General features: G+C 33.4%; 115 protein-coding genes, 4 tRNA genes, 1 rRNA gene and 1 riboswitch (1 of these 121 running past the window's edge). Of the genes, 71 read left to right on the forward strand and 49 right to left on the reverse strand.

Annotation, left to right across the window (positions count from 1 at the left end):
- Positions 1 to 77, reverse strand: a 16S ribosomal RNA gene (locus tag BD847_RS20060); the annotation flags it as partial.
- Positions 78 to 1,238: 1,161 nt separating this feature from the next.
- On the opposite strand from BD847_RS20060, the gene thrS reads away from it, so the two are divergent.
- The 11 genes from thrS to BD847_RS20115 all read left to right on the forward strand — a co-directional run bounded on the left by thrS (position 1,239) and on the right by BD847_RS20115 (position 11,287).
- On the forward strand, positions 1,239 to 3,185 hold the full coding sequence (thrS, locus tag BD847_RS20065; protein WP_115890032.1) for a threonine--tRNA ligase: 1,947 nt from the start codon (positions 1,239 to 1,241) through the stop codon (positions 3,183 to 3,185).
- A gap of 22 nt (positions 3,186 to 3,207) precedes the next feature.
- The gene (infC, locus tag BD847_RS20070) at positions 3,208 to 3,759 is read left to right on the forward strand and encodes a translation initiation factor IF-3 (protein ID WP_081909355.1); all 552 of its coding nucleotides are present in this window, start codon (positions 3,208 to 3,210) and stop codon (positions 3,757 to 3,759) included.
- Between the two features lie 100 nt (positions 3,760 to 3,859).
- Complete coding sequence (gene rpmI, locus BD847_RS20075) at positions 3,860 to 4,057, forward strand: 50S ribosomal protein L35 (RefSeq protein ID WP_007810722.1); 198 nt, start codon at positions 3,860 to 3,862, stop codon at positions 4,055 to 4,057.
- Positions 4,058 to 4,158: 101 nt separating this feature from the next.
- Positions 4,159 to 4,503, forward strand: coding sequence for a 50S ribosomal protein L20 (gene rplT, locus BD847_RS20080; protein WP_035649542.1), 345 nt, complete (start codon positions 4,159 to 4,161; stop codon positions 4,501 to 4,503).
- 150 nt (positions 4,504 to 4,653) lie between these two features.
- A complete protein-coding gene (locus tag BD847_RS20085; protein WP_115890033.1) occupies positions 4,654 to 5,226 on the forward strand; it encodes a Crp/Fnr family transcriptional regulator in 573 nt (190 codons plus the stop codon).
- A gap of 78 nt (positions 5,227 to 5,304) precedes the next feature.
- Positions 5,305 to 5,739, forward strand: a complete 435-nt coding sequence (locus BD847_RS20090; protein ID WP_115890034.1) for a carboxymuconolactone decarboxylase family protein — start codon at positions 5,305 to 5,307, stop codon at positions 5,737 to 5,739.
- Between the two features lie 168 nt (positions 5,740 to 5,907).
- Entirely contained in the window at positions 5,908 to 7,632 is a 1,725-nt protein-coding gene (locus BD847_RS20095) for a tetratricopeptide repeat-containing sensor histidine kinase (RefSeq protein ID WP_244201648.1), read from the forward strand.
- Positions 7,629 to 9,419 carry a tetratricopeptide repeat-containing sensor histidine kinase gene (locus BD847_RS20100; protein ID WP_147298524.1) on the forward strand — a complete coding sequence of 597 codons (1,791 nt, stop codon included), beginning with the start codon at positions 7,629 to 7,631 and terminating at the stop codon, positions 9,417 to 9,419. The genes BD847_RS20095 and BD847_RS20100 overlap by 4 nt, the downstream gene beginning before the upstream one ends.
- Before the next feature lie 9 nt (positions 9,420 to 9,428).
- Positions 9,429 to 10,097 carry a response regulator transcription factor gene (locus tag BD847_RS20105; RefSeq protein ID WP_115890036.1) on the forward strand — a complete coding sequence of 223 codons (669 nt, stop codon included), beginning with the start codon at positions 9,429 to 9,431 and terminating at the stop codon, positions 10,095 to 10,097.
- Positions 10,098 to 10,177: 80 nt separating this feature from the next.
- A complete protein-coding gene (locus tag BD847_RS20110; RefSeq protein WP_115890037.1) occupies positions 10,178 to 10,432 on the forward strand; it encodes a hypothetical protein in 255 nt (84 codons plus the stop codon).
- A 51-nt stretch (positions 10,433 to 10,483) separates the two neighbouring features.
- Positions 10,484 to 11,287, forward strand: a complete 804-nt coding sequence (locus BD847_RS20115) for an endonuclease/exonuclease/phosphatase family protein (RefSeq protein WP_115890038.1) — start codon at positions 10,484 to 10,486, stop codon at positions 11,285 to 11,287.
- A 1-nt stretch (position 11,288) separates the two neighbouring features.
- Here BD847_RS20115 and BD847_RS20120 read toward each other — a convergent pair whose 3' ends face one another.
- The 9 genes from BD847_RS20120 to tgt all read right to left on the reverse strand — a co-directional run bounded on the left by BD847_RS20120 (position 11,289) and on the right by tgt (position 21,514).
- Complete coding sequence (locus tag BD847_RS20120; protein WP_115890039.1) at positions 11,289 to 12,548, reverse strand: asparagine synthetase B; 1,260 nt, start codon at positions 12,546 to 12,548, stop codon at positions 11,289 to 11,291.
- 320 nt (positions 12,549 to 12,868) lie between these two features.
- Positions 12,869 to 13,534 (reverse strand): response regulator transcription factor, encoded by a 666-nt coding sequence (locus BD847_RS20125; RefSeq protein WP_115890040.1) that lies wholly within the window; start codon positions 13,532 to 13,534, stop codon positions 12,869 to 12,871.
- Between the two features lie 114 nt (positions 13,535 to 13,648).
- Positions 13,649 to 14,440 (reverse strand): sensor histidine kinase, encoded by a 792-nt coding sequence (locus BD847_RS20130; protein WP_115890041.1) that lies wholly within the window; start codon positions 14,438 to 14,440, stop codon positions 13,649 to 13,651.
- A gap of 677 nt (positions 14,441 to 15,117) precedes the next feature.
- Entirely contained in the window at positions 15,118 to 15,471 is a 354-nt protein-coding gene (locus BD847_RS20140; protein ID WP_115890043.1) for a hypothetical protein, read from the reverse strand.
- A 131-nt stretch (positions 15,472 to 15,602) separates the two neighbouring features.
- Positions 15,603 to 17,147, reverse strand: coding sequence for a replicative DNA helicase (gene dnaB / locus BD847_RS20145; RefSeq protein WP_115890044.1), 1,545 nt, complete (start codon positions 17,145 to 17,147; stop codon positions 15,603 to 15,605).
- A 140-nt stretch (positions 17,148 to 17,287) separates the two neighbouring features.
- Complete coding sequence (locus tag BD847_RS20150; RefSeq protein WP_115890045.1) at positions 17,288 to 18,241, reverse strand: acetyl-CoA carboxylase carboxyltransferase subunit alpha; 954 nt, start codon at positions 18,239 to 18,241, stop codon at positions 17,288 to 17,290.
- Between the two features lie 112 nt (positions 18,242 to 18,353).
- Positions 18,354 to 19,241 (reverse strand): DMT family transporter, encoded by an 888-nt coding sequence (locus BD847_RS20155; RefSeq protein ID WP_115890046.1) that lies wholly within the window; start codon positions 19,239 to 19,241, stop codon positions 18,354 to 18,356.
- Positions 19,228 to 20,316, reverse strand: a complete 1,089-nt coding sequence (locus tag BD847_RS20160) for an LptF/LptG family permease (RefSeq protein ID WP_115890047.1) — start codon at positions 20,314 to 20,316, stop codon at positions 19,228 to 19,230. Before BD847_RS20160 ends, BD847_RS20155 begins: the two co-directional genes overlap by 14 nt.
- A gap of 67 nt (positions 20,317 to 20,383) precedes the next feature.
- Positions 20,384 to 21,514, reverse strand: coding sequence for a tRNA guanosine(34) transglycosylase Tgt (gene tgt, locus BD847_RS20165; RefSeq protein ID WP_095931686.1), 1,131 nt, complete (start codon positions 21,512 to 21,514; stop codon positions 20,384 to 20,386).
- Positions 21,515 to 21,661: 147 nt separating this feature from the next.
- Here tgt and BD847_RS20170 point away from each other — a divergent pair, with 147 nt between their 5' ends.
- The 4 genes from BD847_RS20170 (at position 21,662) to BD847_RS20185 (ending at position 25,132) form a co-directional block, all read left to right on the forward strand.
- On the forward strand, positions 21,662 to 22,522 hold the full coding sequence (locus tag BD847_RS20170; protein WP_115890048.1) for a polysaccharide deacetylase family protein: 861 nt from the start codon (positions 21,662 to 21,664) through the stop codon (positions 22,520 to 22,522).
- A 124-nt stretch (positions 22,523 to 22,646) separates the two neighbouring features.
- Positions 22,647 to 22,946, forward strand: a complete 300-nt coding sequence (locus BD847_RS20175; protein WP_115890049.1) for a hypothetical protein — start codon at positions 22,647 to 22,649, stop codon at positions 22,944 to 22,946.
- 301 nt (positions 22,947 to 23,247) lie between these two features.
- Positions 23,248 to 24,099 (forward strand): transketolase, encoded by an 852-nt coding sequence (locus BD847_RS20180; protein ID WP_115890050.1) that lies wholly within the window; start codon positions 23,248 to 23,250, stop codon positions 24,097 to 24,099.
- A 79-nt stretch (positions 24,100 to 24,178) separates the two neighbouring features.
- Positions 24,179 to 25,132 carry a transketolase family protein gene (locus BD847_RS20185; RefSeq protein ID WP_115890051.1) on the forward strand — a complete coding sequence of 318 codons (954 nt, stop codon included), beginning with the start codon at positions 24,179 to 24,181 and terminating at the stop codon, positions 25,130 to 25,132.
- A 71-nt stretch (positions 25,133 to 25,203) separates the two neighbouring features.
- Here the strand turns inward: BD847_RS20185 and BD847_RS20190 are convergent, their stop codons facing one another.
- Positions 25,204 to 26,130 (reverse strand): hypothetical protein, encoded by a 927-nt coding sequence (locus BD847_RS20190; protein WP_147298525.1) that lies wholly within the window; start codon positions 26,128 to 26,130, stop codon positions 25,204 to 25,206.
- 198 nt (positions 26,131 to 26,328) lie between these two features.
- Entirely contained in the window at positions 26,329 to 27,384 is a 1,056-nt protein-coding gene (locus BD847_RS20195) for an FKBP-type peptidyl-prolyl cis-trans isomerase (protein WP_115890053.1), read from the reverse strand.
- Between the two features lie 79 nt (positions 27,385 to 27,463).
- Here BD847_RS20195 and BD847_RS20200 point away from each other — a divergent pair, with 79 nt between their 5' ends.
- Both BD847_RS20200 and BD847_RS20205 read left to right on the forward strand, forming a co-directional pair.
- Positions 27,464 to 27,853, forward strand: coding sequence for an RNA-binding S4 domain-containing protein (locus BD847_RS20200; protein WP_115890054.1), 390 nt, complete (start codon positions 27,464 to 27,466; stop codon positions 27,851 to 27,853).
- Positions 27,854 to 27,951: 98 nt separating this feature from the next.
- Positions 27,952 to 28,452, forward strand: a complete 501-nt coding sequence (locus tag BD847_RS20205) for a phosphoribosyltransferase family protein (RefSeq protein WP_115890055.1) — start codon at positions 27,952 to 27,954, stop codon at positions 28,450 to 28,452.
- Here the strand turns inward: BD847_RS20205 and BD847_RS20210 are convergent.
- Positions 28,444 to 28,962 (reverse strand): shikimate kinase, encoded by a 519-nt coding sequence (locus BD847_RS20210; protein ID WP_115890056.1) that lies wholly within the window; start codon positions 28,960 to 28,962, stop codon positions 28,444 to 28,446. The genes BD847_RS20205 and BD847_RS20210 overlap by 9 nt on opposite strands.
- 127 nt (positions 28,963 to 29,089) lie before the next feature.
- Here BD847_RS20210 and BD847_RS20215 point away from each other — a divergent pair.
- From BD847_RS20215 to BD847_RS20225, 3 genes are all read left to right on the forward strand, one after another.
- Positions 29,090 to 29,162 (forward strand) — tRNA-Lys (locus BD847_RS20215).
- Between the two features lie 40 nt (positions 29,163 to 29,202).
- A tRNA-Lys gene (locus tag BD847_RS20220) sits at positions 29,203 to 29,275 on the forward strand.
- A gap of 43 nt (positions 29,276 to 29,318) precedes the next feature.
- Positions 29,319 to 29,401: transfer RNA gene (locus BD847_RS20225), tRNA-Leu, on the forward strand.
- 338 nt (positions 29,402 to 29,739) lie between these two features.
- Here BD847_RS20225 and BD847_RS20230 read toward each other — a convergent pair.
- A complete protein-coding gene (locus BD847_RS20230) occupies positions 29,740 to 31,059 on the reverse strand; it encodes a serine hydrolase domain-containing protein (protein WP_115890057.1) in 1,320 nt (439 codons plus the stop codon).
- A gap of 556 nt (positions 31,060 to 31,615) precedes the next feature.
- Here BD847_RS20230 and BD847_RS20235 point away from each other — a divergent pair.
- Positions 31,616 to 31,688: transfer RNA gene (locus tag BD847_RS20235), tRNA-Lys, on the forward strand.
- 85 nt (positions 31,689 to 31,773) lie between these two features.
- Here BD847_RS20235 and BD847_RS20240 read toward each other — a convergent pair.
- From BD847_RS20240 to BD847_RS20250, 3 genes are read right to left on the reverse strand one after another with little or no spacing between them, the layout of a single operon-like run.
- On the reverse strand, positions 31,774 to 31,956 hold the full coding sequence (locus BD847_RS20240) for a hypothetical protein (protein ID WP_115890058.1): 183 nt from the start codon (positions 31,954 to 31,956) through the stop codon (positions 31,774 to 31,776).
- A 39-nt stretch (positions 31,957 to 31,995) separates the two neighbouring features.
- Complete coding sequence (locus BD847_RS20245) at positions 31,996 to 32,478, reverse strand: nuclear transport factor 2 family protein (protein WP_115890059.1); 483 nt, start codon at positions 32,476 to 32,478, stop codon at positions 31,996 to 31,998.
- 23 nt (positions 32,479 to 32,501) lie between these two features.
- Positions 32,502 to 33,479, reverse strand: coding sequence for a glycoside hydrolase family 43 protein (locus tag BD847_RS20250; RefSeq protein ID WP_115890060.1), 978 nt, complete (start codon positions 33,477 to 33,479; stop codon positions 32,502 to 32,504).
- A 220-nt stretch (positions 33,480 to 33,699) separates the two neighbouring features.
- On the opposite strand from BD847_RS20250, the gene BD847_RS20255 reads away from it, so the two are divergent.
- The 12 genes from BD847_RS20255 to BD847_RS20310 all read left to right on the forward strand — a co-directional run bounded on the left by BD847_RS20255 (position 33,700) and on the right by BD847_RS20310 (position 42,963).
- Positions 33,700 to 34,023: an ArsR/SmtB family transcription factor gene (locus BD847_RS20255; RefSeq protein WP_115890061.1), complete on the forward strand. Its 324-nt coding sequence runs from the start codon at positions 33,700 to 33,702 to the stop codon at positions 34,021 to 34,023.
- A gap of 5 nt (positions 34,024 to 34,028) precedes the next feature.
- Positions 34,029 to 34,496, forward strand: a complete 468-nt coding sequence (locus BD847_RS20260) for an SRPBCC domain-containing protein (RefSeq protein ID WP_115890062.1) — start codon at positions 34,029 to 34,031, stop codon at positions 34,494 to 34,496.
- Positions 34,497 to 34,503: 7 nt separating this feature from the next.
- Entirely contained in the window at positions 34,504 to 34,881 is a 378-nt protein-coding gene (locus BD847_RS20265) for a DoxX family protein (protein ID WP_115890063.1), read from the forward strand.
- An 11-nt stretch (positions 34,882 to 34,892) separates the two neighbouring features.
- Positions 34,893 to 35,471: a YdeI/OmpD-associated family protein gene (locus tag BD847_RS20270; RefSeq protein WP_115890064.1), complete on the forward strand. Its 579-nt coding sequence runs from the start codon at positions 34,893 to 34,895 to the stop codon at positions 35,469 to 35,471.
- 13 nt (positions 35,472 to 35,484) lie between these two features.
- Positions 35,485 to 36,150 carry a DNA alkylation repair protein gene (locus tag BD847_RS20275; protein ID WP_115890065.1) on the forward strand — a complete coding sequence of 222 codons (666 nt, stop codon included), beginning with the start codon at positions 35,485 to 35,487 and terminating at the stop codon, positions 36,148 to 36,150.
- Positions 36,151 to 36,167: 17 nt separating this feature from the next.
- On the forward strand, positions 36,168 to 36,725 hold the full coding sequence (locus BD847_RS20280) for a DUF4256 domain-containing protein (RefSeq protein ID WP_115890142.1): 558 nt from the start codon (positions 36,168 to 36,170) through the stop codon (positions 36,723 to 36,725).
- 170 nt (positions 36,726 to 36,895) lie between these two features.
- The gene (locus tag BD847_RS20285) at positions 36,896 to 37,795 is read left to right on the forward strand and encodes a MerR family transcriptional regulator (protein ID WP_115890066.1); all 900 of its coding nucleotides are present in this window, start codon (positions 36,896 to 36,898) and stop codon (positions 37,793 to 37,795) included.
- 38 nt (positions 37,796 to 37,833) lie between these two features.
- Positions 37,834 to 39,300, forward strand: a complete 1,467-nt coding sequence (locus BD847_RS20290) for a phytoene desaturase family protein (protein WP_115890067.1) — start codon at positions 37,834 to 37,836, stop codon at positions 39,298 to 39,300.
- Between the two features lie 3 nt (positions 39,301 to 39,303).
- Positions 39,304 to 40,143 carry a phytoene/squalene synthase family protein gene (locus tag BD847_RS20295; protein WP_115890068.1) on the forward strand — a complete coding sequence of 280 codons (840 nt, stop codon included), beginning with the start codon at positions 39,304 to 39,306 and terminating at the stop codon, positions 40,141 to 40,143.
- Positions 40,144 to 40,397: 254 nt separating this feature from the next.
- Entirely contained in the window at positions 40,398 to 40,838 is a 441-nt protein-coding gene (locus BD847_RS20300) for a sterol desaturase family protein (RefSeq protein WP_115890069.1), read from the forward strand.
- A gap of 38 nt (positions 40,839 to 40,876) precedes the next feature.
- Entirely contained in the window at positions 40,877 to 41,386 is a 510-nt protein-coding gene (locus tag BD847_RS20305) for an SRPBCC family protein (RefSeq protein ID WP_115890070.1), read from the forward strand.
- Positions 41,387 to 41,667: 281 nt separating this feature from the next.
- Positions 41,668 to 42,963, forward strand: a complete 1,296-nt coding sequence (locus tag BD847_RS20310; RefSeq protein WP_115890071.1) for a cryptochrome/photolyase family protein — start codon at positions 41,668 to 41,670, stop codon at positions 42,961 to 42,963.
- A gap of 163 nt (positions 42,964 to 43,126) precedes the next feature.
- Here BD847_RS20310 and BD847_RS20315 read toward each other — a convergent pair whose 3' ends face one another.
- On the reverse strand, positions 43,127 to 44,431 hold the full coding sequence (locus BD847_RS20315; protein WP_115890072.1) for an ABC1 kinase family protein: 1,305 nt from the start codon (positions 44,429 to 44,431) through the stop codon (positions 43,127 to 43,129).
- Positions 44,431 to 45,090 carry a TetR family transcriptional regulator C-terminal domain-containing protein gene (locus BD847_RS20320; protein ID WP_115890073.1) on the reverse strand — a complete coding sequence of 220 codons (660 nt, stop codon included), beginning with the start codon at positions 45,088 to 45,090 and terminating at the stop codon, positions 44,431 to 44,433. Before BD847_RS20320 ends, BD847_RS20315 begins: the two co-directional genes overlap by 1 nt.
- Before the next feature lie 98 nt (positions 45,091 to 45,188).
- Between BD847_RS20320 and BD847_RS20325 the strand changes: the two genes are divergently transcribed.
- A complete protein-coding gene (locus BD847_RS20325; protein WP_115890074.1) occupies positions 45,189 to 46,100 on the forward strand; it encodes a TIGR01777 family oxidoreductase in 912 nt (303 codons plus the stop codon).
- Between the two features lie 88 nt (positions 46,101 to 46,188).
- On the opposite strand, the gene BD847_RS20330 is transcribed toward BD847_RS20325, so the two are convergent.
- From BD847_RS20330 to rmuC, 4 genes are all read right to left on the reverse strand, one after another.
- Positions 46,189 to 46,728 carry a YceI family protein gene (locus BD847_RS20330; RefSeq protein ID WP_115890075.1) on the reverse strand — a complete coding sequence of 180 codons (540 nt, stop codon included), beginning with the start codon at positions 46,726 to 46,728 and terminating at the stop codon, positions 46,189 to 46,191.
- Positions 46,729 to 47,306: 578 nt separating this feature from the next.
- The gene (locus BD847_RS20335) at positions 47,307 to 47,702 is read right to left on the reverse strand and encodes a VOC family protein (protein WP_115890076.1); all 396 of its coding nucleotides are present in this window, start codon (positions 47,700 to 47,702) and stop codon (positions 47,307 to 47,309) included.
- A gap of 39 nt (positions 47,703 to 47,741) precedes the next feature.
- Entirely contained in the window at positions 47,742 to 48,290 is a 549-nt protein-coding gene (locus BD847_RS20340; protein WP_115890077.1) for an acyl-CoA thioesterase, read from the reverse strand.
- 54 nt (positions 48,291 to 48,344) lie between these two features.
- On the reverse strand, positions 48,345 to 49,718 hold the full coding sequence (rmuC, locus tag BD847_RS20345) for a DNA recombination protein RmuC (RefSeq protein ID WP_115890078.1): 1,374 nt from the start codon (positions 49,716 to 49,718) through the stop codon (positions 48,345 to 48,347).
- A gap of 193 nt (positions 49,719 to 49,911) precedes the next feature.
- On the opposite strand from rmuC, the gene BD847_RS20350 reads away from it, so the two are divergent.
- From BD847_RS20350 to BD847_RS20365, 4 genes are all read left to right on the forward strand, one after another.
- Positions 49,912 to 50,787 carry a protease complex subunit PrcB family protein gene (locus tag BD847_RS20350; RefSeq protein ID WP_115890079.1) on the forward strand — a complete coding sequence of 292 codons (876 nt, stop codon included), beginning with the start codon at positions 49,912 to 49,914 and terminating at the stop codon, positions 50,785 to 50,787.
- Positions 50,788 to 50,984: 197 nt separating this feature from the next.
- Positions 50,985 to 51,536, forward strand: a complete 552-nt coding sequence (locus tag BD847_RS20355; RefSeq protein WP_115890080.1) for an RNA polymerase sigma factor — start codon at positions 50,985 to 50,987, stop codon at positions 51,534 to 51,536.
- Positions 51,533 to 53,230: a hypothetical protein gene (locus BD847_RS20360; protein ID WP_115890081.1), complete on the forward strand. Its 1,698-nt coding sequence runs from the start codon at positions 51,533 to 51,535 to the stop codon at positions 53,228 to 53,230. The genes BD847_RS20355 and BD847_RS20360 overlap by 4 nt, the downstream gene beginning before the upstream one ends.
- A 42-nt stretch (positions 53,231 to 53,272) precedes the next feature.
- Positions 53,273 to 53,797 (forward strand): MepB family protein, encoded by a 525-nt coding sequence (locus BD847_RS20365; RefSeq protein WP_115890082.1) that lies wholly within the window; start codon positions 53,273 to 53,275, stop codon positions 53,795 to 53,797.
- Positions 53,798 to 53,857: 60 nt separating this feature from the next.
- Here BD847_RS20365 and BD847_RS20370 read toward each other — a convergent pair whose 3' ends face one another.
- A complete protein-coding gene (locus BD847_RS20370) occupies positions 53,858 to 54,610 on the reverse strand; it encodes an SDR family NAD(P)-dependent oxidoreductase (RefSeq protein ID WP_115890083.1) in 753 nt (250 codons plus the stop codon).
- A gap of 150 nt (positions 54,611 to 54,760) precedes the next feature.
- A complete protein-coding gene (locus BD847_RS20375; protein ID WP_115890084.1) occupies positions 54,761 to 55,135 on the reverse strand; it encodes a hypothetical protein in 375 nt (124 codons plus the stop codon).
- Between the two features lie 143 nt (positions 55,136 to 55,278).
- On the opposite strand from BD847_RS20375, the gene BD847_RS20380 reads away from it, so the two are divergent.
- The 4 genes from BD847_RS20380 to BD847_RS20395 are packed head-to-tail and all read left to right on the forward strand — an operon-like array spanning position 55,279 to position 57,424.
- Positions 55,279 to 55,476 carry a hypothetical protein gene (locus BD847_RS20380; protein WP_115890085.1) on the forward strand — a complete coding sequence of 66 codons (198 nt, stop codon included), beginning with the start codon at positions 55,279 to 55,281 and terminating at the stop codon, positions 55,474 to 55,476.
- Positions 55,477 to 55,528: 52 nt separating this feature from the next.
- Complete coding sequence (locus tag BD847_RS20385) at positions 55,529 to 56,101, forward strand: pseudouridine synthase (RefSeq protein WP_115890086.1); 573 nt, start codon at positions 55,529 to 55,531, stop codon at positions 56,099 to 56,101.
- A 22-nt stretch (positions 56,102 to 56,123) separates the two neighbouring features.
- Positions 56,124 to 56,579, forward strand: a complete 456-nt coding sequence (locus tag BD847_RS20390; RefSeq protein ID WP_115890087.1) for a tRNA (cytidine(34)-2'-O)-methyltransferase — start codon at positions 56,124 to 56,126, stop codon at positions 56,577 to 56,579.
- 50 nt (positions 56,580 to 56,629) lie between these two features.
- Positions 56,630 to 57,424 (forward strand): hypothetical protein, encoded by a 795-nt coding sequence (locus tag BD847_RS20395; protein WP_115890088.1) that lies wholly within the window; start codon positions 56,630 to 56,632, stop codon positions 57,422 to 57,424.
- Here BD847_RS20395 and BD847_RS20400 read toward each other — a convergent pair.
- From BD847_RS20400 to BD847_RS20410, 3 genes are all read right to left on the reverse strand, one after another.
- A complete protein-coding gene (locus tag BD847_RS20400) occupies positions 57,411 to 58,187 on the reverse strand; it encodes an ABC transporter ATP-binding protein (protein WP_115890089.1) in 777 nt (258 codons plus the stop codon). The genes BD847_RS20395 and BD847_RS20400 overlap by 14 nt on opposite strands.
- A gap of 86 nt (positions 58,188 to 58,273) precedes the next feature.
- Positions 58,274 to 59,299 carry an iron ABC transporter permease gene (locus BD847_RS20405; protein ID WP_115890090.1) on the reverse strand — a complete coding sequence of 342 codons (1,026 nt, stop codon included), beginning with the start codon at positions 59,297 to 59,299 and terminating at the stop codon, positions 58,274 to 58,276.
- Between the two features lies 1 nt (position 59,300).
- Positions 59,301 to 60,443, reverse strand: coding sequence for an ABC transporter substrate-binding protein (locus tag BD847_RS20410; RefSeq protein ID WP_115890091.1), 1,143 nt, complete (start codon positions 60,441 to 60,443; stop codon positions 59,301 to 59,303).
- Between the two features lie 95 nt (positions 60,444 to 60,538).
- On the opposite strand from BD847_RS20410, the gene BD847_RS20415 reads away from it, so the two are divergent.
- From BD847_RS20415 to BD847_RS20445, 7 genes are all read left to right on the forward strand, one after another.
- Positions 60,539 to 60,901 carry a DUF5522 domain-containing protein gene (locus BD847_RS20415; protein WP_115890092.1) on the forward strand — a complete coding sequence of 121 codons (363 nt, stop codon included), beginning with the start codon at positions 60,539 to 60,541 and terminating at the stop codon, positions 60,899 to 60,901.
- A gap of 99 nt (positions 60,902 to 61,000) precedes the next feature.
- Positions 61,001 to 61,522, forward strand: coding sequence for a bifunctional adenosylcobinamide kinase/adenosylcobinamide-phosphate guanylyltransferase (cobU, locus tag BD847_RS20420; RefSeq protein WP_115890093.1), 522 nt, complete (start codon positions 61,001 to 61,003; stop codon positions 61,520 to 61,522).
- An 89-nt stretch (positions 61,523 to 61,611) separates the two neighbouring features.
- Positions 61,612 to 63,291 (forward strand): nicotinate-nucleotide--dimethylbenzimidazole phosphoribosyltransferase, encoded by a 1,680-nt coding sequence (cobT, locus tag BD847_RS20425; RefSeq protein WP_115890094.1) that lies wholly within the window; start codon positions 61,612 to 61,614, stop codon positions 63,289 to 63,291.
- 49 nt (positions 63,292 to 63,340) lie between these two features.
- Entirely contained in the window at positions 63,341 to 64,138 is a 798-nt protein-coding gene (locus BD847_RS20430) for an adenosylcobinamide-GDP ribazoletransferase (protein ID WP_115890095.1), read from the forward strand.
- Entirely contained in the window at positions 64,123 to 64,659 is a 537-nt protein-coding gene (gene cobC / locus BD847_RS20435; protein WP_115890096.1) for an alpha-ribazole phosphatase, read from the forward strand. The genes BD847_RS20430 and cobC overlap by 16 nt, the downstream gene beginning before the upstream one ends.
- A gap of 67 nt (positions 64,660 to 64,726) precedes the next feature.
- Positions 64,727 to 64,933: riboswitch (cobalamin riboswitch) on the forward strand.
- A 108-nt stretch (positions 64,934 to 65,041) separates the two neighbouring features.
- Complete coding sequence (locus BD847_RS20440; protein ID WP_317125315.1) at positions 65,042 to 66,796, forward strand: TonB-dependent receptor plug domain-containing protein; 1,755 nt, start codon at positions 65,042 to 65,044, stop codon at positions 66,794 to 66,796.
- Between the two features lie 3 nt (positions 66,797 to 66,799).
- Positions 66,800 to 67,831, forward strand: a complete 1,032-nt coding sequence (locus BD847_RS20445) for a YncE family protein (protein WP_115890097.1) — start codon at positions 66,800 to 66,802, stop codon at positions 67,829 to 67,831.
- 63 nt (positions 67,832 to 67,894) lie between these two features.
- Here BD847_RS20445 and BD847_RS20450 read toward each other — a convergent pair whose 3' ends face one another.
- Positions 67,895 to 69,370 (reverse strand): S41 family peptidase, encoded by a 1,476-nt coding sequence (locus BD847_RS20450; protein ID WP_115890098.1) that lies wholly within the window; start codon positions 69,368 to 69,370, stop codon positions 67,895 to 67,897.
- 174 nt (positions 69,371 to 69,544) lie between these two features.
- Here BD847_RS20450 and BD847_RS20455 point away from each other — a divergent pair, with 174 nt between their 5' ends.
- From BD847_RS20455 to BD847_RS20470, 4 genes are read left to right on the forward strand one after another with little or no spacing between them, the layout of a single operon-like run.
- Positions 69,545 to 70,054: an RNA polymerase sigma factor gene (locus BD847_RS20455; protein WP_115890099.1), complete on the forward strand. Its 510-nt coding sequence runs from the start codon at positions 69,545 to 69,547 to the stop codon at positions 70,052 to 70,054.
- On the forward strand, positions 70,041 to 70,499 hold the full coding sequence (locus BD847_RS20460; protein WP_115890100.1) for a hypothetical protein: 459 nt from the start codon (positions 70,041 to 70,043) through the stop codon (positions 70,497 to 70,499). Before BD847_RS20455 ends, BD847_RS20460 begins: the two co-directional genes overlap by 14 nt.
- Before the next feature lie 16 nt (positions 70,500 to 70,515).
- The gene (locus BD847_RS20465; RefSeq protein WP_115890101.1) at positions 70,516 to 71,043 is read left to right on the forward strand and encodes a DUF4252 domain-containing protein; all 528 of its coding nucleotides are present in this window, start codon (positions 70,516 to 70,518) and stop codon (positions 71,041 to 71,043) included.
- A 2-nt stretch (positions 71,044 to 71,045) separates the two neighbouring features.
- Complete coding sequence (locus BD847_RS20470) at positions 71,046 to 71,582, forward strand: DUF4252 domain-containing protein (protein WP_115890102.1); 537 nt, start codon at positions 71,046 to 71,048, stop codon at positions 71,580 to 71,582.
- A gap of 276 nt (positions 71,583 to 71,858) precedes the next feature.
- On the opposite strand, the gene carB is transcribed toward BD847_RS20470, so the two are convergent.
- Both carB and rpmH read right to left on the reverse strand, forming a co-directional pair.
- On the reverse strand, positions 71,859 to 74,714 hold the full coding sequence (gene carB / locus BD847_RS20475; protein ID WP_115890103.1) for a carbamoyl-phosphate synthase large subunit: 2,856 nt from the start codon (positions 74,712 to 74,714) through the stop codon (positions 71,859 to 71,861).
- A gap of 144 nt (positions 74,715 to 74,858) precedes the next feature.
- On the reverse strand, positions 74,859 to 75,020 hold the full coding sequence (rpmH, locus tag BD847_RS20480) for a 50S ribosomal protein L34 (protein ID WP_008464848.1): 162 nt from the start codon (positions 75,018 to 75,020) through the stop codon (positions 74,859 to 74,861).
- Positions 75,021 to 75,188: 168 nt separating this feature from the next.
- Here rpmH and BD847_RS20485 point away from each other — a divergent pair, with 168 nt between their 5' ends.
- On the forward strand, positions 75,189 to 75,704 hold the full coding sequence (locus BD847_RS20485) for a hypothetical protein (RefSeq protein WP_068845085.1): 516 nt from the start codon (positions 75,189 to 75,191) through the stop codon (positions 75,702 to 75,704).
- Between the two features lie 247 nt (positions 75,705 to 75,951).
- Here the strand turns inward: BD847_RS20485 and BD847_RS20490 are convergent, their stop codons facing one another.
- A complete protein-coding gene (locus BD847_RS20490; RefSeq protein ID WP_115890104.1) occupies positions 75,952 to 76,611 on the reverse strand; it encodes an alpha/beta hydrolase family protein in 660 nt (219 codons plus the stop codon).
- Positions 76,612 to 76,913: 302 nt separating this feature from the next.
- Between BD847_RS20490 and BD847_RS20495 the strand changes: the two genes are divergently transcribed.
- Entirely contained in the window at positions 76,914 to 77,198 is a 285-nt protein-coding gene (locus BD847_RS20495; RefSeq protein ID WP_115890144.1) for a GNAT family N-acetyltransferase, read from the forward strand.
- Here the strand turns inward: BD847_RS20495 and BD847_RS20500 are convergent.
- The 3 genes from BD847_RS20500 to BD847_RS20510 form a co-directional block, all read right to left on the reverse strand.
- Complete coding sequence (locus BD847_RS20500) at positions 77,195 to 78,625, reverse strand: anion permease (RefSeq protein WP_115890105.1); 1,431 nt, start codon at positions 78,623 to 78,625, stop codon at positions 77,195 to 77,197. The genes BD847_RS20495 and BD847_RS20500 overlap by 4 nt on opposite strands.
- Positions 78,626 to 78,642: 17 nt before the next feature.
- Positions 78,643 to 79,794, reverse strand: coding sequence for a porin (locus BD847_RS20505; RefSeq protein WP_115890106.1), 1,152 nt, complete (start codon positions 79,792 to 79,794; stop codon positions 78,643 to 78,645).
- A 217-nt stretch (positions 79,795 to 80,011) separates the two neighbouring features.
- Entirely contained in the window at positions 80,012 to 81,646 is a 1,635-nt protein-coding gene (locus BD847_RS20510) for an ABC-F family ATP-binding cassette domain-containing protein (protein WP_115890107.1), read from the reverse strand.
- Between the two features lie 278 nt (positions 81,647 to 81,924).
- On the opposite strand from BD847_RS20510, the gene BD847_RS20515 reads away from it, so the two are divergent.
- On the forward strand, positions 81,925 to 82,368 hold the full coding sequence (locus tag BD847_RS20515; RefSeq protein WP_115890108.1) for a PepSY-like domain-containing protein: 444 nt from the start codon (positions 81,925 to 81,927) through the stop codon (positions 82,366 to 82,368).
- Positions 82,369 to 82,669: 301 nt separating this feature from the next.
- Here the strand turns inward: BD847_RS20515 and BD847_RS20520 are convergent, their stop codons facing one another.
- Positions 82,670 to 83,845, reverse strand: a complete 1,176-nt coding sequence (locus tag BD847_RS20520) for a GlmU family protein (RefSeq protein WP_115890109.1) — start codon at positions 83,843 to 83,845, stop codon at positions 82,670 to 82,672.
- A 316-nt stretch (positions 83,846 to 84,161) separates the two neighbouring features.
- A complete protein-coding gene (locus tag BD847_RS20525) occupies positions 84,162 to 84,416 on the reverse strand; it encodes a type B 50S ribosomal protein L31 (protein WP_011921626.1) in 255 nt (84 codons plus the stop codon).
- Positions 84,417 to 84,665: 249 nt separating this feature from the next.
- Here BD847_RS20525 and BD847_RS20530 point away from each other — a divergent pair, with 249 nt between their 5' ends.
- The 5 genes from BD847_RS20530 to BD847_RS20550 all read left to right on the forward strand — a co-directional run bounded on the left by BD847_RS20530 (position 84,666) and on the right by BD847_RS20550 (position 90,676).
- Positions 84,666 to 85,196 carry a DUF4199 domain-containing protein gene (locus BD847_RS20530; protein WP_115890110.1) on the forward strand — a complete coding sequence of 177 codons (531 nt, stop codon included), beginning with the start codon at positions 84,666 to 84,668 and terminating at the stop codon, positions 85,194 to 85,196.
- An 8-nt stretch (positions 85,197 to 85,204) separates the two neighbouring features.
- The gene (locus BD847_RS20535) at positions 85,205 to 86,161 is read left to right on the forward strand and encodes a glycosyltransferase family 2 protein (protein WP_115890111.1); all 957 of its coding nucleotides are present in this window, start codon (positions 85,205 to 85,207) and stop codon (positions 86,159 to 86,161) included.
- Between the two features lie 57 nt (positions 86,162 to 86,218).
- On the forward strand, positions 86,219 to 87,946 hold the full coding sequence (locus BD847_RS20540; protein ID WP_115890112.1) for a phospho-sugar mutase: 1,728 nt from the start codon (positions 86,219 to 86,221) through the stop codon (positions 87,944 to 87,946).
- A 75-nt stretch (positions 87,947 to 88,021) separates the two neighbouring features.
- On the forward strand, positions 88,022 to 89,851 hold the full coding sequence (locus BD847_RS20545; protein WP_115890113.1) for an ABC transporter ATP-binding protein: 1,830 nt from the start codon (positions 88,022 to 88,024) through the stop codon (positions 89,849 to 89,851).
- Between the two features lie 123 nt (positions 89,852 to 89,974).
- Entirely contained in the window at positions 89,975 to 90,676 is a 702-nt protein-coding gene (locus BD847_RS20550) for a DUF2971 domain-containing protein (RefSeq protein ID WP_115890114.1), read from the forward strand.
- Positions 90,677 to 90,858: 182 nt separating this feature from the next.
- Here the strand turns inward: BD847_RS20550 and BD847_RS20555 are convergent, their stop codons facing one another.
- From BD847_RS20555 to BD847_RS20565, 3 genes are all read right to left on the reverse strand, one after another.
- Positions 90,859 to 91,581 (reverse strand): hypothetical protein, encoded by a 723-nt coding sequence (locus tag BD847_RS20555; RefSeq protein ID WP_115890115.1) that lies wholly within the window; start codon positions 91,579 to 91,581, stop codon positions 90,859 to 90,861.
- Between the two features lie 139 nt (positions 91,582 to 91,720).
- Positions 91,721 to 94,183 (reverse strand): TonB-dependent receptor plug domain-containing protein, encoded by a 2,463-nt coding sequence (locus tag BD847_RS20560; protein ID WP_115890116.1) that lies wholly within the window; start codon positions 94,181 to 94,183, stop codon positions 91,721 to 91,723.
- A gap of 11 nt (positions 94,184 to 94,194) precedes the next feature.
- A complete protein-coding gene (locus BD847_RS20565) occupies positions 94,195 to 95,877 on the reverse strand; it encodes a M23 family metallopeptidase (protein ID WP_115890117.1) in 1,683 nt (560 codons plus the stop codon).
- Positions 95,878 to 96,056: 179 nt separating this feature from the next.
- Here BD847_RS20565 and BD847_RS20570 point away from each other — a divergent pair, with 179 nt between their 5' ends.
- From BD847_RS20570 to rny, 3 genes are all read left to right on the forward strand, one after another.
- Positions 96,057 to 96,347, forward strand: coding sequence for a hypothetical protein (locus tag BD847_RS20570; protein WP_115890118.1), 291 nt, complete (start codon positions 96,057 to 96,059; stop codon positions 96,345 to 96,347).
- Between the two features lie 5 nt (positions 96,348 to 96,352).
- Positions 96,353 to 96,646: a cell division protein ZapA gene (locus BD847_RS20575; RefSeq protein WP_115890119.1), complete on the forward strand. Its 294-nt coding sequence runs from the start codon at positions 96,353 to 96,355 to the stop codon at positions 96,644 to 96,646.
- Positions 96,647 to 96,855: 209 nt separating this feature from the next.
- Complete coding sequence (gene rny / locus BD847_RS20580) at positions 96,856 to 98,415, forward strand: ribonuclease Y (RefSeq protein ID WP_115890120.1); 1,560 nt, start codon at positions 96,856 to 96,858, stop codon at positions 98,413 to 98,415.
- Positions 98,416 to 98,497: 82 nt separating this feature from the next.
- Here rny and BD847_RS20585 read toward each other — a convergent pair whose 3' ends face one another.
- From BD847_RS20585 to BD847_RS20605, 5 genes are all read right to left on the reverse strand, one after another.
- Positions 98,498 to 100,018: a PAS domain-containing protein gene (locus tag BD847_RS20585; RefSeq protein ID WP_115890121.1), complete on the reverse strand. Its 1,521-nt coding sequence runs from the start codon at positions 100,016 to 100,018 to the stop codon at positions 98,498 to 98,500.
- Positions 100,019 to 100,162: 144 nt separating this feature from the next.
- On the reverse strand, positions 100,163 to 101,059 hold the full coding sequence (gene xerD / locus BD847_RS20590) for a site-specific tyrosine recombinase XerD (protein WP_115890122.1): 897 nt from the start codon (positions 101,057 to 101,059) through the stop codon (positions 100,163 to 100,165).
- 78 nt (positions 101,060 to 101,137) lie between these two features.
- The gene (locus tag BD847_RS20595) at positions 101,138 to 101,704 is read right to left on the reverse strand and encodes a porin family protein (RefSeq protein ID WP_115890123.1); all 567 of its coding nucleotides are present in this window, start codon (positions 101,702 to 101,704) and stop codon (positions 101,138 to 101,140) included.
- Between the two features lie 145 nt (positions 101,705 to 101,849).
- Entirely contained in the window at positions 101,850 to 102,425 is a 576-nt protein-coding gene (locus tag BD847_RS20600) for a porin family protein (RefSeq protein ID WP_115890124.1), read from the reverse strand.
- A gap of 164 nt (positions 102,426 to 102,589) precedes the next feature.
- Positions 102,590 to 103,099: a porin family protein gene (locus tag BD847_RS20605; protein WP_115890125.1), complete on the reverse strand. Its 510-nt coding sequence runs from the start codon at positions 103,097 to 103,099 to the stop codon at positions 102,590 to 102,592.
- 282 nt (positions 103,100 to 103,381) lie between these two features.
- Between BD847_RS20605 and BD847_RS20610 the strand changes: the two genes are divergently transcribed.
- The 3 genes from BD847_RS20610 to BD847_RS20620 all read left to right on the forward strand — a co-directional run bounded on the left by BD847_RS20610 (position 103,382) and on the right by BD847_RS20620 (position 107,102).
- Entirely contained in the window at positions 103,382 to 103,948 is a 567-nt protein-coding gene (locus BD847_RS20610) for a porin family protein (protein ID WP_115890126.1), read from the forward strand.
- 122 nt (positions 103,949 to 104,070) lie between these two features.
- Complete coding sequence (gene aroQ / locus BD847_RS20615) at positions 104,071 to 104,484, forward strand: type II 3-dehydroquinate dehydratase (RefSeq protein ID WP_115890127.1); 414 nt, start codon at positions 104,071 to 104,073, stop codon at positions 104,482 to 104,484.
- A 128-nt stretch (positions 104,485 to 104,612) separates the two neighbouring features.
- A complete protein-coding gene (locus tag BD847_RS20620; protein ID WP_115890128.1) occupies positions 104,613 to 107,102 on the forward strand; it encodes a DUF5686 and carboxypeptidase regulatory-like domain-containing protein in 2,490 nt (829 codons plus the stop codon).
- A 213-nt stretch (positions 107,103 to 107,315) separates the two neighbouring features.
- Here BD847_RS20620 and BD847_RS20625 read toward each other — a convergent pair whose 3' ends face one another.
- The 4 genes from BD847_RS20625 to BD847_RS20640 all read right to left on the reverse strand — a co-directional run bounded on the left by BD847_RS20625 (position 107,316) and on the right by BD847_RS20640 (position 110,694).
- Positions 107,316 to 108,191: a cation diffusion facilitator family transporter gene (locus BD847_RS20625; RefSeq protein ID WP_115890129.1), complete on the reverse strand. Its 876-nt coding sequence runs from the start codon at positions 108,189 to 108,191 to the stop codon at positions 107,316 to 107,318.
- 67 nt (positions 108,192 to 108,258) lie between these two features.
- A complete protein-coding gene (gene murA, locus BD847_RS20630; RefSeq protein ID WP_115890130.1) occupies positions 108,259 to 109,572 on the reverse strand; it encodes a UDP-N-acetylglucosamine 1-carboxyvinyltransferase in 1,314 nt (437 codons plus the stop codon).
- A gap of 102 nt (positions 109,573 to 109,674) precedes the next feature.
- Entirely contained in the window at positions 109,675 to 110,394 is a 720-nt protein-coding gene (locus BD847_RS20635; protein ID WP_115890131.1) for a DUF4290 domain-containing protein, read from the reverse strand.
- 3 nt (positions 110,395 to 110,397) lie between these two features.
- Complete coding sequence (locus tag BD847_RS20640; RefSeq protein WP_115890132.1) at positions 110,398 to 110,694, reverse strand: DUF493 family protein; 297 nt, start codon at positions 110,692 to 110,694, stop codon at positions 110,398 to 110,400.
- A 372-nt stretch (positions 110,695 to 111,066) separates the two neighbouring features.
- On the opposite strand from BD847_RS20640, the gene BD847_RS20645 reads away from it, so the two are divergent.
- From BD847_RS20645 to fmt, 4 genes are all read left to right on the forward strand, one after another.
- Positions 111,067 to 111,978, forward strand: a complete 912-nt coding sequence (locus tag BD847_RS20645) for an alpha/beta hydrolase family protein (RefSeq protein ID WP_115890133.1) — start codon at positions 111,067 to 111,069, stop codon at positions 111,976 to 111,978.
- Positions 111,979 to 112,256: 278 nt separating this feature from the next.
- A complete protein-coding gene (locus tag BD847_RS20650; protein ID WP_115890134.1) occupies positions 112,257 to 112,790 on the forward strand; it encodes an AAA family ATPase in 534 nt (177 codons plus the stop codon).
- A gap of 65 nt (positions 112,791 to 112,855) precedes the next feature.
- Complete coding sequence (locus BD847_RS20655; protein ID WP_115890135.1) at positions 112,856 to 114,751, forward strand: RecQ family ATP-dependent DNA helicase; 1,896 nt, start codon at positions 112,856 to 112,858, stop codon at positions 114,749 to 114,751.
- Positions 114,751 to 115,343, forward strand: the 5' portion of a protein-coding gene (gene fmt / locus BD847_RS20660; protein WP_115890136.1) for a methionyl-tRNA formyltransferase. It continues 355 nt past the right edge of the window; only the first 593 of its 948 coding nucleotides appear in the window; its start codon is at positions 114,751 to 114,753; its stop codon lies beyond the right edge, outside the window. The genes BD847_RS20655 and fmt overlap by 1 nt, the downstream gene beginning before the upstream one ends.

Genomic DNA, 115,343 nt, shown 5'->3' on the forward strand with positions numbered 1-115,343 from the left:
GTGCTATACCCCTCGACTTGCATGTGTTAAGCCTGCCGCTAGCGTTCATCCTGAGCCAGGATCAAACTCTTCATCGTATATTTTTATATTATATATTCGATGCCTTATCTAGTGGTTCTTTCCGAATCTTGCGATCCTATTACTCTTATTCTATTTGTCTTGTCTTTTGGACAAGACGGCTGTCAATTCAATATGTCTACGAACGTGTATTCTTTTTTATTATCTCGCTTGTTTCTCAAAGCGGGTGCAAAAGTAGAAAACTTATTTCAAAACGGCAAATGTTTTTTGAAGTTTTTTTTCAGAAAATTTCTTTTCCTTTTCCTTCATCATATCTACCAATCTCTCAATGAACTTTCCGTGTTTTGCGGGGTGCAAATGTAAAAGCTTCTTTCGAATCCCACAAGCTTTTCGCAATCTTTTTTTCAGAATTTTTTTTCTGTTTCAATCGCCTAGCTTGTCAGTATTTCAGTGAACGTCTCTCGTTGTTGCGGGTGCAAAAGTAGGACCTTTATTCGCATTTACAAGCTTTTTATCCGCCTTTTTTTGTTCTTTTTTTCAATTATTTCTTAACTCACTGATAACGGATTCTTTACAGTTGAAACTTTCTTGTAGTCTTGTAGCGTTTTTCTGAATTACGATGCCGTTTTCGCGGTTTTTGAGTTTTTCCGGTCATCCCTTTTGAAGAATTTTCAGGTTTTAAGCCTCTTTTCTGAAGAGAAAACAACATCCAGGAATTCTTTGGGATGCTTTTTTAATCCCACTAGGCCGTAAAGATGCCGAGTTTTCTATTTTAAAGCTTTATTCTGATCCAAAATCAGCTTTGCTTCACATCATCTCTTCTGAAAACTGATGCCCTAGCCCCGATAGTAGCGAAGCATCGGGAGGAAATCCTTTTTGTGGCGGTCCCGAGGCTTCGGGAGCCACAAAAAGATTGTAGCGGATAGCGGGATTAAGCTCCTTATTAAAATCCAACAATCAAATTCCAAACAAAAGAGGCTTCGACTCCGCTCAGCCGGACAAAATTCCTCTTATTATATCATAAGTATGGTTTTCTCCTTATATATATATGTAGCAATAACAAACCAGACAGGTTTTGAAAACACATCGTGTCGTGCACGTGAAATCTACTCTTATATATACTATCATTCCAATACTTATATATTAAAGCAATCTTCTACATATATATATTGTATGTATTTTTGTAATCATGTATATTTGCATTCACAAAATTATAAACAATGATCAAGATTACTTTACCCGATGGGTCAATTAGAGAGTTCGCTCAAGGCGTAACTCCAATGGAGGTCGCTAAAAACATTAGCGAAGGTTTTGCAAGAAATGTTATTTCTGCATCTTTTAATGGTACAACTATTGAAACCGAAACTCCATTAACGACCGATGGTAATCTTATTTTATATACTTGGAATGATGCTGAAGGTAAAAAAGCTTTCTGGCATTCGACTTCGCACGTAATGGCGCAAGCTCTTGAGGAATTGTATCCAGGAATCAAATTAACTCTTGGGCCTGCAATTGCCAATGGATTTTATTATGATGTTGATTTTGAAGATCAGAAAATTTCTGAAGCTGATTTCAAAAAGATCGAAGATCGTGTACTTGAAATCTCAAGAGGAAAACACGAATTTAAAATGCGTCCGGTTAGCAAAGCTGATGCATTAGAAATGTACAAAGACAACGTTTACAAGACTGAATTGATTTCTAATCTTGAAGATGGAACAATTACTTTTTGTGACCACTCTACCTTTACTGATTTATGTCGTGGTGGACATATTCCGAATACTGGAATCATCAAAGCCATGAAAGTAATGAGTGTTGCTGGTGCTTACTGGAGAGGTGACGAGAAAAACAAACAGTTAACTCGTGTTTATGGAACTTCTTTTCCTAAACAAAAAGACTTAACTGAATATCTTGAACTTCTTGAAGAAGCGAAACGTCGTGATCACCGTAAATTAGGAAAAGAATTAGAATTATTCGCTTTCTCACAAAAAGTTGGTCAAGGTTTACCTTTATGGTTACCAAAAGGCGCTGCGTTAAGAGAACGTTTAGAGCAATTTTTGAAGAGAGCTCAAAAGAAAGCAGGTTACGAACAAGTTGTGAGTCCGCATATTGGTCAAAAAGAACTTTATGTTACTTCTGGCCATTACGCTAAATACGGAGCAGACAGTTTTCAGCCAATTCATACTCCAGCAGAAGGTGAAGAGTTTTTATTGAAACCAATGAACTGCCCTCACCACTGTGAGATTTACAATGTTAGACCTTGGTCATATAAAGACTTGCCAAAACGTTATGCGGAATTTGGTACTGTATATAGATACGAGCAATCAGGTGAATTACACGGTTTAACTCGAGTTAGAGGATTTACTCAAGATGATGCACATATTTTCTGTACTCCAGAGCAATTAGATGAAGAATTCAAAAAGGTAATTGACCTTGTATTATATGTATTTGGTTCGTTAGGTTTTGAAAACTTTACAGCTCAGATTTCATTGAGAGATCAGGAAAACAGAGAAAAGTATATTGGTACAGACGAAAACTGGGAAAAAGCTGAGAATGCTATTATCAATGCTGCAAGAGACAAAGGTCTTAATACAGTTGTTGAATATGGTGAAGCGGCTTTCTATGGTCCAAAACTGGATTTTATGGTAAAAGATGCACTAGGAAGACAATGGCAATTAGGTACAATTCAGGTAGATTACAATTTACCGGAACGTTTTGATTTGACTTACAAAGGTACTGATAACGAATTGCATCGTCCGGTTATGATTCACAGAGCGCCTTTTGGATCTATGGAACGTTTTATTGCAATTTTACTAGAACATACAGCAGGAAATTTCCCACTTTGGCTAATGCCTGAACAGGCTATTATCTTGTCTTTGAGCGAGAAATACGAAAATTATGCTAAAAAAGTTTTAGAATTGCTAGAAAATCACGAAATTCGCGCCCTAATTGACAACCGAAACGAAACAATTGGCAAGAAAATTAGAGATGCAGAAATGCAAAAAATCCCATTTATGCTGATTGTAGGCGAAGAAGAAGAGAAAAACGGTACTATTTCTATTCGTCGCCACGGACAAGAAGGAAAAGGTAATATCACAGTTTCAATCGAAGAATTTGCTGCGATTGTAGACGAAGAAATAAAAAAGACATTAAAAGTTTTTACAGTTTAACTTAAATTAGAAAGTCATAGCAATAAGAAGCAACAGAGGTTTTCAACCTCGAGTAGAAAAAAAAGATGCACACAGAATAAATAACAATATTCGTGGTGTACAAGAGGTAAGACTAGTAGGCGAAAACATCGAACCAGGTGTATTCAAGCTTGCGGATGCTTTACGATTAGCAGATCAGTTCGAATTGGATTTGGTTGAAATTTCGCCAAATGCTGAGCCGCCGGTTTGTAAAATCATGGACTACAAGAAATTTGTTTACGAACAAAAGAAACGTGACAAAGCATTAAAAGCTAAGTCTACACAAGTTGTGGTAAAAGAAATTCGTTTTGGTCCTCAAACAGATGAGCATGATTATGAATTTAAAAGAAAGAATGCTGAAAAGTTCCTTAAAGAAGGTGCAAAATTAAAAGCTTTCGTTTTCTTTAAAGGACGTTCTATCATCTATAAAGATCAAGGGCAAATCTTATTATTACGTTTGGCTACAGATTTGGAAGAACATGGTAAAGTTGAAGCGATGCCTGTTTTGGAAGGAAAGAGAATGATTATGTTCATTGCTCCGAAGAAAAAGAAATAGTATTCAGTTTACAGTTTTAAGTATTCAGAAAAAAAACTTGAAACCTTAAACTTGAAACAACAAAATAAGTAAGTAAGAATAAATTAAAACACTAGGAAAAATGCCTAAAATGAAAACAAAATCTAGCGCTAAGAAACGTTTTAAAGTTACTGGCTCTGGAAAGATTAAAAGAAAGCATGCTTTTAAAAGTCACATCTTGACTAAAAAATCTAAAAAACGTAAATTAGCTTTGACTCACTCAGCGCTAGTTCACTCAACAGATATGAAAAGCATCAAACAACAATTAAGAATTATCTAATAATTCTTTAGGTTAAAAAATTATTTATATAACCTTGGAGTATGGCTTTGAAGTTCCTTTGATTCAATTCAGGACGCCTGCTACAAAAACACATTAAAATTATGCCAAGATCGGTAAATTCAGTTGCTAAAAGAGCAAGAAGAAAAAAAATAATGAAGCAAGCCAAAGGTTTCTTTGGAAGACGTAAAAACGTTTGGACAGTTGCTAAGAATGCAGTAGAGAAAGCAATGTGCTACGCTTACCGCGATAGAAAACAAAACAAAAGAAATTTCCGTTCATTATGGATTCAACGTATCAACGCTGGAGCTAGATTAGAAGGAATGTCTTATTCTCAATTCATGGGGAAAGTTAAAGCTAACGGAATCGAATTGAACCGTAAAGTTCTTGCAGATTTAGCTATGAACCACCCTGAAGCTTTCAAAGCTATTCTTAATAAAGTAAAATAAACGTTTTATAAACTCAATTTAGATTTACTTACTTATCATAGAAAAACCATTCGTTAATTCGGATGGTTTTTTGTTTTATAAAAGTTTCAAATCTACTTTCTCAAGAAACAAATTTAAAAAAGTAACTTTGTACAAAACCAAAATCACTATATGTACAAAGCACTTTTTGATCATATTGAGAAATTTATTACGCTCGAAAATTCAGATATTGACAAACTAGAAACCTGTCTGGAGCTTTCAAAAATAAAAAAGAAAGAACATGTACTCACAGAAGGTCAAATCTGCAATACGATTTATTTTGTTGTTAATGGCTGCATGAGGCAATATATCATCAATGAGAAAGGTACAGAACAAACATTGCAGTTTGGTATTGAAAACTGGTGGATTACCGATTATCTGAGCTATCACAATCATGTTCCGTCCAGCTTTTATTTGCAGGCAATAGAAAATACAGATGTAATAGCAATTGACAAAACTGTGTTAGAAGCACTTTTAATAGAAATTCCGAGTCTGGAGCGCTACTTTAGAATTGTAACTCAAAAAACATTCGGCGCTATGCAAATGCGTATTAAGTACTTATTTACAATGTCAGCAGAAGAAAGGTACCATCATTTTAATGATCACTTCCCAGAGTTTGTGCAGCGTGTTCCTCAATATATGCTTGCTTCCTATTTAGACTTTTCAGCAGAATTTATGAGCAAAATCAGGGCTGGAAAAGTATAAGTGTCTTTCTTGAAGTAGTTCAAGTTTTTTAAGTCTGATATAAAGGAACTTTGTATCAAACTTTTAAAACATATTAAAATGAAATCTAGAATCGTTATTCCGCAAGTTGCCCCAGAAGCATATCAAGCCATGTTAGGTTTAGAAAAATATATTGCTTCAACCGATTTATCTCCCGTGCATAAAGAACTTATTAAAATAAGAGCATCGCAAATAAACGGCTGTGCTTACTGTATAAATATGCACACTGCTGACGCCAGAAAATTAGGAATTACAGAACAACGTATCTTTTTATTAAGCGCATGGCGCGAAGCTGATTTTTATACGGAAGAAGAAAAAGCAATCCTGGCATTAACTGAAGAAATCACTTTGATAAATAATCATGTATCAGAAGAAGTTTATCAAAATGCCGCTGCATTATTCGACGAAAAATATCTTGCTGAAATCATTCTCGCTATTATCACAATAAACGCCTGGAATCGAATTGGAATTGCAACAGAAATGCGAGCTCAATAATTTTATAAAGATAAACTTTACAACAAAATCACAACCACAAACCCTCGTAAAAGAGGGTTTGTTTGTATTTGCTTGTAAATGAGAATTGAAAATTTATTTTTTTTTCACAAAATTAAAATACCGTATTTATACGTGGTTGTAAGAAATATAATTTTCTATTTTTGGCGCATGGTTTCAAAAAGAATACAATTTTACTTCCGTATCATCTTTATTTTTCTACTTTTTTTTGCTTGTCAGAAGAAGAAAGATTTTGGAGAGAAAATTACAAATAACAAAGTCAAGATAGAAAAGACAATAAATGCAGCTGACTTACATTATAAAAACAAACAATTAGATAGCGCATTTTATCTTTACAATAAAGCGAGAGCAAATTGCAACCTTAAGCAAGATGCTGAAGACTATGTTCGTTGTATGTATTATATGGCAGAAATTCAACAAAGCCATGCTGATTTTATTGGAAGTACCAAAACAGCACTAGAAACTATTCCTCTTTTATATCAACTTAACAATTCTGAATACGTCTGGAGTATTTATAGTGTTTTAGGTCGAAATTATTATTATACTTATGATTATCCAAAGGCTATCTACTATTATTCTAAAGCATTCACTATAAAAACTGATAGACTCAGCAAACTTGAAGCGCAAAATAATATCGCAGTAATTTATCTCAAACAAAAAAAGTTTAAGGAAGCATTGCAAATTTTTCTCCAAATAAATAAAGAAGAAATTTTACAGCAAAAGCCAAAACATTATGCAAAAATACTAGATTATATAGGCTATTGTTATTACGAACTTCAGGACCCAAAGGCATTGCTTTTTTATCAAATGAGTATCAAACTAAAATCTAAAGTAAAAGATGTAGATGGTTTGGGTAGAACTTATTATAATCTTGCCGAATATTATCAGAAAAAGAAAGCGACATTATCAATGATGTATGCAAAATTAAGTTACGAAAACTACACGTTATCAGACAATACAGATGAACGCTTAAATGCTTTAAATTTCATTATAAAAAATAGTAATTCAGCTATAGAATCAAAGGAAAGAGCGCTTATTTACATAAAATTGGTTGATAGTATTTATGAAGCCAGACAAAAAGCAAAAAATCAGTTTGCAAAAATTAAATATGATACAAAAAGGGAAAAAGATGAAAATCTATTGCTAAAAACTCAAAAAATTAAAAATGAGCTTCAGCTTGAAAAACAGGGAAGCAGAAATATTATTTCATATGTTATCATCATATTAGCTTCATTACTAATTGTCTTTCTTTATTTCTATTTAACCGCACGAACTAATCGTCAAAAATTTGAAGCAACTTACCAAAGCGAAACCCGAATTTCGAAAAAATTGCATGACGAGCTGGCTAATGATGTTTATCACACACTGGCATTTGTAGAAAACAGAAACCTTTCTGTTGAAGAAAACCGAAATCATTTGTTACAAAAATTAGAAGATATTTATTCCCGCACAAGAGATATTTCTCAAGAAAATAATTCAGTTTTAAACAATCAGAACTACATTGTTTCATTAAAAGAACTTATCTCTGGTTTTAATACTTCCGATACAAATCTTTTAATAAACGGTTTGGATGAAATTTTATGGAATACGATTAATGAAAATAAAAAAGCTTCAGTTTACAGATCCATACAAGAATTGCTTGTAAATATGAAAAAACATAGCGAGGCCACTTTAGTTGTTATAACTTTTAAGGAAAGCCATAATAATCTTATCCTAAATTATTCAGATAATGGAAAAGGAATTGACATGACTAAGATGGTTTTAAAAAATGGATTACACAATTTAGAAAATCGAATTCACAGCCTGCATGGAGAGATTGATATTTATTCGGATTTTGGAAAAGGCTTCAAGGTTTTAATCAAACTTCCCCTATGATGATTAAGAACTTAATTCAATTTTTTCAAAAAAAATATACTGTATTTTGCCTGTTGCTCTTTTGTAGCGTCTTGGCAATCAGCTTTTCTGTTCAATATTATGAAGCAAAAGAAAAGGAAATAAAATACATCAAAAAAGATCAATCAGTCGAAATAAAAAAAAGAATCGAAAAAGGAAATGCATTTTTGAACGCAGGAAAAAGCGATAGTGCCTTTTTATATTTTAATAAAGCACAATTAATATGTAATCCTAAAGAAAATTACGTAGATGATTATGTTTATTCTTTAACAAATATTGCAGACATACAACATAGAAATGGTGATTTTTATGAGGCTGAAACTACACTTACAAAGACTTTTCCGTATCTCGAAAAAACTTCAAAACCAAAATTTGCTATTAATGTTTATTCATTAATGGCAAACAATTATAGTCGCACTTACGATAATGAAAACGGCTTACTTTACCAGAAAAAGGCATTAAAAAAAGCGGTTTCTACATTTAGAAAAGCAGCAATACTATCTGATATTGGTTTTATCTATCTACAACAGGAGAGATATAAAGAAGCCATAGATTTACTAGAACCGTTAACTAAAAGAAAGATTGTAGATAAAATCGAACCAAAATATACTGATATTCAACGCTCAGCAATACTATATAATCTTGGAATGTGTTATTTACGCATTGGAAATCACAAAGAATTAGCATTAAATTGTTTCAACGAAAGTTTAGAATTGACTCTTAAAACAAAAGATGATTATGAATTAATTGCTAACTATTTTGCTCTTTATTCTTTTTACAAAACATATAACAATCCAAAACTAAAAAAAATATATGCTCAAAAAGCTTATGATTGTGCAAAGAAGGTAAAGGCGTCAACCTATCAAATCAATATGTTAGCTAATTTAATAGAGGCTGACAATGCTGAAAATTCCCAAAAACACTGGGAGACCTATATTAGAATGGTAGACAGCACTCTTATTAGCCGAAAAAAAGCACAAAATCAGTTTGCGAATATAATATATGATTCAAATAAAGACAAAGCCGAGAACTTAGAACTGAAAAATAAAAAAGTAGAAAATGAGCTTCAATTAGAAAGACAGAAAAACAGAAGTACAATTTCATATGTGATAATTACATTCAGTGTTTTTTTGGTCTTATTTCTTTCTTTATACATGTCATCAAAAGGAAAAAAAGAAAAAATAGAAGCAATAAATGAAAGTGAACTAAGGATTTCAAAAAAACTTCATGATGAACTTGCTAATGATGTCTATGAAACGCTATCATTTGCAACCTCTAACGATATGAAAAATTTTGATAATAAAGAAAAATTACTCAGCAACTTAGATCAAATATATTATAAAGCCAGAAATATTTCCAAAGAAAATAGTTTAATCAAAACCAATGAAGAATACCTTCCGGCGCTAAAAGAAATGATTTCAGGGTACAAAACTCCAAGTGTCAACATTTTGCTAAACGGTTTTGATTCTCTTGATTGGAATAAACTTGACCGAAGCAAAAAAATAATACTTTATAGAGTTTTACAAGAGTTATTTGAAAATATGAAAAAACATAGTAATGCCAGTTTAGTGAGTTTTACTATAAAAATAAATGACAAAAATTTAATGGCTACTTATATTGATAACGGTGATTGGACAAAAAATAATCGCTTAATTTTAAAAAATGGACTTCAAAATGTGGAAAACCGTATAAAAACAATAAATGGAACAATTACTTTTGTCAATAATTTAGAAAAAGGTTTTAAAGCAAGCTTTAATTTTCCAATTTAAAAAAGTTATATGTTTAAAAAAGTTTTAGTCGCCGAAGATTTAGATAGTATCAGCATTGCAGTAGTTCAAGTACTTGAAGATTTGAAAGTTCCCACGATTCATCATGTTAAATATTGTGATGATGGTCTTTTGAAAATAAAAAAAGCGTTGATTGATAAAGAACCATACGACTTATTAATTAGTGATCTATCATTTAAATCTGATTATAGAAAAACAGAGCTTTCAAGCGGAGAAGAACTAATTGAAGCAGTTAACGAAGTCGATCCTAAATTGAAAAAAATAGTATTTTCTATAGAAGACAAGTCATATAGAATTAAATCGCTTTTTAATGATCTTGGTATTAACGCTTACATTTCTAAAGGCAGAAACAGCATAATTGAACTGAGAAAAGCCATAGAAAGAACCTATAGAAACGAAGAAAAAATATTATCATCAGATTTGTCTTTTAGTTTTTCTGACAAAGCTTTGATTGAAATCGAATCTTATGATATTTCAATTTTAAAACTTTTAGCTCAAGGCTATATTTTAGAAAACATTTCAAACGAATTTAAACAGGCTTCTATAACTCCAAACGGAACGAGCAGCATAGAAAAACGAATCAATAAATTAAAAATATATTTTAAAGCAAACAATAATGTTCATCTAATTGCTATTGCAAAAGATTTTGGTTTAGTTTAAATATTTCAACCCATTACGGGTTTCCGTAAGGAAATACTTTTTTATAAGTATAAGTTTGTATTAAACTTATTAATTACCGAATGAAACCCAAAGACCAATCTTCTTTTGAGAAAAGCTTTTTTCAAAATTTAATTTCAAAATTTAACACCACCAAAAATAGAATACTTATGAAAACAATGATTTTATGCGTTTGCTTGTCTATTAGTTTCGCATTTGTATCGGAAAAAACAGGATTTTTGGAAATTGACTGGAAATTACTTTTCATACCTGCCTTACTTGTTTTACAAATCGTAATTATTGGAACAGCACTAAAAAATAGATACAAAAAGCATTAACCATCAGAAGCCGAAATTTTGAAATGCTTATATTTGATTTTTAAATACAGCATGAAAAAAATCATAGTTCTACTCCTCTTCCTTTACAGTTCTTTTTCTTTTTCTCAAGTCAAAATTATTTCCTGGAATTTAGAAAATTTCGGAAAATCTAAGTCTGAATCTGAAATATCCTTTATTGCAAATACTCTTTTCGATTATGACATTATAGCCCTGCAGGAAGTTGTTGCAGGATATGGAGGTGCACAAGCAGTAGCAAAACTCGTATCGGTTTTAAATCAAAAAGGATCGAAATGGGATTACGTTATTAGTGATCCAACATCTAGCAGTAGTTATAAAACCGAAAGATATTCTTTTATCTGGAAGACTCACAAAGTAAAACTACAAGGAAAAGCATGGTTGGAAAAAAAACACAATCTCGAAATCGACCGCGAGCCTTATTTTGCAACTTTCAAAATAAACCAAAAAACAATCACTTTAGCCAATTTTCATGCTATCACCAAAAACAAACAGCCTGAAACGGAAATTAAATATTTTAAATTTTTACCAGCTGAATATCCTAATCTGAATATTATATTCCTTGGAGATTTCAATTGTCCGCAATCACATTCGGTATTCAATCCTTTAAAAAAAATGGGATACGCTCCTATTTTAGAAAATCAAAAAACAACTTTAAAACACAAATGCAAAATTAATAGTTGTCTGGCTTCAGAATTTGACAATATGTTTTATAAATCAGACGCTGTACGTTTTATAAAATCAGGTGTTGTTCCGTTCTATACTCAATTTAATTCGCTCGAAGAAGCTAGAAAAATTTCAGACCACATTCCTATTTGGTTTGAATTTTCCTTAAACTAATTTATGTTTTAAGCTTTTTCTTTCTTGCTGCGGGAAACAATACGTTATTGAGAATTAATCTGTAACCTGGAGAATTAGGATGCAAATCCAAAACCGTTGGCGGATCACCTACCTGATGTTGAAAATCTTCTGGGTCATGTCCTCCAAAGAAAGTAAACATACCTTTGCCTTTTTCTCCATGAATATATCTTGATTCACCATTAATCTCACAAGTTCCCATTATAAGTACATTCGATTTTATAAGAGATGTATCAAAAGAAGTTGTCTGTCCCATAAATCCTTTCACTAATTGTGTGTGATTTTGGCATAACATACTTGGAATTGGATCCCATTTTGCAGAAAATTCCATTAAAGTAAAGTAGTCCTTTTCCATAGGAACTCTTCTTTTCATTGTCATATCGATATCTGAAAATTCATAAACTTCAGGTCTTCTTTCTAAAGTAAAATTTTTAAATGCGAATGAATTTCCAAAATCCAATTTTGACTGATAGTTTGAGTCGCTCGCATCACCATCAAACATCGCTTCGCAAATATCTACACCATCTGCAGCCAATGCAATATCAAAACTATCTGTGGCAGAACACATGGCAAACATAAAACCGCCACCAATTACAAAGTCTCTGATTTTTTTTGCTACTGCACCTTTTTCTTGCGAAACCTTAGAATAACCAAGCTTTGCAGCCAGAGCTTCAGCATCTTTCTTTTGATCAATGTACCATGGTGTATTTTTATATGCAGCATAAAATTTTCCGTATTGTCCGGTAAAATCTTCATGATGCAAATGCAGCCAGTCGTAAAGCAACAACTGATCGCTTAAAACTTCTTCGTCATAAATAGGAGTAAATGGGATTTCGGCATAAGTTAAAACCAATGTTACCGCATCATCCCAAGGTTGTTTTCCTTTCGGAGTGTAAACTGCAATTTTTGGCGCCTTCTCTAAAATTACGGACTCCATGTTTTGAGATGGACTGGAAATTTCATTTAAAATGGCCGTTTCTTCAGAGTCGCTAAGAATTTCAAAACTAACGCCACGAATTTTACATTCTTTTCTAATTTCTTCTGCATCAGGGAGCAAAAAAGAACCACCTCTAAAATTAAGAAGCCAACTAGCCTTATAATCTCTACTCAAACACCAATATGTAATTCCGTAAGCCTTCAGATGGTTTTGCTGCGTGGTTTCGTCCATAGGAAGTAAAATAAACGAAGCTTTTGCTGACCAGGACAACATCAATAAAAAAATACAAACCAAACTCTTCTTCATGAGAAAATCATTTTAGTAAAGATATAAAGGAAGATTCAAAAAACACAATAGATTTTGCGTTTTATGAAAAGAAAGAATCGTTAAACAAACATTATGAAAAACAGGTAAAAACACGTGTTTCACAATAGCAATTTCTACTTACATTTGGTATCCCAAATCATTGAAATATAAATCAATAAAAATGCAAGCGATGAAATTCAATGAAAGCAATAAACAGCGAAACGGATTAAATGTAATGCAAAAAATTGGTCTTTGCGTTCTAGTCCTGACAATTATATTTTACTATGTACTGTCAATTCAGTTTTTAACGAGTTAATGTTTTAAAGGGTTAAAACCGCAATCTCATTTTGGATTGCGTATACAACTAAACCAGCAATATTTCTCGATTCTGTTTTGAGCAATAAATTATTGCGATGCCCTTCTACTGTTCTTGGACTTAAAAATAAATGTTCTGCAATTTCTGTTGTTGTTTTCTGAAGGCAAATAAGCTGAAGAATTTCAATTTCCCGGGGAGAAAGAAAACTTGTTTCCAACTGACCTTTTGAATTTTTCGACGATACAATAGTCTCCTGAATTATCTTTAGAACATTTTCATTATAATAAAACCCTTTTTTTGCTACTTCATTTATCGTATGAATCAAATCTTTTGGAGTTGTATTTTTGATAAGATAAGCAACGGCACCAACCTGAATCATATTGGCTATAAAGGACTTTGTATCATAACTTGTCAAGGCAATTATTTTAATATCAGGATACGATTTCCGAATAATTCTTGTGGCTTCAACGCCATTAAGAACTGGCATTTTTAAATCCATTATGATAATATCTGGCTTAACTTCAATTTTTTCCAGATTTGAAATAAGTTCTTCCCCGTCTGATGCTTCAAATAGTATTTCGATATTGTCTTCTCGCTGCAACAGAAAAGCAATCCCCTTGCGAAACAATACTTCATCATCAACTAATGCAATTTTGATAGCCGGATTCATTTGGTTTTTTATTTTTGGTCTTTGGTATGCCGAAATTACAAAAAATGCCGCACAAAATAACGCCTAAACACTAATATAATCGCTAAAAAGCAGGTTTATGCTGTTTTTTAACTTTTAAAAAGTAAAAGTTACGGCAATTCCCCGACCCACCTCTGAGTCGATTTGCATGGTGCCATCTAGAAATGAAATTCGGCTATCGATATTTTTCATTCCTAAACCTTTATGATTTTCATAGTTTTCAGTATCAAATCCGATTCCGTTGTCTTTATAAAAACAAGTTGAAACACCATTTTTAGTTTCAAATGAAATCCAAATTTCAGATGCTTTTCCATGGCGAAGCGAATTATTCATCAATTCCTGAAGAATTCTAAAAACATGCAACTGACGATCAATGTCATTTACATCAAAATCAATAGTATTATTGTAATGAATTTTTATGGCTTTGCTTGTTTCAAATTCCACACACAACTCCTCTATACCGGCATTTAAACCAAACTTTTCCAAAACCGGCGGCAATAAATTATGAGCAATTTTTCTGGAATTTTCCAAAGCTTTTGCGGTAAGTGCAATGATATTCTCTGTTATCTCATTCTTTTCTGCTTCTGATAAATTTGAGGTCGAAAGCAAATGAGTGTTTAGAGAAACAATATTTAGTTTAGAACTAATATCATCGTGAAGATCCTGCGCTATTCTTTTTCGTTCTTCTTCTTGCGTAAAGATAATGGCATGCAATTGTTCTTTTTGATATTTTACCATCAAATCGATTTTTTCGAGTTCTTTTTGAATAATTTTCTTTCTGGATAAATAGAAAAATATTATCAATGCAACTGCTACAATTATAAAGAAAAGGGAAATGTACAATATTATGGCAACAATTTCTTTTTCAGGGATTCGCTGTGCATTCATGTCTTTTTATTTAAATTACAATTTATCCTTTCAAAAATTTTATTTTGGTAAAGCTTTTTATCCATTCAAATAAAATAATCAGATAATAAATTATGAGCAAAAAAGCATTTAATTGCCAGCTAAGAAATTTCAAATCATCACTTAAACCCGAAGAAAGATTACCTACCAAAAATAATACGGTGCTCGCTAATAAATAAAAAACTAATCCTACGCTTATGTAGTAGTATTCTTTATTCTCTGTCAGCATATTATAAAAATGAAGTAACGCGTAAACAACAATTAGCAATGAGGTCAAAGTGATTTCAAATAAATTAAACTTTAAAAACTGACTTGAATCTATCACGAACTGAACCGATAAAATCAATAAAGCTATAATTAATGTAGCCTTTACAAATGTTTTTTGCGCCTTGAGATGAAACAATGAATTGTAAAAAAGCCCCAGCAAAATCATTTGCCCAATGAAAAAAATATTTACGAGAAACAAATTGTTTAGGCGTAAAAAATATATTATTTCCATTGAAATCTGCAACACAAACGAAAAGGCCAAATAGGAAACAAAAAAAACATTAGCTTTTTCCTTGCGGAAAAAGCTATATGAGTAAACTATCAGATTAATTAATAAAATCAAATAACTTGAATATATCAAGAAATCAGTCATTTTTTATAGTATTTAGGAATTAAAAAGGAGGACTAGGGCGGGCACCATCATAAACTACATCTTGCTCTGAAGCCACAGATTTATTTTGTTGGTCAGATTTTCCATAAACGTTTTTATATTTACCTGTTGCCGGATCATATTCTGCACCATTAAAAATCAGCGTTCTCTCTTTGTCGTCATTAATACCTAAATGAGCCCAAACTGCCTCCGTTTTTAGTGCCAATACTTTCTCTAGTGTTTCTCTAGGAATTAAAAAAGCGGTAACTTTTTTCTTACTGTCTTCAACAGAGTTATCATCAACATATCTCTTTTCCCATTCTTGTCCTTGGGCTAACGGGATCTGGATAGGTCCCGGAAAAGTTTCTTCATTCATAATAAAATTTGTTTTTGGTTATTAATTAATAGCCGATTTTTATGTAAATCGTATTGCTAAACTACTGAATTTTATTAATAAATTATTATTTACCCATAAAAAAAGCCTTTTTAGAAAGGCTTTTGATTTTATTAAAACGGTACATCACTATCATCGTCATCATCATTCAGATTGCTTCCAAATGCTTCATTTGGCGATGGTAGATTATTAGTAATAAACGGATTATCATCATGATTCATTTTTGATGGCAAATCATCATAACTACCCGAAAATTCATCGAGGTTATCAAATTTCCCTAAGTGTCCTAAGAATTTCAAACGAATATTCTCAATACCACCATTACGGTGTTTTGCGATCATAATTTCGGCCTGACCAGCTGTTGGTGAAGCCTCTTCATCATCCCATTCGTCAATTTTGTAATATTCAGGTCGGTATAAAAACGAAACGATATCGGCATCCTGCTCAATTGCTCCAGATTCACGAAGATCTGATAGTAAAGGTCTTTTACTTGATCCACGAGTTTCAACAGCACGCGATAACTGAGAAAGTGCAATAACCGGAACGTTAAGTTCTTTCGCCAAAGCTTTTAAGTTTCGGGAAATGGTCGAAATTTCCTGCTCACGATTTCCTCCTCCTTTACCATTTCCTCCAGCGGTCATCAATTGCAAATAATCGATGATAATAATTTTAATACCATGTTGTGAAGCCAAACGTCGGCATTTTGCTCTTAAATCGAAAATAGAAAGTGATGGCGTATCATCTATATATAAAGGTGCCTTTTCTAAGTCCTTAACTTTAGTACTCAACATTGTCCATTCATGAGCCTCTAGCTTTCCTGTACGCAATTTTTCTGATGACAATCCTGTTTCAGAAGAAATAAGCCTAGTAATTAACTGAACAGATGCCATCTCCAGAGAGAATAGAGCTACTCCATGCCCGTATTGAATAGCAATATTTCTAGCCATAGAAAGTACAAATGCCGTCTTTCCCATCGCTGGTCTGGCCGCAATAATAATTAAATCACTCGGTTGCCATCCAGAGGTTAATTTATCTAAATTATGAAAACCAGTTTCAACACCACTTAAACCCTCTTTTTTAGAAATCTCTTCAATTTTTTTCTTAGCCTGTAAAACTAAACTCTGTGCAGTTTCAGAACTACGTTTAATGTTCCCTTGTGTTACTTCGTATAATTTAGATTCGGCTTTATCTAATAACTCAAATACATCCGTAGTTTCATCGTAAGATTCTTCAATAATCTCAGATGAGATTCGAATTAAACTTCTTTGAATAAATTTTTGCAGAATAATACGCGAGTGAAACTCAATGTGCGCAGACGACGCAATTTTTTGTGTAAGCTGAATCAGATAAAAATCTCCACCTGCAAGTTCCAGTTTTCCGTTTTTCTTCAACTGACTTGAAACAGTCAACAAATCGATTGGCTGCGTTTCTGTAAAAAGCTGCAAAATTGCTTCAAAAATATGCTTGTGTGCATCTTTATAAAAAGCATCGGGCTGCAAAATATCAATTACATCATCTACCCCTTTTTTATCAATCATCATCGCTCCCAGCACAGCCTCCTCCATTTCAATAACTTGTGGAGGAAGTTTACCTTTTTCCAGATTAATAATAGTGGTTTTATCTACCTTAATAGGGTTTACATTTTTGAAATTTTCCATATAGCGAAAGTAACAAAATTTAAAAAAAAATTGTTATCGAGTTATAACTATTAATTGTTTATAAAAGTGCTTTTTTTGTTCATAACCAAAAAAAAATCCGAAACTGTAAGGCTTCGGATTTTTAATTAATCTGTAAGAATTTACTCTTTATACTCGCCCATGTTACTGTATTTGTCCATTCTTTGGGCAATTAAGTCGGCTGTTGATAAGTCTTTCAATTCGTTATATCCTTTGGTAATATATTCCGCTACTGTCTTAAAAGTAGTTTCACGGTCATAGTGAGCGCCGCCAAGTGGTTCCGGAATTACATCATCAACTAATTTTTGTTTTTTCATGTCTGATGAAGTCAATTTTAATGCCTCTGCAGCACGTTCTTTGTACTCCCAGCTTTTCCATAAAATTGAAGAGCAAGATTCTGGAGAAATTACAGAATACCAAGTATTCTCTAACATATAAACTTTATCTCCAACACCAATTCCTAAAGCTCCACCAGAAGCACCTTCACCAATAATAACAGTAATAATTGGCACTTGCAGACGAACCATTTCGAAAATATTTCTTGCAATAGCTTCACCTTGTCCTCTTTCTTCGGCTTCAAGTCCTGGATAAGCACCTGGAGTATCAACCAAAGTCACAACAGGAACTCCAAATTTCTCTGCCATTTTCATCAAACGCAAAGCTTTACGATATCCTTCAGGATTAGCCATACCAAAATTACGGTACTGACGTGTTTTTGTATTAAAACCTTTTTGCTGACCAATAATCATAAACGACTGACCGTTTATTTTTCCAAGTCCACCAACCATTGCTTTATCATCTTTAAATCCTCTGTCTCCATGAAGCTCTAAAAAAGTATCACCGCAAATTGCTCTGATATAATCTAAAGTATAAGGTCTGTTTGGGTGTCTTGACAATTGTACACGCTGCCAAGCAGTAAGGTTTTTATATATATCTTTCTTAGTTTGCTCTAATTTTTTGTTGATCTCCTTGCAAGTTGCTGTAACATCAACCTCAGATTCTTTTCCAATTACAACACACTTTTGCAACTGTTCTTCAAGTTCTTTGATTGGAAGCTCAAAATCTAAATATTCCATGGATTTTTGAATTTTGTTTTTAAATCGAACCGCAAATATAAAAATATTATATCATTGGCATAGTTAATTGTTAGTAAAGTATCAAATTGTGATTTAAAAGATACGTAAATTATTACACTTCTTTCTTGTTTTTATAATGTTTAAAAACACCATTTAAAATAACTGTAATGATGATTATAACTGCTCCGATATAAAATTCGGTGCTCATTTTTTCTTTTCCGCCCAAAATAAAATAAGCCAGCATAATTCCGTAAACCGGCTCTAAATTAGTCGTTAACATTACTGTATAAGGAGTTAAACGCTGCATTACTTTTACAGATGCAGTAAAAGCATAAGCGGTACAAATTGAAGCCAGAACAAGCAATAAAATCCAGTTATTTAATGACAGTGTAAAAAAATCGGCAGTAAATTTTCCTTGAAATAAAAAATAAATGGTGATAAAGAAAACTCCGGCGCCAAATTCATAAAATGTAATAACAGAAGGTTCATGATCTGCAATTAATTTTCCGTTTAGCAAGGTAAATACAACCCCAAGAATTATCGCAGCCAACGCATAATAAACCCCTGTAAGATATTTAATTTCGACTTGCAATATAAGTGCAAGCCCAGCGATAATAACTAATCCGAAGAAAACCTCATAAAATAATATTTTTCTTCCGAAGAAAAGCGGCTCAAGCAAAGAAGCAAAAAAAGCGCCCAACGAAAATATCGAAAGCGTAATCGAGACATTGGAAACATGTATTGCTTTAAAAAAGAAAATCCAATGCAAGGCAATCAGCAAACCAACAAAAATCAGTTTGAAAAGCTCTTTTATTGGAACTTGAAAAGATTGTTTTTTATAAATAATAAATGCTCCTAAAAAAATCATTGCAAGAAGCATTCTAAACCAAACTAAATTATCAGCATCAATTGTGATAAGAGCGCCCAAAATGGCTGTAAAACCCCAGATAAAAACAATTAAATGAAGATTTAAATAACTTTTTAAATTATCGTTTCGCATTACGTAGTAAGTAAACTGCTAAAATTCCGAAAACAATATTCGGGAACCAGACAGCTAATAAAGGTGAGAATGTAGATTTTTCGGCAAGGGTTCCAAATATTTTATCAAAAAACACAAATGAAAAGGCAATTGCAATTCCGATAGCCAAATTGGTTCCCATTCCTCCACGACGTTTCATAGACGAAACCGCAACGGCAATAATGGTTAAAATAAACGCAGAAACCGGAACGCTATATTTCTTATAAAGTACAACTAAATATGTATTAATATTTCCTGAACCTCTTTTTCGTTCTTTTTCAATAAAATCAATCAGTTTACCAAGAGAAAGTGTTTCGGCGATATAAACTACCGGAGTTAAATCAGCCAGTTCAAACTTAAATTTAACCTCTTTTTCAGGATTTTTTTCGATCACATCGTTCAATTCACCAACAGTTCTTTTAGTATAATCGTAAAGAATGTAGGTTTTCTTTTTTGGATCCCATTTAATTCGACTAGCCGTAATTTTATAGGTCATTTTTTCTTTATCGAAGTGTTCCAACGTAAAATTAAAAGCCGTTTTTGACTCTTCGTTAAAGCTATTTACAAAAATAAAATCATGATCATTAATCTGGCGATATACGTTTGTATTTTCACCTCGCATCAACTCTTTTCCGTTTCCTTTTAAATAAGTATATCTGAAATTATTAAAACCTTCACTGGCAGCCGGAACAATAAAAAATCCCATTAAAAGCACAAAAACCGAAACGATAGAAGCTCCAATAATATAAGGCCTTAAAAAACGGGTAAATGAAATTCCGGAACTTAAAATTGCAATAATCTCTGTATTATTTGCCAGCTTAGAAGTAAACCAGATTACCGACAAAAACAAGAATATCGGAAAAAGGGAATTCGCAAAATAAATAGTAAAGTTGTAGTAATAAAGCGCAATATCCATAAACGGAATCTTGTTCTCCAACATTTTATTCACCTTTTCAGAAACGTCAATTACAATCCCAATCGGAATAAATAACAAGATCATCACCGAAAAAGTGGCTAAATATCTTTTTAAAATATACTTATCTATTATTGTTAACATAGTAAGGTTTAATCGTTTATCTGTTTAATCGTTTAACCGAATAAACGATTAAACAAATCAACATATTTTAAAGTCTTTGACTCATATTTTTAACCATCATTTCTTTCCATGGTCTAAAATCTCCGGCTAAGATATGTTTTCTCGCTTCACGAACCAACCACATATAAAAACCAAGATTATGAATCGTTGCAATTTGTTTTCCTAAATATTCGTTAGCAGCAAATAAGTGACGTAAATATGCTTTTGTATACTCCGTATCCACAAAAGTGTGTCCCATTTCATCAATTGGAGAAAAATCAGCTTCCCACTTTTTGTTTTTAATGTTGATAGTTCCGTTTGCTGTAAACAACATTCCGTTTCTTGCATTACGCGTTGGCATAACACAGTCGAACATATCAATTCCTAATGCAATATTTTCCAGAATATTTATTGGAGTTCCAACACCCATTAAATAACGAGGTTTATCTTCAGGAAGAATTTCACAAACTACTTCTGTCATAGCGTACATCTCCTCAGCAGGTTCACCAACCGAAAGTCCGCCAATTGCATTTCCTTGCTGACCAGCATTTGCAATATATTCCGCCGATTGACGACGTAAATCTTTATAAGTACTTCCCTGAACAATCGGGAAAAATGTTTGTTCGTAACCGTATTTATAAGGCACTTTTTCCAAATGATTGATACAACGATCTAACCAACGGTGCGTCATGTGCATGGAACGTTGTGCATATCTGTAATCGCAAGGATAAGGCGTACACTCATCAAAAGCCATAATAATATCAGCCCCAATCGTACGCTGAATTTCCATTACATTTTCTGGCGTAAAAAAGTGGTAAGAACCGTCAATATGCGATTTAAACTTCACTCCTTCTTCTTTAATCTTTCTGTTTGAAGAAAGAGAATATACTTGATATCCACCAGAATCTGTCAAAATATTACGATCCCAGTTCATGAATTTATGCAGCCCTCCAGCTTTTTCAAGAATTTCAGTTTGCGGACGCAGATATAAATGGTAGGTATTTCCAAGAATGATATCCGGATTAATATCGTCTTTCAATTCACGCTGATGTACTCCTTTTACAGAAGCCACTGTTCCAACAGGCATAAAAATAGGCGTTTCGATTACGCCGTGATCAGTAGTTATACTTCCCGCTCTTGCTTTAGACTGCGGATCTTTTTGTAATAAATCGAACTTCATTTGTTTCTTTTTTCAGTCGGCAAAGATAAGCTAATTTCAGGGAAATTTAATTAATTAGATAATTTGTGAATTATAAAATTGAGTTAATTCAAAAACAATATAAAACCGAAACCTTAGAAATTTTTAAATTTGAATAAAATCCATTAAATGAACCTAGCTCAAAAACTCGGATATCCTGAAAACGCCAAACTATTAATCATTCATGCTGATGATGCCGGATTATCACATTCAGAAAACCAAGCTACTATTAAAGCAATCCAAAACGGATCTGTAAATTCCTATAGTATAATGGTGCCTTGCCCTTGGTTTTACGAAATGGCAACATTTGCAAAAGAAAACCCAAATTACGATTGCGGGATTCATTTAACACTGACTTGCGAATGGGAAAATTACAAGTTCGGACCTGTTTTGCCCGTTTCGGAAGTTTCGAGTTTAGTGGATCAAAACGGTTATTTCTATAAAACCAGACAAGATTTCAAAAACAATGCAAAGCTTTCTGAAATAAAAAAAGAGCTTACCGCACAAATTGAAAGAGCTTTGCAATTTGGCATTCAGCCCACACATCTCGACTCACATATGTGCAGCGTTGGCGTAACTCCTGAAATTTTAGAAATTTACAAAGAACTCGGAAAAACATTTAATTTGCCTGTTTTTATAAATAAAGGTTTTGTTGAATCGATCAGTTTATCTGATGAAAAATATAATTTTGAAAATACAATTTTAGCTGATACTCTTTTAATTGGCTATTACAGCGATTTCGAAAAAGGCGAACTCAGAAAATCATACGAAAAAGCTTTAGACAATGTAATTCCGGGATTTAATGTTTTCTTGCTTCATCCCGCTTTCGATGATTTTGAAATGCAGGGAATCACTGTAAATCATCCAAACTTTGGTTCGGCTTGGCGCCAAATTGACTTTGATTTCTTTACAAGTAAAGAATGCGCCGCAAAACTGAAAGAAAACAACATTCAGTTAATTACATGGAAACAAATTTCTACAATTATATAATTTGTCAATTAGAGAATGTGCCAATTTCTTTTTAATGTGAATACTATAATATCTTGATTTTAAAAATATAAAAACTAAAACCATAGATTTCATAACTTTATAAAACATTTTAAATTTAGAAGTTATGATAAGCTCAGAAGATAAAAATACTGCAAATGAGGATCAAATTGAAAGAAATCTGGAAAATTTAGATTATCCGGCAAGTGAAGATATCTACAATCAGGAAGACAAACTTGATGATATTGATCCGGAAAACATTTCCGGCGAAAGAATCATTAATCAAGACAATCACGAATGGAAACAAAACAGCGACAAGCTAGGAGATGATCTTGATGTTCCGGGTTCTGAACTAGATGACGAACAGGAAGAAATTGGTTCAGAAGACGAAGAAAATAATTTCTACAGCGAGAGCGACACAAATTAAACGATCTCATTTTTTTCTGCCACAGATTAAACAGATTATCAAAGATTTTTTAAATCTAACCTAATTGTTTAATCTGTGGCATTTTTTTTACTACAATCCAATCCTCTTTTCTTTTCTAAAATCCTAATTTCAACAATCAATTCAAGACATTGTTTGAAAAATTAAAGGCGTTTTCTCTCTTTTTTTAAGATTAACCAAAAACAGGAAAAATTTCACAATTATACCAAACTAAAGCAGAAAATCATTTGTCTCCCCGCAAAATAACAATTACTTTTGCAACAGTTTAACTTTTACATATAAAATGAAGCCTAACACACAACAATTAAGCGATTTAACTATCCAAGTTAGAAGAGATATTCTTCGAATGGTACATGCTGTCAACTCAGGTCACCCAGGTGGTTCTTTAGGTTGTACTGAATTTTTGGTAACATTATACCAAAATATTATGGAGCGCAAAGAAGGTTTTGATATGGACGGAATTGGAGAAGACATCTTTTTCCTTTCAAATGGTCATATTTCTCCTGTCTTTTATAGCGTTTTAGCACGTAGCGGTTATTTCCCTATTTCAGAACTTGCAACTTTCAGATTATTAAATTCTCGTTTACAAGGACACCCAACAACTCACGAAGGATTACCTGGAGTTCGTATGGCTTCTGGATCATTAGGACAAGGTTTATCTGTAGCACTTGGTGCAGCTCAGGCAAAAAAATTAAACGGAGATAAGCATTTAGTTTACACTTTACACGGAGATGGTGAATTGCAGGAAGGTCAAAACTGGGAAGCTATCATGTACGCATCTGCTAAAAAAGTAGACAACCTAATTGCAACTGTTGACGTTAACGGAAAACAAATCGACGGAACAACTGACGAAGTTTTAGCAATGGGAAGTCTTCGTGCAAAATTCGAAGCTTTTGACTGGGATGTTTTAGAAATTGCTGAAGGAAATAACATTGATGCAATTATCGCAGGATTAACAGATGCTAAATCAAGAACAGGAAAAGGAAAACCGGTTTGTATATTATTACACACGGAAATGGGTAATGGTGTTGATTTTATGATGCACACACACGCTTGGCACGGAAAAGCACCAAACAACGATCAGTTGGCGGCTGCTTTAGCTCAAAACTACTCTGCAGATCAAATCGATTATTAAAAAAGTGTTCAGTCTCAGTGCACAGTTTTCAACTTAGAAACTTAGTCACTTAGAAACTTAGCATCTCAAAAGAACAAAAATGAAAAAATACGAAAATACAGGAAGTAAAGATACTCGTTCAGGTTTTGGAGCGGGAATGACTGAACTAGGTCAAAAAAACGAAAATGTTGTTGCACTTTGTGCCGATTTAATTGGATCATTAAAATTTGATGATTTCAAAAAAAATCATCCAGAGCGTTTTTTCCAAATCGGAATCGCTGAAGCGAACATGATTGGAATTGCTGCTGGTTTGACAATTGGAGGAAAAATTCCTTTTACAGGAACTTTCGCTAACTTCTCTACAGGAAGAGTTTACGATCAAATTCGTCAATCTGTTGCTTATTCAGATAAAAACGTAAAAATCTGTGCTTCTCACGCTGGTTTAACTTTAGGAGAAGACGGAGCAACACACCAAATCTTAGAAGATATTGGTTTAATGAAAATGTTGCCAGGAATGACTGTAATCAATACTTGCGATTACAATCAAACTAAAGCTGCAACTATTGCTTTAGCTGATCATCATGGGCCAGCTTATTTACGTTTCGGACGTCCGGTAGTAGCAAACTTTACTCCTGCTGACGAACCATTCGTAATTGGAAAAGCAATTATGTTAAACGAAGGTACGGATGTAACAATTGTTGCAACAGGACATTTAGTATGGGAAGCTCTTATTGCAGCTGAAAAGCTAGAAGAAAAAGGAATTTCTGCTGAAGTAATCAACATTCACACTATTAAACCACTTGATGAAGAAGCAATTCTTAAATCGGTTGCTAAAACAAGATGTATCGTTACTGCAGAAGAGCACAACTACCTTGGTGGTCTTGGAGAAAGCATTTCAGGTGTATTAGCTTTAAACAATCCTACTCCGCAAGAATTTGTAGCAGTACAAGATAGTTTTGGTGAATCTGGAACTCCAGAGCAATTAATGGAGAAATACAAACTAAACAATCAAGCAATTGTTGAAGCTGTAGAAAGAGTTATTAAAAGAAAATAATTTTTACTTTTCTTACTTTATAAAAAAACCTCGAAATTCACATTTCGAGGTTTTTTGTTTGCTATTTTTTTTTAATACCATGATACATTTAGAGAAATTTGAGGTGTAGGAACCACTCCCTCAATACTACAAGTTACTAGGCCAGAAGCCGGATATTTAACATACGGGTTTGCCACAACATAATTGGCCATATACCAGTTTCCTACTAAAAATGTCTGAGTTCCTGTTATTACATATGGAGAAACATTGTAAATATACCAAAAAGTAGCCACTCCTTGCTCACAACTTGCGCAAGACAATGAACTTGATAACCTACGTTCATTCATTGCTTCTTTCCATGTACATCTAAAAGTAGAACACGACCTATATTGTAACGTTGTTCTCAAATACATTTTACTTGACTGAACAATATCATTTAGAACTATAGTTTCGTTATATAAATCCAAAACATGTCTCAATCTACTTCCTGATACGTTTATTTCATCAGAAACAAATGTTTTAATCCCATTTTCATTTGGAAAAGCAGTTCTACTAGTAGAACTTTTACCAGATGATGAAATATTCAACAAACTACCATACACCTGCAATTCACCTATATTATCAATAAGCTCCCTTGTATTTTTATGACTATCGACTTCTGATAACAAATAAAAACTACGCTCATTAAGCCACAAAACTTTGCCATTAACTTTTACTTTAGAGTCAGCATTCAAGATAGACTTTAAAGCATCTGAGTAAATTATTCTTGAATCCGGAATAACATCTTCTTCCATATCCGTGTCATCATGTAAAGTATTTAATAATGAGGTCATTTTTTTAGCCGAAACCCAATCTTTAAGCTCATTTTTGTTTAGAGAAGCCAATTCATCGTACTCTTTAACAAAGGATTCCTCATCTTTAAAAGACAACATATCTCCATCAAGAACTGATAACTGGTCTTTTGCAGAGGCATTTTCAACCAACTCATCACTACTACAAGAAAACAAAGCCGTAACCAAAAATAATGCAATTAATTTTTTCATAATTTTAAAATTTTAATTATTAATCTTACGAATATTTAAAAATTAACTTACATTTAAATTTTAAAAATTAAATTTAACATAACTTAAATTACAAATATTTCTTTAATCTTTGCATAAAAAAACCCACTTGAATACTTCAAGTGGGTTCTACATAATACAGTAATAAATTATTACCTATTTTATTACGTGATGATTTTTATCAACATGAATTCTTAATCTGTTCGGAGAAGTGTAATCAATCGTTCCATCAGCATTTACAGCAGGAATTCCCCAAGTTTCAGTTTCATCAATATTTGGAGTAATTGGATTGTCAATAATAGGATTATATGGATAGTATTTGCTTATTCCAGTATTTGGAGCTCCATCAGGTTTTGTAATTTCTTTCAAAGTACTCCAACCATCACCATCATCATCAACATCAAGGAAATCAGGAGTTCCATCTCCATCAGTATCATCAATCAATTTTGCCGGCATATTAGGATATTTAATCTTGTCCGTAGAATTATAAAGATAGCCATCATGATTAACATCTTCATCAAAATCCGAAACACCATCAAAATCATGATCCATACGAGCTAGATCCATCAATTTAAAACTAAACACTAAAGGAGTATAAGCAGGAATATTATCACTTCCGCCATAATATGCTAATCCAGAAGGCAAGAACATCACACCTGCACCAAAATTATCATACGTTATTTCACCAGTAGAACCATTAGAAGTAGAAGTCCCTGTTCTAAACTGCGGAAAAATTTCCTTCCATCCGTCAACAAAAACACCTCTAGCACCCGTACCATCCAAATCCCAATACCCTGGAATATTATATGAACTATCGAATTGAGTCCCATCCAAATACCATCCAACATATGAAGCAAAAATTCTATCAGTATTTGTCGGCGCAAGACCAGTTCCTTTTCTTAAAGTCAAATAATAAACGGTATATGTAATATCATCATTATAAACTTCTCTTGTTTGTAGTGGATATACTTTCTGATCCCAAATAGAAACCTGAGTTCCTCCTGCCGGAATCTTTTTTATTGTGATATCAAAATTAGCAGAAACATCTTCAATATAATTTGTTTTTAAATACTTAACAATAGAATCATTATCCGCTTTATATTGTTCTGCATAATCACGCAAAGGCACAGTTACCGGATCATCATGGTCTTTATTACAGGAAACTATAGCAATACCAGCTAGTAATAAAATAAAATATTTAAATTTATTCATTATTGTTAATTTTTTAGGTGCGCAAGATACAATATTGATTTATTTTTGTAAAGAATTTAACTTGGATTTTAGAAAAATTATGAGAATAGATAAATACTTATGGTGCGTCCGTTATTACAAGACCAGAAACATGGTTACGGAGGCCTGTAAAAAGAACCATATTACAGTAAACGGGCAGGTTGCAAAACCTTCTAAAGAAGTTTTTCCTACAGATAAAATCACCTTTAGAAAAGACCAAATCACACAAATAATAACCGTACTCGACATTCCTGAAAGCCGAGTTGGGGCAAAACTTGTAGACATTTACCGCAAAAATGAAACCCCGCCGGAAGCGTATGCTCATTTGGAACTATTAAAACTATCTAAAGAACATTACAGAAAAAGCGGAACAGGAAGACCAACTAAAAAAGACAGAAGAGATATTGATGATTATGGAAATGAGATTTTTGATGAGGAAGAGGAAAATTAAATTCTAATTCAAAAAAATATAAAATTCCTTTTAAAAAATCTGAAATCTAAAATCTGAAATCTAAAATTCTAATCGTATTTTAGCAAAAAAATAAAATCATGAGCAAAAACATCATCTTAAACAACCAGGAAATCGAACACAAAATCAAACGTATTGCTTATCAAATATACGAGACATTTGTTGACGAAGAAGAAGTCGTGATTGCAGGAATCGCTTCTAACGGTTCAGTTTTTGCACAAAAAATTGCATCGGCGCTAAGCGATATTTCAACTTTAAAAGTTTCAACCTGCGAAGTTAAAGTAGACAAACAAAATCCACAGTTACCTATTCAGACCTCTTTAACCAAAGAAGAATACCAAAACAAAGGATTGGTTTTAGTCGATGATGTTTTAAATTCAGGCACTACGTTAATATATGCTGTTCGTCATTTCTTAGACGTTCCGCTAAAGAAATTCAAAACAGCAGTACTTGTTGACCGAAACCATAAAAAATATCCTGTAAAAGCGGACTTTAAAGGAATTTCTTTATCTACTTCTTTATTAGAGCATGTTCAGGTTGTTTTTGACGAAAACGGCGATAATTATGCTTTTTTAAGCTAAGATTTTCAAAATATCATCAACTGTTTCTTCGACTGATCTTCCATCAACTGACACTTTATGCTGTGCGTGGTTGTAATAAAAGCTTCTGTCGAATAAGTGTTTTGCGATAAACTCTTTCATTTCTTCTTCATTCATTTCTGCAATAAGTGGGCGTTTGCTTTTATTGTAAACTAATCTATTATATAAAGTATCAATAGAAGCTTTTAGATATACCGAAACAATATCATCATTTTGAAGCAACAAATGATTATTGGCATAACATGGCGTTCCTCCACCTAAACCAATAATATTATTTTCAGAAGATTGAAGTAATTCAACAAACATTTCGTGTTCTAATTTTCGAAAATAGACCTCTCCATGTTTAGAAAAAATCTCATTTATAGATAAATTTGCTCTTTTTTCGATGCAAGTATCTAAATCCAGAAACGGAATATTTGTAATTTTTGACAAGTTTTGGGCAATTGTTGACTTTCCGCAACCCATATAACCTAATAGCACTATTTTTTTCATATTAATAAAACCTTATAAACTAAGACATTGGGATTTTTTTGTAAAAAAAGACAAATTTATAATAAAAATGCTTGGAAACTTCGAAAATAACTCCTTATATTTGCACCCGCATTCAAGAATCGAATATGACTCGATAGCTCAGTCGGTAGAGCACATCACTTTTAATGATGGGGTCCTGGGTTCGAGCCCCAGTCGGGTCACAAAATTTGTGATTAACAAAATAAGTTTCTTGAAAGCAATGACTCGATAGCTCAGTCGGTAGAGCACATCACTTTTAATGATGGGGTCCTGGGTTCGAGCCCCAGTCGGGTCACAAAGGTCGCGTAATTTATTTTACTCGACCTTTTTTCTTTTTAGGCCATGTGGAGAAACGGTAGACTCGCCATCTTGAGGGGGTGGTGCTCGCAAGGGCGTGAGGGTTCAAATCCCTCCATGGTCACTATAAAATTTAAAAGCCTGAGAATATATATTCTCAGGCTTTTTTTTATAATTCGAAAATCCATATTGATTTCTTTAATTTTACAAAGTCTCAATGTTTACAAGTAGTTTTGGTCCGAATCCCATCAAGAATTTTGTTTTCTGCACAAATAATCTAGTTAATATCATCCTTAAATTCGTCTCTTTTTATGTTCAAAGCTACTCTCTAACGTAATGATACTGTAGCGGGTTTGAGACTAAATTAAGCCCATTATTCGGATTTGTCAAATCATCCAAACACAAAACCATCTTTCCATTAAGTCTATTGCCCAAATCCGTAGTAGCTGTTGGGTGCTGTTTTTATTCTTTTGTAAATTTAATTTGTCCACCGCCTTGAGATAAAATCATTGTCTTGTCTATCGGATTAAATTCAAATTTCGCTCCTGCTTGGTCAAACTTAAATTTGTTTTTTTCCGTTGCTTCAAGAGAGAATGCTGGCTGTCCTGTACCTTGTGCGATTAAAGCGTTTCCATCTTTTGTAAATGTAATTTTAAATGGAATTTCTTTGGAAGCATAAACACCCAAATACTTATCAAAATCTTCCGAAGTCAAGTTGTATGTTGTGAAGACAGGTATATCGTAAGGTTTGCCGTAAATTGCACTTAAAACAGTAATAGAAATATCATCCATACTTAACTTTGTTCCGTTTGTAATTAAAGCATACGAAATTTTGTCGTCTGCGAAATGAGAATAAACTGAACTAAAGCCATCAATTCCGCCTCTGTGTCCATAGCCGATCTTGTCATGGAAAGGCATTTGAAACAGACCAATTCCGTAACCATCTTTAACAGATTTCATTATTTCAAGACTTTCAGGTTTTAAAAGCTTTCCTCCAAACAAAGCGTCTGCGAATTTTGTCAAATCACTTGGCGTGGAAATTATTGCCCCTGCACCTAATGGAATTGTAAAGTCGGTTTCGGTCACTGCCTTCCAAGCTCCTGTGAAGTTGTATGATTTGCATTCATTATTGTTTGTGTTGATTTTTCCAAAAACATACGTATTTGTCAAACCAAGAGGCTTTGCAATATATTTTTGTAATAAATCAGAATACGATTTTGAAAAAGTTGTTTCTAGAATGTAAGTCAAAAGCACAAAGTTTGAATTGCTATACTCTGCCTTGCTGTCTGGTTCGAAATCGCTACCTCCTTTTGCTATAATTTCAAGCATTTCTTTTTCTGTTTTTGGCTGTGTATTCCAAGTTAGATATTCATTGTCATCTGTGAAATTGTGTATCCCACTTCTATGGCTAAGCAACTGTTTTATAGATATTTTATCTGCGTTCTTTATTGTTGGAAACCATTTGTAAATAGTTTGGGTTAAGTCCAGTTTTTTTTCTTCAGTTGCTTTTAAAATTAAAACAGCTGTGAATGATTTAGAAATTGAACCAATTCTGTATTTTGAATTTTTGGTTGCTTTAACGTTTTTTTCAACGTCCGCAAATCCAATTGATTTTGTGTAAATGATCTCACCATTTTTTGAAATTGCTACACTTCCCATAAACTTGTCGCTTTCTTCAAGTGCATTGAAGTAATTATCTAATTTTTCTGTATAATTTGTTTGAGCAAATCCGATTTGACATAAGGTCAAAAGTAGTACTGCTGTTAAGATTGTCTTTTTCATTATTGCCTTATTTTTATCGTTTACGGGATTATGCCTGACAAATGTCAGTTTATATGTGTTTTCAAAAATAGGTTTTTTATTTTATAAACCACCAAGCGGGCTTTTATTTATTAAATACTTTTCGTACTAAAATTAATATGAATTTCGTCGCTCTTGCTACTTTGATAAATTACGGGAACTTGACTTTAACTAATAATGATATTAAATTCAAATAGCAAAATTACACATCACTAAAAACCTTTAAATCTTCTAATAAATGGTTCGAATTCTGTACCTCAAGGTCACAAAATAAGTTTAAAAAAGTAAAAAGGCCTGCAAATACAGGCGTTTTGTTGTTTGCAGCTTTTTATTTTGCCCGCTGTTTACCCACCGATTCTAATAAACAAATCATATTACATCCATAATATATTTTTACTTTACCACTGTAGCCATAAAAAACACAAACCCTATTTTACTGTAAAATAAGCTTTTACAAATTATTACAAAAAAGCATTCAAAAAAGGCTTTAAAACCTAAATAAAGTACTTATATTTGCACCCTCATTCAGAAGAGCAATGACTCGATAGCTCAGTCGGTAGAGCACATCACTTTTAATGATGGGGTCCTGGGTTCGAGCCCCAGTCGGGTCACAAAAAAGGTCAAGTATTAATTTACTTGACCTTTTTTCGTTTTTGGCCAAATCAAAAAATGGCACTCCTGTCATCTTTACTATTTCTAGTTTTTCTTGGAATTCTTTACTAAAAAATAAACAGCAAATATAAAAACGGCTATATAAATAATTGCAAGCGCCGGTTTCTCAAATTTCAGGTTTTCAAAATCGAATTGCTTGAACAATACTACACCTAAAATGATTGCAACAATCCAAAAAGTAAATACTAAGGCTTTTTTATTTTCCATGTTTAGAAATTTTTAATTATTCATTCCAATAAAGCAAAATCAGCTTTTATGATCAAAACTCAAGACCTCTTTCAATATCCAATCGTTATTGATTAAAAGATAAACATGCGTAAATTTTGCTTCACCAGTTAAAACATCAGGTTTATTTGCTTCTCTAATATAGAAATCATGAATTCCGTTCTGAACAACTCCGTAAAGCTTTCCATTATCATAAAGAGGATAAACTTCCAAACTTTCCGGTTTCACTTTTCTGATTGGCTTTTGAGCTCCGCCAGAACAAATATTCTTTTTGACATTTTCTAAAAAAGTCTTTTTATTCTGAACTCCACCCTGATCGTGATAAAACACCAAATCAGGATGAATGGCTTTTTCAAGAAAAACGAGATCACACTCATTAAAACTTTTTGCAAAAAAAATACTATCGTGCTTTTTCAGCTGCAAAAATAATTCAGAATCTTTTGCCACCTGAGCAAAACTCACAACTGAAAAGTTCAGAAAAAATAATACCAGAAACTTTTTCATAATCTATTATTAGCGTTTACTTTTTATTTTATAACGTGTGCTTTTACACCTTCGTTTGTAATCACAACCGGCTTAATAAAACCGTTCTCATCAAAAAACATTTCTTCAATACAAGTTTCTCTCGAATGTATACTTGTTTCATCAAGCGGTCTTCTGTGGTACACAATATAATATTGATCGGAATCCGGAGCTTTTATAATCGAATGATGCCCCGCTCCTTTTGCAATTTTAGGATCTTGCTCCAGCACTTTTCCAATTCTTTTAAATGGCCCCATTACAGAATCGGCAATCGCATATGCCACGCAATAATCCGGACCGCCCCAATCGCCTTCAGACCACATAAAATAATATTTATTGTTTCTGATAAACATAAAAGGTCCTTCGGTATAATTATCTGGCGTAATCTCCTTAAAAATGGTTTTATCTTTAAACGGAATAAAGCCCGTAAAATCAGGTTTTAATTTGGCAATATTGCAATGCCTCCATCCGCCGTAAATCAAATAATGCTGCCCGTCCTTATCCTTAAAAACAAATTGATCAATTGGTTGTGCACCATTATAAATTTCGCCCACGAGCGGTTTTCCTAAATAATCTTTAAATGGCCCTTCAGGTTTTGACGCCACTGCAACTCCAATTCCGCCAATTTCATTTTCATGAACATCATTGGCACCAAAAAACAAAAAATACTTGTTCTTATTTTTAATAATCGACGGCGCCCAGATTGCTCTTTTTGCCCATTTTACAGCCGTGGTATCTAAAATTCTCGGATGTTTTGTCCAGTTTACCAAATCGGGAGAAGAAAAAGCATCCAGAAAAACCTGCTCTTCAAATGGAGCCGAAAATGTTGGATAAACCCAATACGTTTTATCAAAAATAACGCCCTCCGGATCTGCGTACCAACCCTTAAAAATAGGATTATTGGCTATTTTATTTGAAACTACATTTTGTCCAATTGCTTCTGAGCAGAAAATAATCATTATACCAAATAAGAGTTTATTCATAGTTTTTGATTTTTATTTAAAAGTATAACAAACATTGTAAAAACGCTTTTACAAAGGCAAAAAAAATTATCTCCGAACTTTTTCATTAGCATTTCAAGATCTAACACAACCGCAGAACACCATATTAATAACACGTTTTCAGTTAATTACAAAAAAAATGTCGACAAAAATTTGCGTAGTCAAATGACTTCATATATATTTGTAGTCAAATGACTTCACAATGAATTTAAGACGAGATGTATTTCAGGCTATAGCCGACCCAACAAGAAGAGCTATATTACTTTTGGTGACTTCGCATTCGATGACCGCCGGTGCGATTGCTTCAAACTTTGACACTGCGCGTCCGACAGTTTCGAAACATTTAAAGATTCTGACGGAATGCGAATTATTACAGCAAACACAAAACGGCCGAGAAGTTTATTATACCATAAATGCAAAAAAAATGAAACAAATAGCAGATTTCATAGAGCCATTTCGTCAAATGTGGGACGAGAGATTCAACAAACTCGAAGACATTATGAAAAACTATAAACCCGAAAACTAACCGCAATGGAATTAAAAACAAAAATAAATGCTGAAGAAGACAAACAAGAACTCGTAATTACACGCGAATTTGACTTGCCTGTTGAATTGCTTTTCAAAGCTTATATCGAACCACAAATTGTAGAACAATGGATGGGAACAAAAGTTTTAAAATTGGAAAGCAAAAAACATGGCGGTTATCAATTTGAAACCAGTGATGCTAAGGGAAATGTAGTTGTCCAGATGAATGGCGTTATTCATGAATTTGTTCTAAATGAAAAAATCACCAGAACATTTGAAATGGAAAATTCGCCTTTTGCAGTTCAATTAGAGTTTTTAGAATTTAAACCACTAAATGATAATCGAAGCAAACTTACAATGCAGATCGTCTATAAATCTAACGAACTTAGAGATCAAATGCTGCAATTACCATTTAAACAAGGCCTTAACATGGCACATAACCGATTAGAAGAAATCTGTAATAAACTAAAATAAAAATATCATGACAAAGAGAAACAAAATTATTTATTGGGTTGCTACGCTCTGGCTGGCATTAGGAATGACAGCAACAAGCATTGTACAATTACTTCAGTCTAAGGATGAAACGGATAGAATGTCTCATTTGGGTTATCCAATTTATTTGCTAACTTTATTAGGCATTTGGAAATTATTGGGTGTAACAGCGGTTCTGATTCCCAAATTCCCATTATTGAAAGAATGGGCTTATGCAGGATTTTTCTTTGCGATGTCAGGCGCAATCGTTTCACATTTTGCTGCAAACGACAGTGCGAAAGATTTTTTTGGACCAGCTTTATTGCTGATTCTAACCATAATTTCCTGGTATTTTAGACCTATCGAACGAAAACCAGTAACAATTTAATTCATTATAAAATGAATCCAAAAGTCGATTTTTTCTTTGATAAAGCTACGAAATGGCAAGAAGAACTGGAACAAATGCGAACTATTGCTTTAGAATGCCAACTGACAGAAGAATTAAAATGGGGAAATCCCTGTTATATGTATCACGATAGTAATGTTGTTTTAATTCATGCTTTTAAAGAATATTGCGCTTTTCTATTCTTCAAAGGCGCTTTACTAAAAGATACTGACGGAATTCTGATTCAACAATCTGAAAATGTTCAGGCGGCGCGTCATATACGATTTACAAACCTTAAAGAAATTATTGATTTAAAAGCTGTTTTGAAAACGTATATCTACCAAGCTATTGAAATCGAAAAAGCAGGTTTAAAAGTCCAATTGAAAAAGACATCAGAATTTCCGGTTTCAGAAGAATTTCAAAAAAAATTAGACGAAAGTGTCGAATTAAAAAAAGCTTTCGAAGCTTTGACTCCGGGAAGACAAAGAGCGTATCTGTTAAACTTCTCACAGCCAAAACAAGCCAAAACACGCGAAGCGAGAGTAGAAAAACATATCCAAAATATTCTTGACGGAAAAGGTTTAAACGATTAATACTAAAATCAAAATGAAGGCAAAAGATATATTAGAACAACTTAAAGCACTTGGCGACGAAAAAGTACATGCTCAAAATAAAAAGCGAGGCGCCAGTGACAATCAGTTTGGTGTTAAAATGGGCGATATTCGGACATTGGCAAAAAAAATAAAAATCAATCACGAATTAGCATTGGAACTTTGGAACACAGAAAATGCCGATGCACGATTTTTATCCATTTTAATTATCGATCCAAAAAAACTTACCAACGAACAAATTGAAAAAATGGTCGCCTCAGAAAAGTTCGTTCATATTGCTGATTGGTTTTATTCCTATATAATTAAAGAATATTCAGATCGCGAAACTTTACGTTTGAAATGGATGAAATCAAAAGATCCAATGTTGGGCCGCGCTGCATGGAGCCTTACCAGCGGATGTGTTGCCCGAAATCCTGATGTTTTAGATCTGCCAGCTTTACTAGACCGAATTGAAAACGAAATGCCAACTGCAGCATCAGAAGTACAATGGACTATGAACAATACTTTAGCACAAATTGGAATTAAATTTCCAGAATATCGTGCACGCGCTTTAGCAATTGGAGAAAAATTAGGTATTTACAGAGATTATCCAACTTCAAAAGGCTGCACCTCACCTTTTGCACCTATATGGATCAACGAAATGGTTCGTCGCCAAGAATAAATTCAAAAAACAACAAAATGAAAAATACAATTTCGAAAGAAGAACAAGCTCAATTAATCAGCATTTTGAAAGCACGTTTTGAAAAAAACACAAAGCGTCATCAAAATATTGATTGGTCAAAAGTCGAAGCTAAACTCAATGCTAATCCGGAAAAACTTTGGTCGTTGCTTCAAATGGAAAAAACCGAAGGCGAGCCTGATATAATAGCTTATGATAAAAGTACAGATGAATATCTATTTGTCGATTGCGTGGCCGAAAGCCCGAAAGCCCGCAGAAGTCTTTGTTATGACAGAAAAGCATTAGATTCAAGAAAAGAGCACAAACCTAAAAACAGCGCAGTCGATATGGCCGAAGAAATGGGAATAGAACTTCTTTCTGAAGAACAATATCGACAATTGCAGCAACTTGGAAATTTTGACACCAAAACTTCGAGTTGGATCGCAACGCCTGCTGATGTTCGAAAACTGGGCGGCGCCGTATTTTGCGATTACCGTTATGGAAGAGTTTTCCTTTACCATAATGGCGCAGAATCTTATTATGCAGCAAGAGGATTTCGAGGTTATCTGAAGATTTAAGCGCCAAACATTACAACAGACAAAAAATTCCTTTTTCTGAGAACTTAAACCATTTTTATACTATAATAACACATTTTAATACTATAATCTTCCAAATATTGACTATTTTACTACTAGGTATGCATAATATCTCAGATTTTATTCTATTTTTGTTTGCCAATTTATGAAAAATGATAAACAATATTAAAACTGTTTTCAGCATCAAAGATCTCGAGAACTTATCTGGAATAAAAGCACATACAATTAGAATCTGGGAAAAAAGATACAATATTCTTGAACCCATGCGAACTGATACAAATATTAGGCTTTACAATTTGCAAAATTTGCAAAAGCTTTTAAATATTACATTATTACATGAATATGGCTATAAAATTTCTAAAATAGCAACTTATCCGGAAGACCGAATTCCGCAATTGGTTCGTGAAATTACTTCAAAGAAAAATTCCCAAAATTATGCAATCACGTCATTCAAGATGGCGATGATGAATTTTGATCAGGAATTATTTTTCAACACTTTCGACTGGCTTATTTCTGAGAAGAACTTCAAAGAAGTTTTTAAAGACAACTTTCTTCCTTTGCTGAAAGAACTTGGTTTATTATGGCAATCCGAAACCATAACTCCGGCAAACGAACATTTCATGAGCCACTTGATTAAGCAAAAAATTCTAATTTACACAGAAAGTCTTCAAATATTAAAACCAACCAGAACCGATCGTATTTTTGTTCTTTCTTTACCATTAAATGAAATTCATCAAATTGGCCTACTTTATCTTCAATATGAGATTTTATCACATGGTTACAAAACAATATACTTAGGCGAAAGCATGCCAATCGAAAATTTGCAAGACCTGACTCGTCATTTTGAAAATATAACTTTTGTTTCTTTTATGACAGTACAACCAGACAGAATGGTTATCAATCAGTATGTTAAATCGATGGGACAGAAATTGCTTTTAAACAATAACGAAATCTGGCTGATGGGTAATATGGTTGAGCATATCGATCAGTCTGTACTTCCTGAAAGAATCCGCATTTTCGAATCAATGGACGAAACAATAGAGCAAATCTAATTTTTTTTGTTTAAAGTTTTTGTATATTTGTTAAACAAATGACAAAAACAATTCTCATAATAGGATCTGGCTTCTCCTCTTTAGCCGCTTCGTGTTACTTAGCTAAACAAGGACACGAGGTTATAATTTTCGAAAAAAATCCGACGATTGGAGGACGTGCCCGACAGTTTAAAAAAGATGGTTTCACCTTTGACATGGGACCAAGTTGGTACTGGATGCCAGATGTTTTTGATCGCTTTTTTCAGGATTTTGGCAAACAAACTTCAGATTATTATGAGCTTATAAAACTCAATCCTGCATATCGTGTTTATTTTGGGACAAATGATTTTATCAGCATTTGTGACAATTTGGAAGAAATAAAAACAGCTTTTGAAGAAATCGAAAAAGGAAGTGCTAATAAACTTCAAAACTTCATCGATCAGGCAAAAAGCAATTATGATATTGCGATTAAAGATTTAGTTTATCGTCCAGGAGTTTCACCTTTAGAATTAATTACACCAAAAACGGCTTTAAAACTGAATCAGTTTTTGAGCAACGTAAGTCAGGATATTCGAAAGAAATTTAAAAACCAAAGATTAATTCAAATCTTAGAATTTCCTGTTTTATTTTTGGGAGCAAAACCCAGCAAAACGCCTTCTTTTTACAATTTCATGAATTATGCCGATTTCGGTCTCGGAACTTGGCATCCCAAAACTGGAATGTTTGATGTTATTCGTGGTATCGAAAAATTAGCGTTGGAACTTGGCGTTACCATTAAAACCAATTTGCCAATTGAAAAAATCATAGTTGAAAACAAAACTGCAACCGGAGTTAAAATCAACGGAGAAATCATAAAAGCAGATCTAATTTTAAGCGGTGCGGACTATCAGCATACCGAATCTTTGCTTGAAAAAGAGCATCGTGCGTATTCTGATAAATATTGGGAAAGTCGAATTTTCTCTCCGTCTTCGCTCTTATTTTTCATTGGCTTCAATAAAAAAATAGAAAACATTTCGCATCACGCATTATTTTTTGATGTTGATTTTGATAAACATGCCGAAGCGATTTATGACAATCCAAAATGGCCGGAATCTCCACTATTTTATGCCAATTTCCCATCTAAAACAGATTCCAGCGCTGCGCCCGAAGGAATGGAATCAGGGTTTTTCTTAATTCCGCTGGCGCCGGGAATAGAAGATAACGAAGAAATTCGAGAAGAATATTTCGAAAAGATCATCTCACGTTTCGAAAAACTTACAGAACAAAAAATTAAAAATAACATTATATTTAAGAAGTCATTCTGCAAAAATGATTTTGTAACAGATTACAACGCGTACAAAGGCAACGCCTACGGAATGGCAAATACGCTATTGCAAACTGCTTTTTTAAGGCCAAAACTAAAAAGCAAAAAAGTACGTAACTTATATTTCACAGGACAATTAACTGTTCCTGGCCCAGGGGTTCCGCCTGCTTTAATTTCGGGAAAATTGGTTGCTGAGTTAATTCAAAAATCTCTAAGATCTTAAAAAATGAAATCACTATTCGACGCCGTTTCTTTCAAATGCAGTAAATTGATTACGCAAAATTATAGTTCCTCATTTTCATTGGCAGTAAAAATGCTGTCGCCAAGTATTCGCGATGCGATTTACAGCATTTACGGATTCGTTCGTTTTGCTGACGAAATCGTAGATTCATTTCACGATTATGAAAAAGAATATTTAATAGATGATTTCGAAAAAGAGTATTACAAAGCCATGCAATTGGGCATTAGCCTTAATCCAATTTTGAATTCTTTCCAACATACGGTTAAAGAATATAATATTACCGATGATTTGGTTCAGGCGTTTTTAAAAAGCATGAAACTCGACCTTATAAAATCAACTTACAATACCCAAACTGAATATGCAGATTATATTTATGGTTCTGCCGATGTTGTTGGTTTAATGTGTTTGAAAGTTTTTGTTGCCGGAAAAGAGCACAAATACGAACAGCTAAAACACGAAGCCATGCGTTTAGGATCGGCTTTTCAAAAGGTAAATTTCCTTAGAGATTTGAGAGACGATAATCTGATTTTAAACCGAACTTATTTTCCGGGAATCAATCTCAAAAATTTCAATGAAGACGCAAAAGCGCAAATCATCAAAGAAATCGAAGAAGATTTTAGAATTGCATATCAAGGAATTGTAAAACTGCCAATGGAAGCTAAATTTGGCGTTTATACCGCTTATGTTTATTATAAAAAACTGCTTAAAAAGTTAAAAAACACGCCGTATCAAGAAATAGGAAATTCGAGAATTCGGGTTTCTAATTATACAAAAGCGGGGCTTTTGGCGCAGTCTTTTGTGACGTATAAGCTTAAATTAGTTTGATTTCATTGAGCTTTGTCGTTACGATTAAGCCAGCAGTTTGTCATTTCGACGAAGGAGAAATCTTCGCGAGAAACTCGACAAAGATTGTCACTTTAGATTGCAGAGCTACTTGCGAAGATTTCTCCTTCGTCGAAATGACAAGATTGAGAGAATTTCAAAAACAAGTAAAAAATAATCGTTAGAGTTAATCTTTTATAACTTAAAGCTAAACTCAAACAAAATAAAGTCATAATTTTAATAACAACATTTATAAAATGATTTCCTTTTTAATCTTTTTAGGCGTTTTTCTGTTCATGGAATGTGTTACCTGGCTTACGCACAAGTACGTAATGCACGGTTTTATGTGGTATTTTCACGAAGATCATCATCAGCCAAAATATGAGCATACTTTTGAGCGCAACGACATTTTCTTTGTCATTTTTGCTACTCCAAGTATCCTTTTATTTTATTTTGGTGTTCAGGGCGGTTTCAATTATTTGTTTTTTATCGCTTGCGGTATAACACTTTACGGCGTTTGCTATTTTTTAATTCACGATGTATTGATTCATCAGCGTTTTAAATGGTTCAAAAACACTAAAAACAAATACCTCATCGGACTCCGAAAAGCGCATAAAATACACCATAAACACCTCAACAAAGAAAAAGGAGAATGTTTCGGAATGTTGTTTGTACCATTTAAATATTATAAAATGTAACTTTATAAGAAACATTTGTAACAATTGACTTAATCGAAATGAAATTATACAAAATAGAAACCGTACAATATGTAAATTCAAGTGTTGAAGAATGCTGGAATTTTTTCTCAAGTCCTAAAAATCTACAAACTATCACGCTTGATAACATGAGTTTTACAATCAAGGATTTTGATGAAAAACGAATGTATCACGGGCAACTTATAACGTACACTTTAAGGCCGCTATTAGGAATAAAAATTTCATGGGTAACCGAAATTACAGCTTGTAAGGAAAACGAATATTTCATCGATATTCAGCGTTTTGGACCGTATAAATTATGGCATCATAAACATTTCTTTGAACGCACAAAAGACGGCAAAACAAAAATGACAGACATTGTTCATTACGCACTTCCACTCGGAATCTTAGGCCGATTCCTGAACACGATAATTGTAAAAAACAAACTAAAAACCATCTTCGATTTCCGTCGCAACAAAATCGAAGAACTATTCAATTCACATAAAGAGCCACAAGTCGTAGAACTTAACGGAAAACAAAAAAGCTTTTAATTCTTTTTTTAACACATAGAAACATAGATTTTTAAAGCTTGGAAAAGGCGTTTCACTTGCATAAATAAACATAGTATGCGCACAATAATAGAGAATTGGCAATCTTTGTAAAACTTCTCGCGGTCCTTCGACTTCGCTCAGGATGACAAACTTTGAGAACTATGTGTTAAGAAACTAGTTTCTTTTTTTTAATCTTTATAAGTCAAAAGATAAAAATCTATGTTTCTATGTGTTCAAAATAAATACACAATACAAATATTCGCCAAGACATCACCAACACAATGACAAAACAAAAAGTTTCCTTCTTCTGGTTCAGACGCGATTTGCGTTTAGAAGATAATACTGGATTATTTCACGCTTTGCAGTCGGATTTTCCTGTAATTCCCTTATTTATTTTTGATGAAGATATTTTAGATAATCTTCCAAAAAATGATGCCAGAGTAACTTTTATTTATGATTCACTTCAGAAAATAAATTCCCAATTAAGCGAATTCGGTTCTTCCATTTTAATCAAAAAAGGAAAAACTACAGAAGTTTGGAAATCGCTAATTGCAGAATTTGACATACAAAATGTTTTCTTCAATAAAGATTATGAACCGTTTGCAATCAAAAGAGATTCTTCAATAACTTCTCTATTAAAAGAAAATAACATCGAATCTTTCTCTTTCAAAGATCATGTAATCTTCGAAGAAAAAGAAATTACAAAAGCAGACGGACTTCCTTATACAGTTTACACACCTTATAAAAATAAATGGCTCGAGAAATATCATTTTTCGGGAGCTGCACCCGAATATGATTCGGCTCCATTTCAATCTAATTTTGCGAAAAATCAATTTCCATTTCCTGAATTATCAGAAATTGGTTTTGAAAGAAGCGCCATAAAAGTGCAACCACACGATTTATCTAAGATTTCAAATTATAAAGAAACGAGGGATTTCCCTGCTTTGGACAGTACGTCTTACCTTTCGCCTCATTTGCGTTTTGGATCGGTAAGTATTCGGAAATTAGTAAATTGGGCAAATAGAAAAAACCAGACTTTTTTAAGCGAATTGATTTGGAGAGAATTCTTTATTCAGATCCTTTTCAGCTTTCCGAATTGCGTCAATCACAATTTTAAATCGGCTTACGACGGAATTCAATGGCGAAATAATGAAGAAGATTTCAAACGCTGGTGTTCCGGAACAACAGGTTATCCAATGGTCGATGCAGGAATGCGTCAGCTAAACGAAACTGGATATATGCACAATCGCGTGCGTATGGTTGTAGCAAGTTTTTTATGCAAACATTTACTAATCAATTGGCAATGGGGCGAAGCGTATTTCGCCGAAAAACTATTGGATTTTGAATTGGCTTCAAACGTAGGAAACTGGCAATGGGCCGCAGGAACAGGTTGCGACGCCGCGCCTTACTTCCGAGTTTTTAACCCTGAAATCCAACAAAAGAAATTTGACGAAAAAGGAGAATACATCCGCAAATGGATTCCTGAGTTTGATTTTGGATATAGTGAACCTATGGTTGATCATGCTTTTGCGAGAGATCGTGCGATTGCGACTTATAAGGCGGGCATAATTAAATAAATTCCAAATTTTAAAATTCCAAATTCCAATTACACACAATCTTGTCATCCTGAACGAAGGATCACAAACTAAACGAGAAAAACCTTTGTCAAAGTTTTAAACTTTGACTAAGATCTATCCTGTTAGATTGGAATTTGGAATTTTTATATTGGAATTTCCTCCACTAGTATTTCAAATAATTCTCAACAACAATCTTAGCCTTCAAATCAAACATTAAATTATACAAACCAAAGAAAGTACGATTCATGTAAATAAAGTGCTTAGAACCTCGATTTCCGTTCATTTTTTTCAAATTTGTGTCTTCAGAAAAACGCTTTCCTAATTGTGCGATTGCATTGAAAAAAGTTTCATCAGCAAAATCAAAAGTTTCGTTTTGGAAAGGTCTTGTAAAAAGTGACAGCAAATCATGAAACATTTCGGTGAAATATTCTATTTCTGCGGGTGTATCATCTGGACGAAGAATTTCTAATTCGAATAATTTATCATTAAAAAGCTTTTCGTCGGTAATTACATTTTTATTTATTAACTCAAAATAAGGCGTGTAAAATTCTTCTGGAATTTGTTTCATACAACCAAAATCTAAAGCAATTAACTTGTTTTGATCATCAACCAAAAAATTTCCCGGATGCGGATCCGCGTGAACTTTTCGCAGAACATGAATTTGGTACATGTAAAAATCCCAAAGTGCTTGCCCTAACTTATCTCCCGTTTCCTGATTCGTGTTTATAGCAGTGAATTCAGAAAGATGAATTCCTGTCATCCAATCCATTGTAATGATTTTCTCGGATGAAAATTCCGGATAATAATTTGGGAAAGAAATATTCTCAATTTTATTGCAAGCATCAACAACTTCCTGACTTTGTTTTAATTCTAACAAATAGTTAGTTTCCTCAATTAGTTTGTCTTCAACCTCTTTAAAATATTTATCCGAATCTTTTCCTTGTAAATTAAACATTCTGATAGCAATTGGTTTTACCAAAGCCAAATCAGACGAAATACTATTTGCAACGCCGGGATATTGAATTTTTACCGCCAACTTTTTGCCATTTTTCTTAGCCAAATGCACTTGACCAATACTTGCAGCGTTTACCGAATTTGGATTGAATTCGTCGTAAATTTCATAAGGCGTTTTGCCAAAATTGCTTTTAAAGGTTTTTAAAACCAACGGAGCTGAAAGCGGCGGAACTGAAAACTGTGACAAAGAAAACTTCTCAACATAAGCCTGAGGCAGAAAATTCTTGTCCATACTCAGCATTTGAGCTACTTTTAGTGCGCTTCCTTTCAAACTTTTTAGTCCGTCGTAAATATCTTCGGCGTTATTTTCGTTTAGTTTATCTCTTGATAAATCAGGATTAACTATTTTTTCAGCATAATGTTTCACATAATTTACTCCAATTTTGGCGCCGGTCTGAACCAGTTTTCCTGCCCTTTCTATTTTTGAAGTTGGGATATAATCAATTGTTTTCATTATCTGCTATGTATTTTTTCTTTAAATAGAAATTTACCAAAATCTATTAAATGGTTCATTGGCGCAACATTCATTAATTCGAAAGAAGCATTTACTGATTTTTCGATAAAAATATCTGTTTTCTCAAAAGCAGCAGATTCATCATCCATCCAGAATTTAATCGTCAGCATTAATTGCAGCCAAGATGATTCCTGAATTGTTTTTTCCTGAAATTTTTGAAATTTTTCTTGTTCCAATCTATAATCGTCTGTGAGAATTTCTGCAACATATTCTTTAAAACTGTTTCGCAGAGAAGTAAGCTGAACTAAATTTTTAAGTGGATTCTTGTCTACTTTAAGTGATTGTAAAACATAACTTCTGTTGGCAGTCAATATTTCGAAAAAAGTAAAATAGAAACTCAGCATTTTATTCTTCATATCATATTGCTGATATTCTTCGTTTTTGTGAAGCAAGTTCACCGTGTTTTCAAAAAACAATCGAAATATTTCTTTTTCTAAACCTTCTAATGTTCCAAAAAAAGCATAAAATTCAGCTTCCGAAAAATCATTTTCCTTAGCAAAATGAAAAACCGATTTTGGTTTCTGTCCTTTTTCTAAAACTTCATTCATGTATATTGAAACGATATCATCTTTGGTAATTACCTTTTTTTTAGTCGCCATTTTATTAAAATTTAGAATTCGCCTTAAAGGTAAGCATTGTTTAAGTACCTTTACTAATCCTTAAACAATAGGCACTGTTAAATATATTATAAACTATTATGGCTCAAAATGTTCTATTAACGGGAGGAAGCGGATTCATTGGAAAACATTTAACAGATGTTCTGATAGAAGCTGGATATTCCGTGTCTGTTCTGAGCCGTTCTGACAAAAAAGATACTCCATCAATTCAATATTATAAATGGAATCTCAAACAAAATTATATTGATGAAAATGCGGTTCTAAAAGCCGATTATATAATTCATCTCGCAGGTGAAGGAATCGTAGAAAAGAGATGGACTAAAAGACGAAAAAAAGCAATTTTAGAAAGCCGTACAAAACCAATTGATTTAATTTTTTCAGTCTTAGAAAAGAACAATAAAAAACTGGAAGCCTTTATTTCAGCATCCGCTGTTGGAATTTATGGGGCGATTACCCGCTCAACAATTTGTACGGAAGAAACTCCGCCGGCTAATGATTTTTTAGGAGAAACTTGTCAGATTTGGGAAAATGAAGTTACAAAGATAGAAAACCTCGGCATTCGAACCGTTAAAGTAAGAACCGGTATTGTTCTAGGTAAAGATGAAGGATTTCTAAAAAAAATGACACCTAGTTTTAAAGCTGGTTTTGGAGCAGTTTTAGGAACAGGAAAACAATATTTACCCTGGATCCATATCGAAGATTTATGCGGTATTTATTTACTAGCAATAACTAACGATGAAATTTCGGGTTCATATAATGCCTGCATTACAGACAATACCACAAATGCCGGGTTTTCTAAAACGCTTGCTAATTTGTTTGGTTATACGATCTGGCTTCCTAAAATTCCTGCTTTTCTTTTAAAAATTGCTTTGGGAGAAATGAGCGAAGCAGTTTTAAAAGGTCAGCGAGTTTCATCTGAAAAAATTCAAAAAAAGGGTTTCGAATTTCAGTTTACAGATTTGGAACGAACGCTTGTACATTGTCTTAACTAAAAACAACAAATTCCAGTTCTTCTTAAAATTTAATGTTTGCTATCCGGTATAAATCGAAAGAATCTCCGGAATTTGTAGTTTTTATATTTCACTTCATAATTCCGGTCAAATCCGTCTGAACCGTTTTAGAAATCTTATTTGCTACTACATAAGGAATTTCGATATCGAAATCTTCAACCAAAATAGGAAAAGTTGATACAATCTGAATTCCTTCCGGAACTCTTTTCATTAAAGCTTTTACTGAAATGATTTTTGATTTTCCATGCAGGTAAAGTTTTCCCTTTACGTCATATTCTCTCTCGGTTTCATCGATATTTTTTAAATCAAATTTTTCGATTTTACCTTTAAAAACAGCTTTTGGATAACGATGACTTTCAATATAATTGTCATTAAAATGTTCTTGCATTAAGTCCATTTTAAAACGAAAATCTTTAATGACAACAGTACAGATAAGTGTACTGGATTCAGGTTCAAGAACAAGAGTTCCGAGCTTATTTACTGCTTTTACCTCCTCAAAGAAAGGAACAGAAGCTTGAAAATTTACAACCGCAGTACTGGTTTTAAATTTATCCTGAGCAAGCAAAGAAAATGCAGTAAAAAGTAAAATTAATAAAGTAGTTCTTTTCATAATCGTCATCAATTAAACAATTATGTCATTCGATTTTTTTATTTTAAGAAGAGAAAATCAGAACTTAAGATAATAGCTTAAAAAAATAGAATGGCAGTACTCCGTGAGATATTCCATAACTAGATAAATCTATACTTAAAGTTACGGAATTTCCCAGTAAAAAGTTCTTGTAATACTGCTAAAAATTTGTGAATATTTTGGAGGTTGAAACGTGGGTTTCGAATTGGGAATTGCGAAATACGAATCGTAAAATGTAAAGTCCCTACGGGACAAAATAGATTGGGTTTCTATTGTTTTTTTCTACCGATATATAATCTCTACGAGATATTCCGCTAGGAATTAAATAGCGGTAGAAAAACATAATGACAAAACAATTTTTCCCGTAGCTACCGATATGCAATCTCTACGAAATATTCCGTTAGGAATTAAATAGCGGTAGAAAAAAAACATAATGATAAAACAATTTGTCCCGTAGCTACCGATATGCAATCTCTACGAGATATTCCGCTAGGAATTAAATAACGGTAGAAAAAACCATAATGACAAAACATTTTGTCCCGTAGGGACTTCACCATAATTTATTGCTGAACCGGCGTACAAATCTCAATTAAAAAACCTTCCGGATCGCGCACGTATGCAACAACCTGTCCCCAAGCTTTTTTCTTTGGTTCTGAAACTAAAACCGCACCAAACGAGGTCGCTTTTTGTACCAATTCTCCAACATCGTCTGTTATAAAACCAAGTTCAATGGCAAAAGGCTTTGCTTCCAGACTGCTTTCAAGAAAACCTTCGCTCAAATTTTGGCTTGCTAGTTTTTTAGATGCAAAAGAAATGGTAGTTTCTCCTGTGCTTAATTCTCCATAATCCTGATCAGGAGTTATAAATTTTCGGGCAAACCCAAATGCATTCTCATAAAATTCGATCGCTTTTTCTACTTCTGCAACATATAATATTGTATATCCAAACTTTACCATTGTCTACTTATTTAAATGTTATTTCTAAAGATAGACAATCTAACTGATTTCTAAAAGCACATTATATTTGTCTAAACTCGCTAAATCTTCAATCGAATTAACATTGGCAATTTTTTCGTGTTCCTCGATTTCCTTTTTAATTTCGATATGTTTGATGGCTTTTCTGAATCGTCGTACTTCTTCAAGATTCGATAAAATTAGTCCCGGAACCTGAACACTTTTGCCGTCTTTATCCTTAGCCACCATTGTAAAATAAGAGGAATTGCAATGTTTGATAACACCGGTTTGGATATGTTCTGCTTCAACGCGAATACCAACTACCATAGAACTTCTTCCTACATAATTTACCGAAGCTTTCATCGTTACCAATTCTCCAACTTCTATTGGTTTCAAAAAGTTAACCGTATCAACAGAAGCCGTTACGCAATAATTTCCGCAAAATTTTGATGCCGAAGCAAAGGCAATTTGATCCAGTAATTGTAAAATGTATCCTCCGTGAATTTTACCGCTAAAATTGGTATGTGATGGCAGCATTAATTCTGATATACTAATCTTTGATGAAGAAACGTGTTTGAAATCTGTAGTCATATTTTTGGTTTTATGGTATTTTCTATGTTACTCTAAGTGAAATAAATTAGCGTTTTAATTCAAAAGTGGATTTTCATCTTCATTTGAAGCTCTTGCAATAATATTTTCAGGAAGTGACTTTTTTGCCTTTGCTCCCATTTTTTTTAATCTTTCGACGCTTGAAATTAAGTTTCCTTTTCCGTCGACCAGTTTATTCATAGCGCTTTCGTACTCGGTTTTGGTATCTTTGATTTTATTCCCAATTCGAACCAAATCAGTAACAAAACCTTCAAATTTATCATATAAAGCTCCGGCTTGTCTTGCGATTTCAAAAGCGTTTTCCTGTTGTTTCTGGTTTGTCCACATACTGTCAATTGTGCGTAAAGTTGCTAACAACGTACTTGGCGTTACAATAACAATATTTTTATCGAATGCTTTATTGTACAATGCCGAATCTTCGTTTAAAGCAATGGCAAAAGCGGGCTCAATCGGAATAAAAAGCAAAACAAAATCTGGGCTTTCAATTTGATATAAATCGTGATAATTTTTGTTTCCGAGTTGTTCTACATGTCTTTTTATTGAATTGACATGTTCTTTAAGAAAATCAATCTTTAAAATTTCCGATTCTTCATTAATCCATTTTTCATATGCAACCAAAGAAACTTTAGAATCTACAATCATCTTTTTTCCGTCAGGCAAATTGATTACAACATCCGGAAGAACACGCGTTCCTTCATTATTAGTAAAACTTTGCTGCACTTCGTATTCACGTCCTTTTTCTAAACCTGATTTTTCTAAAACGCGTTCTAAAACCAGTTCTCCCCAATTTCCCTGCATTTTACTATCGCCTTTTAATGCTTTGGTCAAGTTGAGGGTTTCTTTGCTCATTTGTGCATTCATTTCGCTTAAACCAACAATCTGCTGGCGCAATGCTGCATGATAATCTATACTTTCTTTATGCGTCTGCTCTACTTTTTGCTCAAATCCTTGAATTTTATCCTGAAGCGGTATCAAAATACTTTTCATGTTTTCACTGTTTTGCTCGGTAAATTTAGCCGACTTTTCTTCGAGGATTTTATTGGCAAGATTTTCAAACTCTTTGGTAAATTTTTCCTGAAGCTCATTTATTTCGCTTTTCTGTTCTTTGTGACGCTCCCATAAATTTTCGAAATCAACTTCTTTTTTAGAAAGCTGAATGGCCAGACTGTCTTTCTCGGTTCTTATATATTCCTTTTCCGCATTGCTTAATTGCAGCTGTTTTTGAAAACCATTTTTTTCGTTCTCAAATTGTTCTTTCTGAATCTTAAACTGATTTGTGGTTGCATTTAGTCTTTCTTCCAAACCAACTTTTACAGATTCAAATTTTGAAGAAAAAAGTATTTTTCCGAGAAAAATTCCGAGAAAAAGGGCAATAACAAAGGCAAATAAAACAGGAATAAGATCAAACATAACTACGTTTTTTTTTAAGTAAAAGTACGCAATAATACGTAGTACTTAATTCTAAAAGTAAAATTTCACGAATTAGTATTCATTCTAAAATTAATTAAACATTACCGAAAAAAATAAAAGAAAAAAAAACTTTTACGCAACCATTTGAAAAGATGTGCATCTATGAAATATAACCTAATTAAAATATTACCCAATGAAAAAAATAATGTTGAGCTTATTTATAGCTTTTGGATTTAGTGCATGTTCGCTTAGTAATGATGAAGTAAGTACAGATTGCGGAACCGATGTTGCTGCTACTTTTACAGGATTTCCGCTTTTATGCAATTATAGTGTAAAAACTTTACCTACGAATCCTGTTGCGATTTTTGCAGCATCTCAGGAAAAAATGGATTTATATTTTACAAAACACGAAAACACTTGTACTGTTCCAAGTGATCCAAATATCGATTTTTCGAAAAATATGCTGGTTGGAGTTTTCGCAGGAGCAAAACCTACAACAGGATATACAATAAAAATGACTGCGATGATTGAGAATAAATGCGAGATTGTAATTAATTTTTACGAAAGTGGCCCGCAGACTGGCGAAGCAATTTCTCAAACTCCAACTTATCCGTCGGATTTTATTATAATTCCTAAAACAACCAAACCAATTATTTTCAACAGAACATTAGAGACTGGAAATAATGTTGTATTAGGAACTTATTCAAGCAAATGTACTGGCGCTGATTGTCAAAAATTCTTTCAAATCAATGATTCAAGTGTTTTGAAATATTTAAATGTTGTGGCAGGGAAATACGAATTTGAACAATACAGCTACACAAATACAAACAAAGTAGGAGATTATACAGCATTTCTAAAAACTGTTCCAACAGAAATTTTAAACCTAAAAGGACAAACAAAAACCTATGGTACGCCGGATTCAGCAGATCAGGGTGGAATTTATTTCCAATTGCGTCAAGGTGCCGTTGTTACAAAAGTTTATATTGACAAAAATGATACTGCCGATCAAAGCGCTGAAATAAAAGCATTCAAAAAAGCCATTACTGACAAAATTACAAGCCTAAAATAATGCTTTAAAGAGAAATTCTAACGCATCTGAAAAGTGCGTTAGTTTTCTTTTAACAGAAAACCAAAACAAACAGAAAATACTGATAATCAAAACATAAAAAAGTCAGTATAAACAAAAAAGCTAGCCACGCTGCTTACTAAAGATAGTTTTTTAAGTTTATAAAAACTATTTTTGCAAAACCAAACAATACCACTTTTTTGAAAGACGATTTAGAAAAATACATAAGGCAATGCATGCAAAATAATCGGGAAGGGCAACTGAAAATTTATCAGTTGTTCTCTCCTGTTTTATATGGTATATGCCTGAAGTATATGAAAAATGAAGATGATGCCAAAGATGTATTTCAGGAGGCATTTGTAATTGTTTTTCAAAAAATCAGCCAATATAAATTTGAAGGAAGTTTTGAAGGATGGCTTAAGCGTATTTTCATTAACAAACTAATTGAAACGCTAAACAAGAAGAAAAAAGAAAGTTTCTTTTTGGATGTGTTTGATCCTGATACCGATTTTATTGAAGAAGAAGAGCTGGAAACTATTCCGATTGAACAGGAAAAACTGCTGGAATACATTCGAGATTTACCAGATCAATACCGAACAGTTTTTAACTTGTATGTTTTTGAAAAAATGAAACATAAAGAAATCGCCGAATTACTGAAGATTTCAGAAGGAACATCAAAATCAAATTTAAATCGGGCAAAAGGAATTTTGCAAAAAAGAATTTTGAGCATAAAAAATTTTAAAATAGCATGAAAAAAGAAAAGATAGAAGATATTTTTTCATCAATGGAAAACTTTTCAAGTATTCCGCCCCCAGAATTGTGGACTAATATTGAAGAAAAACTAGACAAACCTAAAAAGAAGAAAAGAGCAATTCTTTGGTGGTCGGCTGCGGCATGCCTTTTATTGGGCTTACTGCTTCCAACTGTTTTTCATATAGCTTCTAATTCAGGAATTAAAACAATAAATGGCAGTTCGACAGAAAGTAAAAATGTAGTTCTGGACAAAAATGAAAATGTGAAGAAGAATAAAAATAGTTCTTCAGAAAATGAAAATGAGAGTAATAATGGTGCTTTAGATAACTTTAAAAATACAAATAAAGGAAATGCAGTTGCAGATTCTGATTCTGAAATCAATTCTAATTCAGCAGGAAAATCTGAAAATGAAACCAGAGAACAAAATACAACTGAAGCTCAAAAAAATAGTGTTTCAGAAAAAGAGAATCAGTTTAACTCATTTTCACGAAATCAAAATAAACAGTCAGGAAAAAACGCTGCCAATCAAAGTGTAGCGCAAAAATCTTTTATGCCTAATACATCGAATTCTTTTAATACGGCATCAAAAAACTACTATCCAGACGCAGAAAAAAGAAACGCTGATAAAGCCTTGGCAGAAAAAACATTTTCATCTGGAAAAACAAATGGTTTTAATTCGGCTTTGGCCGGAACAACATCAAATTCAATTTTCGGAAAAACAACTCCAAATTCAGATACAAATAATTCGAATTCTGTAGCTATTCTTTCTGACACTAAACAAAGTGCTGAGAGCAATTTAAAGAAAGAAACTGGAAAAGAAACAAAATCGGAAAAAGCATTAGCAGAAAACACTCAGAAAAACAATTCGAAATTCAACAGCTCCGCTTTAAGCAAACAAGACTCATTACAGCTTGCAGAACTTCAAAATTTAGAAAAAGGAATTTTGGCAACAACTGCTGAAAGCAAAAAAGATAAGAAAGAAAAGACTTCTGAAAAAACAGATAAATGGGCCGTTCAGGTTTTTGCCGGCGTTGCCAACTCTGAAAATTATAAAAACGAAAAAACACTTGGGTACGTAAATGACTCTAAACAAGGAAGCGCATATGGTGTAAAAACAAAATATAAGATTGCTAAAAAATGGGCTGTAGGTTCTGGTTTCAAAATAAATGAATTGGGCCAAAGTGTAGCTAATGTTTCGTACATGAACGTTCGAAGAGACGGTTTATATGCTACGAGCGATTATTTGGTTCAAAATCCTACTGTTCCGCAGCAATCACTGGGTGTCAATGCCAATTATGTACTTTTATCAGGAACTACAACAAATTCGTTTAAAAGCGAAAATATACAGACTGGAAATTTAGATCAGAATTTACGCTATATCGAAATGCCTTTAGAAGTTTCGTATGCGGTTTTCTCAAAAAACAAAGCCAACATAAGTTTAAACACGGGCGGTTTTGTTGGAAAACTAATTTCAAATTCTGTAGCAATTGATGGTACTTCGATAGGAGAAAATATGAATGCAAATGATTTCGTGTACGGATCTACTTTAAGTAGTACTGTACAATATCGCGTTTATAAAAAAACTAATGTTTTTGTAGAACCAGCAATCAATTATTATATAAATCCGCTTAACAGTCAATCCTTCAACCAATTCCAATGGGGATTGAATTTTGGACTGAATGTTTCTTTTTAAGGTGGTTATTTTTCTATAATTTTAGTGAAATTTAAAATGTAGATGACATCAAAAAAGAATGAAAACAAGGAAACCTCTCTTTCAAAAAACTTAATTCTTGCAAAAGAACTTGTTTATGAACCTTGCGAATTTGATTGTACTGATTTTCAATCAGAATCGGAGAGCGCAGAATATGATGCTTTTGATTTTAAAATTGACGGTAAACAGGTCAAATATCGATCGGCAAAAATTACCCCAACCAAAACTGGCCAGTTTGTAACCTTATGGAAAAGAAAACCCAAAGGCACAATTGAACCTTTTCATGATTCAGATATAATTGATTTTGTTATAATCAGTGTGCGAAAAGAAGATTTTCTCGGACAATTTATTTTCCCAAAAGCTGTTTTACTCGAAAAAGGAATTTTCTCTACGGAAAAGAAAGAAGGAATCAGAGCCACGAGAGTTTATCCGCCCTGGGATGAAACCACAAGTAAACAAGCGCAAAAAACACAAAAATGGCAATTGGATTATTTTTATAGTATAAATCCAAAAAAAGATTTAGAACAATTTAAGAAGTTAATTAGATAATTCAAAAAAAGCGTCAAATGAAAGTTTCATCTGACGCTTTTTTGTTTTTATATATAAAACCTAAACAGCAGTATAACCGCCGTCTGCGATAATATAACTTCCGGTTGTAAAAGAAGATTTTTCAGAACTTAAAAACACTACAAGATCTGCAACTTCTTCTGCAGTTCCCAAGCGATTCATTGGTGCTTTTGCCGCAACGGCGTCCATCACATTCTGAGTCATGTTGTCTTTCAACAAAGCTGTTTCAATATAACCAGGTCCAACGGCATTACAGCGAATATTTTTTAAAGCGTATTCTGCTGCTATATTTTTGGTTAATCCAACAACACCATGTTTAGACGCAGTATAAGCCGGACTATTTGGTGCGGCAACCTGACCATGAATCGAAGCAATATTGACAATGCTTCCGCCGCCGTTTTTCTCCATTTGTTCCAACTGATAGCGGCACGCATAAAAAACGCCGCTTAAATTAAGTGCAATTACACGATCCCAAGCTTCCGGATCATATTCTCCAGTTGGTTTTGCAGGCCCGCCCATTCCGGCGTTATTGCAAGCAATATCAAGGCGACCGTATTTTGAAACCGCAACCTCAACCATATGTTTGTTATCGCTTGCGCTCGACGAATCTCCTTTCACAAAAAAAGCTTCGCCGCCGCTGTCTTTTATACTTTTTACGGTTTCTTCTCCGTGTTCAACATTAATATCTGATAATACAACTTTTGCTCCTTCTCGAGCGTAGGCTTCTGCAACAGCGCGTCCGATTCCGGAACCACCGCCTGATACAAAAGCTACTTTATTTTCTAAAAGTGCCATATTCTTAATATTTAAATTTGTAGCTACAATTTACGAAGATATCCTTGTTTAACTGGCCACAAATTGGGAGTTTAGCATAACATTAACTTGACATGCTAATGATATGTTATTTGATGATAAAATGATGTTTTTTCATCTTTTTTTTCTTATTTACTTATCTTCATCCAATTTCATATTTCCACGATCTTTATGACTTTCCGCATTTGAATTCGGATATCGATTAGGTGTTATATCAGAATTTCGGTCTTTGTTTTCGACTGTTTTGTTTGCCTCTTCTTCTGTTTCTACACCTCTGTTTGCGTTTGGATTATTTGAGTTTGCATCATCCGATACTTTTTTTATTTCTTCGTTTACATTGCGTGCACGATCAACTGTCTCCTTTTTCCCTGTTTCGTCGGTTACGATTTCTTTTTCCAATTTATTTTCATCGTATTTCGTATCATGCGAAACATTTTTTCCTTTAGAATCATCTATATTTTTCTGAACTCCATTTATTTTTTTTGAGCCTAAATTATTCGTATCCATAACTTTATTTTTTTTGAATTCTAACTTATAATATTACAAATTCTAAATCTGAAAGTTTTATGGCTTAACAATGCATTTCTTTTATAATTGCCATCTTTTCAAAATTCATTATCTTTAATTACAAGAACTTAACAATCACTATTATGAATTTCTTCAAAATCAAAACTTGCTGGTCAAATGCCGAATTTATTCTGATTAAATTATGCATGGCTTCAGCATATATTTTAGTGGGAAGCTATTTTCACGATTTTTTTAAAGATTATTATACTGCCCTACTTGTCGTTTTTGGCTTCACTGTAATATGGTTTGTGTACCAATGGCTAAAAAAAATGAAAGCGTAAAAACTTTCCCTTTTAATTTTACCAAAGAAACTATCTTTGCAAAAAATTAAAAATGCACAGACACTTTATTCTTTTTAAACCTTACGGCTATCTGAGTCAGTTTATTTATGAATTAAAAAGAAAGAAAAAGCTTTTAGGCGAATTGCATGATTTTCCTGAAGGAACAATGGCAATTGGGAGACTGGACGAAGATTCTGAAGGCCTGCTTTTATTGACAACCGACGGTAACATGAGCGAACTTGTTCGAAGCAAAAAGGTTGACAAAGAGTATTATGTTCAAGTTGATGGATTAATTACTCCCGAAGCAATAGAAGAATTGCAAAAAGGTGTTAAAATTGGACTTGATGGTGGCAAATACAAAACAAAACCTTGTAAAGCATTTATTGTTACCGAAATTCCGGATTTTGGTGCGCGAGCTAAAAAAATTCGGGATGAGCGTCATGGCCCAACTTCTTGGCTATCAATTACAGTAAGAGAAGGGAAATTTCGTCAAGTTCGAAAAATGACAGCAGCAGTTGGTTTTCCAACATTGCGCTTGGTTCGTGTTCGGATTGGAAATGTATATTTGCAAAACTTAAAAGCTGGCGAAGTTTTAGAAGTCTCGGATTTCCGACTAAACGATTAAACAAATTAACAAATAAACGATAATGCTAAACGTTGTTCTTGTAGAACCAGAAATACCAAATAATACCGGAAACATTGGAAGATTATGCGTCGGCACAGAAAGTCGTCTGCACTTGATTCATCCTTTTGGATTTGTAATAAATGATAAAAATCTAAAACGTTCAGGTTTGGATTATTGGGTGCATCTTGATGTTACCGAATATCAGAATGTTGAAGAATGGATGCAGCAGATTCCGGACAAATCACGTGTCTTTTTAATGAGTTCTCATGCTGAGAAATCATATTTAGAAACTGATTTTCAAGATGGTGACTGGTTGGTTTTCGGAAAAGAAAGTGTTGGTTTGAGTAAAGAAGTTTTAGCTTTATTTGAAAATCATTTAACGATTCCGATGTCGAAATTGATTCGTAGTTTTAATATTGCTAATTCTGTGGCGTTTGTGGTTGGGGAAGCGAAAAGACAGATTAATTTAAAAGTTTAGCCGTTTATTTGTTTAACTGTTTAATCGACTTTTTTAACTCCAAAAACAACATGACCAAAACTGTAACTGTAGAACAAGCTTTAAATAAAGGCAGATTAAGACTTGTCTTTTTACCTCTTTTAATAATTCTTGGATTTATAGGAATAGGACTTCTATTTACAGATAATCAATTCATTGGACAATGGATTATCCCCTTAAGTTTAATTTTAGGATTTGTTTTTGGATGGCTGGCCTGGAGTTACTTTGTTAATAGATGGAAAATATGGGCATTCGAAAATGTACAAAACGTTCACGAGTTGAAACGAAAAGCAATTGAAGAAAAATTAATTTGGGAAAGTGGAAGTTGGTTTGAAAAAACTGAATTTAAGAGTCAAGAACAAAAACTGAAACTAAAATCATTAGAAAAAAAATTCCTTCAAAATGATACCTATATAGATGATAATAGTGTGCCAATAGAGACCAAAATTTTTTATTCTAAAAGCACTTCGATAGTTAATATGCTTATTTATATCTTCTCATTTTTATTCATAGCTTATTATTTTTTTGAAAATAATTGGATAAAAATAATTGTCGTTGCCTTTGGACTTTTTTTGACTTATGATCATTTAAAAAAAATTATAGATCGAAAACCTCAACTCATAATCAACAGCTCGGGAATTCAAGCAAAAAATCAAAAAATAATACCATGGAATAAAATCCGCAATGATAAGGTTTTAAAAAATTATCTCTCTTTTAATAATACCGAAATTGAAATTGAGTATTTCAATATAAAACCGAGCGAACTAGAAAATTTATTACATGTGTATCGTGTACGTTTTGAGAACAATAATTCTAAGTCACAATAAACTTTCCTTTTTCAGCATCAAAAATAATATGTTCGTCTTTGAACAAATTGCTGAAACTTCCGTTTGAGATTAAATTGCAAGGCTGATCTTGTACTATATTTTCCGGCGTCATCATAATCATTTCATCACTTAACTGAATGGCCAAATCGATGTCATGAGTTGAAAATAAAATACACTTTTGAGTTTCCTGAGTCAGTTTTTTCAATAATTTGAATAAGGAAACTTTATGAAGCAAATCCAAATGTGTTGTAGGTTCATCCAAGATAATTAAAGGCGTGTCCTGCGCAAGCGCTCGTGCAATTAAAACTTTCTGTAATTGTCCGTCGCTTATTTCGAAATGCTTTTTGGTTGCTAAATGTGTTATTTGGGTTAATGCTAAAGCTTCATTAACTTTTACAATATCTTCGGGTGTTAAAGTTCCGACCCAATTCGTATATGGCTGACGACCCAACGCAACCAATTCAAAAACTGAAAGATTACTTGGTGGCAGTTTTTCGGTTAAAACTAAACTTAGATTCTGTGCTAATTCTAAAGGTTTGTATGCTGAAATATTCTTTTCATTCAAATAAACATTTCCAGACAATGGTTTTTGAATTCCGGTTATTGTGCGGAGTAAAGTAGATTTCCCTATTCCATTTGCTCCAATCAAAGTGATAAGTTTTCCGGGAGCTAAACTTAGATTTAGATGCTTAGCAATGGTCGTAACTCCTCTCTTGGATTTGTATCCAATAGTTAAATTTGAAGTTGATAGAATGTTTTTCATTTTTAAAGATTCTGAGTTGCTAAGATTCTAAGAAACTAAGTTTTTATTCCTTCCGAAAATTCGATTTTAATCCGTTAATCTATAATCTAAATGTTTCTTTTTCGGACTAAAAGCCAAATCACGACCGGCGCCCCAATTATAGAAGTTATGGCATTTATTGGCAACGTTACATCAAATCCCGGCATTTGTGAAACGATATCACAAAACAGCATTATTATAGATCCAAAAAACAACGTGCTCCAAAACAATATTGTATGATTACTTGTTTGAAAAACCAGTTTTGCGATATGTGGCACTGCAAGTCCAATAAAAGCAATGGGCCCTGCAAAAGCCGTAATACTTCCTGATAAAATACTCGTTGCAAATATGATAATCAACCTTGCTCTTTTAAAGTTCAATCCCATGCTTTTTGCATAGTTTTCTCCCAAAAGCAATGCATTTAAAGGTTTTATACTACTTGCACTTAAAAGCAAACCAATTCCAACACAAACAGTCAAAATTGCGATTGTTGGCCAGGAAAGATTTCCAAGACTTCCCATCGACCAAAAAGTGAATTTCTGAAGCTGTTCTGCTGTACTGAAATAGGTTAGAACACTAACAATTGCGGTTGTAAAACTTCCGAACATTAAACCTACAATCAAAATTGCCATTGTGTCTCGCAATCGCTGAGAAACCAATAAAACAAGTAATAAAACCAATGTACTACCAAATGTTGAAGCGATGACAATTCCGTAAGATGACAACGCAATAGCTCTAAGAAATAATGGCAAAAATCCTGCTCCTAAAATCACAAAAGCAACACCCAAACTTGCTCCCGAACTAAGTCCTAAAACATAAGGTCCCGCTAAAGGATTTCGAAATAAAGTCTGCATCAAAAGTCCGCTAATCGAAAGTCCGGTTCCTACCAAAACTGCTGTAATAGCTTTTGGTAAACGATAATTGATGATAATATATTCCCAAGTTGATTTTGATGCCTGTCCGCCTGTCAAACTTGTAAAAACATCTTTTAACGGAATTGTAACAGATCCTAAACTGATACTCGCAAAAAACATCAGTAAAAGTCCCAAAGACAAAACGACAAATAAAATGGTATTTCGTTTTTTGTTTGCCAATTTAATTCAGTTTTGATGCAAAAGTAAATTCGTAACCTTCTAATAAATCAGGATGGAAAATTTTGATATAATCTTTTAAAACCAAATCGGGACGGCTTGGTGATAATTCATAAAAAATAGTTCCACCGGTTGCTCCAAATTTGCTTTCTAAAGAATAAACCGTTTTATTCTTAAAAGCATCAAACTCTCCATAATGCGGATTTGCTTTCTGTAATTCTTCTAAAGTTTTAAAAGAGCCGGAAACTATCCAAACATTTGCAGATTTTGCTTTGTCCAGCACTTTTTCAAACGACAAACCTTCGCTTCCAGTTCCTTTTAAACTGCTCCACAAATAATCTGCTTTTGCATCCTTCATGAATTGTGCAACCCAGCTGTTTCCTTTCGCAACATACCAAACATCTTCATACATTGAACCGTATAAAACCTTTGTTGTTGCCGGTTTTTCACTCACTAATTTTTTAGCCTGATTATAACTTTCAACAATTTTATCAAACAATTCTTTTGCTTTATCTTCCTTCCCAAACAATGCTCCGTAAAGTTTAATCCATTCCGCTTTTCCAAGTGGAGATTGCTCCATCCAATCGCCTTGAATTAAGACATTCAATCCGCTTTTTTTCAAATTATCCAACATCGGATTATTATTGTCTACTCCAAACGTCACGATTAAATCTGGAGATAATTCTATTAATTGTTCAATATTCAGCTTTTCATTTTGTCCAACGTTTTTCACTAAACCTTTATCAATAAGCGCTCTTGTTTTTTCAGACGAAATATAATCGGTATGCGGAAAACCAACTAATTTATCCTCCACTTCCAACATTTCCAAAAAAGGAATATTTGTTGTCGAAGTAACCACAACCGATTCCAATGGCACTTTAATACTTGTATAGGTTTGAAGACTGTCCGGAACCTTTGCTTCTTTTTCTTTAAGAACATATTTGAAATCCTTATTTGCATTAGGCCAGGGATTTGAAATTGTAACAATCGAATATCCTTCGTATTTTACAATAGAAAGCCCTGAAGCATATTCTATACTATTCTTTGCGATTTCAGATTTTGCAGCTACAAAATTTTCATTTTTTTTACATCCTGTAAGAATAAAAAAAGAAAGAAAAAATACTAACTTAGGTAAATAAAATTTCATATTTAACGTTTTGGATAGGGACAAAGGTAAATCATTTTCTGATTTTTTTGTTTACTTTTATTCTTACAAAATTCAACAAACTGTATCTTTACATCATGAATACCCTAAAAACAAAAATTTGCTCGAGCTGCGAAACGAATTTCAGCTGTGGAGATATTTCAGTTGAAAACAAATGCTGGTGCAATGATTATCCTCCAATTTTCAATCTTTCAGAAGGAGGAGATTGTCTTTGCCCCGTTTGTTTTAAAGAAGCTTGCGAAGACAAAATTGATGCGTATATAGAAACAATTACGCCTGAAAAAGCTTTAAAAAATAAAGCACAATCCTTACCTAAAACAGAAAAACTAATCGAAGGAATTGATTATTATATGGAAAATGGCAATATGGTTTTTAAAACCTGGTACCATCTCAAAAGAGGAAGCTGCTGCGGAAACGGCTGTCGTCATTGCCCTTATTAATTGTTAATTAGTTATTAGTGAAAAGTAAAAAGTGATAAGTTGTTTCTTTAAAACTTTCATGTTACATTTCCCCTTTACATTTTACACAAACACAAAAAGATGATACACTTAATAACTGGTGGCGAAAGATCTGGAAAAAGTAGTTACGCGCAGAAATTAGCTTTAGAACTTTCTGATGCACCAATATACGTTGCAACAGCTAGAAAATGGGATTCCGATTTTCAGAATAGAATTGACAGACATCAGCAGGAACGTGATGAACGTTGGATTAATATTGAAAAAGAAAAATATTTAAGCGAAATTGATTTTTCAGGAAAAGTAGCCTTGATTGACTGTGTAACTTTATGGCTTACAAATTTTTTTATTGATACTAAAAATGATGTTGCTCTCTCTTTGGAAGAAGCCAAAGCAGAATTCAATAAAATTGCCAAACAAAACGGAACGCTTATAATTGTAACCAATGAAATTGGAATGGGTGTTCACGCCGAAACTCACATTGGTAGAAAATTCACAGAACTTCAAGGCTGGATGAATCAGTTTTTAGCATCAAATGCTGACGAAGTTGTTTTAATGGTTTCCGGCATTCCTGTCAAAATAAAAGGGGAAAATTCCAAATTCTAAATTCCAAATTCCAATGTTAAGCTTTACCTTTACTTGAATATTCAAACTCCCTATTGACTTGGAATTTGGAATTTAAACAATTGGAATTTATGAGCAGTTTAGATGATATTTTAAAATCACGTCGCGATACCAGACATTTTACGACAGATGAAGTTCCTGACGAAGTGATGCAAAAAGCTTTGCAGGCAGGACATTGGGCGCCTTCGGTCGGGCTTACAGATGCGACGCGATATTATATTATCAAATCGACTGAAGTCAAAACGGCAATTAAAAACCTTTTTTTAGATTATAATAAAAAAGCGGAAGAACTTACAGATAATCCTGAACAGAAAGAGCTTTACAGATCCCTAAAGTTAGAAGCTATTGAAGAAGCGCCAATCGGACTTATAATTGCTTACGACAGATCTGTGTTGAATCAATTTACGATTGGAACTGTTGGAAGTAATGAGGCTGTAAAATTTAGTTCGGTATGTGCGGCTCAGAATATTTGGCTTTCGCTGACAGAACAAGGTTACGGAATGGGTTGGGTTTCTATTTTAAATTATTATCAGTTTAAAAAAATCCTGGACTTACCAGAAAACATAGAACCTTTAGGATATTTCTGCGTTGGAAAACCTGCAACAAATTACAACAATCAGCCAATGTTGCAGCAATTAAATTGGAAACAAAAATCAGAAGCTCCAACTTGTAGTGAAATTCAAAATGTAAATGAAAGCTCGATTCTCGAAACTAATACTGCAATTTCGTCAAAAAATAATGTTTTACCAGATTTCAGTAAACTTCTGCAGGAAAAAATAGATTCAAAAACAAAACCGCTTGGCGCTTTAGGAACTTTAGAAACATTGGCATTTCAAATAGCAACGGTTTTTGAAACTTTAAACCCAAAAATCACAAATCCAAATATTGTTGTATTTGCCGCTGATCACGGAATTGCAAATCATGGCGTAAGTGACTATCCGCAAGATGTGACGCGCCAAATGGTAAATAATTTTCTCGATGGTGGAGCCGCAATAAATGTTTTTTGCAATCAGAATAACATTGAATTATCAATTGTAGATTCTGGTGTTAACTATGATTTTCCGACGAATGCTAAATTAATTAATGCTAAAATTGCCAAAGGAACACAATCTTTTTTACATATCCCGGCTATGAGTGAATCTGAAGTTCAATTGTGTTTTGACAAAGGAAAAACTATTGTCGAAAATATTGCAAAAACAGGTTCTAACTGCATTGGTTTTGGCGAAATGGGAATTGGAAATACTTCTACAGCTTCCGTTTTAATGAGCCTTTTAACTGGCTTTCCAATCGAAAATTGTGTTGGAAAAGGCACAGGCGTTTCCGATGAAAAATTACTTCAGAAACAAAATCTTCTCAAAAAAGCAATCGATAATTATTCCGATCAAGCCGAATTAATGTCGCAACTTGCTTATTTTGGTGGTTTCGAAATCCTTCAAATGGCTGGCGGAATGCTTAGCGCCTACAACAATAAAATGCTGATTTTAGTCGATGGTTTTATTTGTACAACTGCATTTTTAATCGCTTCTAAAATCAATCCGAATATTAAAGAAAATGCTGTTTTTTGCCATTGTTCTGCTGAACAGGCGCATCAAAAATTACTTGATTATCTAGATGCTAAACCAATTTTAAATCTAGATTTGCGTCTTGGTGAAGGAACTGGTTGCGCAATTGCTTTCCCAATTTTAAAATCGGCGGAAGCATTTTTGAATGAAATGGCTAGTTTTGAAAGTGCTGGGGTTAGTCGAAAATAGTATTCAGTTTTCAGTCTTACAACTCAATTTTATTAATCAATTACCATAAATGAAAAAAGAATTACATATTTTCTTCACCTGTTTAATGTTTTACACACGAATTCCTTGTCCAAAAAACATTACACATCATCCCGATTATTTAAATAAAGCAACACGCTATTTTCCTTTTATCGGATGGATTGTTGGGAGCATTTCATTTCTGGCTTTTTATCTTTTTTCTCTTTTTCTTTCAACAGAAACAGCTGTAATTTTTGCCATAATTGCTTCTGTTTTAACAACTGGTGCTTTTCATGAAGATGGCTTTGCAGATGTCTGTGATGGTTTTGGCGGAGGCTGGACCAAAGAAAAAATCTTAATGATTATGAAAGACAGTGCAATTGGAGCTTATGGCGCAATTGGTTTGGTTTTATTATTCTTAGTTAAATTCAAATTACTTTCAGAATCGATTTTCCTTTTTACAATTCATCAAAATTATTTACTGATTTTCCTGTTGTTTATTTCAGCTCATGCTTTAAGTCGTTTGGCGGCAATCAGTATTATTTTTACACACGAATATTCAAGAGATGATGCTTCAAGCAAAAGCAAACCAATTGCAAAACAGCATACCTGGAAAGAAATTTCAGGTTCTTTTTTCTTTGGATTACTTCCACTTTTTGCACTCTCTTATTTTTGTTCTGAGTTAAAAGTCCTTTTAATTCTAATTCCGGTTTTCTTGACAAGATATTTTCTGGCAAGATATTTTCAAAAATGGATTGATGGATATACAGGCGATTGTCTTGGTGCAACACAACAAGTTTGTGAAGTCATTTTTTATTTAAGTCTGCTTTTTATATGGAAGTTTATCTAATTCGACATACCGAAACCGTATGTGAAAAAGGAATTTGCTACGGACAATCTGATGTAGATATTGCTGAACCTTTTGATGTTGTTTTTAGTGAAATCGTTTCGCAATTACCTCCAGAAGTTACCATTTTCTCTAGTCCGTTAAAGCGCTGTGTGATTTTGGCAAAACATATTCAGAACAACATCAAAACAATATCCTATCAAGAAGATGACCGATTAAAAGAAATGAATTTTGGTGATTGGGAATTAATGAAGTGGAACGATATTCCATCAGAACAATTAAATCCGTGGATGGAAGATTTTGTAAATATTCAGGTTTCAAACGGAGAATCTTTTGTTGAATTGCATAATAGAGTTGGCATTTTTTTATCTGAAATCCTTTCAAAAAATTCACAAAACCCAATCGTTATTGTTGCTCATGCCGGAATTATCAGAAGTATCTTATGTCATCAAACGTCATTACCTTTAAAAGAAGCTTTTCAAAATAAAGTAGATTTTGGCCAAGTCATTAAAATCGAGCTTTAACATGGGTTTTGTTTAGAATTTGATCGAAAAAGCAAAACAAATTTGATAATTCATTAATTTTAACTTTATCTTTGCACAAAATTAAGGTTGTGTTTTATTTATAAAAACACATTAAAAGGGAATCAAGTAAAATCTTGAGCTGTACCCGCAACTGTAAGCTTAGTTCTAAAAAAAGAACGCTTGTTGTTATCTACAAACCACTGTCACACTTTTGTGATGGGAAGGCAAACAACAAGACGCAAGCCAGGAGACCTGCCTTTGAAACAAAGATCGAACTCTCGGGAAAAAGAGTGTAGAAATTATGACTATAAAAAAATATTTTGCTTTCTGTTTTTTATTCCTGTGCCAACTTCTTGCAGCACAGAACGATTCTATTAACAAATTGAAAGAAGTTATCGTTTCGGATACTAATCTTAAAAAATTTTCCAATACGCAATCCATACAGCGACTAAGCGATTCTATTATCAACAAAAACCCAGCTTCATTAACCTCTCTTTTAAATTATAACACGGTTATATATTTTAAAGAAAACGGACTTGGCATGACTTCTTCACCTTCATTTAGAGGAACTACTTCACAGCAAACTGTGGTTGTCTGGAACGGAATAAATATTAATTCACAGCTTTTGGGTCAAACCGATTTTAACACTATCTCAACCCGAGGTTTTAATTCGATCGATGTAAAAGCCGGCGGAGGAAGTGTCGTTTACGGCAGTGGCGCCATTGGAGGGACAATTCATTTAAATAATGATTTGAAATTTACTGACACGTTCAAAAATGATTTTCAGGTTTATTATGGTGAATTCAATTCTATTAGTGCAATTTACGGTATTACAGCTGCTACAAAAAAATGGAGTTTCGATGCAAGTTTCAGCAGAAACAGTTCTGATAATGATTTTAAATTTGTTGGTCAGGAACTCTGGAACACAAACGGACAATACTACAATAATACGCTTGACGCGGCTGTCGGTTTTAAAATAAATGACAAAAACAGCATTAAATTTTATAGCGAAATTTACGATGGAGAACGTCATTTTTCATTGACATCGCCAAATGCTACTAAAACCAAATACCAGGATTACAACACCCGAAATTTATTAACGTGGAGCAGCGCTTTCAATAAATTCGAATCTAATGTAAGACTGGCCTATATTACTGAACACTATAATTATTTTGAAGATATTAACCGTGACGGATTTACTTCAGGCGGCGTTAAAAGCTTTATCGGAAAGTATGATCTTGATTATTCGATATCTTCTAAAATGAAAATCAGCACTATTTTAGATTATACTAAAAATGATGGTTTGGGCTCAGGAATTGGAGATACGAGTCGCGAAATTGGCGGCGCAAGTCTTCTGTGGAAACACAACCTTACAGAAAAATGGAATTATGAACTGAGTGCCAGAAAAGAAGTTTCAGATGCTTACAAAAGTCCTGTTCTTTTTTCTGCTGGTTCGCGTTATAATTTTTCAGATTTCTATCAACTTAAATTTAATTTTTCCCGAAACTACAGAATTCCAACATTTAATGATTTATACTGGGAAGGAAGCGGAAATCCGGATTTAAGACCAGAAAGTTCGTATCAGGCGGAAATTGGAAATGAGTTTCATTATAAAGATTTCCGATTGACAGTTACTGCTTACGGAATGAAAATCAAAGACATGATTCGCTGGTTGCCTACAAAAGGCTCAAACTGGACTCCTGTAAACACTGATAAAGTTACCATTTATGGTGCCGAAGCACTTCTGGGATGGAAAAAATCATTCGACAAACACATTTTTGATTTTAATGGAACGTACGCCTACAACGTTTCCTTAGATGACACTACGAATAAACAGTTATTTTATGTGCCTTATCATAAATTGACAGGTTCGTTGTCTTATTACTATAAAAAACTTGCGGCTTATTATCAAATCATGTACACAGGAGAAATCTTTACAACATCGGATAATAATCCAAAATACATACTCGATGCTTATAATGTTTCGAACATTGGTGTTGACTATAACTTTAGCAAAAAAAACATTTTCAAAGTAGGTGTAAAAGCAGCTAACCTTTGGAACGAAAAATATGAAGCTTTGCCTAGCCGTTTTATGCCGGGCCGAAATTTTACGATTTACTTAAACCTTAATTATTAAAACATGAAATTAAAAAATCTTTATTTAGGAATTATTGCATCTGCATTTTTATTTGCTTCTTGTAGTAACGATGATGACAACAACAACGATGCTCCGTTGGGTGTTTATGACAATGGTGTTCTTATTTTAAATGAAGGAAATTTTGGAACTCCAAATGCTTCTGTATCTTACATTTCAAATGACTTAGCTACTTTTCAAAATGATATTTTTAAATTGGTAAACACTCCAGCAGTTTTAGGAGATGTAGCACAATCTTTATCTTTTAAAGATGAAAAAGCATTTATCGTAATCAACAATTCTAATGAAGTTGAAGTTGTAAACCGCTATACTTTTAAAAGTCTTGGAACAATTACTGAAAAACTTGAAAACCCACGTTACAGTGTTGTTTTGAACGACAAATTGTATGTAACGAATGCTATTTCTAAAGCTGTAACAGTTTATGATGCTAAAACTTTTGCCTATATAGCTTCTATACCTGTGGGCAAAACTGTTGAAAAAATTGTTACTGCTAATGGAAAATTATATGTTACAAATGCTGCTTACGGAAGCGGAAAAGAAGTTACTGTAATCAATGCTTCAAACAACACTATTTCTAAAACTCTTATTCTTGAAGACGGAATTAATTCTATCGAAGAAAATAATGGAAACGTTTACGTATTAGCAGGAAATAGCACTGGAAGTAAACTATACAAAATTAACTCTTCGACTGATAATTCTACTTCTATCGAATCGACTACATTAAAAGGTGCGTTGAACATGGATATCGATGGTGATAAAATCTATTACACAAAAGGAACAGGAGTTTATGCAATCAATCTAAACGCTACAACTTTTTCTGACACTGCTTTATTTTCAGTTAAAGATAGCAGCTGGTCAACTTTTTATGGTTTTGGTGTAATTGACGGCAACATTTACTCAGGAGATGCAAACGGATTTACAGCAGATGGAACTGTTACAGTATATTCTCCTACTGGAAGTGTATTAAAAACCCTAACTGTTGGTGTTGGACCAAATGGTTTTTACTCTAACAATTAATTTTAGAATTAGTTTATTATTTTTTTTTGGAAAAAAAAGGCTTTCAGAAATGAAAGCCTTTTTTTATTTTGATATGTTCAACAACTCTTTTGGAGCATTTTGCAAATACATTTCTTGTCGTAATCCATTTATTTTTTTTGAATCACTTACGTAAGGTAAAACGAAACCTTCATCGTTCTGAATCTTTTTAGCTGTTGAGCCCGTAATTTTAGAAATCGCCAAATTCAACAACGGCTCAGAGCTTTCTCCCAAAACTCCATAAGTATCAATATATTCATATTGCAAATAAGTTGGTTCCAATCCGTTTCCATAATCTCCAAAATTATCAGCATTAAAAGTTTTGAAAACCAATGGCTGCATTGCGTATTTATGGTTTGGATTTATTCCTTCCTTGGTAAATAAAGTTTTCGAATCGTAAATTGTATAAGAACCAACATTTTTACCTGTAGTTTTGTCACCAATCTGAACAACATCAATATAAGGCTTTAAACCATTGATAACCAATTCACTTGCCGATGCCGTATTTTCGGTAGTCAAAATATAAACCTTTGATAAATTCAGACTATTCAATGCCGCACCACCAATATTGTCAACAAATCTTTCATTCAATTCTTCAAGGTTTTTCTCATTCAAACCAGCCATTAATTTTAGATTGTACTGTCCTTTCGAAAATATTTTTCCATCAAACTGCCCTGTGATCATACTTGCCAAACGAGTTGCAGAACGCACAGCCCCTCCTCCATTATATCTTAAGTCTAAAACCAAATCCGTTACACCTTTAGTTTTTAAATCGCCGAAAGCTTCATTTAATTTAATATCATATTCAGAATAAAAACCATTGTACATTACATAGCCAATCTTGTGTCCGCCTGTATTAATTACTTTACTAATTAAAATAGGGTTTTCTTCTAAAATCGTTTTGGTTAAGGAAACAGATTTACCTGTCAAAACAAACCCTGAACCATTAAAACTTGCAAGATCTAAGGTATAACTATCCGGAGTAAGCAATAATGATCTATAATTAGATACTGTCAGTTTTGTACCATTTACACTTGTAAATAAATCTCCTCTTTTTATTTCTTTAGTCGAAGCATCAGAATTCGGGATTATATAACGTACATATCCTACTACATCATTTGAACCTTCTTCAACTCTCATTAACTGAAAATCTAAACCATTATTTTTTGTAATTCCATTAAGTTGTTGTTCCAAAACTGTATAATCCTCAACAATCCAGCTAAAACGGTCTATAGCAGATGTCGGATATTTACTAACTGGTTTATTTAATAAATTCTGAAATAACTCTTCCGGATCGGAGTAACCTGATAAATAGGAATTATATTCATCTTCAGAGCCAAATCGATCATTGGCTAAATTAGGCACATCAGCCTGCCACAGATAGACCCCGTTCAGACCTTTCCATATAAAATCATTAACCTGCAAGTTTGCCGGAGCCTCAACATCATCTTGATCCTCGCAAGACTGCAAAGCAAATGCAAGGAAAAAAATTAGCAACAAACTTTTTAAAATTGTTTTCATATAACCACCTATCAATATAGAATTAACGTAAAAATACTACCTTTAGTTTTAACAAATAAAAGTTTGTTGCAATATTTTTAGTTTTTTTTTTGGTTTTTTTTCACAATGTCGATGTAACAAAAATAATAGTGCCTCGTCTTGACTATATAAGCTAACGAATAACCAACCAATTTTATGAATCAGAATGTGTTTATAGAATTAATTAATCCTTTTAAAGACAAAGTTTTTCGTCTGGCAAAAAGATTGCTCACCAGCACCGAAGAGGCAGAAGATGCTACTCAGGAAGTGATGGTAAAATTATGGAATAAAAAAGAAAGTTTAGATTCCTATAATAATATCGAAGCAGTTGCCATGACAATGACCAAAAATTATTGTCTGGATCAATTAAAATCTAAAAGAGCCGGAAATCTTAAAATTGTACACAACAATTTTACAGACCGAGAACCTCAATTAGACAAAAAATTAGAAGATTCTGATAGTTTAGAATGGGTTGAAAAAATTATAAATCAGCTGCCAGAGCAGCTCCAAATATTAATTCAACTTCGGGATGTTGAACAATATGAATTTGATGAAATTGCGAAAATTGTCAACATGAATGAAACCGCTATTAGAGTAGCACTTTCGAGAGCGAGAAAAAAAATTAGAGAATCAATGGTTAACACACACAGTTATGGAATTAGATAGAATAGAAAATATATTAGAAAAATACTTCGAGGGAGAAACAACTATTGCCGAAGAAAAAGAATTAAAAGAATACTTTTCTTCATCAAATGTTGCGCAGCATTTAGAGCAATACAGACCTGTATTTGGTTATTTCTCTCAGGTAAAACAACAAAAATCGACGCAAGAAATTCCATTACAAACTAAGAAACGAAATGTGGCGTGGTTATCTATTGCAGCTTCGGCGGTTGTTTTACTAGGAATTGGAACTTATTTCTTCGTAAGTGAAAAAAATGCAGCTCCGGCTGTAGCACAATCAGAATTAGGAACCTATGATAATCCTGAAGAAGCACTTGAGGCAACTCAAAAAGCTTTGGCTCTATTATCAAACAATGTTAATGTAGGTATTGGAAGTGTACAGTACATTAACGAATATGAGCAATCAAAAAACAAAATCTTTAAACAGTAATTAAATTCAATCAAAAATGAAAAATCTTATTATAACACTAGTTTTCGCCTTTTTCACTCATTCTTTCTACGCACAAGGCGCTTTTGACAAATTTGACGGTCAAGACGATGTGACATCAGTAATTGTAAACAAAAAAATGTTCGATTTAATGAGCAAAGTAAAAGTTGACGCTACTGATAAAGAAACACAGCAATATATTAATCTGATCAAAAAATTAGATTACTTAAAAGTGTTTACAACAAAAAACCCTAAAATTGAAGCCGACATGAAAGCTTCTGCTGACAAATACATTAAAACTGCAGGTTTAGAAGAATTGATGCGAGTAAACGACAGCGGAAAAAATGTTCGCATAATGGTAAAATCAGGTTCAACCGATACACAAATCAAAGAATTGCTGATGTTTGTTGACGGTGCAAAAAATGACGAAACGGTTTTACTGTCTCTAACTGGTAATTTTGACTTAAACGAAATTTCTGTACTTACTGACAAAATGCAACTTCCAGGCGGTTCAGACTTAAAAAAAGCCTCTAAAGGCAAAAAATAATCATGAAAATCAACGTTTTTACCTCAGCCCTTATAGCGTTACTGACTTTAATTAGTTGTAATTCTGAACCCTCTTTGCAAAAGTATTTTGTTGAAAATACAGAGAAAAAAGATTTTATTGCGCTTGATGTTTCCTCTAATATTTTAAACTTAGACAAGGCAAATTTGACAGCAGAACAAAATGAAGCTTTAAAATCTTTTGATAAAATGAATATTTTAGCTTTCAAAGCAACAGATAAAAATCAAGCCGAATTTGAAACGGAACGCACTAAAGTAAATGCGATTTTGAAAGATCCAAAATATCAGCAATTAATGAAAGTTGGTTCAGGTAAAGACGGAGCTTCAATAAGTTATGTGGGCACAGATGAAAACATCGAAGAGTTTGTGGTTTTTGCCAACAGAAAAGAAAATGGTTTTGCAGTTGTACGTGTTTTAGGAAAAAACATGAATCCGAATAACATTATGACCATTATGTCGGTTTTGCAAAAATCAAAAATCGATATGGAACAATTGAAACCTTTGCAACAATTGATTAAATAATCATCGATCTTACTTTATAAATCAGAAAAAGCTCCAAATAATTTTGGAGCTTTTTTTAAACCATAAAATCACACAAAGTATATTGTAGAGACGCACGGCAGTGCGTCTTATGCGCAAAACATATCAACAAAACACAAAACCAATTGTGATGAATACTGGACGTAGACGCACTGCAGTGCGCCTCTACAGAAAATTGGAACTTATTAGTTGCGACTTCACTATAAAATAAAAGCTCCAATTTTCATTGGAGCTTTTATTTTATAATTTAATCTGAGATTATTTACTCAAATACATTTTTCTTCTAGAATACAATTCGTAGAATTGATCGTCTTTCAAGTCATCAATAAACAAAATGCTTTCTCCTGTTGATTTCATCTCTGGCCCTAATGCTTTGTTTACATTCGGGAATTTGCTGAAAGAGAAAACTGGTTGTTTGATCGCATATCCTTTTAATTGCGGGTTGAAATCAAAGTCAGTTACTTTATTATGACCTAACATTACTTTTGTAGCGTAGTTTACATAAGGTTCTCCGTAAGCTTTTGCAATAAACGGAACCGTTCTTGAAGCTCTAGGATTTGCTTCGATAATATAAACTGTATCGTCTTTAATAGCAAACTGAATGTTGATCAAACCTACAGTTTTTAAAGCTCTTGCAATTTTATGTGTATGATCTTTAATTTGCTGCATTACAAATTCTCCTAAGTTAAAAGGAGGCAATGTAGCGTTACTATCTCCAGAGTGAACTCCGCAAGGTTCGATATGCTCCATAATTCCAATGATGTAAACATTTCCATCAGCATCACAGATTGCATCAGCTTCAGCTTCGATTGCTCCGGCTAAATAATGATCTAAAAGTAATTTGTTTCCTGGAATTGCTTTCAACAAATCGATAACATGCTCTTCAAGCTCTTTTTTGTTGATTACAATTTTCATTCCCTGACCTCCTAATACATAAGAAGGACGAATTAAAAGTGGGAAATCTAAGGTATCCGCTAATTTTGAAGCTTCATCAGCAGTTTCAGCGATTCCGAATCTTGGGAAAGGAATATGTAATTCAGTCAATAAGTCTGAGAAACGTCCTCTGTCTTCTGCTAAATCAAGCGCATCAAAACTAGTTCCGATGATTTTTACACCATATTTAGATAATTTATCTGCTAATTTAAGTGCCGTCTGACCTCCCAACTGAACGATTACACCTTCTGGTTTTTCGTGTTGGATAATGTCATAAATATGCTCCCAGAAAACTGGTTCGAAGTATAATTTATCAGCTGTATCAAAATCAGTAGAAACCGTTTCAGGATTACAGTTGATCATGATTGTTTCATAACCACATTCTTTAGCAGCAAGAACTCCGTGAACACAAGAGTAATCAAACTCGATTCCTTGCCCAATTCTGTTTGGTCCAGAACCTAAAACAATTACTTTCTTTTTCTCTGTTACGATACTTTCGTTGTCAACAAAACGTTCTCCGTTTGCTTTCTCGATTTCAGCTTCAAAAGTTGAATAGTAGTATGGAGTCTGCGCTTTAAACTCAGCCGCACAAGTATCTACCAATTTAAACACACGGTTGATTTTTTGCTCCATACGTAAAGTATGCACTTCACTTTCTAAACAGCTCATCATGTGCGCTAATTGTCTGTCTGCAAAACCTTTTTGTTTCGCTTCAAGCAATAATTCTTTTGGAAGATTTGAAACTTTATAGTTAGAGATTTCTTTTTCTAAGGTATAAAGTTCTTCGTATTGTTTTAAGAACCACATATCGATTCTTGTAATTTCATGAATTGTACTCAACGGAATTCCCATTGCGATAGCATCATAAATTACAAAAACACGATCCCAACTTGCATAAGTAAGTTTCTCGATAATTTGCTCATAATTTTTATAACCTTTTCCGTCAGCACCTAATCCATTTCTCTTAATTTCTAAAGATTGAGTTGCTTTGTGTAATGCTTCCTGGAAAGAACGTCCAATTCCCATAACCTCACCTACAGATTTCATCTGAAGACCTAAAGTTCTGTCAGATCCTTCAAATTTATCGAAGTTCCAACGTGGGATTTTCACGATAACATAATCTAAAGTTGGTTCGAAAAGAGCCGAAGTAGATTTTGTAATTTGGTTTTGCAATTCATCTAAGTTATATCCTAAAGCTAGTTTAGAAGCGATTTTTGCAATTGGATAACCTGTTGCTTTTGATGCTAAAGCAGAAGAACGAGACACACGAGGATTAATCTCGATGGCTACGATATCTTCTTTTTCATCTGGCGAAACCGCGAATTGTACGTTACATCCTCCTGCAAAATTTCCGATACTTCTCATCATTAAGATAGCGTAGTCACGTAATTTTTGGAAAGTTGTATCTGATAAAGTCATCGCTGGCGCAACTGTAATCGAATCTCCAGTGTGGATTCCCATTGGGTCCATATTTTCGATAGAACAGATAATTACAACGTTGTCATTTTTATCTCTTAAAAGCTCTAATTCGTATTCTTTCCATCCCATCAAAGCTTTGTCGATCAAAACTTCGTGAATTGGAGAAGCTTCAAGTCCGCGAGTTAAAAGCTCATCAAAATCTTCTTTTTTGTAAACTACTGCAGCTCCAGTTCCTCCAAGTGTAAACGAAGGACGAATTACAAGCGGGAAACCAAATTCCTGAGCGATTTCTTTTCCTTCCAAGTATGAAGTAGCTGTTTTTGCAGGTGCAGTTGGTACATTTATTCTTTCTAAAAGCTGCTTAAACTGCTCTCTGTCTTCTGTAATATTAATTGCGTTTACATCAACACCGATTAATTTTACTCCGAAATCCTGCCAGATTCCTTTTTCCTCAGCTTCCAAACACAAGTTCAAAGCAGTCTGACCTCCCATTGTAGGCAAAACAGCATCAATTTGCGGATGTTCCTTCAGAATTTCAATAATCGATTTTGTCGTTAGAGGTTTCAAATAAATATGATCGGCCATAGATGGGTCGGTCATAATCGTCGCTGGGTTTGAGTTTATCAAGATAACTTCAATTCCTTCTTCACGAATCGAACGTGCAGATTGAGATCCTGCATAATCGAATTCGCAAGCTTGACCAATAACAATAGGTCCTGAACCTATTATTAAAACTGATTTTATTGATGTGTCTTTAGGCATTTTGTATGTATTGTGTAGTTATTATTGTATTCAAAAAACATTCACAGTGCATTAAAAACTAGAATGTTACAAATTTATTACCGACAAGGTATAAAAAAAGGCGATACTAAAAAAGTAATCGCCTTATGTATGTTTATACAAACATTATTTTTTGTGTCTAGGCTCGCTAGAAACAGTTAATTTATGTCTTCCTTTTGCTCTTCTACGCGCTAGAACTTTTCTTCCATTCGCAGAAGCCATTCTGTCCATAAATCCGTGCTTATTTCTTCTTTTTCTTTTCGATGGTTGAAATGTTCTTTTGCTCATTGCTTTGTATCTTTAAAAATGGTATCTAATTAACTCTTTCTTGGTTTTGAATATCGTTGCTCAAAAACCGAGTGCAAATATACAAAGACTTTTTTTTCTGGCAAGCACTTTAATAAAAATATTTTTAATTCATTTTACTATATTTGCAATCACAAATTTACATTAATTATGTTTCACAAAAATATTAAACTAATTTTAGCCGGACTTCTTGTAGTTGCTGGCATCTGGCAATTTACAGAAAGTAATATCGGAAACGGTATATTCCTTATATTACTTACTGCAATTCCAATTTTTCTTTACTTTAAAAATGAATTTATCCTTTTAGCCTTCCTTAAATTAAGAAAACAAGATTTCGAAGGTGCTAAAAAATGGCTAGCATATATTAAAAATCCTGAAGCAGCATTGGTAAGAAAACAACAAGGTTACTTTAACTACCTTCACGGAATCATGTTATCTCAAACAAATATCAACCAAGCTGAGAAACATTTCAAAAAAGCAATCGAACTTGGACTATCTATGGATATGGATTTAGCTGTAGCTAAATTAAACCTTGCAGGAGTTGCAATGTCACGCCGCAGAAAACTTGAAGCAACTAATTTGTTGAACGAAGCTAAGAAATTAGACAAACAAGGAATGCTGAAAGAACAGATTTCTATGATGAAAGAACAAATGAAGAAAATCTAAATTCTTCGAACTAATTTTCAATATTTAAAATCCCAAATTCCAAAAAGGAGTTTGGGATTTTTTATTTCTACACGTATTAGTTTGTCATTTCGAAGCACGAGAAATCTCCGCAAGTAGCTCCTCAAAGTGAATTGTCAATCTTTGTCGAGTTACCTGCGAAGATTTCTCGTGCCTCGAAATGACAAGATTGCGCTAGAATCTTCAAAGAATTGGGATTTGGAATTTTAAAATTGGAATTTTATTTCAATTAATTTTCCAATATAATTGAAGGCAGATTCTCATTCAGCCATTTATACTTATTCAAAATCATAATATGAGTTCCTCCTTTTACGACAATACATTTATTAATGTATTTTATAGGAAAAACATCATCCTGATCGCCGTGAATATGAACAACATTTTCATCAATTTTATCTCTATTCCATAAAATTATCGATTCTACAGCCCATTGAAGATAATTAAGATCACGGACTGCTAAAAACTTCTCGTATAATTTAATTCGTTTGTTGACTTTTTCGCCAAAAGAGTATTTTGCCAGATTCTCAATATTCAGAATTAATTTCATCGGAATCAACTTATAAGCTTTTGTGGTCTTCCCTATTTTCATTCTCCTCGGAAATTCGACATTACTTCTCACACTCGAAATAATAATCACTTTTCGTGCTTTAATATGCTTTGAAATTTCCTGCACAAGTATTCCTCCAAAAGAAACTCCTATTAAAACAGGGTTTTCATGACTAATCTTTTTAGCAATTCGAAGTGCATAATCTTCTAATGACTCTTTCGGATTCGGAATTTCCCATTCAAGCAAATGGGTTTCAAAAATAGATTCATCTAATTTAATTCTTTCAAAAATAGCCGGACTAGCCGCCAATCCAGGCATAAAATAAACAGGAATTTTACTCATTTGCTAAAAAAGGAATTTTAATTACAGATTTTATTTTCAAGCTAAATTTACTTTTTTTAGCAATATGCACAGCAAATCTTACACCATTATTATTTTAAGGGAAAAAGTAAACAATAAAAATAAAACCGACAGCAACTTTAAAATTTAACTTTATATTGAAAATCAAATGATTAACTTTGCAGTCCGAAATTGTAATGTTTACTATTCTTTCCCAAATATTTAAACAGAGCAAATCCTAAATCTATTTTCTTAATAAACCTACTAAAAAAACATGACAAATTATGGAGCCAATTGAAACTACAATGGAAATCAAAGACAACGCTTTCGCAAGACAATTCGAAACTACAGTACCGGAAGGATTACTAACTGTTGAATATTCGTTTCAGGAAAAGAAAATTTTCCTAACAAAAATCAACACACCTGAAAACTTTGATAACCAAGAAGTACTCGATACACTACTTAAAAACATATTAGAATTAAGTACCGAGAAAAAATTCAGAGTAGTTCCAATTCACCCAAAAATTGTTGCATTTTTCAAAAAAAATCCAAAATACAAAGAATTACTTCCTCCCGGAATCAGGATTTAAAAATCACCAATTAACTGGAGCCACAAGCCTCCAATTGCCATATAAATAAAGAGCATAACCAATCCGGTTATCAATCCTTTTACCCACCAGTTTTTGAGGTCGACATAACCGCTTCCGAAGAAAACTGGTGCAGGTCCATGGCCATAATGCGTTAAAGTTCCGTAGATTGAACCAACAAAACCAAGCATAAACGCCAGCAACAAACCCGGAATTCCCAACGAAACTCCCACTCCTAATAAAGCAGCATACATTGCCGCCACATGCGCTGTTGCACTTGCAAAAAGATAATGACTGAAAAAGTATACCAAAATAATTATAGGAAAAGCCATTTGCCAGCTTAAACCACCAATTTCTGCTTTTACAACATTACTAAACCAGCCAATGAACCCTAATTCATTGAGCGAACTAGCCATCATTACCAAAACTGAAAACCACACAATAGTATCCCAAGCACCTTTTTCAGCTTTTACATCATCCCAGGTTAAAACCGAAGTTAAAAGCAAAATCACCAAACCAATAAATGCCGTTGTTGTAGCATCTATTGAAAAAAGATCGCCTGTCATCCAGAAAAATAACAAAATAAAGAAAGTCAAGAGCATCATCCATTCATTACGACTAATTGGCCCCATTTCTTTAAGTTTCTGCATTGCAATCTGAGGCGCATCTCCGGTATTCTTAAGTTCTGGCGGATAAATTTTATACAACAAAAACGGAATCACAAAAAACGAAATCAATCCCGGAACTATTGCCGCTGTTGCCCAGGAAATCCACGTAATTTTAATTCCTAAATTTAAAGCGAATTTCTGGCACATCGGGTTACTGGCCGTACCAGTCAAGAACATTGACGACGCAATTAAATTGGCATTATAACTATTTAAAGTAAGATATGCTCCTAATTTTCGATGTGTCTCGGGTTTATCCGGCATCGAACCAAAACTCATCGACATTGATTTCATAATAGGATAAATAATTCCTCCACCACGTGCAGTATTACTTGGTACGGCAGGAGCCAGAACCAAATCAGCCAAACCTAAACCATACGCAAGACCAAGCGAACTTTTGCCAAACACCCGAATAAATAAAAAAGCTATTCTGTTTCCTAAACCTGTTTTTATAAATCCTCTTGCAATAAAAAATGAGATTCCGATAAGCCAGATTACTTTATCACCAAAACCTTTTAGCGCCAAAGTAATTGATTTACCGGCATCACCAGGAGCCAAAACCTGAGAGAAAGCCGTCAACGCGATAGCAATCATACACATGGTTCCCATTGGAGCCGCTTTCAGAATAATTCCTAAAATAGTGGCTACAAAAATCGCAAACAAATGCCAGGCTTCAATTACAACACCATCTGGTGCAGGAATAAACCAAATCACTACTCCAATAACCAACGTTATCAGAGCTTGAAGAATCTTTACTTCTTTCATTATTAATAAAGGTTAAATTATAGACGGAGCTGCAACTGAATTAAAAACAAATTATTGCTATAAGTCGAAGTGTCTGGAATATCGTGATCATAATTATCGATTTGAAATCCAGCTTCAATTCTTCCGGTATAAGCTTTTCCGAATTCAAGACTAATCATTGGAGTATAAGTCTGTCTTACATTCGAAGCAATTTTATAATTTGGATCAAAAGTTTCGTATCGGCACGAAAATTCTAAAGCAGTTAATTTTTGATAGTTTACCACATATCTAAGATTTGGCAAGAAATATACGCCGCGCATTTGATAATCATCAACATTTGGTGTTCTGTTGTCAACTGGTAAAGAGAAATACAAATTATGATTGGTTCCTTGTTTGTATTCAATTTGCAAGTCGAACGAAAATTTATCAGCCAACTGAAAATTGCTCGTTACATCGGCTCCAACGGCAAAAACTTTTTCTTTGAATACTTTTCCGATACCGCCATTTAATCCTAAATTAATTTTATGCTTTTTTGAAAGTTCAAAGACAACTCTCGAAGAATACTGTTTTCCGTTATCTTTATCCATCTCTACATCTTTTCCATTTCCGTTTAAAACAGAAAAAGCATAATTAAAAGGAATTTTACCAATGTCAAAAGCACCGGTAGCCGAAGCACCGATCTGAAAACTTGTCCAGCCGTTTTTACCAAATTCATAATATTGATTGGAAAAATCAAATGATTTAATGATATCTACAGGAACCAATTCTTCGATACCAAAAGCTGGTCTAAATTGCCCTCCGGTTAAAGCGATATATTTATTGAAGGTATATTTTCCGTAAGCGTTTTCCAAAACTTTTCCTTTGGGATCAGATTTAAAATCAGCCAAATTGACCAAAATCACAACTTCTGTAGCTTCACTCAATTTAGTATTCAAACCAACACGCATTCTTTTAATATCAAACGAGCTTTGAGTAACATCGCCTGTAGAATGATGCGTTCCTAAAACATCAACATTGTCGCCAAAACTTTCCAAGTATCTGGCCTGCAAAAGCCCTTTAAATTGAAATTGAGGATATTTTACCTCGCTTTCAGAATCGCTAGTCGACTTAACCTCTGTCGTTTGCGCATTCAAAAAGAATGGTTGTAAGAATAAAATAAGAATAATTCGTAGAAGTAAAGTCTTTTTCATAGGCATATAAATTAAACTTTCAAAAAGGTTTTAGACTATCTTTTATCAAAAGAAATAGCACACGCGCCTTTACTAATAAATGTAAAAGCATTTATAAATGTAACAAAAAAACAATAGCTTGTAAAAATAATTGCATTAAAATATGGTTACTAATTTTAACAAAACACAAAAAAAAGCGCAAGAATCAACTTGCGCTTTTTTTACAATTCGAATATTTCTATTTTTCGATTTCTCTCATAGAATCCATTTTTTTATGAGCAAGGAAACCTGCAACATCTTCAAAATGTTCTTTCACACGTTTGTTTCCAAATTCAAAAACTTTAGTTGCTAATCCGTCAAGGAAATCACGATCGTGAGAAACCAGAATTAAAGTTCCGTCAAAATCACGCAAAGCATCTTTAATAATATCTTTAGTCTTCATATCAAGGTGATTTGAAGGCTCATCCAGAATTAATAAATTCACTGGCTCAAGCAACAACTTAATCATTGCCAAACGTGTTTTTTCTCCTCCAGACAATACTTTTACCTTCTTAGTAATATCATCCCCCTGAAACATAAAAGCTCCTAAAATATTTTTGATTTGTGTTCTAATATCACCTACAGCAATATTATCAATTGTTTCAAAAATAGTAGCATTTTCATCTAATAGTGAAGCTTGATTTTGAGCAAAATAGCCAATTTGAGAATTGTGACCAATTTCGACACTTCCTTCATCAACACCAATTTCCTTCATAATTGCTTTGATCATTGTTGACTTTCCTTCTCCATTCTTTCCAACAAAAGCAACTTTCTGACCTCTTTCAATTACAATATTTGCATCTTTAAAAACCACATGATCACCATATGATTTAGACATTTCTTTCACAATAACAGGATATTGCCCAGAACGTGGCGCTGGCGGAAACTTCAAACGCAAAGCTGAAGTGTCTACCTCGTCAACCTGAACGATTTCAAGTTTTTCCAACATTTTTACACGCGACTGAACCGCATCTGTTTTAGAGAAAGTTCCTTTAAAACGGTCAATAAATGCTCTGTTATCAGCAATCATTTTTTGTTGCTCGTCGTATGCTTTTTGCTGATGAATACGACGGTCTTTTCTTAATTCTAAGTAATGAGAATATTTTGCTTTGTAATCATAAATTCTTCCCATCGTAACCTCAATAGTTCGGTTTGTAATATTATCTACAAACGCTCTATCGTGCGAAATTACAACTACCGCTTTCGCAGAAGTCAATAAGAACTCTTCCAACCATTGAATACTTTCGATATCCATGTGGTTTGTTGGCTCATCCAGCAAAATCAAATCCGGTTTTTGCAAAAGAATTTTTGCCAATTCAATACGCATTCTCCATCCTCCTGAAAACTCAGAAGTCTGACGTCCGAAATCTTCACGATTAAAACCTAAACCAACTAAAATTTTCTCAACTTCAGCTTCGTAATTAACTTCTTCAATTGCGTAATATTTCTCGCTTAAGTCCGAAACTCTTTCGATTAGTTTCATGTACTCGTCACTTTCATAATCTGTACGAACGGTTAATTGCTCGTTGATTTCGTCAATTTCGGCTTTCATTTTAAAAATCTCACCAAAAGCTTTTGACGCTTCTTCCATTACAGTCGATCCGTCTTTAGTCAATAAATGCTGAGGCAAATAAGCTACAACTGCATCTTTTGGAGTTGAGATACTTCCTGTTGAAGGTTTGTTTTCACCTGCGATTATTTTCAAAAGTGTCGATTTTCCCGCACCATTTTTACCCATAAGGGCAATTTTATCATTTTCATTTATAGCAAAAGAAACATCGCTAAAAAGTGTAGTTCCGCCAAACTGAACCGAAATATCGTTAACTGTAATCATTTGTCTTTGTTAATTTGTTTAATCGGTTAATCGTTTATTTGACTACCCATTTTTTTTGTGGTGCAAAGATAGATTTAATTAGATAATGTGCCAATTTGAAAATTAGATAATTTTGAGAATGTGTCAATTAGATAATTTGAAAATTAGATAATTTTAAAATCCAATCATTTTTAATAACGGCATGATTTCTAAATCGTGAAGAACCAAACTGAATCGAATTTGTTCTTATTTTAAAATTTTAATCTTATCTTGTATAAGAATTTAAAAACCAGCAAAATATGAAAACGAAATTAAAACTTAGTGCGTGTCTGATTGCAGGATTAATGTTTGGATTTTCTGCAAATGCACAAAAAACCGTCATTAAAAAAGAAGCTTTGCCAACAAACGCACAAACATTCTTAAAAACTCATTTTGGTTCAGAAAAACCGAGTTACATATTGGAAGACAAAGAAATCCTTTCTACAGAATACAAAGTTCAATTTGACAGCAAACTTGAAATTGAATTTGACAAAAAAGGAAATTGGAAAGAAGTTGATGGCAAAAACGCTAAAATCCCAAAATCGATTGTTCCTAAAAAAATCGCTTCTTACATTAAGAGCAATTTCCCTAAAGAAAAAATAACTAAAATAGAAATTGGAAGTTCTGGATACGAAACAAAACTAACCAACGGTTTAGAATTAAAATTCAACTTAAAAGAAGATTTCGTTAAGATTGACAAATAAGTTGAATTTGAAAATGTGGCAACTTGATAATTAGATAATTTTGAAAATATACCAATTAGACAATTCCTAAATCTCAAAATATTTTTCACATTCTATCCCTAAACTGGACTGAAGTCCAGCCCTACAATATGATTCGAGCCTTTGGCTCTTGTTAAAGTTCCGAAGGAACGACTTGTGTTGTAGGGCTGGACTTCAGTCCAGTTTAGTATGTAAATTACACAAAACAAAACCCGACAGGTTTTAAAAACCTGTCGGGTTTGAAAAATTATCTAATTATCAAATTGACTAATTATCTAATTAGTTAGTCTTTTCTCCATTTTTTAGTTTCCTCAAAAATGTGCTCTAAGATTGCCGCCTCGGTTTCATCAAAATCAATATTTCTACGTCCCATTACCAATTTTGCCGTTTCGAAAGCTTTTTTGGTTACATAAGTGGTAAATCCTGCAGCACCTCCCCACGAAAAGCTCGGAACAAAATTTCTAGGAAAACCTGATCCAAAAATATTAGCACTCACACCAACAACCGTTCCGGTGTTAAACATCGTATTGATTCCGCATTTACTGTGATCTCCCATCATTAAACCACAAAACTGAAGTCCGGTTCTTGCGAATCCTTCCGTTTCATAACTCCACAATCTTACTTCATCATAATTATTCTTAAGGTTTGAATTATTACTATCAGCCCCAATATTACACCATTCGCCTAAAACAGAATCTCCTAAAAATCCGTCATGACCTTTATTAGAATTGGCAAATAAAACAGAATTTTTAACCTCTCCTCCAATTCTTGAACCCGGACCAACAGTTGTCGCTCCATAAATCTTTGCATTCAATTTTACTGAAGCATTTTCACATAAAGCAAAAGGTCCACGAATTACGGTTCCTTCCATAATTTCAGTATTCTTACCTATATAAATAGGCCCCGTAGAAGCGTTTAAAGTTACAAACTCCAATTTTGCTCCTTCTTCGATAAAAATATTTTCCGGCGCAATTACATTTACGCTTTTTGGAATGGGCTGTGACTTTCTGTCTTCCGTTAGAAAAGCAAAATCAGCACGAATTGCAGCATCGTTTTTAGAAAAAATATCCCATGTATTTTCTACCGTCAAACATTCATCATTATAATGAATGATCTCATATGAATCAAAATCCACTTCTTCCTGGTTTTCTGAAGCAAAAAAAGCGATTACATCATCACCTTTAAAAATTGCCTGATTTACTGTTAAATCAGAAATCATGTCAACAAGCTTATCATTTGGTAAATAAGCAGCATTGATCATTACGTTTTCTTCCATTTCCACCATCGGAAATTTAGTAGACAAATATTCCTCAGTAATTGTTGTTATGGTCGAACCCAGACGCGTTTCCCATTTCTCCCGAATTGTCATAATTCCGATCAAAATATCAGCTACCGGCCTTGTAAAAGTAAAAGGCAGCAAAGCATTCCGAACAGGTCCGTCAAAAAGAATATAATTCATAAATAAAGTTTTGTACTTGTTAAAATCTTGATTTGGTTATCGAAGCCAAAGTTACAAATATTTATGTTTTTACTAAACTTGTTTTAGTAGTTAGCAATGAATAAACTAATAATTGTATTGTTCTTAATTTTAATACAAAAAACAGAGCCAGCGATTTCAACCACGCGTTATATTCCAAAATTCTGTTTTTATTTTTTTAGAATAAAACAATTCGTGAATTACTTTGTCTATCTCTTTGATCGATTCGCGGCTAATAAATTATCGCATAAAAAAAGCCTTCCAAATTTGGAAGGCTTTTATATAATTTAAACAGCTATTATTTTTTAGCGTGTTTTGCATATTTAGTTTTGAATTTATCAATACGTCCTGCAGTATCGATAAGTTTAGATTTACCAGTATAAAAAGGGTGAGATGTTCTAGAAATCTCCATTTTTACAACTGGATACTCAACTCCGTCAACTTCAATTGTTTCTTTTGTATCTGCAGTAGATTTAGTGATAAAAACGTCATCATTTGACATGTCTTTAAATGCAACTAATCTGTAATTTTCTGGGTGAATTCCTTTTTTCATCTTTTCTTTTATTTATTGTTTGGAGCATTTTTATTTTGAAGCTTTTCCATGGTTAGAAAAAGGTGTAAACAACCCTGCTCTTTTTTGTTTAAAAATTTAATTATTTTTGAGTGTGCAAATTTACAATTCTTTTTTAATAAACAAATACTTAGCACACTTTTTTTTAGTTTATTTCGAAAAGCTTTTTTTATCCCCGATTATAGCGGGAATTATTATATTTGTGGATTAATTTTAAAACATATAGAAAATATGATCAATGAAGTTATAAAAAAGAATGGTGTTGCCTACGGAATCACCCTAGGAATTATTCTGGCATTAATTACGGCCACTATATATGCTATAGATCTAAAATTATTTGTTTCAGGATGGATTGGCGGTCTAACTTTTGTTATTTATGTGGTAATAGGCATTTTATTGCTTACCAAAACAAAAAAAGACATCAATGGTTTTTTCTCCTTTAAAGATGCCTTTACAACCTTCTTCATAACTACGATAATTGCTCTTGCTATTTCTACTTTGTTCAGCATCCTATTATTTAATGTGATTGATCCTGAAGCAAAAGCAACTATAAGCGATTTATTAATTAAATATATGGCCGAAACATTACAAAAATTCGGCACTCCGGCGGCTTCTATAAATGAAGCATTAGCCAAAATGAAAGAAAACAATCCTTTCTCAACTATCGAACAATTAAAAGCTTTGATTTTTAGTATCGTTGGTTATTCAATTTTAGGATTAATCTTAGCCGCATTTTTCAAAAGCAAATCTATACAAGAATAAAAATATAAATGAATTTATCTATACTTATACCGCTTCTAAACGAGGAGGAATCACTGAAAGAACTCTACTCATGGATTATTAAAGTGATGCAATCTAACAATTACTCTTATGAAATCATTTTTGTAGATGATGGAAGTACAGATGATTCTTGGAATATTATTGAAAGTTTTTCTAACGAAAATCCGAATGTAAAAGGAATTCGTTTTATGAAAAATTTTGGAAAATCTCAGGCTTTGCACGCTGGTTTTGCAAAAGCACAAGGTGATGTTATCATTACAATGGATGCTGATTTACAAGACAGTCCTGACGAAATTCCAGGTTTATACGAAATGGTTACCGCTCAGAAATACGATTTGGTTTCGGGCTGGAAAAAGAAACGCTATGACTCTGTTGTAGCAAAAAATCTGCCTTCAAAATTATTTAATTGGGCAGCCAGAAAAACCTCTGGCGTTGAATTAAACGATTTTAATTGCGGATTAAAAGCCTACAAAAACACTGTTGTTAAAAATATCGAAGTATCTGGCGAAATGCACCGATACATTCCTGTTTTGGCAAAAAATGCCGGATTCGGAAAAATTGGCGAAAAAGTAGTTATTCACCAAGCCAGAAAATACGGTGAAACCAAATTTGGAATGGAACGTTTCATAAACGGATTCCTTGACTTGATCACCATTTGGTTTTTATCACGATTCGGAAAAAGACCAATGCACTTATTTGGAGCCATCGGTTCTTTGATGTTCATCATCGGATTTTTAGCTGCGGGATACATTGGAGTTTCAAAACTATATCATATGTATACCGGAATGAAATACAGTCTGGTAACCAACAATCCGTGGTTTTATATTGCTTTGACCACAATGGTTTTAGGAACTCAACTATTCTTAGCCGGATTTCTAGGTGAAATCATTCTAAGAACCAAAAGCAACGAAGCACGATATAAAGTAGCCAGAGAAGTTAATTTTTAATAAAGGACGTTTAGTTCTTAGTTAAACAATATCTTAAATTAAATAAAAGACATTCACATGAATATAGCACCTAATATATTAAACGCCGTAAACGAATGGTTAACACCAACATTCGATAAAGAAACCCAAGCCGCTGTTAAGGAATTAATGACTACTTCTCCTAAAGAACTGGAAGAAAGTTTTTATAAAAACCTGGAATTTGGAACTGGAGGAATGCGCGGTGTTATGGGTATTGGAAACAACCGAATCAACAAATACACGCTTGGAAAAAATACTCAGGGATTATCTGATTACTTACACGAAGTTTTTCCAAACGAACCGTTGAAAGTTGTTATTGCTTACGATTGTCGTCACAATAGTAATACTTTAGCAAAAGTCGTTGCAGATGTTTTCTCAGCAAACGGAATTCAGGTTTATTTATTCTCAGATTTAAGACCAACTCCGGAGTTATCTTTTGCTCTTAAATATTTAGGATGTCAGTGCGGAATTGTTTTGACTGCTTCGCACAATCCACCAGAATACAACGGTTACAAGGTATATTGGCAAGATGGTGGACAAATTGTACCTCCGCAAGATGCCGCAATTATCAATATAATTGAAAATTTAAGCTACGATAAAATCAAATTTGACGCTAACGAAAGCTTAATTAAATATATCGATACCGAAATTGACAAAGCATTTGTTAAATCATCTATCGAAAATGCAAGTTTTAATACTCCGGCTGAAGCCAAAGACAATCTACATATCGTTTTTACTTCACTGCACGGAACTTCTATAAAATCTATTCCTGACACTTTATCACAGGCAGGTTACAAAAATGTTCACATTGTTCCTGAACAGGCAATTCCTGACGGAGATTTCCCAACTGTAAAATCTCCAAACCCAGAAGAACCTGAAGCTTTGACAATGGCATTGGCTTTAGCAGAAAAAACAAACTCCGATATTGTTGTTGGAACAGATCCTGATTGTGATCGTTTGGGTGTTGCCGTTAGAGATAATGATGGTAAATTAATTTTACTTAACGGAAATCAGACGATGGTTTTAATGACTTCTTTCTTATTGAAACAATGGAAAAAGGCAGGCAAACTTAATGGAAAACAATTCGTAGGATCTACAATTGTTTCAACTCCAATGATTATGGAATTGGCAACAAGTTACGGTGTAGAATGCAAAGTTGGTTTAACCGGATTTAAATGGATTGCCAAAATGATCAAAGATTTCCCTGAACTTCAATTTATTGGAGGTGGTGAAGAAAGTTTTGGTTTTATGGTGGGTGATGCCGTTAGAGACAAAGATGCAGTTGCTGCTACTTTATTAATATGCGAAGTTGCTGCTCAGGCAAAAGCAGCAGGAAGTTCTGTTTATAAAGAACTTTTACAACTTTACGTTGAAAATGGCTTCTACAAAGAATATTTAGTTTCTTTAACTAAAAAAGGAATGGAAGGTTTAGAAGAAATCAATCAAATGATGATCAATCTACGCCAGAATCCTTTAAAAGAAATTAATGGACAACGCGTTATTATGGTTGAAGATTACGATTCTTCTATTGCTTTAAATTTATTAAGTGGAGAAGAATCTACAATGGATATCCCGAAATCGAATGTATTGATTTATTACACCGAAGACGGATCTAAAATTTGCGCGCGTCCAAGCGGAACTGAACCAAAAATTAAATTCTATATCAGTGTAAACGCTGAAATCGAATCGGTTTCTGATTTTGATGAAGCGGAAAAGTTCTTAGACGGAAAAATACAGAATATCATTGCTGATATGCAATTGAAATAATTAAAATACAACAACATTTTTCAAAAACCCGATAACTTTTAAAGCTATCGGGTTTTAATGGTAAAAAACACCTAAATGAGTAATTTCAAAAAAATAGTTCCCTTTATATATCCATATAAAAAATATGCATTCTTAAACATTTTCTTCAATGTTTTGTATGCGCTTTTTAGCACACTTTCTTTCGTTGCTTTAATACCAATGCTTCAGGTATTATTTGAAAAAGGAAAAAAAGTCACAACAGAACCGGTATACACAGGTCTTTTTGAACTTAAAAAATATGGCGAAAACTATTTAGCCTATTACATTACCACAGCACAAAAAAACCATGAACCAGGCTATGTTTTATCGGTTATGGTTGCGATTATCATTTCAATCTTTTTATTAAAAAATCTAGCCGATTATTTGGCGATGTTTTTTATTAATTTCTTACGAAATGGTGTTTTAAAAGACATGCGAAATGCTTTGTACAAAAAAACACTTGAACTTCCTTTGGCATTTTATTCTGAAAAAAGAAAAGGAGATGTAATTTCGAGAATTTCCGCCGATGTCAATGAGGTTCAGAATTCATTTTTAGCCATATTAGAACTTATTGTAAAAGAGCCTTTAACGATTATTTTCACTATAAGCGCGATGTTGATCATCAGTGCCAAACTGACTTTATTTGTTTTCATTTTTATTCCGATTTCAGGATATATTATTTCCTTGATTGGAAAGCAACTTAAAAAACAATCCAGCAAAGCACAACAGGAACAAGGCGCTTTTTTATCTACAATTGAAGAGACAATTGGCGGACTAAAAGTTGTGAAAGGATATAATGCTGAAAACTATTTTAATAACGTTTTCCAAAACTCTACAGAACGTTTTTTCAATTTATCCAACAGCATTGGAAATCGTCAAAACTTAGCTTCTCCTGCCAGTGAATTTATGGGAATCACCGTAATTGCAATTTTATTATGGTACGGAGGCCAAATGGTCTTAATAGATAAAACACTTGAAAGCGCTGCATTTATTGCTTACATGGGACTAGCATACAACATTCTTACTCCGGCAAAAGCAATTTCTAAAGCTTCTTACGGAGTTAAAAGAGGAAATGCTGCAGCAGAACGTGTTCTGGAGATTTTAGAGCAGGAAAACACTATTGTATCAAAAGAAAATGCTATTGAGAAATCAACATTTGATGACGCTATCAGCATTCAGCATATCAACTTTAAATATGAAGAAGAATCTGTTTTAAAAGATTTTTCTCTTAACATTAAAAAAGGACAAACTGTTGCACTTGTTGGACAATCAGGAAGTGGAAAAAGTACGATTGCAAATTTATTGACTCGTTTTTATGATGTAAATGATGGAACAATTTCTATTGACGGAATCAACATTAAAGACATGAATCTGCAATCGCTTCGAAGTTTAATGGGATTGGTAACTCAGGATAGTATCTTATTTAATGACACTATTAAAGCGAATATTTCATTAGGAAAATTAGATGCAACCGATGATGAAATTATTGAAGCACTAAAAATTGCCAATGCATATGAATTTGTAAAAGAATTGCCTTTAGGAATTTACACCAACATCGGCGATAGCGGAAATAAACTTTCAGGCGGACAAAAACAACGTCTTTCTATTGCAAGAGCGGTATTAAAAAATCCTCCAATCATGATTTTGGACGAAGCTACTTCTGCATTGGATACTGAAAGCGAAAAATTTGTTCAGGTTGCTCTTGAAAATATGATGCAAAACAGAACTTCGATCGTAATTGCTCACCGACTTTCAACTATTCAAAAAGCTGATATTATTGTGGTAATGCAAAAAGGAAAAATCGTCGAGCAAGGAACACACGAAGAACTGATTGCTCATAACGGAACTTATAATAAATTAGTTACAATGCAATCTTTCGAATCTTAAGAAATTAAGCAAATAAATAAAATAATCCTCACAGATTAAGGAAATATTAAAACTCAGTTTAATTTCTTTAATCTGTGTTTATTTTTATAACTTTAGGTAGCAATTTGCTTAATCCCAAAAAAAATGTACCTAAATAATCCGAATATAAAACTGCCGGAAGATCCGGACACTGTGGTTTGGAAATATCTTGACTTATCTAAATTTCTTGATTTACTGCTCTCGAAGAAATTGTTCATGTCGCGTTCAGACAAATTTGAAGATCAATACGAAGGCACCTTCAGCGAACCTACTTACGAAGAGATTAAAAAACTCGCAATTGACAATCCGGATTTCTTAAAATACTACAAAACACAACGCGAACAAGTTGCCATAAGCAGCTGGCATATCAACGAATATGAATCGTTTGCTATGTGGCAAATTTTCACACAAAACAGTGAAGGTTTAGCCATTCAATCGACTATCGGAAGATTACAGAAAGCATTAAAACCAGAAAACAACTTTGATCAATATATAGGCGAAGTCAATTACATCGATTACAAAAAAGAATATATTCCGTTTGATGATTTATTCTTTCCGTTTTTATTTAAAAGAAAAAGTTTTCAATATGAACGTGAAGTCCGAATTATTACAGATACTTCAAAAAGCAATCTTAAACTAAATGACGGTTTAAAAATCAATGTGGATATTAATCAGTTAATTGAAAAAATATACATTCATCCAAAATCTGAAAACTGGTACAAAAAATTAGTTATCGAATTAGTAGAGCGTCTGGGCTTTGGTTTTGAAACTGAAAAATCAGATTTGGAAAGCGATATATTGATATAAAGCTGCTAAGTTTCTTAGATCCTAAGATTCTAAGTTTTTTTTAGCTGCAGATTAAAAAAAAAATTATTAAATACCTTGATAAAACAAAAACCGGCTAAAAATTAAATTTTTAGCCGGTTTTTGTTTTTATGTATGAAGATTGAGAAATCTTAGAATCTTAGGATCTAAGAAACTTAGCAACTTTAAATAGGTTTATAAGCTTTAACCTCCCATTTTTTAGAAGCCAGATCAATATAATTATAATGCAACACGTCATTTTTATCGAACTGACCGTTTTGATTAGTATCTTCAATTGTTCTGAAGTAGATTCGGTTTTTTGATTCAATTAAACTCCAGTCTACTAATTCCTGAAGATCTGGAGAAACTTTCGTGAAATTTTCACCGCTGATATTACTTAAATACAACGTTTTAATATCTCCTGTATCAATCTTCCCGTCTTTGTTGGTATCTGAATCTGTTAACGTATAAACCATTACTTTGTTTTGCGTTTTATCTGCAACCGTTTTTAAATAAGTTGCTGTTAAAATCAAAACCGGTTTATCTGACAAAGGTCTTATAGAATCTGAATCTACTTTTTGGAATTTTAGATTCTGTAAATATCCCGTGATTTCATATTCTCCCAAATTAGAAATTGTAAAACTTACATCGTTTACACTTGAAGAACCATATCGGGCTTTAGAACCTCTTTCAGACACTCTCAAATCACCAACCGGATGAATTAGATAATTCGTTCCTTCCATTTGTATAGGAAGATCAGCAATTTCAATTTGAGTAGAATCTGTTTTAACAACACCCGCTTTATTTGAAGCATCATAAATTACTTTCGGCTTCTGCTGTACTTCATCTTTGCAACTCACTACTGTTCCGATGATTACTAAGGCGATATATTTTATGTAGTTTTTCATTTATGGCAATTATATTAGATTATCAAATATACTATTTTTGATTGTATTTTTTGTTTTTATTGAATTTTACTGACTAAGAATCATTCTTTACATAAACTTCTCCTATTTCTAAAAAATTGCATAAGAATAGAAAAAATCATTAAAGTCTCGCGTTCAGTTTTACATTAAAAACTCTCGAAGTCATATAATTCGGAATTGCATATTGATTTTTAGAATACACATCACGCACCCAAGTGTTAGTAATTGCATTTTGATTATTGAAAAGATTGAAAATTTCTAATCCTAACGACAATTCCTTGAAATTCTTAAGCCAGCCGGTTTTCAAATTTTGAGTACTGCTGTCAACAAAAACTTTAGCAAAACCAACATCTGCTCGTCTATAATCATTTAATCTGCTTTGATACAAATACGGATCCGAATAAGCTGGCGCACCACCAGGCAAACCAGTATTATAAACCAAATTAAGATATAATTTTACACTCGGAATATTCGGCATATAGTCCTGAAAAAGCATCGCAAATTTTAAACGCTGATCTGTCGGTCTGGCGATATAACCTCTGTTTTCATAATTTTCTTCCGTTTTCAAATATCCAAAACTCACCCATGATTCGGTTCCGGGAACAAATTCTCCATTCAGCCTGAAATCAAAACCTTGCGCATATGCTTTTGCATTATTATTGGCAATGTAACGGATTCGCACATTATCAATCGAATACACATTTACATCTGAAAGCGATTTGTAATAAACTTCGGTAACCCATTTAAAAGGACGATTCCACATTTTAAAATTATAATCATTCCCAAGAACAATATGTACCGATTCCTGCGCTTTTACATTTGGATTCACAACACCATCTAAATCTCTAAGTTCCCTGTAAAAAGGCGGTTGATGATATAAACCTCCTGAAACTCTGAAAACCATATCCATGTCCCAATCGGGTTTTATGGCAAACTGAGCTCGTGGACTAACTACAAATTGCGTTTTTCCTTCTTCGACAACCCCGTCAACGTTCCAAGCCTGAAAACGAGCTCCGATATGATACCAAATCTGATTCGAACCTAATGTCGTTTTTTTATTGAACTGCGTATAACCGGAAAATCTGTTTATTGTATTGAAATTTGTTGCCCGAACATCCTGATAAGGCAATAATGGTCCCGTATAAGGCTGATAGGGCTGATTATTTTCAGGCAAAATCTGCAAAGGCGGATTAATCGAAAAACCTGCAGAATCAATAACTTCCCATTCTACAACTCGATCTCGAATGGATTCTCTTGTATATTTCAATCCAAATTCGAGCTGACTGTCATTTAGCCATTCTTTAAATCCTTTTATTTCAGCATTTGCAATTAATGCATCCAAATCGTTTCGGGCATGATTAAGCTGCGAACCAATTCCACGAGTAAAATCGTTATCTTCTACATTTCCATCTTCATCAACATTTCCTAAACGGTATTGCGCCAAAATATCGAAATGTTCCTGCTCTGTTGTATGAAACAATGAACCTATCAACTTAAAAGTTAAAGTTGGCGAAGCTTTATAAGTAGTTTTTAAAGCACCAAAGTATGTATCATATTGATCTTTTTCCTGCCCCTCATAATAAACATTCAGCGCCATAGGCTTATCAATAGTTCCAAAATTTGTCTTGCGTGTTAATGGCTCATACAAATATTTGTTTTGAGAAATATTACCCAAAAAGCTTATTTGCCACTTCTCAGAAATATCATAATTAACATTCGTCTGAATATCAGCAAATGTCGGCGTATAATTTGTTTCCGTATCCTGACTGTTTACCAGAAGACTATTATTTCTATATCTTACTCCTGTTACTGCCGACCATTTTTTATTTTTAGAAACAAGATCTACCGCTGCACTTCCTCCCAGTAAACTAGCTTCAAAAGCAGCACCAAATCGAGTAGGTTTTCTATAAGTAATATCTAAAACGGAAGATAATTTATCACCATATTTAGCCTGAAATCCGCCTGCAGAAAAATCGACATTCTGAACCAAATCAGTATTCGTAAAACTCAAACCTTCCTGTTGTCCGGAGCGAATCAAAAAAGGCCGATAAACTTCGACTTCATTTACATAAACTAAATTTTCGTCGTAATTTCCGCCACGAACGGCATATTGCGTACTTAATTCGTTATTTGAGTTTACACCAGGCAATGTTTTAAGTATGTTTTCGATTCCTGCATTGGCACCCGGAATCTTTTTTATGGTTTCCGGCTCAACAGTTACAATTCCCTGAACGCGTTTTTTATTCTTAGACGAAACAAAAACTTCACCCATTTGTTCTTCAGAATTGTTCATAACCGGATTAAAAAGAAAAACCTCATTTGGCTTCAAACTAACCGTGAGACTAATCATTTTTAAAGAAATATGAGTAAAAATCAGAGAAACTTTTCTGTTAGAAGGAACAATAATCTCAAAAACACCATTTGCATCAGATTGCGCAACATTTCCTAAGCAGGTAATATTCACATCAGAAACCGGATGATTTTCATTATCAATAACGACACCTTTTACGTAAGCATTTTGAGCAAATGAAATACAGGTAAAAAGCAGTAAAAGAGAAGCTAATATTATCTTTTTTATGTCCAAAGAATCAATTGTTATTTTTGTTGACTTCTAAAAAATTTAGTCTCAAAGATAGCAGAATTCCCAACATTATCAACTACTTCAACTTTCAATTCATTCTCACCTTCAGCCAAAAATTGATCATCAAAAACATGCGTAATCTTTCTGGTTTTATTTTCATATTCAAATAAAACCCAGCTTCCGTTCAAATAGCCGTTATATGACTTAATTCCAGAAAGAGAATCTCCTATAGTAAGTTCAATTTTTTTCTGATCACTAATCCACTTACCTTCAATTGGTTTTGTAATTTTCACCACAGGAGCAATCGTATCGAGAACCAAACCATATTGCCCTAATATTTTGGCTTTAGCCGTAAAAACATCACCTTTCCTAACGGTTCCATTATAACTAGTTCCTTTCCCTATATAAAGCTTATCTCTCAACGATTCCGGATAAACAGTATCTCTTATCGTAATCGTAAAGTTCGAATGTACAGGAACAGTATCATCGTGAATATAAATTTTGTTATTTCTTACATCAAAATTTAAATTGAAGTCTTCATAAAATGTTCCAGCCGGAAAAAACACCGACATATTATCCTTTTCAAAATTGCTGTCTTTATTGTATCGGACAAAATACTTCGAAGTATTAGGTTCAGAAGGAATTAACGGTGTTGCGGTATCATATTCAACAGGAACGGTGATAGAATTCATATTTCCATAATAATCTGAAACTTCAATTCTGTAATTTGAAGTTAAATTAGGTTCCGCAGAAATTATCCCTCTCAATGAATCTGTTTTGATAATACTCAAGGCAAAAGGCGTTTTCATAAAAAGTTTCTGAATACGCTGACTTGTTTTTTTATACCTCGGATAATCAATAAACGCATTGATATAACGCATTTCATCAAATGAATAAGTATTAAACTGATAATTATAATTCGGGTTTCCGTTCAGGAAAGTAGTCACATTAAAAACGCCATTTTTATTATGCGAAACATCATCAGTATCTACCGCGTTAATTCCGAAACCAATTTTTCCGTTTGCTTTTACTTTACCAGCCAGATAAGTTCCATCTTTTTGCAATGAAAGATTCAACATCAATGGCTGCTTGGATTGATTGACAACAGAATTATACAACGGATAAACATACAAACTACTTATAGTTGGCTTTTTATTATCTTTTAAATTTTGGTCAAAGCCAAAGAAAATCGGATTGATTACAAATTCTGTTTTTGTATCACGAATTTCGAAATGTAAGTGCGGCCCTTCTGAAGATCCGGTATTTCCTGAAAGAGCAATCAGCTGTCCTTTTGTAATCGGAATTTCGCCAGCTTTTGGAAACATTTCAATTTCATATGCTTTTTCTTTATAATGCGTATTTTTAACATATTCCTGAATAGCACCTACAGTAGTTTGCAAATGACCATAAACCGAAGTATATCCGTTAGGATGTGTAATGTAAATACATTTCCCATTCCCGAAAGTCGAAATTTTTATCCTTGACACATATCCATCCGCAATCGCATACACATTCAATCCTTCTCTTTGATTGGTTTTTAAATCAAACCCAGCATGAAAATGATTGGGTCTTAATTCACCAAAATTGCCCGAAAGCTGCATTGGAATATCAAGTGGCGGGCGAAAATAATCTTTAGGATATTGTGTTTGAGCGAAAAGAAAATGACAACACAAAAAGGCAAATACTGAAAATCTCATAAGTAACATTTTTGCTAAGATAAAAAATTAACAGGGAAAAACCGAGGATAAAACCCTAAAAACACAAATAACTGAAATACATATGATTATCTATTTTTAATGCAAAAAAATCGATAAAAAATTGCATTAATAAAAAGGAATACTAACTTTGTATGATTAAGTAATGAATAGGATTTATAATGAGTGTAATTGCCGAAATAATTGATACTCTTGAATATAAAGTCCAGAAGTTGTTTGAGAAATCAAAAGGTCTGGAAAAAAACAATCAGGTTTTACAATTAGAACTGACCAAAGCTATGCAAATTATCCAGAAGCAATCTGAAGAAATTGAAGCTTTGAAGAAGCAATATGAGACACTTAAAATAGCCAATTCGTTGCTCGGCAGCGACAATAATAAGAGAGAGACAAAGCTTAAAATAAATTCATTAATTCGCGAAATTGATTACTGTATAGCACAACTATCAGATTAGAAAACATGGACGGAAAGCTTAAAATCAAAATATCGATTGCAGACCGTGTTTACCCTTTAACGGTTGAACCGGCGCAGGAAGAAGGACTTAGAAGTGCTTCAAAAAAAATCGATGCCATGATTAAGCAATTCGAAGAAAGTTACGCAGTTCGCGACAAACAAGATGTATTGGCCATGTGTGCCCTGCAATTTGCATCACAAGTGGAACAAAAACAAATTGATAACGCAATCGATGGAAATGAAACTATCGAAAGAATTAAAAATTTAAATTTACTTTTAGATCAATATCTCGAAAACTAAAACGTTCTTTACAGAAACTAAGATACTGCCTACATTAGTTCACAATTGGTAAACTCAACACTAACAATTTAGAATGAGCAAATCGTCACTACTATAGTATGCCCTCCTTTGGCTGGGAAACTTGAACAGTGAGTTAGCTCAAAACTTGTCTTTACGAGTTTATTCAAGCAATTAATGTAGGCTTTTTTTATATATAAACCCTAACAAACATGGACATCATAACGATCATTATTGGTATTGTAGGTATTGCAGCAGGATTTGCGATAGCTAAAATTATCGAGAAAAGTAATATTTCAAACCTCATCAAAAACGCTAAAAAAGAAGCAGCTTCGATTTTAAAAGACGCTAATTTAGAAGCAGAAAATATTAAAAAAGACAAAATTCTTCAGGCAAAGGAGCGTTTTATCGAACTTAAATCAGAACACGAACAAGTTATTTTAGCAAGAGATAAAAAAGTTGCTGAAGTAGAAAAACGTGTGCGCGATAAAGAATCTCAGGTTTCTAATGAACTTTCTAAAGCTAAGAAAGTAAACGACGATTTCGAATCTAAAACCGCTGAATACAACAATAAAATTGAAGTTTTAGACAAAAAACAAGCTGAAGTTGATAAACTTCACAAAAGCCAATTACAACAATTAGAAGTAATTTCAGGACTTTCTGCTGAAGAAGCAAAAGAACAATTGGTTGAAGGTTTAAAAGCTGAAGCTAAAACTAAAGCGATGTCTCATATTCAGGAAACTATTGAAGAGGCAAAACTTACTGCTCAACAGGAAGCTAAAAAAATCATCATCAACACTATTCAAAGAGTTGGAACAGAAGAAGCAGTAGAAAACTGTGTATCTGTTTTCAATATCGAATCTGATGATGTAAAAGGTAGAATTATCGGTCGTGAAGGACGTAACATTAGAGCTCTTGAAGCTGCAACTGGAGTTGAAATCATAGTTGATGATACACCAGAAGCTATCATTCTTTCTTGTTTTGATCCTGTTCGTAGAGAGATTGCTCGTTTGTCATTGCACAAATTGGTAACTGACGGACGTATTCACCCGGCAAGAATCGAGGAAGTTGTAGCTAAAACTGCTAAACAAATCGATGATGAAATTATTGAAGTTGGAAAACGTACCGTTATCGACTTAGGAATTCACGGTTTACACCCAGAATTAATCAAAGTTGTCGGAAGAATGAAATACCGTTCTTCTTACGGACAAAACTTACTACAACACTCGAGAGAAGTTTCTAAACTTTGCGGTATCATGGCTGCAGAATTAGGACTTAATGTAAAATTGGCCAAAAGAGCTGGTTTACTACACGATATCGGAAAAGTTCCGGATACTGAAAGTGATTTACCTCACGCATTATTAGGTATGCAATGGGCTGAAAAATATGGTGAAAAAGAAGAAGTATGCAACGCTATTGGAGCACACCACGACGAGATCGAAATGAAATCATTACTTTCTCCAATTATTCAGGTTTGTGATGCTATCTCTGGAGCAAGACCAGGCGCAAGACGTCAGGTTTTGGATTCTTATATCCAACGTTTGAAAGATCTTGAAGATGTAGCTTACGGATTCAGCGGTGTTAAAAACGCATATGCAATTCAAGCTGGTAGAGAACTTCGTGTAATTGTAGAAAGTGAAAAAGTGTCTGATGACAATGCAGCAAACTTATCTTTCGAAATTTCACAAAAAATCCAAACTGAGATGACTTATCCAGGTCAGGTTAAAGTAACAGTTATTAGAGAAACCAGAGCAGTAAATATTGCGAAGTAATTCTCTATTTAAATAAAAAACAACAAGGGCTATCTGTAAAAGATAGCCCTTGTTGTTTTTAATATGCCGTTTTTAAACCCATTTACAAATCGCTGAAGACAATTTTAAAACTAGTCCCTACTCCAACTTCACTTTCTACCGAAATAGTCCCTTTCATCGCTTCAATTTGATTTCGAGTAATATAAAGCCCAATTCCGCGCGCTTCTTCATGTTTATGAAATGTTTTATACATTCCAAACAAAAGATCGCCGTGCACAGCCAAATCGATTCCTAAACCGTTATCTGAAATCTTCAAGAACTTACAACCGTCAGGTTCTAATCCAAAATCAAAAACAATTAGCGGATCACGATCAGGATGAGCGTACTTTATTGCATTTGTGGTAAAATTCAATAATACACTTTCAAGATAGGCAGGATTAAAATTTATCGTCAAATAATTGGGAACATTATTAACAATCGTAACATTTTTCCTTTTATCATAACCTTTAATAGTGGTAATCGTTTTTTCGATATACTCACAAAGTTTCAACGGAACAACAGCAATATTAATATTACTTTGCGTTTTAACGATTTGTGTTAAATTTGAAATCGTATCATTCAAGTCATTTGAAACCGTTCTTAAATGCTCAAGCATTTCGTTTACGGTTTGTTTATTTACATCAGCATCAATAAAATCCAAAATTGATTTTATATTTCCGGCCTGTGTATTTAAATTATGAGAGACGATATGCGAAAAATTTAACAAACGACTGTTCTGATCGCTATATAATTTCATCGTTTTCAGCAATTCCAATTCTTTCTCTTTTTGCAAAGAAATATCAGTATGCGTCCCTATAACACGCAATGGTTTTCCGTTTTCATCACGTTTAATTACTTTTCCACGATCCAAAATCCATTTATAATTTCCGCTGGAAGTCATTACACGATGGTAGTTTTCATAATAAGGAATCTTATTATCGAAGTGTTCATGAATATCCGAATAATACTTAGGAAGATCATCAGGATGAACAATCTTATCCCAACGTTCCGGATCATCAAAAATATCCGTTGATTCCAACTCTAAAATTTTAAGGGAAAGTGAGGAATAAAAAACGCTATTGGTCACCATATCCCAATCCCAAATACCAACTGTAGAAGCGTCCAGAGCAAATTGAAAACGTTCTTCAGAAATACGCAACCTCTCTTCCTTGTCTTTTAAATCTGTAATATCGGAGACGTGACCAAAAAAACTCACACTATCATCAGGGGATAATTCGGTTTTTGCCGAAACTTTAAACCAACGCAATCCTTTTTTAGGTAATACCGCTCTAAATTCAACCTCCCACGGCTTTACTTCTTTTCGCGCAGTAACCAAAGACTGAAAAAACAAATCCCTGTCCTGAGTAAAAATTCGGTCGTATATAATCAGTTTAATATCGTTGGTAAATTCTTTAGCTGAAATTTCAAAAATATCATCAGCCGATTTACTAACCAACGGAAACGAGTAATTATTATCGCTATCTATCACAAACTGAAAAAGCAAATCAGGCATTTCAGCTAATAATTTTTTATAAAAATTATTTACCTCTAAGCAATCTTCATTTCCATATAAATCAAAAACCATATAGTACTTATTTATGCAAACTTGACCTTAAAAATGGCGCAAATAAATTGAAAAGTGCATTTCGTCGATTTTATTTGCTTTTAGTAGAAATTATAGTACAATATATTAATTTTTGAGATAAAAATTCCAGCTTACCAAAAAAAATTACTTTCTGGGATGAAAAGTATGCATCACTTCTTTTAAAAAACTTCTATCCAAATGCACGTAAATTTCGGTTGTTGTAATAGATTCGTGTCCAAGCATTAATTGTATCGATCTTAGATCGGCACCATTTTCCAACAAGTGTGTCGCAAAAGAATGACGCAGTGTATGCGGGCTGATATTTTTATGCAAACCCACTTTGACAGCAAGATCTTTTATGATGGTAAAAATCATAGCCCGAGTGAGCTGATTTCCTCTTCTGTTTAAAAATAAAGTATCTTCAAAACCTTTTTTAATAATTAAATGAGGCCGAATTTCATTTTTATAGATTTCAATATATTTTTTAGTCAGTTTTCCAATTGGGACAAAACGTTCTTTATTCCCTTTTCCGGTAATTTTAATAAAACCTTCATCAAAAAACAAGTCTGATATTTTAAGTGAAATCAACTCCGAAACCCGCAGACCACAACCGTACATAGCTTCTAAAATAGCGCGATTTCGTTCGCCTTCATTTTTACTCAGATCAATCGCTGCTATTAACGAATCTATTTCCTGAACTGATAATGTATCAGGAAGCTTACGACCCGTTTTTGGTGTTTCGATTAACTCTAAAGGACTATCATTTCTATAATCTTCAAAAATCAGGTAATTGAAAAAGCTCTTTAAACCTGAAATTATTCTCGCTTGTGAACGAGGGTTCACTTCTTTTGAAACCGTATATATAAAATCCTGAACAGTTTCGTCGCTAATTTTTACAGGAGAAACTTCAATTTGATTATTTTCTAAAAAGAGACATAATCTTTCTATATCAAAAGTGTAATTCTCAATTGTATTTTTTGAAAGACCTCTTTCGATTCGCAAATACGATTGATAATCTTTTATATAATTATTCCATTTCATATACACAAAGTAAACAAATTTTAGACATAAAAAAACCTTCCAATTAAGAAGGTTTTAGAATATATTAAAGGCCTAAAATTAGAACTTATACGACAAGTTTAAAGCTAACACACTATTTCTAACGTTATCATAATCATTATAATAATCTTTATTTAAAACATCTGACAGACCAAGTGTGTAACGCAGACCAATAGCAAGATTATCTGTAAAGTTGTATCCTGCCCCAAAATTAAATCCTAAATCTGTAGATTCATATTCATCTTTAATATCTCTACCTTCATTTTTAGCGGAAACTAAGAACCCAATTTGCGGACCTCCCTCTACAGTAAATTGTTTAGTAACATAGAATTTAGCCAAAACTGGAACACTAATATAATTTAATTTATAATATCCACCATTATTTCCTCCGTCCATACTATATCTGGCTCCCTGTGTAGAAAATAAAAGCTCGGGCTGAATAGCCATTCTTTCAATAACTTTGATTTCGGCAAAACCACCAATATGAAACCCTGCTTTTATAGTCGTATCCCAACCACCTGCAAAATTTGTGAGATTCAATCCTCCTTTTACTCCAAATCGGGTTTCCTGAGCATTGCTAAAAGTAAAAACCATTATTGCAATAGCAGATAAAATAATTTTCTTCATTCTTATTTGTTTTGGGTTACATTAATTGTTCAAATATAAAATTATACTTATTAAAAAATTAATTTTTATTAAAATAATAACTGCAAAATTTAGAAACAAAAAAACCTTCCTATTAGGGAAGGTTTTAAATATCATTCAGCACAAATTAAAACTTATATCCGATCGTCAATGCCAAAACACTATTTTTTGGACTATCAAAATATTCATCTGCATTATCAACTTCATAATCAAGAACATTGGACAAACCAACTGTATAACGAAGATTTACAGAAACATTATCTGTAAAATTATAACCTGCTCCAAAATTAAATCCAGTGTCTATTGATTTATAATCGTCTTTCGCATCATGACCATCTTGCTTAGCAGACACTAAAAAACCTAGTTGAGGACCACCTTCAACTGTAAATTGTTTTGTAATATAGAATTTAGCTAAAACAGGAACATTTATATAATTTATTTTCTCATCATAATCTCCCAAAGGTGTATCAAGACTAGCGCCTTGTGTAGAAAATAAAATTTCCGGCTGGATAGCTAATCTTTCAATAATTTTGATCTCAGCGAAACCTCCAACCTGAAAACCTACTAAAGAATTAGCATCCCAGTAATCCCCTCCGGCATATGTTGTTATGTTTAATCCTCCTTTTATTCCAAATCTAGTTTCCTGAGCATTTCCTAATGCAAAAGCCATTATTGCAATGGCAGATAAAATTATTTTTTTCATTCTAATTTGTTTAGGGTTAAAAATTAATCTAATCAAATATAAAAATATACCTAATAAAAATCAAATAGGTTTTTAACAAATAAATTAGTACTATATAAAATAAAAAAACCTTCCCCAATTACGAGGAAGGCTAACAAAAACAAATTAACTAAATAATGTTTTTATTAAAAGTGTAATGCAAATCCAATATTTAATTGGAAAACATCTTTTCCGTAATCTTCGTTCATTGAAATATTGTAACGAAGCCCTGGCTCAATAGAAATATTTTTCCCAACAAACCATGCATAACCTCCTTGTAAACCTATATATGAAGGGTTCTCGTCAGCGTCCTTTACACTTGCTCCAGTATAAGATGCTTCAAGTGGAAATTTATTTAATAAATAATACTTCGCTCCAACTTTATAAGAAAAAGCATTTACACTGTGACCAAGGTCGCTATAACCTAAACCAGCTTTAACAGCCAAGTTATCAGCAACAAAATATCCACCTTCAGCACCAAGTCCCCATTGTGTTTCACCGTCAGAAGATGATAACTGAAAACTTGTGTTTCCAACATTAACAGCTCCAAATCCAGTATTAGCCTCAATTAACCATTTTCCTTTTGCTGTTTGTTCTTGCGCATTTGCAAAACTAAATCCCATTACTGCAATAGCAGCCAAAATAACTTTTTTCATGATTTCATTTTTTTAATTACATCACGAAAGTAAAATTTTACGTATTAAAAAATAACTGCAAAAAGAAATTAAAGTATCAAAATAAGACAGAATTATATTACAAATAAGTAATTGATAATCAAATATTTAATCTACAAAACCTAGTTTTAAAAGCCAAAATCACTTAAAAAAGTGAGAATTTTAATAATTATATAAAGCAACTTATAAAACAATAAATTTAAAATAATGTAGTTTTGAACTATAAATAACATTTAAATACCAATTTTTTTAAAAGACCTTTTTATGAAAAAAATACTTTTAGTAGCTGCTTTTTGCCTTGCAACATCAGCAACAGTACACGCACAATTATTAAAATTCGGGGTTAAAGCAGGGGTTAACTTTGCAAGTCAACCAGGTGATGCAACATTAAATGGTGTAGCATTTGACAAAGACGGAATTACAAGTTTTCATGCAGGTGTTGTAGCCGAAGTGAAATTATTAGAAAAATTCTCAATTCAGCCAGAGCTTTTGTATTCTACACAAGGAGCAACTTATAAATTTGCAGATGCTCAGGAAGACTTTAAAAATGAATTAGCATATTTATCAATACCAGTAATGGCAAAAATCTATTTGACAAAATCATTGAGTTTAGAGGCAGGGCCACAAGCTTCATTTTTATTAAGTCAAAAAAATGACGTAAGATTTGATGATGCGAACACATTTGATTTTGCTCTTAATGCAGGATTAGGATTAAAAATCACGGAAAGCATTTTTGTTCAAGGACGTTATAGTCTGGGATTAACTGACGCTTCTTCAAATGCAGATATTAGAAACTCTGTCGTGCAACTTTCTGCTGGATTCATGTTCTAAAAGAATATCACATACTTTTATAAAAACCGTTCTATTTATTTAGAACGGTTTTTTTATTTTTACAAAGTTCAATATCAAAAATCAGTTGCAATTTCAATACTGCAATGTAAATAAATTTAAATATGAAAATTTGTATTATCAACGGGCCCAATCTTAATCTATTAGGAAAAAGAGAACCCGAAGTTTATGGGAGTCAAACTTTTGAAGATTACTTTGAAACGTTGAAAACGAAGTTTCCAAACGTAGAACTCTCCTATTATCAAAGCAATATTGAAGGCGAATTAATTGGTAAAATTCAGGAAGTTGGTTTTTCATTTGACGGAATTATTTTGAATGCCGGCGCTTATACACATACTTCTATAGGTTTGGGCGACGCGATGAAAGCCGTTACAACTCCAGTTATTGAAGTACATATTTCAAACACTTATGCAAGAGAAAGCTTCAGACACCAGTCTTATTTGTCTGGGAATGCAAAAGGTGTTATTTTAGGTTTCGGACTTAAAAGTTATGAGTTGGCGATTCAGTCCTTTTTATAATTAAAATAAACGGCAATAAAGTTGATTTTTTTTAAAGAAATTTGACTTTATTGCCTTCTCCACAATTTAACAAATTATTAATAGGCTCAGATTCAAGTTATTCTATTTTTGTAAGATAAACCACTTACATGAGAAACTATACTTTACTTGCCTTTCTATTTTTTTCACTTTCTAGTTTATCACAAATTAAAGGAACAATAACCGATGAAAAAGGGAATCCACTTCCATTTGTCTCCGTTTTTGAAGAGAACACCTATACCGGAACCACCTCAAACGAACAAGGAAAATATCAGCTGAATGTAAAAGAGCCCGGCAAAAACAAAATTATTTTTCAATATCTTGGTTTTAAAACTCAAAAACTCACTGTAATTCCAGAATCAAAAACGGTAACACTTGACGTCAAAATGCTTGAAGAAAGTTTTGCATTAAATGAAGTTGTAATCGATCCTAAAAATAATCCGGCAAACGCCATTATAAGAAGTGCTATTGCCAACAAAAAAGAAAATTCAGAAAGAACGGGACGCTACACTGCCGATTTTTATTCCAAAGGGATGTTTAAAATCAAAGATCTTCCGAAAAAGATTTTAGGTAAAAAAATAGACCTTAGCCCTGAAATGGCATCCAATTTAGATTCGACAGGATCAGGAATTCTATATTTATCAGAAACTGTTTCAAAAATCTCTTTTGAAAAACCTGATAAATTAAAAGAGAAAATAATCGCCTCAAAAATCTCCGGAAACAATAGAGGTTATAGTTACAATACCGCCGCTTTATCGACTTACGATTTCTATGATAACACTTTAGAATTTGATATCAAACTCATCTCTCCTATTGCCGACAATGCATTCAGTTACTATAAGTACAAACTTGAAGGGACTTTTTTCGACGACAACAATCATCAAATCAATAAAATTAAAGTAATTCCAAAACGGGATAAAGAACCCGTTTTTGAAGGTTATATTTATATTGTCGATGATAGTTTTGCGATTTATGCTATCGATCTCGACATAAAAGGCTACCGAATGAAAAATGAATTTACTGAAGTAATGAACTTAAAACAAAGCTTCAGCTATAATTCTATCAATAAAATATGGTCAAAAAATGCACAATCACTCGCATTTAATGCCGGTCTTTTTGGAATAAAATTCAATGGAACTTTTAGTTATGTTTATTCCAATTACGAATTTCCGACTTCTTTTGAGAAGAAAACTTTTGGTAACGAAATAGTTGCTTTTGAACTAAATGCCAATAAAAAAGATGATGCTTTCTGGAATCAGATTCGTCCAATTCCGCTGACTATCGAAGAAAGTGCTGATTATTCTAAAAAAGACAGCCTCCAGATTATTCGAAAATCCAGAAAATACACCGATTCAATTGATGCAAAAAACAACAAGTTTAAAATCTGGGATATTTTAATGGGTTATGATTATAAAAACACTTTCAAAAGTTATTCTTTTAATTATCAAGGTTTGCTTAATCTAACTTCTTTGAGTTTTAATACCGTTCAGGGATTCAATTTAGATTCCGGTTTTTCCTTCAGAAAATGGAATGACGAAAAGGGCAAATCAACCTCAATAAGCACGACATTCAATTATGGTTTTTCAGATGAACGTCTACGTGTCATTGGAGAATTTGAGCATAAATTCAACAACATAAATTATGCGACACTTTATATTTCAGGAGGAACTAAAACAGCTCAGTTTAATAGTTCAGAACCCATAACTAAATTTGTAAATTCGATAAGTTCTTTGTTTTTTAAAGACAATTACATGAAATTATACAATTTGGAGTTTCTACAATTTAATTACGGTCAGGACGTCGCAAACGGAATAAACTTAAACGCAAAACTGGCTTATGAGCAACGAAAACCATTATTCAACACGACTGATTATTCTTTCTTTAAACAAGATGATTTTTATTCCTCAAATAATCCACTTGCTCCTAATGACTTTACAACTCCAGCTTTTGATCAGCACCACTTGTTCAAAACTGCTATAACGGCAAAAGTCAATTTTGGAAACAAATACATTTCAAGACCTGACGGGAGATATAATATTAAAAATGAAAAATACCCAACGCTTTACTTCGTTTTTGAAAAAGCCTTTGCCGCAAGCGAGAAAAAATATGAGTTTGAAAGAATCGGAGCTTCTGTTCAATATGATTTATCTCTCGGAAACAAAGGAATTCTCGGAACAAATTTTAGGGGAGGCAAATTCTTTAATGCAGAAAACATCTCCTTTATAGATTATAGACATTTTAACGGAAACCAAACTCATATTGGTACAAGCTCGCGTTATTTGAATGTTTTCAATTTAATGCCGTATTACTCCAACAGCACCAATGACAGTTATTTCGAATTACATTCTGAATACAACGACACTGGTTTTATTATGAATAAAATTCCGCTTTTAAATCTTTTGAAATCAACTTTGAATCTTGGATTCCATTCTCTCGCAATTCCGGACAAAAAACCATATTCCGAATTTACAGTTGGATTAGACAACTTAGGTTTCGGAAAATTCAAATTATTCCGAGTTGATTATGTTCATTCCTATCAAGGCGGAATTCAGCAAAACGGCGTTGTATTTGGATTGAAGATTTTGAATGTGTTAGATTAAGTTACAAAGGTTCAAAGAAACAAAGTAACAAAGGTTTGATTCAAAGTCGAAATACCTCATGATTCTTGACTTCGCTTGAACTGACAAACATCTCATAAATAAAAATCCGTTTACTCTTAAAGAATAAACGGATTTTTTATTTCAATCTTTGACGAAGTTCAGTTTTCAAAAAAAACCTTTGTTACTTTGTTTCTTTGAACCTTTGTAACTTTCTCAATGATAATCATCCGGCTCAATGTGAATTAGCACATTTCCTAACTGCGGAATCTTTATTTTTAAAGTATCTTGTAACTTATGAGACAAATCATGTCCTTCTTTTACAGAAATTTCGGCAGAAACAATTGCATGCAAATCTACATGGTATCGCATTCCTGCTTTTCGTATAAAACATTTTTCTGTTCCCAAGATCCCAGGAACAGTGAGAGCTACAACACGAATTTCCTCTACCAAATCGTCATTTAGATTTTCATCCATGATTTCACCAAGTGCAGGTCGGAAGATTTTGTAGCTATTATATAAAATGAAAAATGCTGCAAAAAGTGCTGCCCAGTCATCTGCAGATTCGTAGCCTTTCCCCATAATCAGAGCAATCGAAATTCCGATAAATGCTGCAACAGAAGTTATAGCGTCACTACGATGATGCCATGCATCTGCTGCTAAAGATGAACTATTAGTCTGCTTGCTTCTTTTCATAACTAAACGAAAAGAGTATTCTTTCCAGATAATAATCGCTCCCAAAACATATAATGTCCAAGATTTAGGCAAATCATGTGAAGTTCCGATATTAGCAATACTTTCATACCCAATAATAGTAGCGGAAGTGATTAAAAATCCAACTACCAAAAAGGTAATTAAAGGTTCTGCACGGCCGTGGCCGTAAGGATGATTATCATCTGCAGGTTTATTCGAATATTTTATTCCGAATAAAACCAGACAAGACGAAAATATATCCGTGGTTGATTCGATCGCATCGGCAATCAGGGCGTATGAATTGCCAAAAAAACCTGCCAAGCCTTTGATCAAGGCTAAGCAGGTGTTTCCAACTATACTAAATATAGTAGCTTTTACAGCTTTTTGTTCATCTGTCATGTAGACTATTTTTTTTTCGCAACGAATTCACGAATTAATCAAATTCCTGAATCCGATGCTAACTTATTTACGCTCTCACGATTTTTGCGCCGATTGCTCTCAAACGCTCATCAATACGCTCGTATCCACGATCGATTTGCTCGATGTTTTGAATAGTACTTGTTCCTTTTGCAGAAAGCGCCGCAATCAATAATGAGATTCCCGCACGAATATCAGGAGATGACATTGTAGTTGCTTTCAGTTGAGATTCGAAATTATGTCCCATAACCACAGCTCTGTGCGGATCACATAACATAATTTTTGCTCCCATGTCAATTAATTTATCCACGAAGAACAAACGGCTTTCAAACATTTTTTGGTGAATTAAAACATCGCCTTTTGCCTGTGTTGCCACAACTAAAACAATGCTTAACAAGTCAGGTGTAAATCCTGGCCACGGCGCATCGGCAATTGTTAAAATAGAACCGTCGATATCTGTTTTTACTTCATATCCGTCTTTGTGAGCCGGAATGTAAATATCGTCGTTGCGTTTTTCGATTGTAATACCTAATTTTCTGAAAGTATTCGGAATCAAACCTAAGTTTTCCCAACTTACATTTTTGATCGTGATTTCACTTTTTGTCATAGCAGCAAGACCAATCCAAGAACCAATTTCGATCATATCTGGTAAAATTCTGTGCTCGCAACCTCCAAGGCTTTCAACACCTTCAATAGTCAATAAGTTAGAACCAACTCCTGTGATTTTTGCTCCCATAGAGTTCAGCATTTTGCATAATTGCTGTAAGTATGGTTCGCAGGCAGCGTTGTAAACTGTAGTTGTTCCTTTTGCCAAAACTGCAGCCATTACAATATTTGCCGTTCCAGTTACAGAAGCTTCATCAAGAAGCATATCCGTTCCTGTTAATCCTTCTTTCGGAGATTCTACTCCGTAAAAATGATCTTCTCTGTTGTATCTGAATTTTGCTCCAAGGTTAATAAAACCTTCAAAGTGAGTATCTAATCTACGACGACCAATTTTATCTCCACCCGGTTTTGGAATATATCCTTTTCCGAAACGAGCCAAAAGCGGCCCAACAATCATAATAGAACCACGAAGCGCTCCACCTTCTTTTTTGAAAGCTTCAGTTTCTAAATACCCAACATTAACCTCATCTGCCTGAAATGTAACAGATCCCGGCTCATTACGTTGAATTTTCACCCCTAAATTCCCCAATAAAGTGATTAATTTATTGATGTCTATAATATCAGGAATGTTATTAATTTTCACTTTCTCTCCTGTTAGAAGCACGGCACATAAAATTTGTAGTGCCTCATTTTTTGCTCCTTGCGGAGTGATTTCTCCTTTTAAAGGAGTTCCTCCTTCGATTTTAAAAATTCCCATAGATTCTTTTTAGGTTCTTCAAAGTTTCTAAGTTTTTGAGATTCTAAGATTCTAAGTAAAAAAAACTTAGTGTCTTAGTAGCTTAGCATCTTAGTAGCTTTTCTATTTTTGATTATTGTTTTTTTGAAAAGGTTTTTTACCACCTTTATTATTGTTTTTGTTGCTCTGAATTTTTGCCTGCCCTCCAGGAGTTGTTTTATTTGAAACGCGTTTGTTGGTACGCATCAAATCAGTTGTGTTCAAAAGCTCTTCTGTACTTTGCAGTAAGTTGATTTTTCCTCCTGACAATTCATATAAATGTTCAAAAATCACATCGTCTTTTACTGTGTCTTTATTCCAGCTTAAGAATGATTTTTTCATATGATTGGCAATAACCAATACTAAAGCATTTTTCATCTCACCTTCTTCCCATTTATTGGCTACATCAATCATATATTTGATGTTGTTTCCATAAAATCTGTATTTTGGGAAATTCTGAGGATATTGCAAAGCATCCGGTTTCAACTCCAGCACTTCTCTCGACGGAATTGGATATGGCGATTCAACATTCAATTTGAAATCAGACATAATGAAAAGCTGATCCCATAATTTATGCTGAAAATCCGGCACATCACGCAAATGAGGATTCAAACTTCCCATAACCTGAATGATATATTTCGCAGCTTTGTTGCGCGTTTCATCATCTTCGATTGCAGTTGCCTGATCGATCAGTTTTTGCAAATGACGACCGTACTCCGGAATTATTAAACGTTGTCTTTCAGAATTGTATTCTAAGTTAAAAACAACATCACTTGCGGCTTCTTTTTTATATTTTTCGATCATAAGTTATAATGAAACTATACCTTCAATTGTAGAAACTTCTTTGTATTTGCCAATTACCTCGTCAGAACTGTGCATGGTAACATCAACAGAAACGCTTGTAAACTTTCCTGTTTTAGATTTCGTAGTTTTAATAACTGCCCCCATACTATCAAAAGCTTTTTCGACACGCTCCACATTATCTGCTACAGAAGGCACAATAAACTTGTACAAATATTCTGCTGGCCAAGTGTTTGCGTTATCTAATTCAACTTTTAATCTTTCGTAAAATTCGGCTGTATTTTTTTCTTTATCGTTCTCCATTCGTAATTAAAAATAAACGCAAATATACGCTTTTGAATTTAGATTTTTTAGATTTTTTATTTTGAAAAAAGGTGCAAAGTTACAAAGGCTTAAAGGTGCAAAGAAAAAAGCTTTAGAAGATTATTTCTTTGTAAATTTTACTCTTATATTTGAGAAAATAATCTGCTAAAATCTCTCGAAAAGTTTATCTACGAGCAAATATACAGCGTACTTTTTGTCATTTCGACGAAGGAGAAATCTTCGCAAGTAACTCCTCACAGAATTTCACCAATCTTTGTCGAGCTTCTCGTGAAAATTTCTCCTTCGTCGAAATGACAATATTGCGAAAAAACTTTGCGACTTCGTGTCTTTGCGAGATTAAAACACATTACAATGAAAAAACTTCTTTTATTTCTTTTCGTCCTTCTATTTAACAATATTCAGGCGCAAGAAATCAAAACCTTAACTTATTTTCAAAACGATACCCTAAAACTTGATTTGGATTTATATCTGCCAAAGAAAAAATCTAACGAGAAAATTCCATTGATTATGTTTGCTTTTGGCGGTGGTTTTTCTGGCGGAGAACGCACTAGCGAAAAAGAATTCGGAAAATTCATGGCCGAAAACGGTTATGCAGTCGCAAGCATTTCGTACAGCCTTTATATGAAAGGAAAGGATTTTGGTTGCAAAGGTACTTTAACAGAAAAAATAAAAGCGATTCAAATTGGCGTAAGCGATATGTGGCAAGCAACTTCATTTCTAATTGAAAATGCAAATAAATACAATCTTGATACTTCAAAAATCTTTATTTCGGGGATTAGCGCCGGTGCCGAAATTGGTTTTCACGCTTCTTTTTGGGATTATAAACTGATGAATTTATACAAAAGTAATCTGCCAGAAAATTTCAAATACAAAGGATTCATTGGCGGTTCCGGAGCAATTCAGGATATTAATCTGATTACGAAAGAAAAAGCAATTCCGATGTTATTGGCGCATGGTAGCAATGATGATACGGTTCCGTATAGTGCAGGTTCGCATCGTTCCTGCCCAACAAATGCTTCGGGCTGGCTAATTCTTTTTGGCTCTTACGCGGTTTACAATCAGATGAAAGAGCTACATAAAGATATAGAGCTAATTACTTTTTGCGGAGGCGGACACGAATTCTCCGGTTATCTTTTTCATGACGGACAACAATATGTTTTGGATTTTGTGAATGATGTTTTGAAAGGAAAGAAATTCGAATCGCATTTGATTGTTCCATCGAAAAAAGAAAAAGGTTCTGATAAATATTTGTTTTGTGATTAAAAAACTTGACCAAACCGAAATTCCATTATTACCTAAACTGGACTGAAGTCCAGCCCTACAATATGTAGCGAGCCTTTGGCTCTTTTCATTTAGTTCCGGAGGAACAATCTCTATTGTAGAGCTGGACTTCAGTCCAGTTTATTGCAATATTTTACCTCACCAACAAACCTAAGAACGAACAAACATTTTCGCCAAAAATGCCAAATATTTCGCTCCAGACAAATATTCTTTTTAATTATGAATAAGTTTAGGTAAATTTGCGCTTTATTTTTAGAATAGTGCAAAAAGAAATCATAGTTCTCCTTGGCGGTCCTGGTACAGGAAAATCTACGCTGATAAACGAATTGGTAGCTCGTGGCTACTGCTGTTACCCTGAAATTTCAAGAGAAGTTACACTCGAAGCTCAAAAAAGAGGCATCGAGCAATTGTTTTTGGAACAACCTTTATTATTTAGCGAAATGTTGCTTGAAGGGCGTATTCAGCAATTTAAAAAAGCATCGGAAGAGCCTGATAATGTAGTTTTTATAGACAGAGGAATTCCAGATGTTGTTGCTTATATGGATTATATTGGCGACGAATATCCAGAGCATTTTACAGACGCTTGTGAGAACTACAAATATTCTAAAACTTTTATATTACCACCTTGGGAAGAAATTTATAAGAGCGACAAAGAGCGTTATGAAAATTTTGAACAGGCACTGGAAATTCAAGAACATCTTATTGAAACCTATAAGAAATACGGTTACGATTTGATTGAAGTTCCGAAAGATACGGTTGAAAACAGAATTCTTTATATCTTAGATAAAATTTAGCGGCGGGTTTAAAGTTGCAAAACTAGAAACTGATTTTCTAAATTTTTAACTTTAATACATTGGCCATGCAGGAAGCACAGGATATTCTTTTAAAATACTGGAAACACGAAAGTTTCCGACCTTTGCAAAAAGAAATTATTGAATCGGTTTTGGAAGGTCAGGATACTTTTGCACTGCTGCCAACGGGAGGCGGAAAATCGATTTGTTTTCAGGTTCCAGCCATGATGCGCGAAGGAATTTGCCTTGTAATTTCTCCTTTGATTGCTTTAATGAAAGATCAGGTAGCGAATCTTCAAAAAAGAGATATTAAAGCAATTGCACTGACTGGCGGAATTCATACTGAAGAAATTATTGATCTGCTAGATAATTGCCAATTCGGAAATTACAAATTCCTTTATCTTTCTCCGGAACGTTTGCAATCAGACTGGATTTTAGAGCGCATTAAAAATCTTCCTATAAATTTAATTGCTATTGATGAAGCGCATTGTGTTTCGCAATGGGGTCATGATTTTAGACCTGCCTATTTAAAAATTTCGGAACTTAAAAAATACTTTCCTAAAATTCCGTTTTTGGCTTTAACCGCTACTGCTACACCAAGAGTTGTAGAAGACATTAAGACCGAATTAGGCTTAAAGGATGTCAATCTTTTTCAACAATCTTTCGAACGAAAAAACATTGCCTACATGGTTTTTGAAGTCGAAGACAAACTATATCGTGTTGAGCAAATTCTGAAGAAAAATCCACAACCCTCTATTATATATGTACGAAATAGAAAATCGTGCTTGAATATCTCAACACAATTACAATCCTTAGGTTTTAGAGCAACCTATTACCACGGCGGACTTTCGTCTAAGGAAAAAGACAAAAATATGCAGTTGTGGATGTCAGAACAAGCACAGGTTATCGTGGCGACGAATGCGTTTGGAATGGGAATTGACAAAGACAATGTTAAAACAGTAATTCACACACAACTTCCGGAAAACTTAGAAAATTATTATCAGGAATCCGGAAGAGCAGGACGAAATGGCGAAAAAGCTTTTTCAGTTTTACTTTATAATAATTCTGATGCAAATCAGACGGAGCAACAATTTATCAGCATTTTGCCTGATAAACAGTTCCTCAAAACCATGTACATCAAACTTTGCAATTACTTTCAAATTGCTTATGGTGAAGGCTTAGATGATTCGTATTCTTTTAAAATGAATCACTTTTGCAATAAATATGACTTCCCTACTTTAAAAACGTATAATGCGTTACAGTTTTTGAATCAACAGGGAATCATAACAATGTCTCAGGAATTTTCGGAAAAAATTACTATTGAGTTTTTAATCGAATCCAAGGAAGTTATTCGTTATATGAGTCTACACCCTAATGACGAGGAAATTATTTTGGCTATTTTAAGAACATACCCGGGTGTACACGAAATGAAAACACCAATAAATCTTCCGTTGATTGCAAAAAAATCAAATCATTCTGAAGAACAAATTACAGCACTTTTAGAAAAACTCAAAGAAAAAGAAATTATTGAATACAAATCTAAAAACAACGACGCGACCATTTTATTTAATGAAGTTCGTGAAGATGATTTAACTATAAACCGGGTTTCGAAATATCTGGAAAAACAAAACAAACTGAAACGCGACCAGCTTTCGTCTGTACTCTATTATATAAAGGAAGACAAAACCTGTAAAAATAGATTAGTTTTAGATTATTTTGGAGAAGAAACAAATGAAAATTGTGGTGTCTGCTCCTATTGTATTACTCAAAAAGGAAAAATCACAGAAGCCGATTCAATTGCAGACAAGATTCTTCATTTATTAAAAGCAACTGCGTTAACTTCGCGAGAAATTCAAAACCAAATAAAGCTAGACACAAAAGATGTTTTAGAAGTTATTCAGGAACTATTAGAAAACAATCATATTGTGTTATTAGCAAATAATAAATACACTTTAAAATCATAATGGAAAAATTACGAATCATATTCATGGGAACTCCAGAGTTTGCAGTTGGCATTCTGGATACCATTCTTAAAAACAATTACGAAGTTGTTGGGGTAATCACGGCCGCAGACAAACCAGCAGGGCGTGGACAAAAAATAAAATACTCGGCTGTAAAGGAATATGCTTTAGAAAACAATCTTACTTTATTACAACCAACTAATTTAAAAGATGAAAATTTCTTAGCCGAATTAAAAGCGTTAAATGCCAATCTTCAAATTGTAGTCGCTTTTAGGATGTTGCCAAAAGTAGTTTGGGAAATGCCAAGTTTAGGAACCTTTAACCTTCACGCTTCTTTATTGCCAGATTATCGTGGCGCTGCTCCTATTAACTGGGCCATTATAAATGGAGAAACCAAAACTGGAGTTACTACTTTCTTTATAGATGATAAAATTGACACCGGAGCCATGATTTTGAATTCGGAAATTGCCATTGAACCTACAGAAAATGCAGGACAGCTTCATGATCGTTTGATGAACTTGGGAAGCAAAACAGTAATTGAAACTTTGAAAGTTATTGAAAGTGGAAATGTAACTACGACCATTCAGGAAGATCA

This window comes from Flavobacterium cutihirudinis, from assembly GCF_003385895.1.
Classification (GTDB): Bacteria; Bacteroidota; Bacteroidia; order Flavobacteriales; family Flavobacteriaceae; genus Flavobacterium; species Flavobacterium cutihirudinis.

Bases quoted from the DNA above. Each gene is read 5' to 3' on its own strand.
- thrS (WP_115890032.1), top strand. From the start codon at position 1,239: ATGATCAAGATTACTTTACCCGATGGGTCAATTAGAGAGTTCGCTCAA.
- rpmI (WP_007810722.1), top strand. From the start codon at position 3,860: ATGCCTAAAATGAAAACAAAATCTAGCGCTAAGAAACGTTTTAAAGTT.
- rplT (WP_035649542.1), top strand. From the start codon at position 4,159: ATGCCAAGATCGGTAAATTCAGTTGCTAAAAGAGCAAGAAGAAAAAAA.
- BD847_RS20085 (WP_115890033.1), top strand. From the start codon at position 4,654: ATGTACAAAGCACTTTTTGATCATATTGAGAAATTTATTACGCTCGAA.
- BD847_RS20090 (WP_115890034.1), top strand. From the start codon at position 5,305: ATGAAATCTAGAATCGTTATTCCGCAAGTTGCCCCAGAAGCATATCAA.
- BD847_RS20095 (WP_244201648.1), top strand. From the start codon at position 5,908: ATGGTTTCAAAAAGAATACAATTTTACTTCCGTATCATCTTTATTTTT.
- BD847_RS20100 (WP_147298524.1), top strand. From the start codon at position 7,629: ATGATGATTAAGAACTTAATTCAATTTTTTCAAAAAAAATATACTGTA.
- BD847_RS20105 (WP_115890036.1), top strand. From the start codon at position 9,429: ATGTTTAAAAAAGTTTTAGTCGCCGAAGATTTAGATAGTATCAGCATT.
- BD847_RS20110 (WP_115890037.1), top strand. From the start codon at position 10,178: ATGAAACCCAAAGACCAATCTTCTTTTGAGAAAAGCTTTTTTCAAAAT.
- BD847_RS20115 (WP_115890038.1), top strand. From the start codon at position 10,484: ATGAAAAAAATCATAGTTCTACTCCTCTTCCTTTACAGTTCTTTTTCT.
- BD847_RS20120 (WP_115890039.1), bottom strand. From the start codon at position 12,548: ATGAAGAAGAGTTTGGTTTGTATTTTTTTATTGATGTTGTCCTGGTCA.
- BD847_RS20125 (WP_115890040.1), bottom strand. From the start codon at position 13,534: ATGAATCCGGCTATCAAAATTGCATTAGTTGATGATGAAGTATTGTTT.
- BD847_RS20130 (WP_115890041.1), bottom strand. From the start codon at position 14,440: ATGAATGCACAGCGAATCCCTGAAAAAGAAATTGTTGCCATAATATTG.
- BD847_RS20140 (WP_115890043.1), bottom strand. From the start codon at position 15,471: ATGAATGAAGAAACTTTTCCGGGACCTATCCAGATCCCGTTAGCCCAA.
- dnaB (WP_115890044.1), bottom strand. From the start codon at position 17,147: ATGGAAAATTTCAAAAATGTAAACCCTATTAAGGTAGATAAAACCACT.
- BD847_RS20150 (WP_115890045.1), bottom strand. From the start codon at position 18,241: ATGGAATATTTAGATTTTGAGCTTCCAATCAAAGAACTTGAAGAACAG.
- BD847_RS20155 (WP_115890046.1), bottom strand. From the start codon at position 19,241: ATGCGAAACGATAATTTAAAAAGTTATTTAAATCTTCATTTAATTGTT.
- BD847_RS20160 (WP_115890047.1), bottom strand. From the start codon at position 20,316: ATGTTAACAATAATAGATAAGTATATTTTAAAAAGATATTTAGCCACT.
- tgt (WP_095931686.1), bottom strand. From the start codon at position 21,514: ATGAAGTTCGATTTATTACAAAAAGATCCGCAGTCTAAAGCAAGAGCG.
- BD847_RS20170 (WP_115890048.1), top strand. From the start codon at position 21,662: ATGAACCTAGCTCAAAAACTCGGATATCCTGAAAACGCCAAACTATTA.
- BD847_RS20175 (WP_115890049.1), top strand. From the start codon at position 22,647: ATGATAAGCTCAGAAGATAAAAATACTGCAAATGAGGATCAAATTGAA.
- BD847_RS20180 (WP_115890050.1), top strand. From the start codon at position 23,248: ATGAAGCCTAACACACAACAATTAAGCGATTTAACTATCCAAGTTAGA.
- BD847_RS20185 (WP_115890051.1), top strand. From the start codon at position 24,179: ATGAAAAAATACGAAAATACAGGAAGTAAAGATACTCGTTCAGGTTTT.
- BD847_RS20195 (WP_115890053.1), bottom strand. From the start codon at position 27,384: ATGAATAAATTTAAATATTTTATTTTATTACTAGCTGGTATTGCTATA.
- BD847_RS20200 (WP_115890054.1), top strand. From the start codon at position 27,464: ATGAGAATAGATAAATACTTATGGTGCGTCCGTTATTACAAGACCAGA.
- BD847_RS20205 (WP_115890055.1), top strand. From the start codon at position 27,952: ATGAGCAAAAACATCATCTTAAACAACCAGGAAATCGAACACAAAATC.
- BD847_RS20210 (WP_115890056.1), bottom strand. From the start codon at position 28,962: ATGAAAAAAATAGTGCTATTAGGTTATATGGGTTGCGGAAAGTCAACA.
- BD847_RS20230 (WP_115890057.1), bottom strand. From the start codon at position 31,059: ATGAAAAAGACAATCTTAACAGCAGTACTACTTTTGACCTTATGTCAA.
- BD847_RS20240 (WP_115890058.1), bottom strand. From the start codon at position 31,956: ATGGAAAATAAAAAAGCCTTAGTATTTACTTTTTGGATTGTTGCAATC.
- BD847_RS20245 (WP_115890059.1), bottom strand. From the start codon at position 32,478: ATGAAAAAGTTTCTGGTATTATTTTTTCTGAACTTTTCAGTTGTGAGT.
- BD847_RS20250 (WP_115890060.1), bottom strand. From the start codon at position 33,479: ATGAATAAACTCTTATTTGGTATAATGATTATTTTCTGCTCAGAAGCA.
- BD847_RS20255 (WP_115890061.1), top strand. From the start codon at position 33,700: ATGAATTTAAGACGAGATGTATTTCAGGCTATAGCCGACCCAACAAGA.
- BD847_RS20260 (WP_115890062.1), top strand. From the start codon at position 34,029: ATGGAATTAAAAACAAAAATAAATGCTGAAGAAGACAAACAAGAACTC.
- BD847_RS20265 (WP_115890063.1), top strand. From the start codon at position 34,504: ATGACAAAGAGAAACAAAATTATTTATTGGGTTGCTACGCTCTGGCTG.
- BD847_RS20270 (WP_115890064.1), top strand. From the start codon at position 34,893: ATGAATCCAAAAGTCGATTTTTTCTTTGATAAAGCTACGAAATGGCAA.
- BD847_RS20275 (WP_115890065.1), top strand. From the start codon at position 35,485: ATGAAGGCAAAAGATATATTAGAACAACTTAAAGCACTTGGCGACGAA.
- BD847_RS20280 (WP_115890142.1), top strand. From the start codon at position 36,168: ATGAAAAATACAATTTCGAAAGAAGAACAAGCTCAATTAATCAGCATT.
- BD847_RS20285 (WP_115890066.1), top strand. From the start codon at position 36,896: ATGATAAACAATATTAAAACTGTTTTCAGCATCAAAGATCTCGAGAAC.
- BD847_RS20290 (WP_115890067.1), top strand. From the start codon at position 37,834: ATGACAAAAACAATTCTCATAATAGGATCTGGCTTCTCCTCTTTAGCC.
- BD847_RS20295 (WP_115890068.1), top strand. From the start codon at position 39,304: ATGAAATCACTATTCGACGCCGTTTCTTTCAAATGCAGTAAATTGATT.
- BD847_RS20300 (WP_115890069.1), top strand. From the start codon at position 40,398: ATGATTTCCTTTTTAATCTTTTTAGGCGTTTTTCTGTTCATGGAATGT.
- BD847_RS20305 (WP_115890070.1), top strand. From the start codon at position 40,877: ATGAAATTATACAAAATAGAAACCGTACAATATGTAAATTCAAGTGTT.
- BD847_RS20310 (WP_115890071.1), top strand. From the start codon at position 41,668: ATGACAAAACAAAAAGTTTCCTTCTTCTGGTTCAGACGCGATTTGCGT.
- BD847_RS20315 (WP_115890072.1), bottom strand. From the start codon at position 44,431: ATGAAAACAATTGATTATATCCCAACTTCAAAAATAGAAAGGGCAGGA.
- BD847_RS20320 (WP_115890073.1), bottom strand. From the start codon at position 45,090: ATGGCGACTAAAAAAAAGGTAATTACCAAAGATGATATCGTTTCAATA.
- BD847_RS20325 (WP_115890074.1), top strand. From the start codon at position 45,189: ATGGCTCAAAATGTTCTATTAACGGGAGGAAGCGGATTCATTGGAAAA.
- BD847_RS20330 (WP_115890075.1), bottom strand. From the start codon at position 46,728: ATGAAAAGAACTACTTTATTAATTTTACTTTTTACTGCATTTTCTTTG.
- BD847_RS20335 (WP_115890076.1), bottom strand. From the start codon at position 47,702: ATGGTAAAGTTTGGATATACAATATTATATGTTGCAGAAGTAGAAAAA.
- BD847_RS20340 (WP_115890077.1), bottom strand. From the start codon at position 48,290: ATGACTACAGATTTCAAACACGTTTCTTCATCAAAGATTAGTATATCA.
- rmuC (WP_115890078.1), bottom strand. From the start codon at position 49,718: ATGTTTGATCTTATTCCTGTTTTATTTGCCTTTGTTATTGCCCTTTTT.
- BD847_RS20350 (WP_115890079.1), top strand. From the start codon at position 49,912: ATGAAAAAAATAATGTTGAGCTTATTTATAGCTTTTGGATTTAGTGCA.
- BD847_RS20360 (WP_115890081.1), top strand. From the start codon at position 51,533: ATGAAAAAAGAAAAGATAGAAGATATTTTTTCATCAATGGAAAACTTT.
- BD847_RS20365 (WP_115890082.1), top strand. From the start codon at position 53,273: ATGACATCAAAAAAGAATGAAAACAAGGAAACCTCTCTTTCAAAAAAC.
- BD847_RS20370 (WP_115890083.1), bottom strand. From the start codon at position 54,610: ATGGCACTTTTAGAAAATAAAGTAGCTTTTGTATCAGGCGGTGGTTCC.
- BD847_RS20375 (WP_115890084.1), bottom strand. From the start codon at position 55,135: ATGGATACGAATAATTTAGGCTCAAAAAAAATAAATGGAGTTCAGAAA.
- BD847_RS20380 (WP_115890085.1), top strand. From the start codon at position 55,279: ATGAATTTCTTCAAAATCAAAACTTGCTGGTCAAATGCCGAATTTATT.
- BD847_RS20385 (WP_115890086.1), top strand. From the start codon at position 55,529: ATGCACAGACACTTTATTCTTTTTAAACCTTACGGCTATCTGAGTCAG.
- BD847_RS20390 (WP_115890087.1), top strand. From the start codon at position 56,124: ATGCTAAACGTTGTTCTTGTAGAACCAGAAATACCAAATAATACCGGA.
- BD847_RS20395 (WP_115890088.1), top strand. From the start codon at position 56,630: ATGACCAAAACTGTAACTGTAGAACAAGCTTTAAATAAAGGCAGATTA.
- BD847_RS20400 (WP_115890089.1), bottom strand. From the start codon at position 58,187: ATGAAAAACATTCTATCAACTTCAAATTTAACTATTGGATACAAATCC.
- BD847_RS20410 (WP_115890091.1), bottom strand. From the start codon at position 60,443: ATGAAATTTTATTTACCTAAGTTAGTATTTTTTCTTTCTTTTTTTATT.
- BD847_RS20415 (WP_115890092.1), top strand. From the start codon at position 60,539: ATGAATACCCTAAAAACAAAAATTTGCTCGAGCTGCGAAACGAATTTC.
- cobU (WP_115890093.1), top strand. From the start codon at position 61,001: ATGATACACTTAATAACTGGTGGCGAAAGATCTGGAAAAAGTAGTTAC.
- cobT (WP_115890094.1), top strand. From the start codon at position 61,612: ATGAGCAGTTTAGATGATATTTTAAAATCACGTCGCGATACCAGACAT.
- BD847_RS20430 (WP_115890095.1), top strand. From the start codon at position 63,341: ATGAAAAAAGAATTACATATTTTCTTCACCTGTTTAATGTTTTACACA.
- cobC (WP_115890096.1), top strand. From the start codon at position 64,123: ATGGAAGTTTATCTAATTCGACATACCGAAACCGTATGTGAAAAAGGA.
- BD847_RS20445 (WP_115890097.1), top strand. From the start codon at position 66,800: ATGAAATTAAAAAATCTTTATTTAGGAATTATTGCATCTGCATTTTTA.
- BD847_RS20450 (WP_115890098.1), bottom strand. From the start codon at position 69,370: ATGAAAACAATTTTAAAAAGTTTGTTGCTAATTTTTTTCCTTGCATTT.
- BD847_RS20455 (WP_115890099.1), top strand. From the start codon at position 69,545: ATGAATCAGAATGTGTTTATAGAATTAATTAATCCTTTTAAAGACAAA.
- BD847_RS20460 (WP_115890100.1), top strand. From the start codon at position 70,041: ATGGAATTAGATAGAATAGAAAATATATTAGAAAAATACTTCGAGGGA.
- BD847_RS20465 (WP_115890101.1), top strand. From the start codon at position 70,516: ATGAAAAATCTTATTATAACACTAGTTTTCGCCTTTTTCACTCATTCT.
- BD847_RS20470 (WP_115890102.1), top strand. From the start codon at position 71,046: ATGAAAATCAACGTTTTTACCTCAGCCCTTATAGCGTTACTGACTTTA.
- carB (WP_115890103.1), bottom strand. From the start codon at position 74,714: ATGCCTAAAGACACATCAATAAAATCAGTTTTAATAATAGGTTCAGGA.
- rpmH (WP_008464848.1), bottom strand. From the start codon at position 75,020: ATGAGCAAAAGAACATTTCAACCATCGAAAAGAAAAAGAAGAAATAAG.
- BD847_RS20485 (WP_068845085.1), top strand. From the start codon at position 75,189: ATGTTTCACAAAAATATTAAACTAATTTTAGCCGGACTTCTTGTAGTT.
- BD847_RS20490 (WP_115890104.1), bottom strand. From the start codon at position 76,611: ATGAGTAAAATTCCTGTTTATTTTATGCCTGGATTGGCGGCTAGTCCG.
- BD847_RS20495 (WP_115890144.1), top strand. From the start codon at position 76,914: ATGGAAATCAAAGACAACGCTTTCGCAAGACAATTCGAAACTACAGTA.
- BD847_RS20500 (WP_115890105.1), bottom strand. From the start codon at position 78,625: ATGAAAGAAGTAAAGATTCTTCAAGCTCTGATAACGTTGGTTATTGGA.
- BD847_RS20505 (WP_115890106.1), bottom strand. From the start codon at position 79,794: ATGAAAAAGACTTTACTTCTACGAATTATTCTTATTTTATTCTTACAA.
- BD847_RS20510 (WP_115890107.1), bottom strand. From the start codon at position 81,646: ATGATTACAGTTAACGATATTTCGGTTCAGTTTGGCGGAACTACACTT.
- BD847_RS20515 (WP_115890108.1), top strand. From the start codon at position 81,925: ATGAAAACGAAATTAAAACTTAGTGCGTGTCTGATTGCAGGATTAATG.
- BD847_RS20520 (WP_115890109.1), bottom strand. From the start codon at position 83,845: ATGAATTATATTCTTTTTGACGGACCTGTTCGGAATGCTTTGCTGCCT.
- BD847_RS20525 (WP_011921626.1), bottom strand. From the start codon at position 84,416: ATGAAAAAAGGAATTCACCCAGAAAATTACAGATTAGTTGCATTTAAA.
- BD847_RS20530 (WP_115890110.1), top strand. From the start codon at position 84,666: ATGATCAATGAAGTTATAAAAAAGAATGGTGTTGCCTACGGAATCACC.
- BD847_RS20535 (WP_115890111.1), top strand. From the start codon at position 85,205: ATGAATTTATCTATACTTATACCGCTTCTAAACGAGGAGGAATCACTG.
- BD847_RS20540 (WP_115890112.1), top strand. From the start codon at position 86,219: ATGAATATAGCACCTAATATATTAAACGCCGTAAACGAATGGTTAACA.
- BD847_RS20545 (WP_115890113.1), top strand. From the start codon at position 88,022: ATGAGTAATTTCAAAAAAATAGTTCCCTTTATATATCCATATAAAAAA.
- BD847_RS20550 (WP_115890114.1), top strand. From the start codon at position 89,975: ATGTACCTAAATAATCCGAATATAAAACTGCCGGAAGATCCGGACACT.
- BD847_RS20555 (WP_115890115.1), bottom strand. From the start codon at position 91,581: ATGAAAAACTACATAAAATATATCGCCTTAGTAATCATCGGAACAGTA.
- BD847_RS20565 (WP_115890117.1), bottom strand. From the start codon at position 95,877: ATGAGATTTTCAGTATTTGCCTTTTTGTGTTGTCATTTTCTTTTCGCT.
- BD847_RS20570 (WP_115890118.1), top strand. From the start codon at position 96,057: ATGAGTGTAATTGCCGAAATAATTGATACTCTTGAATATAAAGTCCAG.
- BD847_RS20575 (WP_115890119.1), top strand. From the start codon at position 96,353: ATGGACGGAAAGCTTAAAATCAAAATATCGATTGCAGACCGTGTTTAC.
- rny (WP_115890120.1), top strand. From the start codon at position 96,856: ATGGACATCATAACGATCATTATTGGTATTGTAGGTATTGCAGCAGGA.
- BD847_RS20585 (WP_115890121.1), bottom strand. From the start codon at position 100,018: ATGGTTTTTGATTTATATGGAAATGAAGATTGCTTAGAGGTAAATAAT.
- xerD (WP_115890122.1), bottom strand. From the start codon at position 101,059: ATGAAATGGAATAATTATATAAAAGATTATCAATCGTATTTGCGAATC.
- BD847_RS20595 (WP_115890123.1), bottom strand. From the start codon at position 101,704: ATGAAGAAAATTATTTTATCTGCTATTGCAATAATGGTTTTTACTTTT.
- BD847_RS20600 (WP_115890124.1), bottom strand. From the start codon at position 102,425: ATGAAAAAAATAATTTTATCTGCCATTGCAATAATGGCTTTTGCATTA.
- BD847_RS20605 (WP_115890125.1), bottom strand. From the start codon at position 103,099: ATGAAAAAAGTTATTTTGGCTGCTATTGCAGTAATGGGATTTAGTTTT.
- BD847_RS20610 (WP_115890126.1), top strand. From the start codon at position 103,382: ATGAAAAAAATACTTTTAGTAGCTGCTTTTTGCCTTGCAACATCAGCA.
- aroQ (WP_115890127.1), top strand. From the start codon at position 104,071: ATGAAAATTTGTATTATCAACGGGCCCAATCTTAATCTATTAGGAAAA.
- BD847_RS20620 (WP_115890128.1), top strand. From the start codon at position 104,613: ATGAGAAACTATACTTTACTTGCCTTTCTATTTTTTTCACTTTCTAGT.
- BD847_RS20625 (WP_115890129.1), bottom strand. From the start codon at position 108,191: ATGACAGATGAACAAAAAGCTGTAAAAGCTACTATATTTAGTATAGTT.
- murA (WP_115890130.1), bottom strand. From the start codon at position 109,572: ATGGGAATTTTTAAAATCGAAGGAGGAACTCCTTTAAAAGGAGAAATC.
- BD847_RS20635 (WP_115890131.1), bottom strand. From the start codon at position 110,394: ATGATCGAAAAATATAAAAAAGAAGCCGCAAGTGATGTTGTTTTTAAC.
- BD847_RS20640 (WP_115890132.1), bottom strand. From the start codon at position 110,694: ATGGAGAACGATAAAGAAAAAAATACAGCCGAATTTTACGAAAGATTA.
- BD847_RS20645 (WP_115890133.1), top strand. From the start codon at position 111,067: ATGAAAAAACTTCTTTTATTTCTTTTCGTCCTTCTATTTAACAATATT.
- BD847_RS20655 (WP_115890135.1), top strand. From the start codon at position 112,856: ATGCAGGAAGCACAGGATATTCTTTTAAAATACTGGAAACACGAAAGT.